General features: G+C 74.7%; 91 protein-coding genes, 2 pseudogenes and 2 riboswitches (2 of these 95 running past the window's edge). Of the genes and pseudogenes, 39 read left to right on the top strand and 54 right to left on the bottom strand.

The window, feature by feature from the left end; all coding sequences use genetic code 11:
• From AC6JBM_RS02640 to AC6JBM_RS02630, 3 genes are all read left to right on the top strand, one after another.
• Window positions 1-388, top strand: the 3' portion of a protein-coding gene (locus tag AC6JBM_RS02640; protein WP_497982009.1) for a TetR/AcrR family transcriptional regulator. The gene continues 299 nt to the left of window position 1, outside the view; the window shows 388 of its 687 coding nt (coding positions 300-687); the start codon falls outside the window, past its left edge; its stop codon occupies window positions 386-388.
• Between the two features lie 38 nt (window positions 389-426).
• The gene (locus tag AC6JBM_RS02635; protein ID WP_497982008.1) at window positions 427-2,109 is read left to right on the top strand and encodes a serine/threonine-protein kinase; all 1,683 of its coding nucleotides are present in this window, start codon (window positions 427-429) and stop codon (window positions 2,107-2,109) included.
• 74 nt (window positions 2,110-2,183) lie between these two features.
• Window positions 2,184-3,179, top strand: a complete 996-nt coding sequence (locus AC6JBM_RS02630; protein WP_497982007.1) for a hypothetical protein — start codon at window positions 2,184-2,186, stop codon at window positions 3,177-3,179.
• A gap of 25 nt (window positions 3,180-3,204) precedes the next feature.
• On the opposite strand, the gene AC6JBM_RS02625 is transcribed toward AC6JBM_RS02630, so the two are convergent.
• Together AC6JBM_RS02625 and AC6JBM_RS02620 are read right to left on the bottom strand one after the other, a co-directional pair.
• A complete protein-coding gene (locus AC6JBM_RS02625; RefSeq protein WP_497982006.1) occupies window positions 3,205-4,356 on the bottom strand; it encodes an RCC1 domain-containing protein in 1,152 nt (383 codons plus the stop codon).
• Window positions 4,357-4,441: 85 nt separating this feature from the next.
• Window positions 4,442-5,260, bottom strand: coding sequence for a patatin-like phospholipase family protein (locus AC6JBM_RS02620; protein WP_497982005.1), 819 nt, complete (start codon window positions 5,258-5,260; stop codon window positions 4,442-4,444).
• Window positions 5,261-5,321: 61 nt separating this feature from the next.
• On the opposite strand from AC6JBM_RS02620, the gene AC6JBM_RS02615 reads away from it, so the two are divergent.
• Window positions 5,322-5,906: a pentapeptide repeat-containing protein gene (locus tag AC6JBM_RS02615; RefSeq protein ID WP_497982004.1), complete on the top strand. Its 585-nt coding sequence runs from the start codon at window positions 5,322-5,324 to the stop codon at window positions 5,904-5,906.
• On the opposite strand, the gene AC6JBM_RS02610 is transcribed toward AC6JBM_RS02615, so the two are convergent.
• From AC6JBM_RS02610 to AC6JBM_RS02585, 6 genes are all read right to left on the bottom strand, one after another.
• Complete coding sequence (locus AC6JBM_RS02610; protein ID WP_497982003.1) at window positions 5,836-6,915, bottom strand: hypothetical protein; 1,080 nt, start codon at window positions 6,913-6,915, stop codon at window positions 5,836-5,838. The genes AC6JBM_RS02615 and AC6JBM_RS02610 overlap by 71 nt on opposite strands.
• A gap of 329 nt (window positions 6,916-7,244) precedes the next feature.
• Entirely contained in the window at window positions 7,245-7,751 is a 507-nt protein-coding gene (locus AC6JBM_RS02605; protein ID WP_350616510.1) for a DUF1269 domain-containing protein, read from the bottom strand.
• Window positions 7,752-7,790: 39 nt separating this feature from the next.
• Window positions 7,791-7,997 carry a hypothetical protein gene (locus AC6JBM_RS02600; protein ID WP_497982002.1) on the bottom strand — a complete coding sequence of 69 codons (207 nt, stop codon included), beginning with the start codon at window positions 7,995-7,997 and terminating at the stop codon, window positions 7,791-7,793.
• A gap of 11 nt (window positions 7,998-8,008) precedes the next feature.
• A complete protein-coding gene (locus AC6JBM_RS02595) occupies window positions 8,009-9,853 on the bottom strand; it encodes a HEAT repeat domain-containing protein (RefSeq protein ID WP_497982001.1) in 1,845 nt (614 codons plus the stop codon).
• A gap of 52 nt (window positions 9,854-9,905) precedes the next feature.
• Window positions 9,906-10,904, bottom strand: coding sequence for a C40 family peptidase (locus AC6JBM_RS02590; RefSeq protein WP_497982000.1), 999 nt, complete (start codon window positions 10,902-10,904; stop codon window positions 9,906-9,908).
• Window positions 10,905-10,911: 7 nt separating this feature from the next.
• Window positions 10,912-11,056, bottom strand: a riboswitch (cyclic di-AMP (ydaO/yuaA leader).
• Between the two features lie 226 nt (window positions 11,057-11,282).
• Window positions 11,283-11,777, bottom strand: a complete 495-nt coding sequence (locus AC6JBM_RS02585) for a hypothetical protein (RefSeq protein WP_497981999.1) — start codon at window positions 11,775-11,777, stop codon at window positions 11,283-11,285.
• Between the two features lie 290 nt (window positions 11,778-12,067).
• Between AC6JBM_RS02585 and AC6JBM_RS02580 the strand changes: the two genes are divergently transcribed.
• Genes AC6JBM_RS02580 through AC6JBM_RS02570 form a run of 3 tightly spaced genes read left to right on the top strand, consistent with a single transcriptional unit; the run spans window position 12,068 to window position 15,711 of the window.
• Window positions 12,068-12,868 (top strand): alpha/beta fold hydrolase, encoded by an 801-nt coding sequence (locus AC6JBM_RS02580; RefSeq protein WP_497981998.1) that lies wholly within the window; start codon window positions 12,068-12,070, stop codon window positions 12,866-12,868.
• A 1-nt stretch (window position 12,869) separates the two neighbouring features.
• On the top strand, window positions 12,870-15,362 hold the full coding sequence (locus AC6JBM_RS02575) for an ATP-binding SpoIIE family protein phosphatase (RefSeq protein ID WP_497981997.1): 2,493 nt from the start codon (window positions 12,870-12,872) through the stop codon (window positions 15,360-15,362).
• A gap of 1 nt (window position 15,363) precedes the next feature.
• Window positions 15,364-15,711 (top strand): STAS domain-containing protein, encoded by a 348-nt coding sequence (locus AC6JBM_RS02570; protein WP_497981996.1) that lies wholly within the window; start codon window positions 15,364-15,366, stop codon window positions 15,709-15,711.
• Between the two features lie 23 nt (window positions 15,712-15,734).
• Here AC6JBM_RS02570 and AC6JBM_RS02565 read toward each other — a convergent pair whose 3' ends face one another.
• Entirely contained in the window at window positions 15,735-16,313 is a 579-nt protein-coding gene (locus AC6JBM_RS02565; RefSeq protein WP_497981995.1) for a hypothetical protein, read from the bottom strand.
• Window positions 16,314-16,388: 75 nt separating this feature from the next.
• Here AC6JBM_RS02565 and AC6JBM_RS02560 point away from each other — a divergent pair, with 75 nt between their 5' ends.
• From AC6JBM_RS02560 to AC6JBM_RS02550, 3 genes are read left to right on the top strand one after another with little or no spacing between them, the layout of a single operon-like run.
• On the top strand, window positions 16,389-17,207 hold the full coding sequence (locus tag AC6JBM_RS02560; RefSeq protein ID WP_497981994.1) for an SMP-30/gluconolactonase/LRE family protein: 819 nt from the start codon (window positions 16,389-16,391) through the stop codon (window positions 17,205-17,207).
• 19 nt (window positions 17,208-17,226) lie between these two features.
• The gene (locus AC6JBM_RS02555) at window positions 17,227-17,661 is read left to right on the top strand and encodes a hypothetical protein (protein ID WP_497981993.1); all 435 of its coding nucleotides are present in this window, start codon (window positions 17,227-17,229) and stop codon (window positions 17,659-17,661) included.
• Window positions 17,662-17,686: 25 nt separating this feature from the next.
• Window positions 17,687-18,997 (top strand): cytochrome P450, encoded by a 1,311-nt coding sequence (locus AC6JBM_RS02550; protein ID WP_497981992.1) that lies wholly within the window; start codon window positions 17,687-17,689, stop codon window positions 18,995-18,997.
• A 3-nt stretch (window positions 18,998-19,000) separates the two neighbouring features.
• Here the strand turns inward: AC6JBM_RS02550 and AC6JBM_RS02545 are convergent, their stop codons facing one another.
• Window positions 19,001-19,843 carry a LysR family transcriptional regulator gene (locus AC6JBM_RS02545; RefSeq protein ID WP_497981991.1) on the bottom strand — a complete coding sequence of 281 codons (843 nt, stop codon included), beginning with the start codon at window positions 19,841-19,843 and terminating at the stop codon, window positions 19,001-19,003.
• Between the two features lie 72 nt (window positions 19,844-19,915).
• On the opposite strand from AC6JBM_RS02545, the gene AC6JBM_RS02540 reads away from it, so the two are divergent.
• Complete coding sequence (locus tag AC6JBM_RS02540; RefSeq protein WP_497981990.1) at window positions 19,916-21,262, top strand: MFS transporter; 1,347 nt, start codon at window positions 19,916-19,918, stop codon at window positions 21,260-21,262.
• Between the two features lie 277 nt (window positions 21,263-21,539).
• On the top strand, window positions 21,540-22,163 hold the full coding sequence (locus tag AC6JBM_RS02535) for an ABC-2 transporter permease (protein WP_497981989.1): 624 nt from the start codon (window positions 21,540-21,542) through the stop codon (window positions 22,161-22,163).
• Here AC6JBM_RS02535 and AC6JBM_RS02530 read toward each other — a convergent pair.
• The gene (locus tag AC6JBM_RS02530) at window positions 22,151-22,837 is read right to left on the bottom strand and encodes a hypothetical protein (protein WP_497981988.1); all 687 of its coding nucleotides are present in this window, start codon (window positions 22,835-22,837) and stop codon (window positions 22,151-22,153) included. The two genes, AC6JBM_RS02535 and AC6JBM_RS02530, sit on opposite strands and share 13 nt — an antisense overlap.
• Window positions 22,838-23,097: 260 nt before the next feature.
• Here AC6JBM_RS02530 and AC6JBM_RS02525 point away from each other — a divergent pair, with 260 nt between their 5' ends.
• Window positions 23,098-23,523 carry a hypothetical protein gene (locus AC6JBM_RS02525; RefSeq protein ID WP_497981987.1) on the top strand — a complete coding sequence of 142 codons (426 nt, stop codon included), beginning with the start codon at window positions 23,098-23,100 and terminating at the stop codon, window positions 23,521-23,523.
• 150 nt (window positions 23,524-23,673) lie between these two features.
• A complete protein-coding gene (locus AC6JBM_RS02520) occupies window positions 23,674-24,198 on the top strand; it encodes a DUF488 domain-containing protein (RefSeq protein WP_497981986.1) in 525 nt (174 codons plus the stop codon).
• Between the two features lie 30 nt (window positions 24,199-24,228).
• On the opposite strand, the gene AC6JBM_RS02515 is transcribed toward AC6JBM_RS02520, so the two are convergent.
• Both AC6JBM_RS02515 and AC6JBM_RS02510 read right to left on the bottom strand, forming a co-directional pair.
• Complete coding sequence (locus AC6JBM_RS02515) at window positions 24,229-25,419, bottom strand: MFS transporter (protein WP_497981985.1); 1,191 nt, start codon at window positions 25,417-25,419, stop codon at window positions 24,229-24,231.
• Window positions 25,361-26,032, bottom strand: coding sequence for a DUF4386 domain-containing protein (locus AC6JBM_RS02510; protein ID WP_497981984.1), 672 nt, complete (start codon window positions 26,030-26,032; stop codon window positions 25,361-25,363). Before AC6JBM_RS02510 ends, AC6JBM_RS02515 begins: the two co-directional genes overlap by 59 nt.
• An 87-nt stretch (window positions 26,033-26,119) precedes the next feature.
• Here AC6JBM_RS02510 and AC6JBM_RS02505 point away from each other — a divergent pair, with 87 nt between their 5' ends.
• Window positions 26,120-26,806, top strand: a complete 687-nt coding sequence (locus AC6JBM_RS02505; RefSeq protein WP_497981983.1) for a TetR/AcrR family transcriptional regulator — start codon at window positions 26,120-26,122, stop codon at window positions 26,804-26,806.
• On the opposite strand, the gene AC6JBM_RS02500 is transcribed toward AC6JBM_RS02505, so the two are convergent.
• The gene (locus AC6JBM_RS02500; RefSeq protein ID WP_497981982.1) at window positions 26,800-27,882 is read right to left on the bottom strand and encodes an aldo/keto reductase; all 1,083 of its coding nucleotides are present in this window, start codon (window positions 27,880-27,882) and stop codon (window positions 26,800-26,802) included. The genes AC6JBM_RS02505 and AC6JBM_RS02500 overlap by 7 nt on opposite strands.
• 91 nt (window positions 27,883-27,973) lie before the next feature.
• Here AC6JBM_RS02500 and AC6JBM_RS02495 point away from each other — a divergent pair, with 91 nt between their 5' ends.
• From AC6JBM_RS02495 to AC6JBM_RS02485, 3 genes are all read left to right on the top strand, one after another.
• Window positions 27,974-28,846: an AraC family transcriptional regulator gene (locus AC6JBM_RS02495; protein ID WP_497981981.1), complete on the top strand. Its 873-nt coding sequence runs from the start codon at window positions 27,974-27,976 to the stop codon at window positions 28,844-28,846.
• A 68-nt stretch (window positions 28,847-28,914) separates the two neighbouring features.
• On the top strand, window positions 28,915-29,718 hold the full coding sequence (locus AC6JBM_RS02490) for a YwqG family protein (RefSeq protein ID WP_497981980.1): 804 nt from the start codon (window positions 28,915-28,917) through the stop codon (window positions 29,716-29,718).
• Between the two features lie 62 nt (window positions 29,719-29,780).
• Entirely contained in the window at window positions 29,781-30,389 is a 609-nt protein-coding gene (locus AC6JBM_RS02485; protein WP_497981979.1) for a class I SAM-dependent methyltransferase, read from the top strand.
• Here AC6JBM_RS02485 and AC6JBM_RS02480 read toward each other — a convergent pair.
• Both AC6JBM_RS02480 and AC6JBM_RS02475 read right to left on the bottom strand, forming a co-directional pair.
• Complete coding sequence (locus tag AC6JBM_RS02480; protein WP_497981978.1) at window positions 30,361-30,540, bottom strand: hypothetical protein; 180 nt, start codon at window positions 30,538-30,540, stop codon at window positions 30,361-30,363. The two genes, AC6JBM_RS02485 and AC6JBM_RS02480, sit on opposite strands and share 29 nt — an antisense overlap.
• A 45-nt stretch (window positions 30,541-30,585) precedes the next feature.
• The gene (locus tag AC6JBM_RS02475; RefSeq protein WP_497981977.1) at window positions 30,586-32,394 is read right to left on the bottom strand and encodes a methyl-accepting chemotaxis protein; all 1,809 of its coding nucleotides are present in this window, start codon (window positions 32,392-32,394) and stop codon (window positions 30,586-30,588) included.
• Between the two features lie 149 nt (window positions 32,395-32,543).
• Between AC6JBM_RS02475 and AC6JBM_RS02470 the strand changes: the two genes are divergently transcribed.
• Window positions 32,544-34,562 carry a fibronectin type III domain-containing protein gene (locus AC6JBM_RS02470; RefSeq protein WP_497981976.1) on the top strand — a complete coding sequence of 673 codons (2,019 nt, stop codon included), beginning with the start codon at window positions 32,544-32,546 and terminating at the stop codon, window positions 34,560-34,562.
• 45 nt (window positions 34,563-34,607) lie between these two features.
• Window positions 34,608-34,894: pseudogene (locus AC6JBM_RS02465) on the top strand (DUF6183 family protein); the annotation flags it as partial.
• A gap of 91 nt (window positions 34,895-34,985) precedes the next feature.
• Here the strand turns inward: AC6JBM_RS02465 and AC6JBM_RS02460 are convergent.
• The 5 genes from AC6JBM_RS02460 to AC6JBM_RS02440 all read right to left on the bottom strand — a co-directional run bounded on the left by AC6JBM_RS02460 (window position 34,986) and on the right by AC6JBM_RS02440 (window position 40,929).
• Window positions 34,986-35,747, bottom strand: a complete 762-nt coding sequence (locus AC6JBM_RS02460) for an IclR family transcriptional regulator (protein WP_497981975.1) — start codon at window positions 35,745-35,747, stop codon at window positions 34,986-34,988.
• Window positions 35,748-35,758: 11 nt separating this feature from the next.
• Window positions 35,759-36,850: an ABC transporter ATP-binding protein gene (locus AC6JBM_RS02455; RefSeq protein WP_497981974.1), complete on the bottom strand. Its 1,092-nt coding sequence runs from the start codon at window positions 36,848-36,850 to the stop codon at window positions 35,759-35,761.
• Entirely contained in the window at window positions 36,847-38,631 is a 1,785-nt protein-coding gene (locus tag AC6JBM_RS02450) for an ABC transporter permease subunit (protein ID WP_497981973.1), read from the bottom strand. The genes AC6JBM_RS02455 and AC6JBM_RS02450 overlap by 4 nt, the downstream gene beginning before the upstream one ends.
• Entirely contained in the window at window positions 38,628-39,692 is a 1,065-nt protein-coding gene (locus AC6JBM_RS02445) for an ABC transporter substrate-binding protein (RefSeq protein ID WP_497981972.1), read from the bottom strand. The genes AC6JBM_RS02450 and AC6JBM_RS02445 overlap by 4 nt, the downstream gene beginning before the upstream one ends.
• 118 nt (window positions 39,693-39,810) lie before the next feature.
• The gene (locus AC6JBM_RS02440; RefSeq protein ID WP_497981971.1) at window positions 39,811-40,929 is read right to left on the bottom strand and encodes a PLP-dependent cysteine synthase family protein; all 1,119 of its coding nucleotides are present in this window, start codon (window positions 40,927-40,929) and stop codon (window positions 39,811-39,813) included.
• A 135-nt stretch (window positions 40,930-41,064) separates the two neighbouring features.
• On the opposite strand from AC6JBM_RS02440, the gene AC6JBM_RS02435 reads away from it, so the two are divergent.
• From AC6JBM_RS02435 to AC6JBM_RS02410, 6 genes are all read left to right on the top strand, one after another.
• Window positions 41,065-41,451 carry a nuclear transport factor 2 family protein gene (locus AC6JBM_RS02435; protein ID WP_497981970.1) on the top strand — a complete coding sequence of 129 codons (387 nt, stop codon included), beginning with the start codon at window positions 41,065-41,067 and terminating at the stop codon, window positions 41,449-41,451.
• A gap of 31 nt (window positions 41,452-41,482) precedes the next feature.
• Window positions 41,483-43,084 carry a phytoene desaturase family protein gene (locus AC6JBM_RS02430; RefSeq protein ID WP_350616565.1) on the top strand — a complete coding sequence of 534 codons (1,602 nt, stop codon included), beginning with the start codon at window positions 41,483-41,485 and terminating at the stop codon, window positions 43,082-43,084.
• A 27-nt stretch (window positions 43,085-43,111) separates the two neighbouring features.
• Window positions 43,112-43,510 (top strand): cupin domain-containing protein, encoded by a 399-nt coding sequence (locus AC6JBM_RS02425; protein WP_350616567.1) that lies wholly within the window; start codon window positions 43,112-43,114, stop codon window positions 43,508-43,510.
• Window positions 43,507-44,985 carry an aldehyde dehydrogenase family protein gene (locus tag AC6JBM_RS02420; protein ID WP_497981969.1) on the top strand — a complete coding sequence of 493 codons (1,479 nt, stop codon included), beginning with the start codon at window positions 43,507-43,509 and terminating at the stop codon, window positions 44,983-44,985. Before AC6JBM_RS02425 ends, AC6JBM_RS02420 begins: the two co-directional genes overlap by 4 nt.
• Before the next feature lie 91 nt (window positions 44,986-45,076).
• The gene (locus tag AC6JBM_RS02415; protein ID WP_497981968.1) at window positions 45,077-46,684 is read left to right on the top strand and encodes an amidohydrolase; all 1,608 of its coding nucleotides are present in this window, start codon (window positions 45,077-45,079) and stop codon (window positions 46,682-46,684) included.
• A 2-nt stretch (window positions 46,685-46,686) separates the two neighbouring features.
• Entirely contained in the window at window positions 46,687-47,160 is a 474-nt protein-coding gene (locus AC6JBM_RS02410; RefSeq protein ID WP_497981967.1) for a RidA family protein, read from the top strand.
• Window positions 47,161-47,186: 26 nt separating this feature from the next.
• On the opposite strand, the gene AC6JBM_RS02405 is transcribed toward AC6JBM_RS02410, so the two are convergent.
• Window positions 47,187-48,806, bottom strand: coding sequence for a methyl-accepting chemotaxis protein (locus AC6JBM_RS02405; RefSeq protein WP_497981966.1), 1,620 nt, complete (start codon window positions 48,804-48,806; stop codon window positions 47,187-47,189).
• Between the two features lie 119 nt (window positions 48,807-48,925).
• Between AC6JBM_RS02405 and AC6JBM_RS02400 the strand changes: the two genes are divergently transcribed.
• On the top strand, window positions 48,926-49,159 hold the full coding sequence (locus AC6JBM_RS02400; protein ID WP_497981965.1) for a hypothetical protein: 234 nt from the start codon (window positions 48,926-48,928) through the stop codon (window positions 49,157-49,159).
• A 53-nt stretch (window positions 49,160-49,212) separates the two neighbouring features.
• Window positions 49,213-49,899: a diguanylate cyclase gene (locus AC6JBM_RS02395; RefSeq protein WP_497981964.1), complete on the top strand. Its 687-nt coding sequence runs from the start codon at window positions 49,213-49,215 to the stop codon at window positions 49,897-49,899.
• 43 nt (window positions 49,900-49,942) lie between these two features.
• On the opposite strand, the gene AC6JBM_RS02390 is transcribed toward AC6JBM_RS02395, so the two are convergent.
• From AC6JBM_RS02390 to AC6JBM_RS02305, 18 genes are all read right to left on the bottom strand, one after another.
• Entirely contained in the window at window positions 49,943-50,590 is a 648-nt protein-coding gene (locus AC6JBM_RS02390; RefSeq protein WP_497981963.1) for a hypothetical protein, read from the bottom strand.
• A gap of 225 nt (window positions 50,591-50,815) precedes the next feature.
• Window positions 50,816-52,147, bottom strand: a complete 1,332-nt coding sequence (locus AC6JBM_RS02385; RefSeq protein ID WP_497981962.1) for a lysine N(6)-hydroxylase/L-ornithine N(5)-oxygenase family protein — start codon at window positions 52,145-52,147, stop codon at window positions 50,816-50,818.
• A gap of 20 nt (window positions 52,148-52,167) precedes the next feature.
• Complete coding sequence (locus AC6JBM_RS02380) at window positions 52,168-52,797, bottom strand: isochorismatase family protein (RefSeq protein WP_497981961.1); 630 nt, start codon at window positions 52,795-52,797, stop codon at window positions 52,168-52,170.
• Window positions 52,798-52,802: 5 nt separating this feature from the next.
• Window positions 52,803-54,422 (bottom strand): (2,3-dihydroxybenzoyl)adenylate synthase, encoded by a 1,620-nt coding sequence (locus tag AC6JBM_RS02375; RefSeq protein WP_497981960.1) that lies wholly within the window; start codon window positions 54,420-54,422, stop codon window positions 52,803-52,805.
• Complete coding sequence (locus AC6JBM_RS02370; RefSeq protein ID WP_497981959.1) at window positions 54,412-55,608, bottom strand: isochorismate synthase; 1,197 nt, start codon at window positions 55,606-55,608, stop codon at window positions 54,412-54,414. Before AC6JBM_RS02370 ends, AC6JBM_RS02375 begins: the two co-directional genes overlap by 11 nt.
• Before the next feature lie 43 nt (window positions 55,609-55,651).
• Window positions 55,652-56,422: a 2,3-dihydro-2,3-dihydroxybenzoate dehydrogenase gene (locus AC6JBM_RS02365; protein WP_497981958.1), complete on the bottom strand. Its 771-nt coding sequence runs from the start codon at window positions 56,420-56,422 to the stop codon at window positions 55,652-55,654.
• 14 nt (window positions 56,423-56,436) lie between these two features.
• Window positions 56,437-57,780 (bottom strand): cation:proton antiporter, encoded by a 1,344-nt coding sequence (locus tag AC6JBM_RS02360; protein ID WP_497981957.1) that lies wholly within the window; start codon window positions 57,778-57,780, stop codon window positions 56,437-56,439.
• On the bottom strand, window positions 57,767-58,573 hold the full coding sequence (locus tag AC6JBM_RS02355) for a siderophore-interacting protein (protein WP_497981956.1): 807 nt from the start codon (window positions 58,571-58,573) through the stop codon (window positions 57,767-57,769). The genes AC6JBM_RS02360 and AC6JBM_RS02355 overlap by 14 nt, the downstream gene beginning before the upstream one ends.
• Window positions 58,570-59,361: an alpha/beta fold hydrolase gene (locus AC6JBM_RS02350; RefSeq protein ID WP_497981955.1), complete on the bottom strand. Its 792-nt coding sequence runs from the start codon at window positions 59,359-59,361 to the stop codon at window positions 58,570-58,572. Before AC6JBM_RS02350 ends, AC6JBM_RS02355 begins: the two co-directional genes overlap by 4 nt.
• Window positions 59,352-61,049, bottom strand: coding sequence for an ABC transporter ATP-binding protein (locus AC6JBM_RS02345; protein WP_497981954.1), 1,698 nt, complete (start codon window positions 61,047-61,049; stop codon window positions 59,352-59,354). The genes AC6JBM_RS02350 and AC6JBM_RS02345 overlap by 10 nt, the downstream gene beginning before the upstream one ends.
• A complete protein-coding gene (locus AC6JBM_RS02340) occupies window positions 61,042-62,730 on the bottom strand; it encodes an ABC transporter ATP-binding protein (protein WP_497981953.1) in 1,689 nt (562 codons plus the stop codon). The genes AC6JBM_RS02345 and AC6JBM_RS02340 overlap by 8 nt, the downstream gene beginning before the upstream one ends.
• Before the next feature lie 29 nt (window positions 62,731-62,759).
• The gene (locus AC6JBM_RS02335; RefSeq protein WP_497981952.1) at window positions 62,760-74,075 is read right to left on the bottom strand and encodes an amino acid adenylation domain-containing protein; all 11,316 of its coding nucleotides are present in this window, start codon (window positions 74,073-74,075) and stop codon (window positions 62,760-62,762) included.
• A complete protein-coding gene (locus tag AC6JBM_RS02330; protein ID WP_497981951.1) occupies window positions 74,072-88,774 on the bottom strand; it encodes an amino acid adenylation domain-containing protein in 14,703 nt (4,900 codons plus the stop codon). Before AC6JBM_RS02330 ends, AC6JBM_RS02335 begins: the two co-directional genes overlap by 4 nt.
• Before the next feature lie 75 nt (window positions 88,775-88,849).
• Window positions 88,850-89,053 carry an MbtH family protein gene (locus AC6JBM_RS02325; RefSeq protein WP_350616595.1) on the bottom strand — a complete coding sequence of 68 codons (204 nt, stop codon included), beginning with the start codon at window positions 89,051-89,053 and terminating at the stop codon, window positions 88,850-88,852.
• Window positions 89,050-90,546, bottom strand: coding sequence for a tryptophan 7-halogenase (locus tag AC6JBM_RS02320; protein ID WP_497981950.1), 1,497 nt, complete (start codon window positions 90,544-90,546; stop codon window positions 89,050-89,052). The genes AC6JBM_RS02325 and AC6JBM_RS02320 overlap by 4 nt, the downstream gene beginning before the upstream one ends.
• Complete coding sequence (locus tag AC6JBM_RS02315; RefSeq protein ID WP_497981949.1) at window positions 90,543-90,791, bottom strand: phosphopantetheine-binding protein; 249 nt, start codon at window positions 90,789-90,791, stop codon at window positions 90,543-90,545. Before AC6JBM_RS02315 ends, AC6JBM_RS02320 begins: the two co-directional genes overlap by 4 nt.
• Window positions 90,792-90,830: 39 nt before the next feature.
• Window positions 90,831-91,415 (bottom strand): GNAT family N-acetyltransferase, encoded by a 585-nt coding sequence (locus tag AC6JBM_RS02310; RefSeq protein WP_497981948.1) that lies wholly within the window; start codon window positions 91,413-91,415, stop codon window positions 90,831-90,833.
• Window positions 91,416-92,438 (bottom strand): iron-siderophore ABC transporter substrate-binding protein, encoded by a 1,023-nt coding sequence (locus tag AC6JBM_RS02305; protein WP_497981947.1) that lies wholly within the window; start codon window positions 92,436-92,438, stop codon window positions 91,416-91,418.
• Between the two features lie 125 nt (window positions 92,439-92,563).
• On the opposite strand from AC6JBM_RS02305, the gene AC6JBM_RS02300 reads away from it, so the two are divergent.
• The 4 genes from AC6JBM_RS02300 to AC6JBM_RS02285 are packed head-to-tail and all read left to right on the top strand — an operon-like array spanning window position 92,564 to window position 96,451.
• Window positions 92,564-93,613, top strand: a complete 1,050-nt coding sequence (locus AC6JBM_RS02300) for a FecCD family ABC transporter permease (protein WP_497981946.1) — start codon at window positions 92,564-92,566, stop codon at window positions 93,611-93,613.
• A complete protein-coding gene (locus AC6JBM_RS02295) occupies window positions 93,610-94,608 on the top strand; it encodes a FecCD family ABC transporter permease (protein WP_497981945.1) in 999 nt (332 codons plus the stop codon). The genes AC6JBM_RS02300 and AC6JBM_RS02295 overlap by 4 nt, the downstream gene beginning before the upstream one ends.
• On the top strand, window positions 94,605-95,396 hold the full coding sequence (locus AC6JBM_RS02290; protein ID WP_497981944.1) for an ABC transporter ATP-binding protein: 792 nt from the start codon (window positions 94,605-94,607) through the stop codon (window positions 95,394-95,396). The genes AC6JBM_RS02295 and AC6JBM_RS02290 overlap by 4 nt, the downstream gene beginning before the upstream one ends.
• Window positions 95,397-95,431: 35 nt before the next feature.
• Window positions 95,432-96,451 (top strand): zinc-dependent alcohol dehydrogenase, encoded by a 1,020-nt coding sequence (locus tag AC6JBM_RS02285; protein WP_497981943.1) that lies wholly within the window; start codon window positions 95,432-95,434, stop codon window positions 96,449-96,451.
• Between the two features lie 7 nt (window positions 96,452-96,458).
• Here AC6JBM_RS02285 and AC6JBM_RS02280 read toward each other — a convergent pair whose 3' ends face one another.
• Window positions 96,459-97,187 carry a SanA/YdcF family protein gene (locus tag AC6JBM_RS02280; protein WP_497981942.1) on the bottom strand — a complete coding sequence of 243 codons (729 nt, stop codon included), beginning with the start codon at window positions 97,185-97,187 and terminating at the stop codon, window positions 96,459-96,461.
• 149 nt (window positions 97,188-97,336) lie between these two features.
• On the opposite strand from AC6JBM_RS02280, the gene AC6JBM_RS02275 reads away from it, so the two are divergent.
• Entirely contained in the window at window positions 97,337-97,840 is a 504-nt protein-coding gene (locus tag AC6JBM_RS02275; RefSeq protein ID WP_497981941.1) for a hypothetical protein, read from the top strand.
• Window positions 97,841-97,878: 38 nt separating this feature from the next.
• The gene (locus AC6JBM_RS02270; RefSeq protein WP_497981940.1) at window positions 97,879-98,298 is read left to right on the top strand and encodes a hypothetical protein; all 420 of its coding nucleotides are present in this window, start codon (window positions 97,879-97,881) and stop codon (window positions 98,296-98,298) included.
• A gap of 22 nt (window positions 98,299-98,320) precedes the next feature.
• On the opposite strand, the gene AC6JBM_RS02265 is transcribed toward AC6JBM_RS02270, so the two are convergent.
• Window positions 98,321-99,493: a leucine-rich repeat domain-containing protein gene (locus AC6JBM_RS02265; protein ID WP_497981939.1), complete on the bottom strand. Its 1,173-nt coding sequence runs from the start codon at window positions 99,491-99,493 to the stop codon at window positions 98,321-98,323.
• Window positions 99,494-99,900: 407 nt separating this feature from the next.
• On the opposite strand from AC6JBM_RS02265, the gene AC6JBM_RS02260 reads away from it, so the two are divergent.
• Window positions 99,901-100,857 carry a TolB family protein gene (locus AC6JBM_RS02260; protein WP_497981938.1) on the top strand — a complete coding sequence of 319 codons (957 nt, stop codon included), beginning with the start codon at window positions 99,901-99,903 and terminating at the stop codon, window positions 100,855-100,857.
• Here AC6JBM_RS02260 and bluB read toward each other — a convergent pair.
• Window positions 100,858-101,479: pseudogene (gene bluB, locus AC6JBM_RS02255) on the bottom strand (5,6-dimethylbenzimidazole synthase). It lies immediately after the preceding gene.
• A 36-nt stretch (window positions 101,480-101,515) separates the two neighbouring features.
• A riboswitch (cobalamin riboswitch) is annotated at window positions 101,516-101,720 on the bottom strand.
• A gap of 94 nt (window positions 101,721-101,814) precedes the next feature.
• Here bluB and AC6JBM_RS02250 point away from each other — a divergent pair.
• The 4 genes from AC6JBM_RS02250 (at window position 101,815) to AC6JBM_RS02235 (ending at window position 105,689) form a co-directional block, all read left to right on the top strand.
• A complete protein-coding gene (locus tag AC6JBM_RS02250; RefSeq protein ID WP_497981937.1) occupies window positions 101,815-103,179 on the top strand; it encodes a serine hydrolase domain-containing protein in 1,365 nt (454 codons plus the stop codon).
• Complete coding sequence (locus AC6JBM_RS02245; protein WP_497981936.1) at window positions 103,176-104,108, top strand: sensor histidine kinase; 933 nt, start codon at window positions 103,176-103,178, stop codon at window positions 104,106-104,108. Before AC6JBM_RS02250 ends, AC6JBM_RS02245 begins: the two co-directional genes overlap by 4 nt.
• On the top strand, window positions 104,105-104,749 hold the full coding sequence (locus AC6JBM_RS02240; RefSeq protein WP_497981935.1) for a response regulator: 645 nt from the start codon (window positions 104,105-104,107) through the stop codon (window positions 104,747-104,749). Before AC6JBM_RS02245 ends, AC6JBM_RS02240 begins: the two co-directional genes overlap by 4 nt.
• A gap of 73 nt (window positions 104,750-104,822) precedes the next feature.
• A complete protein-coding gene (locus tag AC6JBM_RS02235; RefSeq protein ID WP_497981934.1) occupies window positions 104,823-105,689 on the top strand; it encodes an alpha/beta fold hydrolase in 867 nt (288 codons plus the stop codon).
• 109 nt (window positions 105,690-105,798) lie between these two features.
• On the opposite strand, the gene AC6JBM_RS02230 is transcribed toward AC6JBM_RS02235, so the two are convergent.
• The 11 genes from AC6JBM_RS02230 to AC6JBM_RS02180 all read right to left on the bottom strand — a co-directional run.
• Window positions 105,799-106,317, bottom strand: a complete 519-nt coding sequence (locus AC6JBM_RS02230) for a TrmH family RNA methyltransferase (RefSeq protein WP_497981933.1) — start codon at window positions 106,315-106,317, stop codon at window positions 105,799-105,801.
• Window positions 106,318-106,517: 200 nt separating this feature from the next.
• Entirely contained in the window at window positions 106,518-107,672 is a 1,155-nt protein-coding gene (locus AC6JBM_RS02225; protein WP_497981932.1) for a CaiB/BaiF CoA transferase family protein, read from the bottom strand.
• An 11-nt stretch (window positions 107,673-107,683) separates the two neighbouring features.
• Window positions 107,684-108,202 carry a gamma carbonic anhydrase family protein gene (locus tag AC6JBM_RS02220; RefSeq protein WP_497981931.1) on the bottom strand — a complete coding sequence of 173 codons (519 nt, stop codon included), beginning with the start codon at window positions 108,200-108,202 and terminating at the stop codon, window positions 107,684-107,686.
• 3 nt (window positions 108,203-108,205) lie between these two features.
• A complete protein-coding gene (locus AC6JBM_RS02215) occupies window positions 108,206-109,354 on the bottom strand; it encodes an acyl-CoA dehydrogenase family protein (RefSeq protein WP_497981930.1) in 1,149 nt (382 codons plus the stop codon).
• Between the two features lie 3 nt (window positions 109,355-109,357).
• A complete protein-coding gene (locus tag AC6JBM_RS02210) occupies window positions 109,358-110,215 on the bottom strand; it encodes an ABC transporter permease (protein WP_497981929.1) in 858 nt (285 codons plus the stop codon).
• Window positions 110,212-111,015 carry an ABC transporter ATP-binding protein gene (locus AC6JBM_RS02205; protein ID WP_497986402.1) on the bottom strand — a complete coding sequence of 268 codons (804 nt, stop codon included), beginning with the start codon at window positions 111,013-111,015 and terminating at the stop codon, window positions 110,212-110,214. Before AC6JBM_RS02205 ends, AC6JBM_RS02210 begins: the two co-directional genes overlap by 4 nt.
• A gap of 17 nt (window positions 111,016-111,032) precedes the next feature.
• Window positions 111,033-112,115: an ABC transporter substrate-binding protein gene (locus tag AC6JBM_RS02200; RefSeq protein ID WP_497981928.1), complete on the bottom strand. Its 1,083-nt coding sequence runs from the start codon at window positions 112,113-112,115 to the stop codon at window positions 111,033-111,035.
• 178 nt (window positions 112,116-112,293) lie between these two features.
• Window positions 112,294-113,301: a LysR family transcriptional regulator gene (locus tag AC6JBM_RS02195; protein ID WP_497981927.1), complete on the bottom strand. Its 1,008-nt coding sequence runs from the start codon at window positions 113,299-113,301 to the stop codon at window positions 112,294-112,296.
• 147 nt (window positions 113,302-113,448) lie between these two features.
• A complete protein-coding gene (locus tag AC6JBM_RS02190) occupies window positions 113,449-114,096 on the bottom strand; it encodes a TetR/AcrR family transcriptional regulator (RefSeq protein ID WP_497981926.1) in 648 nt (215 codons plus the stop codon).
• A gap of 4 nt (window positions 114,097-114,100) precedes the next feature.
• A complete protein-coding gene (locus tag AC6JBM_RS02185) occupies window positions 114,101-114,868 on the bottom strand; it encodes an enoyl-CoA hydratase/isomerase family protein (protein WP_497981925.1) in 768 nt (255 codons plus the stop codon).
• Window positions 114,865-115,343 carry the 3' portion of a class I adenylate-forming enzyme family protein gene (locus AC6JBM_RS02180; protein WP_497981924.1) on the bottom strand. 1,084 nt of this gene lie beyond the right edge of the window, so the window shows 479 of its 1,563 coding nt (coding positions 1,085-1,563); its start codon lies off the right edge, out of view; it ends in the stop codon at window positions 114,865-114,867. Before AC6JBM_RS02180 ends, AC6JBM_RS02185 begins: the two co-directional genes overlap by 4 nt.

Here is a 115,343-nt window from a genome sequence, read left to right as displayed (position 1 = left end):
CGCCGCCACCCCGGCGGCGGTCCTCGACGCCTACGCCGGGGTGTGCCTGGTCATCGCGCGCCGGGCCGCGCCGCTGTTCGAGGCCGTCCGGCGGGGCGCCGACGACGCGCCGGAGGCGGCCGAGCTGTGGCAGACCCTGCTGGACAACCGCCGCGCCGGCGCGCGGATGGTCGTCGCGCACGCCCGCGGCCTCGGCCCCCTCGCGCCCGGGCTCGACGAGCAGGCCGCGGCCGACGTGCTGTGGGTCTACAACGACCCCGGGCTCTTCGCGGCCCTGGTGTCGCAGCGCGGCTGGACCGAGGATGCGTTCCGGGCCTGGCTGGCGGTCACCATGCGGGCGGCCTTACTGCCCGATCGTGGCCTTGCGGATCGACCGGCGGCAGGCTAGGAACAGTCCGTCCAGGTACGCCGGCTGAGGGGGCACGGTTGATCGGCGCGGGAACGGTGCTGGCCGAGCGGTACGAGCTCGAGCGGCACATCGCCGGCGGCGGCATGGGCGACGTGTGGGCCGGGCACGACCGGGTGCTCGGGCGCACGGTCGCCGTCAAGCTGCTGCGCGCGCCCTCCGGCGAGCCCGAGTTCGTCGAGCGGTTCCGGGCCGAGGCGCGCACCATGGCGACGATCAGCCATCCCGGCGTCGTGGACGTGTACGACTTCGGCGCCGATCCCGCGGCGGGGGTGTACCTCGTCATGCGGTACATCGACGGCGAGTCGCTGGCGCGGACCCTCGAACGCGAGGAGCGGCTCTCCCCCGCGGTCACGATGCGGCTCGTCGCCGAGGCGGCCGAGGCCCTGCACGCGGCCCACGAGAAGGGCGTCATGCACCGCGACGTCAAGCCGGGCAATCTGCTTATCCGGCCCGACGGCAGCACGGTGCTCACCGACTTCGGCATCGCCCGCTCGGCCGCGGCCACCCACCGCACGTCGACCGGGCTGCTGCTCGGCACCGCCTCCTACATCGCCCCCGAGCGCGCCGGCGGGCAACCCGCGACCGCACAGTCCGATCTGTACTCGCTCGGCATCGTCGCGTACCTGTGCCTCGCCGGCCGCCTGCCGTTCGCGGGCGAGAGCCTGCTGCAGATCGCGCTGCGGCAGGCGAACGACGAGCCGCCGCCGCTGCCCGACGACGTGCCGCCGGCCGTGCGCGCGGTCGTGCTGCGGGCCCTCGCGAAGGACCCGGCGGCGCGCTGGCCCTCGGGCCCGGCCATGGCCGCGGCGGCCCGGGAGGCGCTGATCCAGGAGACGGCGGCCCAGGAGACGGCGGCCCAGGAGGCGCCGGCTCCGGCCGGGAGCCGCGCTCGCGGACTGCTCGTCGGCGGGGTGGCCGCGGCCGCGGTGGTCGCGATCGCCACGGCGGCCGTCCTGCTGAGCGGCGACGGCCCGAAGACGCCCGGCGCGGCGACGGGCGCGACGGTGGAGGCCGAGGCCGAGGCCGGGGGGCTCGGCGGTCTCGGCGCGGGTCCCGTCGCGTCGAGCGCGGCCGCGTCGGCGCGCCCGTCCGGCTCGGTGCCGGTCCTGCCCCCGACGGGCTCGGCGAAGGCGGCGGCGGGAGCACCGGCCGCGCCGTCCGGGCTCCGGGCGACCCCGGTCAGCGCCTCGGCGATCCGTCTGCAGTGGACGGACACCGCGGCGAACGAGACCGGCTTCGAGGTCCTCAACGGCGCCGCGACCCGGACGGCGGGCGCCGGCGCGACCTCGCTCACCTGGGACGGGCTGGCGCCGGACACGTACATGTGCTTCAAGGTGCGCGCGGTCAACGCCGCGGGCCCGTCGGCCTGGTTCCCGGCCGCCCAGCAGGACTGGGTGTGCGCGACGAGCCTGGCCGGCACCGGCCCCGCGGCCCCGTCCAACCTGTCCGCGACCCCGCTGGGCCCGACCGGCATCCGGCTGCAGTGGACCGACAACGCGAGCGACGAGACCGGCTTCACGGTCATCAACGGCACCGCGTCGCGCACGACGGGGGCCAATGTGAGCTCGTACACCTGGGACGGCCTGACCCCGGGCACCTACATGTGCTTCAAGGTGCGCGCCTTCAACGCCGCGGGCGTCTCGCCCTACACCCCGGCGGCCCAGGAGAGCTGGGCCTGCACCACCACCCCGGCCGGGTGACTCTGAGGAAACTCCGAGCTTGATTCGCCCGGCCGGGCCGGACAGGACATCGACTTCTGTCTACGGTCCCGATCATGCGTCGTCATGCTCCGGTGTTCGCCCTGTTCTTCCTCAGCCCGCTGGTCGCCGAGTACTTCTCCGGCACCACGCTGCCGATCTTCCTGCTGTTCCTCATCGTGCCGCTCTCGCTGTACTACGGCAGCGGCGCCATCCTCATCCGTGAGGCGGTCCGGCGCACCGGCCGCGGCTGGCCCGCGATCCTGACGCTCGGGCTGGCGTTCGGGGTGCTGGAGGAGGGCGTGCTCACCCAGTCGCTGTTCAACCCGAACTACCTGGCCGAGGACCTGCACCTGCTCGAGCCCGGCTACGTCCCGGCGCTGGGCATGGGCGCGCTGTGGACGGTGTTCGTGCTGGGCGGGCACGTGCTGTGGAGCATCGGCGCCCCGGTCGCGCTCGTCGAGGAGGCGACCCGCTCGCGCCGGACCACGCCGTGGCTCGGCCGGACCGGGCTCGTCGTGGCCTCGGTGCTGTTCGTGCTCGGCTGCGTGATGACGTTCGCGGTCACGAAGGCGGAGGACGCCGAGGCCCCGTTCTCGGCCTCGCCGGCCCAGCTGGGGATCAGCGTCGCGGTCGTGGTCGCGCTGGTCGCCCTCGCGTTCCTGCTGCCGCACGGTGAGCGCCGGCCGCTGGACGGTTCGGCGCCGTCGCCCTGGCTCGTGTTCGGCGCCACGCTGGTCGCCGGGATCGGGTGGGGGCTGCTCGCCGGCGCGACCTCGCTGCCGTCGTGGCGCGCCTCGATCGCGATCGCGCTGGCCTGCCTGGCCGTGCTCGCGGTCCTGGTGGCGCGGTGGAGCCGGCTCGACGGGTGGGGCCGCTGGCACCGGCTGGCGGTGGCGGCGGGAGCGCTCGCGACCTCCGGCTGGCACGCGTTCGCGATGGACTACTCCAAGCCGCCGGTCCTCGACATCGCGGGCCGCGCGATCTACCTGCTGGCCGCGGCGGGGATCGTCTGGCTCGCGGTCCGCCGCATCCGCCGGGACGATCCCGCCCCGGACGGGGCCGCCGCCTGACGGGCGGCGGCGGCCCCGGGGCCGGCTACGGCAGGGTCACCGCGGCCGGGGCCGAGCGCTGGGTCGTGGTGCCGTCGCCCAGCTGGGAGTTCGCGTTGTTGCCCCAGCACCACAGGCTCGCGTCGGTGCGGACGCCGCAGGTGTGGTAGCTCGCCACGAAGGCGGTCGTCCACGTCGTGGCGGTGCCGACGCGGGTCGGGGTGGAGCGGTTGGTCGTGGTGCCGTCGCCGATCTGGGCGGTCATGTTGTTGCCCCAGCACCACAGGCTGCCGTCGGTGCGGGAGCCGCAGGTGGTGTCGACCTCGGCGTTGACGCGCGTCCAGGTGTTGACCGAGCCGACCTGGACCGGGGCGCTCTGCAGCGCGCCGGCCGCGCCGAGCTGGCCGTAGCCGTTCTCGCCCCAGCACCACAGGGTCTTGTCGGTGCGGGTGGCGCAGGTGTGCGCGAAGCCGGCCGAGACGCCGCTCCACGTGGTGGCCGTGCCGACCTGGGCCGGCGAGATCGCGTAGGCCACGCTGCCCAGGCCGAGCTGCCCGGACGAGCTGTCGCCCCAGCACCACATGGTGCCGTCGGTGCGGGTCGCGCAGCTGTGCGCGTAGCCGGTCGTGACGCTCGCCCAGGTCGTCGCGGTGCCGACCTGCTGCGGGGTGGTCACGGTGTAGACGGAGGAGCCGAGGCCGAGCTGGCCCAGGCGGTTGAAGCCCCAGCACCACAGCGTGCCGTCGGTGCGGGTCGCGCACGTGTGGCTGTCGCCGGCGCTGACCTTCGCCCAGGTGGTGGCGGTGCCGACCTGGACCGGGGTGGTCTTGTTGAGCGTGGTGCCGTCGCCGAGCTGGCCGCGGAAGTTGCGGCCCCAGCACCACAGCGTGCCGTCGGTCTTCACCCCGCACGTGTGGCTGGCGCCGGCGTCGATGGACGCCCAGTTCGTGGCCGTGCCGACCCGGGTCGGGGTGGCCTTGTCGACGCCGCTGCCGTCGCCGACCTCGCCGCTCCAGTTGCTGCCCCAGCACCACAGCGTCGCGTCGGTGCGGATCGTGCAGGTGTGGGCGTAGCCGGCCGCGACGCTCGCCGCGCCCGCCCCGGCCGCCGCGGCCGGGGCGGACAGCGCGCCGACGGCGACGAATACAGCGGCGGCGGACGTCGCCGCCGCCGCAAAGACCCTTCTCAAGTGGCTCATGCGCTGCGACGCTAGAATCGCGCCGCCACGCAGGGCAACGCCGCGACCACGACACCGCCGCTGTCCTGGGACTTGACCGGGAAAGTTACAGCCAGACGGCGCGTACCGCGTCGGCGAGGGCGGCCCCCTGCCGCAGTCCGGCCTCGGCGGCGGCGGCGCGGCGGGACGGGTCGAGCACGTTGGGCCCGATCGCGTCGAGGGCCTCCTCGTCCGGCTCGACGACCAGGCTCCGGGCGGCGCCGGAGGCGGCGATCTCGCGGTCGATGAGCGGGCGGATCAGGCCGCCGACGGGCGCGACGACGAGCAGCGCGCCGGCGCCCGCGGCGAGGTCCGCGTTGGTCCCCGAGCGCACCCCGCCGTCCATGTACCGCCGCCCGTCGATGGTGATCGGCGGGAACACGCACGGGACGGCGCAGCTGGCGGCCACGGCGAGCGGGAGCGGTACCCCCGCCGCCCGGTCGAACACGGCGGGCGCGCCGCCGTCGGTGTCCACCGCGGTGATGCGCAGGTCCCGGTCGGGCCAGTCGGCCACCGGGAGCTGGGCCGCGAGCCGGGCGATGTGGGCCCCCTCGTCGCCGGTGGGCGTGGCCAGGGCCATCGCCCCGATCTCGGCCATGATCTCGGCGCGCGGGCGGGAGCGGTCGGCGAGCAGGGCGAACGCGGCCATGGCGGGCGCGATGTCCACGGCCGCGGCGCCGGACGAGGGCCCGCGCTGGGCCAGGACCGCGTCGTCGAGGGAGATGCCCGCGGCCACGACGGTGCCCACCACCGACCCGGCGGAGGTGCCGACGATGACGTCCGCGTCACCGACCGTCACCCCGGCGCGGGCCAGCCCGCCGAGGATCCCGAACTCCCAGGCGATGCCGGTCATCCCGCCGCCGCCGAGCACCAGCGCTCTCGTCATGACCGGACGGTAACCCATCGCCTCACCCGGCACACCGTCCGGACGCGGCGACCATGGAGTCATGCGGACCGCGCGGACCGTCGCCGGCCTGTCGCTCATCGGCCTCGCGCTGGCCGCGGCCGTCGTGACCTGCCGGGGCGGCGGCGACGACGCCGATCCGCGGCACGGCCCCCGGTGCACCGCCAGCAGCCCGGCCGAGCTCGCCGGCCGCACGGTCTCCGCGTTCGACCTCGAGGGCCGCCCGCTGCGCTGCGCCGACCTGCACGGGGCCACGCTGCAGGACGCGGCGATCACGAGCGCGGACCTCTACGGGGCCGACCTCAGCCGGGCCACGGCCCGGGAGGCGCAGCTGAGCCAGGTGAAGCTGACGCGGGCGGATCTCGACGGGGCCGTCCTGCGCGACGGTTCCCTCACCGACGTCGGGCTGCAGCAGGCCACCCTGCGCGGCGCCGACCTGCGCTCGGTGACGTTCCTGCGCACCGATCTCGGCGCGGCCGACCTGCGCGGAGCGGACCTGACGGGGGCCTCGTTCGAGGCGTCGAACCTGCGCGGCGCCCGCCTCGACGGCGCCAAGCTCACCGGCGTGACGTTCGTGAACTCGGTCTGCCCCGGCGGCGCCAAGTCCACCGACGGGACCTGCGGGTGATGAGCAGCGTGAGGGGCAGCGTGGCGGTCAGCCCGGCCAGCGCGAGGAATCCGGCGGGCGGGCCGTGGCGCTCGACCACGCGGCCGATCACGGGCGCGGCGACGGCGATGCCGAGCGCGCTCGCCGAGTTCATCCACGTCATCGTCCGTACGGTGGCCGGTTGGAGCAGCACCGAGGCCGGGATCAGCACCAGGGCCACGCAGCCGCCGACGAGCGCGTAGCCGGCGAGGAGGGTCGCGAGGTTCGGGGCCAGGGCCAGCAGGGCGCAGCCGGCCGTGATCGCCAGGCCGGCGGCGAGCATCACGCGCGCGGGACGGCCGCGCTCGAACGCGCCATAGGCCAGCCCGGCGCCGAGGCTCACAACGCCGGCGACCGCCATGATCGGGCCGCCGAGGGCGCCCGCGGACGCGGTGACGGCGACGCCGATCCCGCCGAAGTACAGCCCCATCTCGAGGTTCACGGCGAACAGGACCGCTCGCGGGCGCCGGCCCCGCCGCCCGGCCGGCGGCGGCTCGCCGGTGTTCGCCGTCAGCAGCCCGAGCAGCCCGGCCGCGACCAGGCCCACGGCCACGGGCAGGCCGCCCGTGGTCGCCAGGACCGGGCCGATCAGGAAGGCCGCGTCGTTGACCGCGCCCTCGGCGGACAGGGCCGCGGGCAGCACCTCGGGCGGGGCGACGGCGCGCCAGCGGGCGGCGGCGAGCGCGCCGACCGGCGGGAGCGTCGCGCCCGCGGCCGCGGCGAGCCCGATCACGACCGCGGCGGGGGCGGCGCGATCGGTGAGCGCCAGGGCCAGCCCGGCGGCGGCGAACACCGCCCCGGAGACGGACACGACCCGGCGCTGGCCCCAGCGGTCGATGAGCCGGGCGAGCTGGGGCCCGGCGACGGCGTCGGCTATCGCGAACGCCCCGGCGGCGGCCCCGGCGCGGCCGTAGCCCTGCGTGCCGGCGACCGTCCACAGCACCGCGAGCCCGGTCGTCGCCACGCCGAGCCGCGCGACGGCGGCGGGCACGAAGAAGCGCAGGGCGCCGGGGACGGCGAACGCTCGACGGTATCGACGGTATCGACGGTATCGACGGTATCGACGGTATCGACGGCGGTATGGGAATGGCCCTGGTGTCACGGTGGCGCTCCAGCGGTTGGTGCAACCGCGAGCTGCCAGACAGGCCGGACTGGGACATCAACTCGTCACCGCCGACCCTCGCAGGTTGTGCGCGCAGCGTCAACCCCGGGTCGCGCCGGGTGGCCGGGAGCCGATGCCTGATCCTGCGGGCCGTGCGCGACCGGTGAGCGTGCGACCGGCGCGGGAGCGCCCAGCCGCACGCAACTCCCTGGTGAGCGTCAGATGCGGGCCAGCTGGACGGCCTCGATCGCGTCGCGCAGGCGCTGCTCCGCCTCCGCGCTGAGCGAGCTGTGCAGCAGCCGGCCGCCGAGCTGGAACGGCGCCATCTCGGCCACGACCTTGTCGACGGTGACCTGGTCGACGAGCAGGAACAGCGCCGCCGAGCCCGGCTCCAGCGCCGCGCCGACGTCGCGCATGAAGCTGTCGTCCACGCCGGTGTCGGTGAGCCGCGCGGCGGCCGCCCCACCGGCCGCACCGACCGCCATGCCGATGAACGGCGCGAAGAACAGCAGCCCGATGAGGCCGCCCCACAGCGCGCCGCCCGCGGCCGCCACGCCGGTCGTGCCGTGCTTCTGGTGCAGCCGCACCCGGCCGTCCTCGCCGGCCTCGACCACCGCGGCGTCGCGCACGGTGATGAGACCCTGCCGCTGCAGCTCGATGATCTTGTCCCGGGCCTGGTTGGCGGTGGCCAGGTCGCGATAGCCGATCGCCACGAGATCGCTCATGATGCCTCCTGGTGTGTGCCGGTGCTTGCCCTGCAAAGGTCATCGCGCCGGGGCCGGATCGCCTCCCCCGCCGGGCATGAGCGCGCGCATCGCGGCGACGAAGGCCTCGTCCTGGTCCAGCTCGCCGGAGGAGAAGCCGGGGTTGTCGCCGCGGCGGTACAGCCGGCGCGGCTCGGCGAGCTCCGCGGCCAGCAACGCTTGGACGCGGGCGTCGGGCGGCCCGAGCCCGGCCCACGCCGCGACCACCGCCGGGCGGGTCAGCGGGTGCCGCTCCCAGGCGTCCCGAGGGGCCCGCGGACCGGGGTGGGGTCGCCGGTGATGACCGCGAGGGCGTGGGCGGCCGCGACGGTGCTGTGGCCGTACTTGTCCCGCCGCCGGACCAGCGCCCGGAGCCGGTCGAGCGTCCCGGGGCCGGCGGCGGCGACGGTCCGCAGGGCGCGGGCCGCGACCACGGCGGCGTCGTCGTCGCCGAGGTGGCGGGTCAGGGCCGCGACCGCGGTGTCCGTGTCGGCGTCGACGGTCCAGGCGGCGAGGGTGGCCGCCACCGCGCCGCGGGCACCGGGCCCGGCGGCCCAGCGTCGCAGGACCGGCAGGACGAGCCCGGCCGCCGCCGGGTCGGCGGCGCCGAGCCGGCCGAGCGCCTCGGCGTTGGCCGCGTCGCGCTCCGCCGCGAGCAGCACCGGCAGCGCCTCGCGGGCGGCCGCCGGGCCGATCGCGCGCAGGGCGGCGACGAGCCCGTCGCGGTGGCGGGGCGGCAGCGGGCCGTCCAGGCGGGCCGCGACGGCCGGGGCGAGCGGGGCGGCGACGGGGCCGAGCCCGGCGATCGCCCAGCCGGCGTCGCTGGGCAGCGGCTCCTGCTCGAGCACCCAGGCGAGCATCGGCACCGCGCGGGGGTCGCCGAGCCGGGCGAGCGAGGCGAGGAGGCGCCCGACGGTGGGCGGCTCGGTCGGCCACTCGACGATCCAGGGCGGCACGGCGCGGCGCTCGGTGCTGTGGGGCGCGCGGCGCTCGGCGGACCCGAGCACCTCGGCGAGCGTGCCGGCGACCGGCGCGGCGAAGCGGCCGAGGTCCGCCAGGATGCCCGCGGCCCGCGGCCCGGCCACCGGCTCCCCCGTCAGGGCGAGGTCCGCGATGCGCCGCAGGATGTGGGTGTACTGCCCGCGCCAGCCGTGCACCAGGTTGCTCGCGGGATAGAGCGCGTCGAGCCGCCACTCGGCATCGGCCGAGCGCAGGCCGGCGAGGAGCACCGTGATCCGGCTGTCCACCCGGTCGCCGTAGGCGTCGCTGACCGCGCGCACGAGCGCGTCCATCTGCGGGTGCCCGCGCCCGGCGCCGAGGTGCTCGCGCAGCTCGCGGACCGTGCCGATGAGCGTGCCGGTCCGGAAGCCGGCCGGGGTCGCGGGCGCGGGCGGCACCGAGTACCCGGCGGCGATGAGCGCGACGGCCGTCTCCGCGGGGGCCGGCACCCCGAGGCGGGCCAGGGCGGCGAGCGCGCCGAGGCGCAGGCCCGCGTCGGGCTCGGCGGTCGTCAGGCCCTCGAGCCAGGCGATCGCGGCCGGGTCGGTGGTGGCGAGCCCGGCGACGGCGGTGACGATCGCCCGGCGCACCAGCGGGTCGGGCTCGGCGTCGGCGTGCCGGCGGAGCAGGTCGACCGTGGCTTCGGGGGCTTCGGCGGAGATCGCGCGCACGAGCGGTACGACTGCCGCCCGCACTTGCGCGTCGGCGTCGTGGAGCAGCGCGAGGAAGCGGGGGCGGTCGGCGGCGAGGGTGGCGTTGGCCGTCCGCGTCCGCCCGGCGAGCGGCTGGTCCCACGTCGCGCCGCCGACGCTCGCCAGCAGCTCGACGGCCGCGGCCCGGCCGGGCAGCCCCGGCGTGGTGGCGATCCGGGTGAGGAACGGCAGCGTCTCGAGGGTGCAGCGGTAGACGTCGCCCTGGTGGTGCACGACCCCGTAGAACTGGTCGAGCGCCACCTCGCGCACGGCCGGGTCGGGGTCGACGAGATCGCGCAGGATCGCCGGGACGCCCGCGGCGGAGCCGTAGGCGTGCCGCAGCCGCTTCCACGCGACGGCATCGAGCCCGGCGAACACGCCAACGTCGCCCATGGGCGGCGATCCTACGACGTGTCCGGCCGGGCTCGGGTCCCGCCTTGTGGGGTTACACGCGGCCGTAGCCGTAGAGCGAGTCGATGTCGATCGGGGCGACCTTCACCACGGTGCGGCTGTTGGGGGCGTGGATGATCTGGTTGTTGCCGATGTAGATGCCCACGTGCCCGAGGCCGTTGTAGAAGACCAGGTCACCGGGGGCGAGCTGGCTCCGCGAGATGTGCTTGACCTTGCCCCACTGCTGCGCGGCGTTGTGCGGCAAGGTGACGCCCGCCGCCTTCCACGCCATCATGGTCAGGCCCGAGCAGTCGAACGTGTCCGGGCCGGCGGCGCCGAAGACGTACTTCTTGCCGAGCTGGGCCCACGCGTAGCTGACCGCCTTGCCCGCCGAGCCGGAGACGGCCGGCGGCGGTCCCGGGTTCGTGGTCGGGTTGGCGGTCTTCACCGGGGTCTTCGCCTTCGCCGCCGCGGCGGCCGCGGCCGCGTCGGCCTTGCGCTGCATCTCGTCGAGCTTGGCGATGTTGCCCTCGATCTGCTTGCGCCGCGCCTCGAGGTCGGCCTTCTGCCGGCTCTGGGCCGCGAGGGTCTCGTTGAGGCGCTGCTTCTCGGCGTCGACGCCGGCCTTGGCCGAGGCGTACTTGGCGAGGTCGGCCTGCTGGTTGCGGGAGATCTGCTGCAGCGTGCCGACGCGGTCGAAGAAGCCGTCCGACGACGTGGCGCCCAGCATCAGTGACCAGGAGCTCAGGTTGCCGCCGGACTTGTAGGCGTTGACGGCGATCTGGTCGGCGGTGGCACGGGCGGCGTCCATGCTCGCCTCGAGCGGCTGGAGGTCGGTCTCGCGCTGCTTGATCGCGGCCTGGGTGGCCTCGAGGTCGCCGTTGATCTTGTTGTAGTCCTCGACGATGTGCTCGAGCTCCGCGTTGCCCTTGTCGATCTGGGCCTGGAGCTCGTCGTGCGTCGGGTCGGCATGTGCAGCACACGCCGGCGCGACCATCGCCGCGACCGCCACTCCGATGAGTAACGAGCGCAGCGCCGTCCGTCGGATGAACACGGCAAGCGTCCTTCTTCGCATCCGCCTACCGGGTTAGCTGACGGGTTCGGGCGAGAAGAAGGTTCGCCCTACCACGACCGTGACGGTCGCGGATTCACCCCTGGGGCTAGCCCCGGGTGGGTCCCCGGCTCACGCGCCGGCGCCTGTTGCCAGGGCCGTCGTGCGACTCGGCGGAGCCTGCCCGGGCCGCCCTTGGTGAGCGGCTGTGACCTGGCAGGCCGCACCAAACGTATCGGCGAGGTGTCGGCGGCGGAACCGCCCTAAGCAACACTTAACGTGGACTCAAAGATCACGTTGCGTCGATGGAATCCGTTATCGCCCGATTGCTCCCGATCGCGTCCCGTCGCACATGGTAGGACGGCGCGACATCGTCGCCGGCTAGCGGTTCCCTCCGGACTGGCGGCTGCTGATGTACGCCTCGATCTCCTCCTCGGTCGGCTCGGCGAAGTACTCGTAGGGCGCGACGGACACCCCCTCGACCACCTGGCGCGGGTCGTCCTCGGCCGCGTCCGGGTCCAGATCGCGCGCCCAGCGCGAGCCCATCGAGAAGACGGCGAAGCCCGGCTCGAACCGGTAGCCGATGTCCGTCTCCTCGTACTCGTAGCCCTTCGCCGCCAGGTCCGCGACCACGTCGTCCATGAACCGGGACGTCAGCTGCACGCCGTCGAAGAACACCTCCTCACCGCCATCGGCGAGCTCGACGAGCTCGACCGTCTCGTCGCCGGTGTAGGTCAGCACGAGCATCGGGCTCGTCTCGTACACGGCCCGGCTGCTCCGGCCGGGATGGACGGGCGGCCCGATCCGGCTCTCGACCACGTCGCGGTGCTCGCCGACCTTCACCAGGGCCACGCCCTCGCCCGGAAGAATCTCCATGCCGCGCATGATGCCACGGCCGCGCGACAGCGTCGCCACCGTCGTCGCGCGGGCCGGCGACACTCCGAAGTGGACACTCGGGCGAGCCCGGCGACCGGCGTGTCCTGTGTAGACAGCGGCGCCGGCGTTCAGGCGAACGGGTGTACCCGGATCGCCCCGCAGCGGATCGGCCGGCGGGCGCGAGCAGCCGAAATGCGCACAGGAAGGCCGGATCCGACCGGCCCGCCTGCGGCCATGAGGCCATGTAGGCCCTTGTTCGTACACGCCGGGCACGAGTAACGTCACGCGCCGTGAGCGCAGTGCAGCGTAACAACGTCAGGCTCCTTGGCCCCGAGGACGCCCCGGCCGTCGTCTTCGCGCACGGCTTCGGCTGCGATCAGAACATGTGGCGGTTCGTCGCGCCGCGGTTCGCCGGCGATCATCGCGTCGTGCTGTTCGATCACGTCGGGGCCGGGAACTCCGACCTCGGCGCCTACGACGCCCGGCGGTATGCGTCGCTCGGCGCCTACGCCGACGACTTGCTCGAGATTCTCCGCGAGCTCGACCTGCGCGGGGTCGTGTTCGTCGGGCACTCGGTCGCCGCGATGATCGGGCTGCTCGCGGCGAACGCCGAGCCGGACCGGTTCGCCAAGCTCGTGCTCGTCGGACCCTCCCCGCGGTACATCGACGACCACGACTACTACGGGGGCTTCAGCGCCGGCGAGATCGACGAGCTGCTGGACAGCCTCGACAGCAACTATCTCGGCTGGTCCGCGGCGATGGCGCCGGTCATCATGGGCAACGCCGACCGGCCGGAGCTCGGGGAGGAGCTGAGCAACAGCTTCTGCCGCACCGATCCGGCGATCGCGCGGCAGTTCGCCGAGGTGACCTTCCGCTCGGACAACCGCGCGGATCTGGGCAAGGTGAGCGTGCCGACGCTGATCCTGCAGTGCTCCGAGGACGTCATCGCGCCGCGGGAGGTGGGCGCGTACTGCAACGCGAACATCCCCGGCAGCACCCTGATCGTCCTCCACGCGACCGGCCACTGCCCGAACCTCAGCGCCCCGGACGAGACCTTCGCGGCGATCGACGGTTTCCTGCGGACGGGCTGACGTGCCGGAGCCGCTGCCCGAGGAGAACGCCGAGGACCTCTACGACAGCGCCCCCTGCGGGTATCTCACGCTGTTGCCGGACGGCACCATCGTGCGCGTGAACCGGACGTTCCTGCAGTGGACCGGGTGGCGCCGCGACCAGCTGACCGGCCGGCGCGTGCACGAGTTCTACGCCGTCGGGAGCCGGATCTGGCACGAGACGCACCTGGCGCCGCTGCTGCACATGCAGGGCGAGGTCCGGGAGGCGGCGGCCGAGTTCCGCCGGGCCGACGGTTCCCGGCTCGACGCCTTCGTCAACGCGGTGCTGCGCGCGGGTCCGGCCGGGAGCCAGGCCCTCGTGCGGATGACGGTGTTCGACGCGAAGGAGCGCCGGACGTACGAGCGGCAGCTGCTCGAGGAGCGGCGCAGCGCCGAGCGCAACGCGACCCGGATCCGGCTGCTGCAGGAGATGGTGGTGCACTGCGCCGCGATCGAGCGGGTCGAGGAGGTCGTCGCGCCGATCGTGCGGATCGGCGACGAGGCGTTCGCGGCCACGGCGACCCGCGTGTGGCTGCTCGATCCGGCGCAGGCCGCGCTGCGCCCGCTCGGCGTCGCCGACGAGCTCCTCTCGCTCGACGACCAGGCCCCGGAGGCGCGCGCCGCAGCCCTGCTCGACGTCGTCCGGCACGCCGAGGACGACGGTGGCCTGCGCCTGGTCTCGCCCATGCTGGCGGATCAGCGGGTGCTGGGGGTGGTGTCGTTCGTGTTCGCGACCGACCGGCCCGACCCCTCCGAGCCGCAGGCCGCGCGCCCGCGCGCGGGCGGCGAGGACGAGCCGGGGCGGCCGCGCCCGCGCGCGTTCGGCGAGGACGAGATCGAGCTCATGCGGACCGTCGGCCGGCAGGCCGGGCAGGCCCTCGAGCGCATCCGGCTGCTGGAGGAGACGACGCGCCGGGCGTGGCAGTCGGGCTTCCTGGCCCGGCTCAGCCGCGACCTCGACGAGACCGTCGGCTTCACCGGGCGGGCGATGCGGCTCGTGGCGCTGCTCGTGCCCGACGTCGCCGGCTACGCCCAGATCGACCTCGACGCCGCCGGCGACCCGGCCGGGGAGCCGGCCTGGCGGGCGTCCGCGCCCGCGCGGCCGGGTGGCGGCTGGACGATCCCGAACGACGTGCTCGCCACGGTGCACGCGGCCGGGCGGTCGGCAGCGGCACCGGCGGCGGCACCGCTGATCACCATCGACGGCGAGCGGGCGCTGGTGCTGCCGCTGCGGGCCCGCAACGCGATGCTCGGCACGCTGCTGCTGGCCGGGGGCGAGGTGGCCGGGGCGGGGCACGTCGGGCCGGAGTTCCTCGCCGACCTCGCCGACCGGGCCGGGCTGTCGCTGGACAACGCGCGGCTGGCCGAGCGGGACCGCGAGGTGGCGCACACCCTGCAGCGCAGCATGCTCAGCGGCGACTGGCCGGCGGATCCGCGCTACCACGTGGTGACCGCGTACCGGCCCGCGGTGCACACGCTCGAGGTGGGCGGGGACTGGTACGACGTGTTCGCGACGTCGGCCGAGAGCGTCGGGATCGTCGTCGGCGACGTGGTGGGCCGGGGCCTGCACGCGGCCAGCGCGATGGGGCAGCTGCGCAGCGCCGTGCGCGCGCTCGCGACGGCGCACGACGGGCCGGCCGAGGTCCTGCGGCACATGGACGACTTCGTCTCGCACTTCGCGGCCGGGCAGATGACCACGCTCGCCTACGCCGAGCTGGCGCTGGACAGCGGGGTGCTGCGGTACGCGTGCGCCGGGCACCCGCCGCCGCTGCTCGTGGAGCCGGGCGGGGTGTCGAGCTTCCTGTGGGAGGCGCGCTCCGGGCCGCTCGGCGCCAGCGCGGCACGGCGGGCGCGCAGCGAGGCGAGGCTGACCGTGCCGCGCGGGTCGCGGCTGGTGCTCTACACCGACGGGCTCGTCGAGCGCCGCGGCGAGCGCTTCCACCACGGCCTGGACCGGCTCGCGGCGGCGGCCGCCGAGCACTGGCAGACGCCGCTGAGCTCGCTCGCGACCGAGCTCAGCGACGCGATGCTGCCGGGCGGCGGCGGGCACGACGACATGTGCCTGCTGGCGCTGGACTACACCGACGCGTCGCCGTTCCGGACGGAGGTGCCGGCGCGCATGCAGGCCCTCGCCGGCTTCCGCGCGGCCCTCGACGCCTGGCTCGGCGAGCAGGGGGTCGGCGACTACGACCGCTTCGGGCTGGTCCTGGCCACCGCGGAGGCGGTCGCGAACGCGATCGAGCACGGGTACGGCCACGACGACGCCCGCGCCGTGGGCGTCCTCGCCCAGGTCGACGGCGGCACCGTCTCCGTGCGCGTGAGCGACACCGGCCAGTGGCGCCCGCCGCGCACCGCACTGCGGCGGGGCCGGGGCCTGGCGCTGATCGGGCGCCTCATGGACGAGCTCGTGATCGACCGCGGTACGGGCGGTACCACGGTCCTGATGCGCCGCCGCACGGCCGGCGGGGAGCGTTGAGATGAGCGCAGAGCGTCAGGTCCGGGTGTACTCCACCGGCGGCTGCGAGGTCGTCGCGCTGATCGGCGAGATCGACCATGCGACGGCACCGCTCGTGGAGCGCGACGTGCTCGCGAGCGTGCGCGCCACGACCGGCGTGGTCGTCGACCTGACCGCGACCACCTTCCTCGACAGCGCGGGTCTGCTGTGCCTGGACCGGATGGTGACCGCCTTCGGCGACCGGGGCGCCCCGGTGCGCGTGGCCGCCCCGGCCGACGGCATGGTGCGGTTCACCCTCGACCTGATCGGCTTCCTGCCCGACCTGCTGACCGAGGACGTCGACACCGCCGTCGCCGCGATGACGCAGTAGCCCGGGCGGATGCGCGGGCCGCGTCACCGGCCCGGCAGTTCCCGGCGCCAGATGCGGCGCCACTGGTCCGCGGCCCCGGCACCGCCCGGGCCCGGCCGGGCGCCCGGGCCGCCCGGGTGCACCCCGCAGACCGCCCACGCGCGGCCGGGCCGGGGGCGCGGAGTGCCGCAGGCCACGCACACGGCCGCGGCGTCGACGCCGGCGGCGTAGGCGTCCAGCACGCGGCGGACGACCACGGGCAGCGGCTCGGTGGGGTGGTGCGCGGGGTCGGGGCAGTACGCGAGCGCGTGCACCGGACGCCGGGGCGCCGCGGGCACCCGCCGCCCGAGGGCCTCCGCGCGGCGGCGGTCGGCGTCGTACGCGTACACCCTCGGCAGCACGACCTCGCGGGCCCGCGCGAGCTCGTCGACCGCGCGGACCAGCGAGGCCGGGTCCGCCTCGAGCGTGCGGGGGATGCGGGCGGCGGCGACGAGATGGTGCCAGGTGGCGCGGAAGCCGTACGGCGCGCAGTGCAGCGCGCACTCCCGCAGCGCCCGCAGCCGGCGGGGGGCGGGCAGGTCGCCGTCGCGCACGCGCAGCGCCGCGGCCGGGAAACTCGTCACCGCTCGATTGTCGATCCGGGTGGGTCGCCGTTCGTGTCAGGGGCAGAATCCTGACGAGGTGAAGGGTGGGACGCGATGCGGGTGCTCATGGACGGACTCGGGCTCGTGGAGTCGCCGCGCTGGCACGGCGGGCGGCTGTACTTCTCCGACTGGACCGCCGGCGAGGTCATCGCGGTCGGCGAGGACGGCGCGAGCGAGGTGATCGCCCGGGTGCCCTCGCTGCCGCTGTGCATCGCGTGGGAGCCGGGCGGCGAGCGGCTGTTCGTCGTCGACTCCCCCAACGGACGGCTCCTGCGCCGCGAGCCCGACGGTTCGCTCGTCGAGCACGCCGACCTGGGGCAGCCGGGCTGGAACGACATCGCGGCCGACCACCGGGGCAACGTGTTCGTCAACCGCGTCGACTTCGACGTGATGCACGGGGCCGACGCGAAGCCGGGGACGGTCTTCGTGGCCGCGGCGGACGGTTCGGTACGCCAGGAAGCCGACGACATCGCATTCCCCAACGGCATGGCGGTCACCGCCGACGGCGCCACGCTCGTCGTCGCCGACTCGTACCGGCACCACCTGCTCGGCTTCGACATCGGCGCGGACGGCGGCCTGTCGAACCGCCGCGTCTGGGCCGATCTCGGCGACGGCTTCCCGGACGGCATCTGCCTCGACGCCGAGGGCGCGGCCTGGTACGCCGACGTGCCCCACCGCCGCTGCGTGCGCGTCGCCGAGGGCGGCCGGGTGCTGGCGACCGTCGAGCTCGACCGGGGCGCGTTCGCCTGCGCGCTCGGCGGCTCGACGCTGTTCATCACCGCCGCGACCTGGAACGGCATGACCGAGGCCGAGATGGTGGCGCCCGGCAGCGGGCAGGTCCTCGCGGTGCGGGTCGGCGTCCCCGGCGCGTGAGGGTTGCTACGCTGCCCGCGTGCGTGACCAGCGGACGCTGCGCGATGTGCTCCCCGGACAGTGGCGGGTCCTGGCGACGACGTTCCCGATGTGGCTCTCGGGCCGGAGATCGCAACCCATGTTCCGGTACGACCTGCTGCACGACGACCCGCTGACCCTCAGCGACGAGGTCGCGTACCGCACCCGCGACGGCCGCGCCAAGCGGATCGAGGGCGTCGACCGGTTCGACCCGGCGACCGGGTCCTTCATCTGGCGCGGCCGCGGCGTGCTGCGCGTGCTCAGCAGCCGCTGGCGGGTCGAGCACGTGAGCGACGAGCGGGACGTCGTCGTGCTCTCGTTCGCGCGGTCCCTGGTCACCCCGGCCGGCCTCGACGTCATCGGGCGGGGCGAGGCGCCCCGCCCGGACGGCATCCCCGAGGAGCTGCTGCCGCCGGGGCTGTGCTGGCTTTCGTGACATCCATGGCGGACAATTCGCTGCTGTGACGCAGAGACCGCCCGCCGTGCCCGGGGTCCCGGTGCTGGGCAACGCGCTGGCGATGATGGGCGACGTCCAGGGGTTCTTCGTGGACGCCTATCGCGAGGTCGGCCCGGTGTTCCGCGTGCGGGCCCTGAACCAGGCCTTCGTCATCATGGCCGGCGCGGCCGCGAACCGGTTCCTGCTCGAGCGCGGCGAGGCGGTGTTCACCAGCGAGGAGAGCTTCGGCGGCCTGAACCGCGAGTTCGGGATGCGGGTCCACGTGCTGCGCGGGCGGCCCCACCGGCACCTGCGCAAGCTGCTCGGCGCCGGGCTGTCGCGGGACCTGCTCGCCGCGCGCTGGGACGCCGTCACGGCCGAGACCGCGCGGATCCTCGACGGGTGGGCCCGGCGGCCCGCGCTGGGCGTGGTCGACGGGTGCCAGCGGCTCGCCGCGGCCCAGCTGTCGATCGCGTACACCGGGGCCAGCTCGGCCGCGCGGTTCGAGACGCTGCGCTCGGCCTTCGAGCTCGTCCTGGACGTCACCATCGCCGGGAAGTGGCCGGCCGCGACGCTGCGGTGGCCCGCCTACCGCCGCGCCCGGGCCGAGATCCACCGCTTCGCCCGCGAGTCGCTGGCCGAGCGGGCCGCCGCGCGGCGGGAGGGGCCGCGCGATCTGCTCGACCAGGCGCTCGACGCGGTCGACGAGCACGGCGAGCCGTACGCGCTCGACGTGCGGGCCGGCATGGCGCTGCAGGGCTACTTCGCGGGCGTCAACACGGTCGCGTACCTCTACAGCTTCATGATCGACGTCCTGCTGCGCAATCCCGCAGTGCTGGCCCGGGTCACCGCCGAGGTGGACGCCGTGCAGGGGGACGGCCCGCTCACGTTCGAGCGGCTGCGCGACCTGCCCGCCCTGCACGGCCTGGTGATGGAGACGCTGCGGGTCTACCCGCCGGCCCCGGGCTCCGCGCGCACGGCGGTCGAGGCGTTCGACTTCGAGGGCTGCCGCATCGCGCGCGGCGAGCGCGTGCTCGTCGCCACCTGCGTCCCCCACCAGCTCCCCGAGCACTTCCCCGACCCGGAGCGCTTCGACATCGACCGGGACTTCACGGCCGCGCGGAAGGCGGCGGTGTACGCACCCTTCTCCGTCGGCGGCCACACGTGCCTCGGCGCCGGGATGACCCAGGTGCTGGCCGTGGCCACGATCGCGATGCTGGTCCGCCGCCTGCGGCTCACGCCGGCGAGGCCGGGCCGCCCGCTGCGCATCACCGCCACGCCCGGCCCGAACCCCGGCAGGCGGTTCGCGATGTCGGCGGCCGCCCGGCGCGCGTAGCGGTCAGATCGTGCGCCGCAGCGCGGATTCCACGGCGTCGATGAGCGGGTCGCCCGCGGTGCGCGGATGCCGGGCCAGGCCGAGCTCGACGTCCGGCAGCGCGGGCAGGGAGTCCGAGTCGAGGCAGGCCATGCCCGGGTCGAGGTTCGCCGGCAGCAGACCCGCGACGCCGAGCCCGGCCCGCAGCGCCGCGAGCACCCCGACCAGGCTGTTGCTCTCGAACGCTACCCGCCAGCGCCGCTCGCTGTGGTCCATCGCCTCCAGGACCGCCGTCCGCCAGGCGCAGGTGTTCGAGAACAGCACGACCGGCAGCGGGTCGGCGGCCACGTCCACGCCCCGGCCGACCGCCCACACCAGCGGGCGGCGCACCGTCCAGCGGGGCCGCGCGGGCAGGCACGGGAGCTCGTCGAGCACGAGATGGACACGGCCGGAGTCGAAGGCCTCCCGCATCGCCGCGCTCGACACGCTGAGCACCTCCAGCGTCGCGGCGGGGTGCAGCCGGGCGAGGTCGGCGAGGGCCTGCGGCAGGTGCGTCGCGGCGAGGTCCTCGAGCAGCCCGACGCCGCAGTGGCCGGTCAGCGCGCGGCCGGTCTCGGTGAGCGCCTCGGCGGAGAGGGAGAGGATGCGCTCGGCGTACGGCAGCAGCTCCGCGCCCGCCCGCGTCGGCGAGACGCCGGACGAGGAGCGGTGCAGCAGCGGCCGCCCGACCACGCCCTCGAGCCGGCGCAGCTGCTGGCTGAGCGCGGGCTGGGTCTGGCCGAGCGAGGTCGCGGCGCGGCTGATGCTGCCGGCCCGCACGGCGGCGACGAACGATCGCAGCAACCCGATCTCGAGGTCCCTGGGCATAAACAATCATTATGGTGGCCCCAACAGATGTCCGTCTGCTATTGGCGGGGCGGCTGATCTAGCGTCGGGCTGGTGACCGGATACCGGCGGGTGCTCGCCGTGCCAGGAATGGCCCCGCTGCTGGGCGTCTCGCTGCTCGCCCGCACCGCGATGACGGCCGACGTGATGGCGCTGACGATGGTCGTCGTGCTCGGGCTGCACCGCAGCTACGCGGCCGCCGGTGTGGTCGCCGCGGCGCTGACCGCCGGGATCGCGCTGGGCGGGCCGCTGCTCGGCCGCGCGATCGACCGGCACGGCGTGCGCAAGGTGCTGGTGGTCACGAGCGGGCTGCAGGTCGTCTTCTGGCTGGGGGTGCCGCTCATGCCGTACGACATCCTGGTCTGCTCCTGCGTCGTCGCCGGTCTGCTGATGGTGCCGGCCCAGTCGGTGACCAGGCAGGCGATCGCGGCCATGACGACGCCGGAGCAGCGGCGGCCCGCGTTCGCGCTCGAGGCGGTGCAGGGCGAGCTGTCCTACATCGTGGGGCCGGCGCTCGTGATCGTGTGCGCCGCGCAGACGTCCCCGGGGCTGGTGGCCGGCGTGGTCGGCGCCGCGATCGCGGCCGGCGGGTTCGGGCTGGCCTGCCTGAATCCGCCCGTGCGCACGGCGGAGGAGGCCGGCGCCGGTGCGGGCGAGCGGCCCCCGCGCCGGCAGTGGCTGGGCGCCGGCCTGATCGCCGTGCTGATGATGGGCCTGGGTGCCACCGCGCTGCTCAGCGGCGTCGACCTGGCCATCGTCGCCGTGCTGCGGGAGGCGGACCAGATGCCCTGGGCGGCCGGCGTCGTGGCCGTGTTCGGGGTCGCGTCGGTGACCGGCGGCCTGCTCTACGGCGCGCTGCCCCGGTCGCTGCCCACCTGGGTGCTGCTCGGCCTGCTCGCGCTCGTGACGGTGCCCGCCGGGCTGGCCCGCACCTGGCCCTGGCTGTGCGTGGCGGTCGTCGGCATCGGGCTGCTCACCGCGCCGACCCTGTCCGCGGTCGCCGACGCCGTGAGCCGCCTGGTGCCGGCCGCCGTGCGGGGCGAGGCGACCGGCCTGCAGTCCTCGGCGCAGAGCGGGGGCTTCGCGATCGGCTCCCCGCTGACCGGCCTGGCGATCGACCTCACCGGACCGGCGGGCGGCTTCGCGGCGGCCGGCCTGGCCGCGCTGGTCACCGCGCTGATCGGGCCCGCGACCTGCGGATCAGCATCATCACGACCACCCGGGCCTATGCCGAGCTGGCCGCCGACGGCTTCATCGCCACCGTCCCCGGCAAGGGCGTCTACGTCCTGCCGCTGGACTCGGCGCTCGTGCGCGAGCAGCTGCTGCGCCAGGTCGAGGACGGCCTGCAGGCGGCCCTCGACGCCGCGCGGCGGGCCGGCCTCGAGCGCGACGAGCTCGTGACGATCCTCGACGGCCTCATCGCGACCGAGGGGGCCCGGCTGTGAGCGACCTGGCCTTCGCGCTGCGGGACGTGAGCTTCGGACGGTTTCCGGATCGTGCGCCGGCCCGGACCTCACCGAGGGGGTCGGCGTGCGGCTGATCGGCGCACGGCGGCCGGCGTCCAGGCCCTCGTGCGCACCGACGAGGCGGCCCTGCTCGACGCCGACGCGCTGATCGAACCCCCGACGCTCGAGGAGATCGCCGTGCACATCGGCGCCCCCGCCCAGAGGAGCCTGGCATGACCGCCGTCGCCCGCGTGGCCCTGCTGGATCTGCGCACGATCGCGCCGTACCGCCGCCACGGTCTTCTGCTCCTGGTCGTGGTGACCGTGATCCTCGCCAACCGGCCCACCACGCTGGTGCCCGCGCTCGTGCTGCTGGTCGCCCCGTCCGTCATCAGCTACCCGTTCAGCATCGCCGACAAGGCGGGGCTGGACACGCTGTACGCCGTGCTCCCGCTGCGCCGCCGCTCGGTCGTGCCCGGCCACTACGCCTGGGCGGTGAGCGCCTTCCTCGCGCTCGCCGCCGGCGGCACGGCGGTGGCCCTGGCCCTCGCGCACGCCGAGTCCAAGCCGCTCGGCGGGCACGCGCTCGGCATCGTGCTCGCGGTGGCGTGGGGCATGGTCGCGGTCAACGTGGCGGTCCAGTTCCCGCTGTTCATCCGGTTCGGCTACACCCGCATCAGCGTGCTCGGCACCGTGCCGCCGCTCGCGCTGGTGGTGATCGCCGTCGTGCGGCTGCGGGTGCCGGTGGCCGGGATCGAGTCGTGGGTGCCGCTGCTCTGGCCGATCGGCGCGGCCCTCATCGCCGTGTCGGTCGCGGTGTCCGTGGTCCTGGACCGGCGCCCGGTTCAGATCCGATAGATGGCGTACCAGCACAACGCGCCGATCCCGCCGCTCACCACGAATGCGCCGAGCAGGACGGGCCACGCGCCCCACAGCCGGTGCCGGAAGGCGAGCCACAGCAGCACGACGACCGGCAGCGCGATCCGCAGCACCTCGCCGGCGACCACCCCGCGCACGAACTCGGCCCCAGGCGCGTCGGCGATCACCGGGAGCCGCCACGGCTGCACGACCGCCACCGACCGCCACCCCTCGCCGGACAGCGCCCCGCACGCGACCCCGACCGCCAGAGCCGCGACATCGGTACGGTCCGATCGCGCCGCATGCCCGAGCAGCCCGAGCACCGGTCCGGCGACGAGCGACCCGGCGAGCCAGAGCGCGGTCATCTTCGCGACGGAGAGCAGCCCCATCATGTCCGCCGAGGACCCGTCCTCGAGGTAGCCGCCGCTCCACCGCCGGCTGACGAACACGACGAGCGCGTAGTACACGAGCGTCGCGACCACGAGGAGCACCGTGGCGCGGGTGATGGCCCGCTTGCGTACGGCCGCGAAACGCCCGACGAGGAACGCCGCCAGGCCCCAGGAGAACCCGCTGCTGGTGAGCGCGACGAGCACCTGCCCGGCGATCCCGTCGGCGGCATCGGCCCCGAACGCGAGCAACCCCAGCACCACGCCGACGACCCCGACGAGCATCACCGCGCCAGACTAGGCAGCGCCCGCAACGCCCTCCGGCCCCGCGGCGGCGTGCTCGTCCAGCCAGGCACGCACCATGAACACCCGCAGCAGGTCGATTGGGTCGGTTCGCGATCGGCCGCTGGGTCCGACGCGGTAGCGGCCCGTCCGATTTGCCAGGCTATAGGTCTTTGATAACCAAACCAAACGTACGAGTGGTTTTGGCGACTTCCGGGCGGAAAACTACCTAACGTAATCGCATCGTCACAACAACGAGGGGGATCGTGAAGATGCGCAATGTTCAGCGAATGCTGACGCTGGCCGGCATGACCATGGCCGCGGCGGCGGTCGTCGGCATGGGAGCGTCGGCCGCGTCGGCCAGCACCGTCCAGGATGGCAAGGGCAGCGTCGCCCAGCCCCGCCCGGGCGGCGACAACCACCCCGGCGGCGGCAACCGCCCCGGCGACCGGCGCGGCCCGGGCAGCGACGGCCGCTGGCACGGCTCGTGGGACGGCCACCGCGACAACCGCGACTGGGACCAGTCGTGGGTCGTGCGCACGTTCCAGAACAAGCGCGCCTGCACCGCCGCCGGCTGGGTCGGCGAGCGCGCCGGCATGTGGGACGACTCCGACTGCTACCGCGTCGGCCGCAGCAACAAGTACGTGCTCGTCGCCCACGAGTACAACAGCCGCCGGCACCACCACCGCTAGCCCATCCACGCCGCGCGTCGAGGCCCGTCGACGCGCGGCGACACCGCAGCGGCCGGGACGCGAGCTTCGCGTCCCGGCCGTCGCGCGTTACCGTGGCGGCATGCCACGCAGGCGCAGCCACGTCGGAGCACAGGCCCCGAAGGCCGCGCCGTGATCTGCACCGTCGGACACGGGGCGCGCACCGTCGAGGAGCTCGTCGCGATCCTCACCGAGGCGCGGGTCGGCACGCTCGTCGACGTGCGGCGGTTCCCCGGCTCCCGGCGGCACCCGCAGTTCGGGCGGGACGCGCTCGCCGGGGCGATCCGCGCCGCCGGGCTGGAGTACACCTGGCAGGGCGAAACGCTCGGCGGGCACCGCACCGCCCGGACGGGGTCGCGGCACACCGCCGTGCCGAGTCCCGCCCTCGCCGGCTACGCCGACCACATGGACTCCCCCGCGTTCCGGGACGCCATCGAGGCGCTCATCGCCGCCCCGGAGCTGCTCGCCGTGATGTGCGCCGAGTCCCACTGGACGCAGTGCCACCGGATGCTCATCGCCGACGCGCTCACCATCCGCGGCGCGCGCGTCGAGCACCTCGGCGCCACCCGCGAGCCGCACCGCCTCAGCCCGGGCGTGCGCCGCGGCGAGGACGGCTGGCCGGTGTACGACGCCCAGCCCGCGCTGCCCGGCCTGTGACGCGGACCCGGGTGCGCCGGGCCGCCGGTCTCATGCGTCGTGGGCGATCTGCGTGAGCGAGCGCCACAGCAGGGCCACGCACACCGCGGTCCCGGCGAAGGCGAACCAGAACGGGGCCGCGATGCCCAGCCGCGTGGCCAGCGCGCCGCCGATGACCGAACCGATCACCAGGCTGCCGAAGATGGCCACCGTGTTCACGCTGTTCACGCGGCCCTGCAGATGGTCCGGTACGGCGCGCTGGCGCACCGTCACCGAGGTCGTGCCCCAGATGAAGACGTGCACGCCGAAGACGAACAGGATCACGCCCGCGACCACGGCCGAGTGCGTCAGCGCCAGGCCGAGGTGGGTGCCCGCCTCGACGAGCAGGCCCACCCGCATGATGTTGCCCAGGCTCACGTGCCGGGTCAGCCAGCCGTACATCGCGGTGCCGATCAGCCCGCCCGCCGCCGACACCGTGGTCAGCACGCCGTAGCCGGCCGGGCCGAGGCCGAGCTGCTGGGCGCAGTACAGCACCAGGACCGACCACGCCGCGCCGAACGCCAGGTTCACGACCAGGATCGTCAGCACGAGCGTGCGGACCGCCGGGTGCGCGACGGTCCAGCGGAAGCCCTCCACCATGTCACGCCGGATGCCGCCGGAGTCCCGGTCGGGTCTCGGCAACGGCGGCAGGCGCATGCGCAGCAGCATGAGCACGCCGGCCACGATCAGCACGGCCTGGGCCAGCAGCGGCCAGACCCGCCCGGCGGCGAACAGGGTCGCGCCCACCGAGGGCCCGACGAGCTGGTTCATGGTGATGTACCCGGTGGTGAGCCGGGCGTTCGCGGTGGCGAGATCCTCGCGGGGCACAAGCATCGGCGCGAGCGTCTGCGTGGTGTTGTCGGCGAACACCTCGGCCGTGGCCAGCAGCGCCAGGCCCACGAGCGCGACGGCGACCGTGACGACCCCGGTGACGACGGTCGCGATCAGGGCGGTGAGCACCAGGACGCGCGAGCTGTGCGCGACGAGCACGATCCGCCGCCGGTCGACGCGGTCCGAGAGCACCCCGGCGTGCAGCCCGAACAGCAGCGGTGGCGCCCACCGCAGCAGTGCGGCGAGCGCCACCGGAAAGGGGTCGTCGGTCAGCGAGGCGACGAGCAGCGGGCCGGCCGCGACCGCGATCCCGTCACCGAGATTCGTGACCCACGAGGCGCTCGTCAACCAGCGGAACGGGACCGGCAGCACCCTGGGAGGGTACGCGAGCGAACCCCCGCACGATCAACCAGATTCCCAGCGCCACCTCGAACAGCCCGCCCGGGACGGACAGCGCGAGCCCGGCATGAACGCCGAGCAGTTCGGCAACGGTACCGATGGCGAACACGACGTATCCGGCGGCGCCCCACCACGCGAGGACCCGCGGGACGAGCCGGACCCGGGCGAGCAGCCCGCACAGGAACACGCCGGTGAACCCGAGCAGGAACTCCCCGATCTGGTACAGCAGGTTGTTCGCGTCCGTCGCGAGCAGCCCGAACACGGGGTCGGCGCCGCGGTCGTGCAGCGGCACCAGCAGCAGCAGGAAGAGCACGCCCAGGCCGAGCAGCACCGCCTCGGCGGCCATCATCGTGAGGTACAGCAGCGCCGTGCGGCGGCCGTGGCGCTCCAGGACGCCGAAGAACAGCACGCCCTTGCCGACGTCGATCAGCACGTTGAGCAGCATGAGCAGCGCGCCGACGACCAGGGTGGTGCGGGCGGTCAGGCCGCCGTCGGTGCCGATGGCCGAGGTGACCAGGGCGAACCCGATGCCGTAGGTCAGGAACCCGGCCAGGAACAACGCGCCGATCATGCGCGCAGAGGTCATGACAATCACTCCCCAGCGAGAACCGTACTTAGTAAGGTGACGGTACCGTACTAAGTACGAAAGGCGGAACCCCGAGGAGACCCTGATATGTCGAGACGGATCACGGACGGCCCCCCGCTGAGCCGGGAGCGGGTGCTGGGCGCGGCCGTGGAGCTCGCCGACGCGGGCGGCATCGCCTCGCTGACCATCCGGTCGCTGGCCGACAAGCTCGGGGTCAAGCCCATGTCCGTGTACCACCACGTCGCGAACAAGGACGAGATCCTCGACGGCATCGTGGACCGCGTCTTCGCCGAGATCGAGGTCCCCGCGGCCGGCGGCGACTGGCGGGCGCAGCTGCGGCGGCGCTGCGGCTCGGCCCGCCTGGCCCTGCGCCGGCACTCGTGGGCGATCGGCCTGCTGGAGTCGCGCACCACGCCGGGCCCGGCCACCCTGCGGGCACACGACGCGGCACTCGGATGCCTGCGCGGCGCGGGCTTCACGGTGCCGCAGACCGCGCACGCGCTGACGGTGCTGGACAGTTACGTGTACGGATTCGCCGTACAGGAGGCGTCCCTGCCGTTCGACGAGCGGCAGAGCGCCGGCGACGTGGCCGAGGACATCATGGAGGGCTTCGACCCGGGCGCCTATCCGCACCTGGTCGAGATGGCCGTCGAGCACATCACCAGGCCCGGGTACTCCTTCGGCGACCAGTTCGGCTTCGGCCTGGAGCTGATCCTCGACGGCCTGGCCGCGCTGCTCGGCTCCGGGGCCGACCGGGCCCGGCGAGATCAGTAGCGCACGGTGCTCTGCAGCAACGGCGGGTACACCTCGGAAGGCTCGCCGTCCACAGTGGACCCGGCGAACTGCAGCATCGCGCGCAGCGGGCCGTGCAGCGGGGCCGGGTAGTTCAGGTCGGGCGCCGACGCGGCGTCCAGGGCCGCGAGGTGCGACGGCGTCAGGGCCACCTCCAGGGCGGCCAGGTTGCCGTCGAGGTGCTCCAGGCGGCGGGCCCCGACGATCGGGACGACCGTGCCCGGGCGGGAGCGCAGCCAGGCGAGGGAGACGGCCGCGGCCGACGTGCCGAGCTCCTCCGCGATCGCGTGCACCGCGTCGATCACGACGTGGTCCGCGTCCGTGGGCTGCCCGACGAAGGCGGTGCGGGCCGAGTCCGTGACGCCGGTGCCGCGGCGGTACTTGCCCGACAGGAACCCGTTGCGCAGCGGGCTCCACGGCACCAGCGAGAGGCCCTGGTCCAGCGCGAACGGGGCCAGCTCGCCCTCGACCGTGCGGGCCAGCAGGGAGTACTCCACCTGCAACGCGACCAGGGGCGTCCAGCCGCGCAGCAGCGCCGTCGTCTGGGCCTGGGCCGTGAGCCAGGCGGGGGTGTTGGAGAAGCCGATGTACCGGATGCGGCCCTCCCGCACGAGGTCGTCCAGCGCGCGCATGGTCTCCTCGATCGGGGTGTTGCGGTCCCAGTTGTGCAGCCAGTAGAGATCGAGGTGGTCGGTCTGCAGCCGGCGCAGGGTCTCGTGCAGCTGCAGGCGGATCGCGGACCGCCCGGCGCCGCCCGCGTTCGGGTTGCCCGGGTGCATGTTCGCGAAGAACTTGGACGCGAGCACCACGCGGTCGCGGGCGCCCGGCCGGGCCGCGAAGTAGTCCCCGAGAATCCGCTCCGAGTGGCCGTTGGTGTAGAAGTTCGCGGTGTCGACGAAGTTGCCGCCCCGCTCCAGGTACGCGGTGAGGATCTTCTCGGACTCCTCGACGCCGCAGCCGGCGGCGCCCGGGTCCTCGCCGAACGTCATCGCGCCGAGGGCGAGCGGGCTGACGCGCAGGCCGGACCGGCCGAGGGTGACGTAGTGGTCAAGTGTCATGCGTCAAGTCTCGGCGCGCGGGCGCTCGCGAGGTAGACCGATCCGCGCGGCCTCTTGCACGATCCTGCCGAGTTCGGCAAGAGTGGGCAAGGTGCTGGAGGAGATGCGGCGGCTGATCGCCACCCACGCGCGGCCCGACCTGCGCACCCCGATCGACGGGCTGCTACTGTCCAGAGTGGACGCCTCGCCGCCCGAGCACTCGCTGACCGAGCCGCTGCTGGTCGTCATGGCGCAGGGCGGCAAGCGGCTGGTGCTCGGGTCGGAGGTGTTCGAGTACCGGGCCGGGCAGGTCCTCGTCGTCACCGCCACGCTCCCCGTGAGCGGCCACTTCCTGCGCGCCACGCCCGGCCGGCCCGCGCTCGGGATGGGCCTCGTGCTGCGGCCGGAGGCGATCGCGCCGCTGCTGCTGCGCGCCTTGCACAAAAGCGGCGCCACTCCCCCGGCGATGGCGACCGGCCCGGCCGGCCCGGAGCTGCTCGACGCGGCGGTCAGGCTGCTGCGGCTGCTCGATCACCCAGCGGACGCGCCGGTGCTGGCCCCGCTCATCGAGCAGGAGATCCTGTGGCGCCTGCTGACCGGCCCGCACGGCGCCGTCGTGCGCGAGATCGGCCGGGCCGGCAGCGGCCTCGACCACGTGGGGCGCGCGATCCGCTGGCTGCACGAGCACTACGCCGAGCCGATGCGCGTGGCCGACCTGGCGCGGCTGGCCGGGATGAGCCCGTCGGCGTTCCACCGGCACTTCCGGGCCATCACGGCGATGAGCCCGCTGCAGTTCCAGAAGCGCATCCGGCTGCAGGAGGCGCGGTCGCTGCTGACCGCCCGGGCCGGGGACGTCGCGGGGGTCGGGCATCTCGTGGGGTACGACAGCCCGTCGCAGTTCAACCGGGAGTACCGCCGCCTGTTCGGCACCCCGCCCGGCCAGGACGCCGAGCGCCTGCGCGCGACCGCCCCCTCGCTGCCCTAGCGGCGGGGTGCGGCCCTGCGGCCGGGCCGCGCCCCCGATCCGCATCGCCCGAGCCTAGGCTCGGGGGCATGACGCGGACCACCCCACCCCGGCCGCTGGACGTCACGGCCGGCTTCCCCGAGCTGAACGCGCACACGACGACGGCGACGCGGCTGCACCCGCGGCCCGGTGCCCCCGCCGTCACGCAGAGCTCGATCGGCGGCCCGCTGCTCTGGCCGGCGGGCGAGCCGTGGCCCGTGTGCGACGGGGACGACCACGACGGCCCGGTTGCGCTGCCGACCCCGATGATCCCCGTCGCCCAGGTGTACCGCCACGACGCCCCCGACTTCGCGGGCCCGGACGGCACCGACGTGCTGCAGGTGCTGTGGTGCCCGCTCGACCACCTGGACGAGGGGTACAACCCGCTGGTGCGCGTCTTCTGGCGGCGCGCGGCCGGCGTCACGCGGGTCCTCGCCGAGCCGCCCGTGCCGGCCGAGGTGCACGAGGAGTACGTCCCGGCACCGTGCGTGGTGCACCCGGAGCGCGTGCGCGAGTTCGACTACATCGGCTCGCTGCCCGGGGACCTCGCCGCGCGGGTGCGGGAGCGGTTCGGCTCGCGGTACCAGTACGACCTCTCCCTCGCCCCGGGCTGGAAGCTCGGCGGCTTCGCGAACTGGTCGCTCACCGACCCGCTGCCGATGGACTGCGAGGCGTGCGGGGCCCCGATGACGCTGCTGTTCACCGCCGCCTCCAGCGAGGGGCCGGCGAGCTGGCAGCCGCTCGAGGACGCGCCCGTCACGCCGACCGGGGTCGTCATCGGGCGGGGCTACTCGTTGTACGTGTTCCGCTGCCCGGCCTCGTTCGAGCACCCGGTCGCCACCGCGATGCAGTGAGGTTTTGCCGGAACGGCAAAGCGATTCGCCGCGCCGGGCGGGTTCGGGTCATGGTGGCCGGCATGGACGCACAGGAGTGGGACGAGCGGTACCGCGCGCAGGACCGGCTCTTCAGCGGCAACCCGAACGGCGTGCTCGTCACCGAGGCGAGCGCGCTGGAGCCGGGGCGGGCGCTCGACGTCGGCTGCGGCGAGGGCGGCGACGCGCTGTGGCTGGCGGACCGCGGGTGGCGGGTCACCGCCGTCGACATCGCCCCGACGGCGCTGCGGCGCGGCGCCGCGCTCGACCCCGACGGCCGCGTGACGTGGACCGAGGCGGACCTGAGCACGAGCCGGCCGGCGGCGGGCGCCTTCGACCTCGTGTCGGTGCAGTACTTCCCGCTGCGCCGCGAGGCGGGCGACGCCGCGCTGCGCGGGCTGCTCGACGCCGTCGCGCCGGGCGGGCTGCTGCTCTACGTCGGGCACGACGTCTCCGAGGTGCCGGCCGGCAGCGGGTTCCGCCCCGAGGACTACTACCACCCGGCCGACGTCGCCGAGCGACTCGGTCCACAGTGGACGGTCTTGGCCGACGGGACGCGCCCGCGCACCGCACCCGCGCCGCCCGGCACCCATCACCGCCACGACACCGTGCTGCTGGCCCGGTTCACTCCCGCGTCAGCAGCCACGTCGTGAGGATGAGCAGCGCGCAGCCCGCGGTGCCGACCGCGAAGATCCGCTCCCACGAGACCAGCTCCAGCGACGCGCCCGCGTAACCGGAGGCCCAGATGGCGGCGCACAGCACCACGGTGGCCGTCCGCAGCCGCTTCGCCAACGGCTCAGTCATGCCGGCAGACCATACACACGGACCATGACGGTTTCGTGTCAGCGCTCAGTGCGGCACGGCATCGGACCCGCGCGCCTCGGTGAGCTCGCGCACGTAGTCGCGCAGCCGGCCGCGGGCGGCGGTCCCGGTGCCGGTGAACTCGATGCCGAGCTCCAGTCCGTCCGGCGTGAGGTCGGCGCGCATGATCCGCGCGGGCAGGGCGAGGCGCTCGCCGTGGACGGTCAGCACCAGATCCACGTCGCCGCCCCGCGGCCCGGCCGTGTCCGTCCGGCAGCGCGCGCCGCTCTCGGAGACGTCGGTGATGTCGGCCGGGAAGGTCTGCCCGCCCTGCCCGAGCGCGGCGGCCACCGGGAGATGGGCGCGCGGGTGCCGGCGGCGCTCCAGCCGGTCGCCGATGTCCGCCAGCGACTCGATCCGCTCGATGGTGGCCACGACCCGGTTGCGCAGCGCCTCGACCACGCGGCGCTGCTCGTCGGCGACCGCGCTGAGCGAGGACGTGACCTCGTCGATGCCGCCGATGCCCGCGGTCACGGTCGCGATCGCGCCGCCCATCGCGGCCGTGTTCGCCTCCAGCGACGTGATGGTGCTGGAGATCTCGGCGGTCGACTCGGTGGTCGTGCCGGCCAGCTGCTTGACCTCGTCGGCGACGACGCTGAAGCCGCGCCCGGCCTCGCCGGCCCGGGCCGCCTCGATGGTCGCGTTGAGCGCCAGCAGCTTCGTCTGGTCCGCGACCCCCGCGATCAGGGCCGTGATGCCGCTGACCCGCTGCAGGCTCTCGCCGAGCTGCCCCACGACCCGGTCGGCGTCGCCGGCGTTGCGGACCGCGTCGGTGGTGCGCCGCCCGGCCGCGTCGACCCGCTCGTCGATCGCCGCGGCTGCGGCCAGCACCTGCTCGACGTCGCGCATCACCTGATGCAGCTCATCCCGGACCTGCATGGAGCTGTCGGCGACGGCCTGCTGCGCCCGGTCGCGCAGGCTCGCCTCGCCCGCCCGGGCGTGCTCGGCGTTGGCGCGCGTCTCCGCGTCGCGGGCCGCGTGCTCCCGGGCGAGGCCGGCCTCCTGCTCGGCCAGCGCGTCGAGCATCGCGTTGAACGCCGCCGCGACGCGGCTCAGCTCGTCCTGCCCGGTGGCCGGCAGCCGCTCCTGCCGGCCGACGGCGCCGCTGGCGATGCCCGCCATCCGGTCGCGCAGGCGCCCGATCGGCCGCAGGATGACCAGGTTCAGCGCCACCGCGATCAGGACGACGAGGAGCATGACGAAGCCGCCGAACGCGACGGCGAGCCGGTACATCGTCGCCTGGTGCCGTTGCAGGGTGGCCAGCGAGCCCGTGACCTCGGTGTCCACGAGCGCGCTGACCTCGTCGAGGGTCGGCATCATGTCGTTGGACGGCTCCAGGTTGCCCACCGTCATCACGTAGACCGCGCGCTTGAGGTCGCCCTGCTGCGCCGCGGCCCGGACCTGGTCGGCGAAGCCGTTGTAGCTGTCGTAGTCGCGGCCGAGCCGGGCCAGCAGCTCCCCGAGCTTCGCGCCGGACCCGAGGCGGCGGGCCGCGGCCAGGTCCTCGGCCATCTGCTTGCGGGCCGCGGCCGCCTGCTGGAACGTGGTCTCGGCCAGGTCGGCGTTGCCGGTGTCGCCGCCGAGGAGCACCGCGACGTACATGTTCATCTGGTCGTCGTAGTTGTAGAAGTCCGACCGCAGCTCCCAGACGGCGGTCTGCAGCAGGTGCATGCGCCCGCGGTAGTCCGACACATCGCGCTCGGCCGACGCGGCCAGCACGGACACGGAGATCGCCACGGTCAAGGCGATGGCGAACACCACCGCCAGTGCCACATTGGCCCGTCGTGCGATGGTCATCGGTCGCACCCTTCCACACCAACGACTATCGGACACATCGCGGTGTTTGCGCAGATCATTCGCAGTTCCCCTCCGACATGAGCCCAATTGTCATAGTTTGTGGTAATGACGGGCTGAATCGTGGCTCGTCAGGTACCACGGGGGGATTTGTGCGAGTTCAACGCTCCAACCTGGCGCTGCTGGGGGCGGCGGTGCTCTGTGCGCTCGTCGCCGGCCCGGGCGTCGCGGCGCCCGCGGCCTTCGCCGCCGAGCACGCCGAGCAGCCGGCGAAGGCCGCTGCACACCACAAGAAGCACCAGAAGCAACACCAGAAGCAACACCAGAAGCAACAGGACAAGACCAAGCACGACAAGGCTTCGGTCAAGAAGAAGGCCGCCACGGCCGCGGCGGCGGAACCCGCGCCGAGCCCGAGCGTCAGCCCGAGCCCGAGCGCGGGCGGCGGCGTCCAGAACGCCACCGGCATCTCGCTCATGGCCGGCTACAGCGCGGCCAGCGCCGACGTCGGCCAGACGCTCACGTGGTCCGCGACGCTGACCCTGACCGGCGGCGGGAGCTACACCGGCGTCAACTTCACGCTGTACCTGCCCACCGGCGTCGACGCCGAGGCGGCCTCGGGCACGACCGACTGCGGCGCCACCCTCATGGCGATCAGCAGCCGCACGCTCATCGTCGCCGGCGCGTCGATGTCGAACTCGCAGGCGACGTGCGTCTACAGCATGCCGGTGCACGCGACCCAGGCCGGCACGTACGCGGCCAGCACGGGCATCGCGAACAACACCCAGGTCCAGACCTACGACTACAGCGCCACGTTCACCGCGATCCCGGTCCCGACGCTCTCCGCCGCCTTCTCGGCCGCGACCGTCGTGGCCGGCGGCGCGGCGAGCCTGGACCTCAAGCTGGACCGCGTGGACACCGACGCGAAGTCGGGCCTGGGGTACACCGTTGCCCTGCCGAGCGGCGTGACCGTCGGATCCGGCTCGGCGACCAGCGACTGCGGGGGCACGCTCACCGCGGCCACCGGGCAGTCCACCATCGAGCTGGCCGGCGCGACGCTCGCCACGAGCGTCGCGAGCTGCACGACCTCGGTGCCGCTCGCGTTCTCGGGCACGGGCGTGAAGACCATCACCGGGCAGACCGACGTCACCGGGCTCACCGGCCTCGTCAACGGGGTCACGACGGCCGACATCGAGGTGTACCCGGCCGTGCCCGACCCGCAGACGATCACCTTCGCCCAGCCGGCGGACGTGCCGTCGTCGACGAGCTGGATCAGCGTGGACCCGACCTCGTCGGCGAGCCTGTACGTGACGGTCACCAGCAACACGACCGACGTGTGCACCGCCGCGCCGGTCGAGACGTCGGGCAAGCAGGTGCAGATCCGCAAGCCCGGCACCTGCTCGCTGACCGCCGCCCAGGCGGGCAACGGGTACTTCGCCCCGGCCACCCCGGTGACCCGCACGTTCGCGGTGCTCCCGCCGGCCCCGAGCGCGGTCACGGCGACCGCGAACGACTCCTCCATCACGGTGTCGTGGACGGCGGCGTCGCCGGCCACGGGCATCACCGGCTACAAGGCGATCGCGAACCCGGGCCCGGCCACGTGCACGACGACCGGCGCGACCACCTGCGTGCTCGGCGCCCAGGCGGGCACCTCCTACACGGTCACCGTCGTCGCGCTCGCCGGCGAGGCGCAGTCGGCCGCCGCCGGCCCGTCCGCGCCGGTGGCCGCGCCCGCGCCCGTCGCGCCCGCGACGCCGCCGTCGACGAACCTGACCCTCACCACGGACAAGGGCCAGATCAGCACCACGGTCCCCGGTGCGGACATCACGTTCATCGGCAACGGGTTCGCGCCCTACTCGACGGTGGTCATCACGATGTACTCGGCGCCGCGCACGCTCGGCACCGCGGTCACCGACGGCACGGGCTCGTTCAGCAAGCGGATCACCATCCCGGCCGACCTCGCCGCGGGGGCGCACACGGCCCTCGCCCAGGGCGCGGCCCCCGACGGGACGACCCGCTCGATGGCGCTGGCCCTGACCGTGGCGGAGCGCGCCGCGGGCTCGGGCACGCTGCCGGTCACCGGCGCGGGCGTCATGCTGCAGCTGCTCATCGGCTGCGCGATGGCCATGACGGGCACCGGCCTGCTGTGGGCCGGGCGCATCCGCCGGGTCTGACGCATCGAGGAGGGGCCGCCGGGCGATCCCGGCGGCCCCTTTCGCGTGCGGCTCCTGGCCCTCTCCCCCGGCACCGTCGCCGACGCCGTCCGGCTCCTCGCGGTCGCCTGGCCGGGCCGGCCGGTCCGCTCCGCCGCCGCGCTGCTCGCCTCCGGCCACAGCCCCGGCGACCTGGCCGGCGCACTGGGCGCCGCGGACCCGAACGAGCTGCGGGCCTGCCTGCTGCACGAGCTCGCGCTGCGCGGCGCGCGCCCGTCGAGGTCGCCTGGGCCGGCGAGCCGTGGTGGCCCGAGCACCCGCTCGCCTGGCTGCCCGCGACGCTCACTGCGCTGGAGGGCCGCCCCGAGGTCGCCCGCTACGGCCTGAGCGGCGGCAGCGGCGGCCTCGCCGCCGCCTCGCCCTGTTGTCCGCCACCGACCCCGACTAGCGGCTGCTGGCCTCGGCCGCCCGCTGCAGAGCCGCCTGGATCGTCGCGACGTACTGCTCGTCCGACCGGGTCATCGGGACGACCACGGCCAGGACGCCGAGCAGGAGGCCGCCCTGGAAGATGGGCGCCGCGACCGCCCACGACTCCTCGGTCGACTCGCGGCCGCTGTAGCCCATGCCCCGTTCCCGGATGACGGCGCATTCGGCCCGCAGATCCGCCAGGGTGCGCACGGCCCCGGACTCCGTCTTGAACTCGTCGGTGCCCGGCGGCAGACCGAGGTAGCCGTGCTCGGCGTTACTGAACGCGAGAAGGGCCTTACCCGCGGCGCCCAGGTACACCGGCCCGCGCTCACCGGGGTGGCAGACCCTGCGCACCAGCCGGCGGGACTCCGCCGACTCGATGCAGACACGGTCGTTGCCGGAGCGGACGAAGAACGCCACGGTCTCGTCGAGCTCGTCGCGGAGGCTGGAGGCGACCTCTCCCGCGAGCTTGCGGATGCCCGACCACTGGTCGCCGGCGTACAGCAGCGCGGTCAGCTCGGGTCCGGGGAAGAACTGGCCGTCCTCGTGCTGTTGCAGGAAGTCGGCCATCTTCAGCGTCGCCAGGAGCCGCGATGCGGTGCTCAGGCTGACACCGGCCTGGCCGGCGAGCTCGGTGAGGGTCCGGCTCCCGCGAGCGGCCGCGGAGAGCAGGTTGAGCGCGCGGATCACCGATCTGACGCCGCGCTGCTCGGTGGGCTCGTCTTCCAGCTCGGTCAAGGTGGCCCCCTTCATCGTTCGGCCTTGGAGCCGAAGACGTTCACATCACGTGTCCGCCAGATCATGCCTACTGTCTCGCCGGTACGGTAGGGATGTTCGCCGTCGTCGTGCTGCATCTGCACCCGCACGGGGCCGAATGTCTCGGAGTGGACTGTATACATCGTGTGCGAGCCGAGGTATAGACGGTGCGTGATCTTCCCGGTGCAGTGGCTGAACCCGGGAGGCGGGGTCGCCGCGATGTTCGTCAGCGCGATCCGCTCCGGGCGCACCGCGGCCACGGACGCGTCGGCGGGCACGACCCTGCCGTCGTCGACCGGCAGCAGCCCGCCGTTCTCGACGCTCAGCCGCCCCGGGGCCTCGGGACGGACCGCGAGCATGTTGTTGGTGCCGAGGAAGTCCGCGACAAAGGCGGAGCGGGGGTGCTCGTAGAGCTCCCGCGGCGTCCCCATCTGCTCGATCCGGCCGTGGTTCATCAAGGCGATGCGATCGGACATCGACATCGCCTCCTCCTGGTCGTGGGTGACGTAGACCATGGTCACCTTCAGCGCCTGCTGGAGCTGCCGGAGCTCGACCTGCAGACGCTGCCGCAGCTTGCGGTCGAGGGCGCCCAGCGGCTCGTCCATGAGCAGGAACGCCGGGTCGAACACGACCGCCCGCGCCACCGCGATCCGCTGTCGCTGACCGCCGGAGAGCTGGTCGGGCAGCCGGTTGGCCGCGGCGGCCATGTCGACGAGCTCGAGCGCCCGGTCGACCCGCTCGGCGATGACCTCGCGCCGCTCCTTGCGCATCTCCAGCGGGAACGCGAGGTTCTCGCGGACCGACATGTGGGGGAAGAGCGCGTAGTCCTGGAACACGACACCGATGTTGCGCTTGTCGCTCGGCGTGTGCGCGATGTCGACGCCGTCGACGCGGATGGTCCCCGAGGTGGGGTCGGTGAACCCGGCAAGCATCATCAGGGTCGTGGTCTTGCCCGATCCTGACGGGCCGAGCACCGTGAAGAACTCACCGGGCTCGATCGTGAGGGTGAGGTCGTCGACCGCGACGTGGTCGGCGTACTCCTTGCGGACGTTGTCGAACTGGATCGCGCCGTGGCTGGCGGTCATGAGGTGCTCCTCGAGGTCCGGGTCAAGCGGCGGAACAGCGCATAGCCGAGCCAGATGACAACGGCGCACGCCATGACGAAGACGGAGATCACCGCCACGGTCGGGTTGGTCTCCAGCGAGAGCGCCTCGAAGATCCGCTTCGGGAGCGTCTTGACGTGCACGCCGGAGAGGAAGATCGCGACCGTCGACTCGTCGAAGGAGGTCAGGAACGCGAAGAGGGCGGCGGTCACGACGGACGGGGCGATCAGCGGCAGCACGATCCGTCGCAGCTGGACCGCCCGGTTGGCACCCAGGCTGGCGGCGGCTCGCTCGTAGGCCGGGTTGAGCGAGCGGAGCCCCGCGCTGACCACGCTGAACACGAAGGGCAGCGCCAGCGTCACGTGGGCCAGGACGATCCCCAGCTCGGTGTCGACGAGCCCGATCCGCTCGAACTCCACGTAGAAGCCGGCGGCGGCGACCACGGTCGGGAACAGCAGCGGCAGCATCATCAGGGTCGAGGTCAGCGCTCCCCACCGGCGGACCGTTCCCCGCACGACACCCATCGCGGCGAGCGTCCCGAGCAGCCCGGCGACGACGGTCACGACGAGCGCGATCCGGACGCTGACCGCGAGCGGATCGAGCCAGTCCTCGGTGAAGAACTCCGAGTACCACTGGGTCGAGTAACCGACCGGCGGGAAGACGAGCGCCTCGGTGGAGGCGAACGAGATCGGGATGACGATGAACTGGGGCGCCAGCACGAGGGCGCCGAGGACGGCGGCCACGACCTTCGGCAGCCTGCGGCTGCGGGTGACGCCGAGGCGGTCGAGTCCGCCGACCGCGCGGCCCGCCAGCCGGAGGATGCGTCCGCCGCCGCGCGTGGCGCGGGCGGAGCGGGTGGCCGCGGTGCCGGACCGGCCGGCGATCTCGGTCGTCGACATCCCGGTCAGCCGCTGGAAGCCCAGGACGATGACCAGGACCAGGGCGCCGAGCACGAGCGCGGCGGCGGAGGCGAGGCCGTAGTCGCCGCTCTCCTTGATGGCACTGTGGATCAGCGGGCCGAGCATGCTGCCCTTGGAGCCGCCGAGGAGCGCGGGGATCACGAACGCGCCGATGCCGTACACGAAGCACAGGACCGATCCCGCCTGGATGCCCGGCTTGGTCAGCGGCAGATAGACCCGGACGAACGCCTGGGCCGGCCCGGCGCCGAGACTGGTCGCGGCCCGCATCCGCGAGTTGTCGACCGAGCGCATCGTGGCGGCCAGCGGCAGGATCATCAGCGGCAGCAGGTAGTGGGCGAGGCTGACGACGACCGCGATCGGCGTGAAGACCATCGCGATCGGCTCCAGTCCGAACTGCTCGATCAGCTTGTTGATCGGGCCCTGGCGTCCGAGGATCACCAGCCAGGAGAACGACCGCAGCAGGATCGAGGTCAGGTAGGGCGCCATGATCGCGACCGTCAGGAAGGTGCGCAGCCAGCGGCCGCCGTGGACCATCTGGTACGCGATCGGGTAGCCGAGGAGCAGTGCCACGAATGTCGAGGCCGCGGAGATCAGGATCGTCCGCACGATGTTGTCGACGTAGCCGGAGTGCCCGAGGAGCCGGGTGAAGTTCTGCAGGCCGAAGGTCGGTTCCGTCACGCTGCGCAGGCAGAGGATCGCGACGGGCAGGACGAAGATCAGGGTCACGACGACGACCGCGGGAACCCCGCCCAGGTCCCAGCCGCGCCGGCGGGGCCGGCCTCCCGCGGTGCGGGAGGCCGGCCCCGGACGGTCCACCTTCGGGGATGCCGGAGTGGTGGTCACGCGTTCTGCCAGTCCTGCCAGCGCTTGAGCACGTCCGCGCCGTTCTTGGCCCACCAGTTCACGTCGATGCGGAAGGTCTCGTCGCTGGCCGTCTCCTGGGTGCCGGGCAGGTCGGCGCGCGCCTTGGCGTCGAGGCCGTCGACCACCGACTTCAGCGACGGCGTGTAGCCGAGCTTGTCCATGATCGCCTTCTGGACCTCGGGCTTCAGCGAATACTCGATCGCCTTGTACGCGTCCTGCTCGTGCTTCGCTCCCTTGGGAATGACGAGCTGCTGCACGGAGAGGACGGCGCCCTTCCAGGTGTAGTCCAGCGGCACCGCGCCGCTCTTGGCGATGCTCTTGATCCGCGCGAGGTTCCCGTAACCCAGCGTGATCTCGCCCTGCGAAATGGCGTTCTGCAGGTCGCCGTTGGACTTGAAGAAGATGGTGTCGCCGCGGATGGTGTCGAGCTTGGCGAAGGCGCGGTTGAGGTCGAGCGGGTAGAGCTGGCTGGGCTTGACACCGTCGGCGATCAGGGCGCCCTCGATGATGCCCCAGGGCAGGCCCACCATGCCGCGCTTGCCCGGGATTCGCTTCGTGTCGAACAGGTCGGCCCAGGACTGCAGGCCACCGGGAACCTTGTCCTTGTTCCAGAACAGGTTGCGCGAGAACGTGTACCACGGCACCGAGTACTCGGTGACCGCGCTCGGGTCGGCGAATCCGCTGAGGCTCTTGGTGTCGATCGGCTGCAGCATGCCGGCGGCCATGAACTGGGCCAGCGAGGAGTCCTCGGCGTCGATCAGGTCGACGCTCATCGAGTTGGACTTGGACATCTGCACCAGCTTCGCGACGTCGGAGCCGCTGCTGTCGTAGAGGACCTTGACGCCGGACTCCTTCGAGTACGGGTCGAAGAGCGTCGCCTTGACGGCGTCCTGGTAGGTGCCGCCGAAGCCGGCGTACGTGATCGACCCCTTCACATCCCCGCCGCCCGAGCAGGCCGTGATGCCCAGGGCCACGACAACCGCGGCCAGCACGGCACTGACGCGACGCCGGCCCCCGGTCACGCCGAGACTTGTTCGCATAAGGGTTCCTTCTTGGTCAGAGCGGCCGGTTGGGTACGTGGACCCACCCGAGTTGCACTTCCACAGAGTGAAAGTGTGACTTCCATTGCAGAGATGCTGTGGCTCAAGCGGCGGGCTGTCAAGAGCTGTGGCCGGGCTTTCCCGCGATCACACAGGCAAGTGATCCCGAACGGTCGTACTCGTCCAGCACGGCGGCGTACGGCGCCACGTCGATGCCCTGCTCCACGCGCCAGGACGCGTCGTAGTACGTCGAGGTGTAGCGCTCGCCGCCGTCGCAGATCAGGCTCACCACGCTGCCCCGCTCGCCGTTGCGCTCCAGTTCGGCGATGAGCCGCAGCGTCGCCCACATGCTCGTCCCGGTCGAGGGCCCGACCCGGCGGCCCAGGCGGCGCGAGATCCACAGCATGGTCGCGACCGACGCCGCGTCCGGCACGCGGACCATCTCGTCGATCACCTCGGGCACGAACGACGGCTCGACGCGCGGGCGGCCGATCCCCTCGATCCGCGAGCCCCGGGCCGACTGCAGTCCGCGATCGCCGAGGCGCCAGGCGTCGAGGAAGACCGAGTGCTCGGGATCCGCCACGAGCAGCCGGGTCGGGTGCCGCCGGTAGCGCAGGTAGCGCCCGATGGTCGCGGCGGTTCCGCCGGTGCCGGCGCTGGCGACGATCCAGGCCGGCACCGGCTGCGCCTCGCCGGACATCTGCTCGAAGATCGACTCGGCGATGTTGTTGTTGCCGCGCCAGTCGGTGGCCCGCTCGGCGTAGGTGAACTGGTCGAGGTAGTGGCCACCGAGCTCGGCGGCGAGGCGCCGCGCCTCGTCGTACACCTGTCCCGCATGGTCCACCAGCTGACAGCGCCCGCCGTGCCACTCGATCAGCTCGAGCTTGGCCGGGCTGGTCGAGGCCGGGACGACCGCGATGAACGGCAGGCCCAGCAGGCGGGCGAAGTACGCCTCGGAGACCGCGGTCGAGCCGCTGGACGCCTCGACCACCGTCGTGGCCGGGCCGATCCAGCCGTTGCAGAGCGCGTACAGGAAGAGCGAGCGCGCGAGCCGGTGCTTGAGGCTTCCGGTCGGGTGCGAGGACTCGTCCTTCAGGTAGAGGTCGACGCCGTGCCGGCCGGGCAGGTCGAAGGGCAGCAGGTGGGTGTCGGAACTGCGGTTGGCATCGGCCTCGACACGGCGGATCGCCTCGTTGACCCAGGTCCGGTCGGCACAGGCCTGGTCGCGCATCGTCATTCGAGCTCTCCTTCGGGGGCTGCTTCCGACCGCTCTCGCGGATGCCGTGGTGGCGCTTGACCGTGTTCGAATCCAAAGGCATCCTATGGTACGGAAGTTGGACTTCCACTGTATGGAAGTATTGAAAGGAATTCCGTGACCAACCAACCCGTGAGTCCGGCCGATGCCCGAGCGATCGAGGAAGTCCTCAACCGGGTCGCCTACCTCCTCGACACCCATGAGTACGACCGGCTCGGCGAGGTGTTCGCGCCCGAGATCTTCTTCGACAACCCGGGCCGCCTCACGGCCAACGGGCTCGACGACGTGATCGCGAGCTTCAAGGCGATCGCGACGCCCGCGGTCAGTCACCACATCACGAACGTGGTCGTGGTCGGCGCCGGCGAGGACACCGCGCAATGCCAGAGCAAGGCGCTCGCCCTGCGGGCCGAAGGCAAGATCACCGCGGCGATCTACCGCGACACCGTGACCCGCACCGACGCGGGATGGCGCGTCTCGGCTCGACGGATCAGCCCGCTGGGCTGACCGGCAACGGCGACGGAACGGGAGGAAGCAGATGGAGCAGGCGTACGACGTGATCGTCGTCGGAACCGGGCACAGCGGTCTGGTGGCCACCGGGTACCTGGCTCGGGCGGGGTTGAAGGTGCTGGCCCTGGAGCGGCGCGACGTCGTCGGTGGCACCTGCGTCACCGAAGAGGTGTTCCCGGGCTACCGCGGCAGCAGCGTGGCCAATGCGAGCCACAGCCTCGATCCGCGCATCGCCGCGGAGCTGGAGCTGGAGAAGCACGGCCTCCGCTTCGCCCACCCGCCGCTCGGATCGCTGACCCTCTTCACGGACGGCCGGGCCCTGCCGGCCTGGCCGGACCGGGTCAAGCGCCGGGCGGTCATGCGGCAGTTCGCGCACGGGGACGCGGACCTCGACGGCTACGCCTCGGTCATCGAGCTGTACGCCTCGGTGGCCCGGCAGATGAAGGTCTCCTTCTACGACCCGCCGCCGTCGTTCGCCGAGGTGGCCGCCCGCTTCACGACCCCGCGCCAGCGCCGCGACTTCGAGTCGATCATGTTCGGCCCGGTCGCGGACATCCTCGAGGAGCGGCTCTCGTCCCCGCAGCTGCAGGCGTTCTTCGCCGGCACCGCGGTCGCGACCAACTTCGTCGGCCCGCGCACGCCGGGCAGCGGCTACCTGCTGCTGCAACGGCCGCTGTGGGAGGAGTCGATGCGCAGCGTCGGCAGCCACGACGACAACGAGCTGATGATGCGCAACGCCGCGCCGATGGGCGGCATCGGCGCCGTGACCGGCGCGATGGCGGCGTCCGCCCGTGCTCACGGAGCCACGATTCTCACCGGCGCACAGGTCGAGCGCATCCTCTGCAAGGACCAGCGGGTCCTCGGTGTCGTCCTCAGCGACGGGCGCGAGTTCCGCGCACCCCGGGTCGTCTCCAACGCGAACCCGAAGCTGACCCTGACCAAGCTGGTCGGACCCGAGGACATCGGGGAGGACCTGTACGACCTCGCCAAGTCCGTCAGCATGAAGGGCACCTCCGCCAAGGTCCACCTCGCGCTCGAGGGCACCCCGCGGTTCGCCGCCGCGCAGGACGAGGAGGAGAACCGTCTCTTCCTCGGCACCAACTTCCGGATCGCGGCCAGCATCGACGTGCTCCAGAACGCCTACAACGAGGCGGTGCTCGGGCGCTGGACCGATCGGCCCACGGTCACCGCGATGGTCGACTCGGCGCACGACCCCTCGCTGACCCCGCCGGGATGCCACTTCATGAGCCTCAGCGTTCGGGGCGTCCCGTACCACCTGGCCGAGGGCACCTGGGACGAGCAGCGCGACGACCTGGGCAAGGCCGTGGTCAGCACGCTGGAGGAGCACATCCCGAACCTGTCCCAGATCCTGGCCGGCGTGCACGTCTACACGCCGCTGGACCTCGAGCGCGAGTTCGCCCTGGTCGAGGGCAACGGCGCGCACGGCGACATCGTGCCCGGGCACATCTTCGACTCGCGTCCGATCCCCGGCTGCGCCGACTACCGGACCCCGGTCGAGGGGCTCTACCTGACCGGGGTCGGCAACTGGCCGGGCAACTTCATGAGCGGCGTCACCGGCTACAACGCGAGCAACCGCGTGCTGAGCGACGTCCGCCGTTCCACCGACTGACCCGACCCCACGAACCAGAGGAGCACGATGATCATCGGACGAGGTATTCCGGCGGACCGGGTGTCGGCCATGCGGCCGGCGACCACGACCGGACAGGTCTGGTCGGACATCGTCCTGGCCGACGGCGGGACCCGCGCCCTCAACATGTTCTTCGCGCCCGGGTCGCGCACGCACTGGCACCGGCACCCGGGCGGCCAGATGCTCTACACCGTCTCCGGCGAGGGCTGGATCCAGGAGCGCGGCGGCGAGGTGGTGGTGATGCGGCCGGGCGACGTCGTCTGGACCGAGCCCGGGGTCGAGCACTGGCACGGTGCCACCGCGACCGCCCAGCTGATCCAGCTGGTGCTCCACTTCGGCGACGTCGAGTGGACCGGCGAGGTCGGCGAGGCCGACTACACCGCCTGCGGTGCCGAGGGCGCGCGATGAGCAGCCGGCCGGCCGATCTGGTCGCGCAGCTCGTGGGCGACAGCCCGGGCTCGTGGGTCGGCGGCACCTGGGTGAGCGCCCCGGACACGTTCGACGTCCACGACCCGGCGACCGGGGCCACGATCTGCGCGGTCGGGGACGCCGACGCCGACCTGGCCGCCGCGGCGGTCGCTTCGGCCGCGGCCGCCCTCGACGGGTGGTCGTCGGCGACCGGCTGGCAGCGCTTCGAGGTCCTCAGCCGCGCGACCGACCTGCTGGGCGAGCGGGTCGAGGCGCTCGGCGAGCTCATCAGCGCCGAGACCGGCAAGCCGCTGGCCGAGGCGATCGGCGAGGCACGCAACACGGTCCGCTTCTTCGAGTGGTTCAGCCACGAGACGCTGCGTCTTCCCGGCGAGGCCTGGGCCGACGTCGCGCCCGGCCGCGACGCCCTGGTCCTGCACGAACCGATCGGGGTCGTCGTCGCGATCACGCCGTGGAACTTCCCGGCGTTCATGGTGGCCTGCAAGGTCGGCGCCGCGCTCGCGGCCGGCTGCGCGGTGGTGCTGAAGCCGGCCCCGCAGACGCCGCTCACCGCGCTGGCCATCGCACGCTGCTTCGGGGAGGCGGGTCTCCCGCCCGGCGTCCTGAACGTCGTCGTCGCCGGCGATCCGCAGCGGGTCAGCGACGTCCTGCTGGAGGCCCCCGAGGTTGCCTGCATCAGCCTCACCGGGTCACGCGCGGTGGGCGAGCTCGTCATGCGCAAGGCCGCGTCGTCGATCAAGCGGGTCCTGCTCGAACTGGGCGGCAACGCGGCCGCGGTGGTACTGCCCGACGCCGACGTCGCCCAGACCGCGCGTGACCTGGTCCGGGCCCGGTTCCTCAACTCCGGGCAGGCGTGCATGGCCGCGAACCGGGTGTACGTCGTGGACGCGAAGGCCGGCGATCTGGTCGCCGAGCTCACCGCGGCGGTCGACCGGATCGTCCTCGGCGATCCGCGCGATCCGGCGACCACGATGGGCCCGCTCATCGACCACGCGGCCGTGAGCAGGATCGAGGCGCAGCTGGCTCAGGCCGTGGCGGACGGCGCGACCGTCGTCGCGGGCGGTGCCAGGGCCGCCGAGAACGACACGAGCGCGTTTCTGGCGCCGACACTGCTCACGGCCGAGGGACGCAGCCAGCCCGCCGTGCTCGGCGAGGAGTTCTTCGGCCCGGTGCTCAGCGTCATCCGCTGTGCCGACGTCGACGAGGCGGTCCGGTTGGCCAATGCGACCGAGTACGGCCTGGCGGCGTACGTGTTCGGCGGTGACCAGGCCGCCGCGACGGCGGTTGCCCGCAAGCTCAAGGCGGGCTCGGTCGGCGTCAACACGCCGCTGGTCAGCGAGCCGGCCCTGCCGTTCGGCGGCATGCGCGCCAGTGGCCTCGGACGGGAGCGGGGGCGGCTCGGCGTCGAGGAGTACCTGGAAACCAAGACCGTGCAGATGCCTGCCGTCCGCTGAATCACAGCCTGACCCGCTATCGCCGGCCTCGCCCGCGACGGCGGCTTCACAACCACACCCAGAAAGAGGTAGAGCAGTGCCAGGAGAGACGGTGTGCTTCGTCGGTGGCCGGGTCCGCACCATGGACCGGTCCGGAACCGTCGCGGAGGCGTTTCGCGCCGAGGACGGCCGGATCGCGGCGATCGGGACGACGGAGGAGATTCTCGCTGGGGCCGGAGATGCGCGGATCGTCGACCTGGCCGGCGCGGCGGTGATCCCCGGGCTGATCGACTGCCACTCCCACCTGGAGCTGCTCGCCTATTCCTGGGAGCTCGCCGTCGACTGCCGCTCGTCGCGGGCGTCGAGCATCGAGGAGATCGTGTCCGCGCTCGCGGAGCGCGCCGGCGCCACGACCGCCGGCGAGTGGATCCTCGGTCAGGGGGAGCACTACCAGAACCTCAAGCTCGCCGAGGGGCGCTACCCCGATCGGCACGACCTGGACCGGGTCAGCACCACCCACCCGGTGATGTACCGGGCGAGCTACCACCTCAACGTCTTCAACTCCCTGGGCCTGGAGCTGCTGGGGGTCGACGACGACACTCCGGACGCGCCCGGGGGCCGGATCGAGCGCGACCCGGCCACCGGCGTCGCCACCGGCCGCACCTACGACATGTTCGAGCCGCTCGGCGGGCCGCAGCCGGCGGTCTCGGAGCTCGCGGCGGCGATCAAGCGAGTGCAGGACCGGTACCTCGCCGTCGGCGTCACCACGGTCGGCGACATCCCCCTGCACCATGCCGGGCTGGAAGCGATCTGCTCGATCGCCGCCGACGGCGGCCTGGTGCTGCGCGCCGCGCTGTACCCGAAGCTGGAGGCCGTGGTGTCGGCCGAGGACGTGCGCACCGGCAGTGCCAAGGCCCGCATCGACGCCCTCGACCCCGACCATGTCGCGATGGTCGGTTTCAAGGTCTTCCTCGACGGTGGGCTCACCGCCGGGGCGGCGGCCCTCCACGAGGACTACCCCGGCCAGCCCGGCTACCGCGGCGAGCTCGCGTTCGTCGACGGCCAGGTCGCCGCCCTGGTCGCCACCGCCGATGCGGCCGGGCTGCAGATCGCCATGCACGCGATCGGCGACCGTGCCCTGGACCAGGCCATCGACGGCGCGCTGGCACTGCCGGCCGGGCGCCACGGCGTCGCCCGGCACCGCATCGAGCACGCGGGCAACATGTTCATGACCAACGAGCGGATCAAGCGGCTGGCCGCCTCCGGAGTCGTCCCCGTTCCGCAGCCGGCCTTCATCCTGACCACCGCGGCCGGATACGTGGCGCACCTGGGCAGCGACCGGATCGGGACCGTGATGCCGTTCCGCACGCTGATCGACCACGGCCTGCCGATCCCGGGCAACTCCGACGCGATCGGCATCACCGAGGACCAGCACAACCCGTTCCCGGCGATGCAGGCCGCCGTCACCCGGCGCACCAACGACGGCGCCGTGCTCGACGCCCAGGAGGCGGTCACGGTCGAGGAGGCGCTGCGGATGTACACCGAATGGTCGGCGTTCTCGATCGGCTGGGAGGATCGGGTCGGCTCGCTCGAGGTGGGCAAGTTCGCCGACTTCGTCATCCTGTCCGCGGATCCGCTGGAGACCGAGCCGGCGGATCTGGCCGCCCTGACCGTCGCGCAGACCTGGATCGGCGCGGCGCTGGTCTTCGAGCGGGGCTGAGCGTGGACGAGCAGATCGATCCGGTGTCCCGGCTGGCCGCGGCCGGCATCGACCTTCCGGTCCCTCCCGAGCCGCTGGCCAACTACGTGCCCGCCACCCGCAACGGCCTGGTGGTGCACACCTCGGGCCAGCTCCCGTTGCGTGCCGGCCAGCTGCCGCACCGGGGCAAGCTCGGCCGGGACGTGACGCTGGAAGAGGGCGGGGAGTGCGCCCGGCAGGCCGCGGTCAACGCACTCGCCGCGGTCGCGGCCGTGGCCGGTGGCCTCGACCGCGTCGCCGCGGTCGTGAAGGCGGTCGTCTACGTCGCGAGCGACCCCTCGTTCACGGCGCAGCCGCAGGTTGCCAACGGCGCCAGCGAAGTGCTGGAGCTGGCGTTCGGGCCGCGGGGACGGCACGCACGCAGCGCCGTGGGGGTCGCCGTGCTGCCGCTCGACGCTCCGGTCGAGGTCGAGCTGGTCGTCGAACTTCGCCCGTAGCGGTGGTGGTGGCCTCGGACAGCGGCTCAGACCTGGTAGGCCGCGACGGTCCGGCGCAGCTCGGACGCCATCCGGGCCAGCTCCGCCGCGGTCGCCTGGGTCTGCGTCGCGCTCGCGCTCACCATGGCCGAACTCTCGGCCACGCCGCCGACGGTGGACGCGATCCCGGCCGAGCCGTCCGCGGCCTGCCCCACGCGGCGCGCGATCTCCCCGGTGACCGCGGTCTGCTCCTCCACCGCCGAGGCGATGGTGGCCGTGTAGTCGTTGATGGTGCCGATCACCGTGGCGATCTCGCCGATCGCGGAGACGGTGCCGGTGGTCTCGTGCTGGATCGACTCGACCTGCCCGGAGATCTGCTCGGTCGCCTTGGCCGTCTCGCGGGCCAGCTCCTTGACCTCGTTCGCGACGATCGCGAAGCCCTTGCCGGCCTCCCCCGCCCGGGCCGCCTCGATCGTGGCGTTGAGCGCGAGCAGGTTGGTCTGCTCGGCGATCTGGGTGATGAGCGCGACGACCGAGGTGATCTGGGCCGAGGCGTCGCCGAGGCGCTCGACGCTGTCGTTGGTGCGCTGCGCGGTCTGCGAGGCCGTGGACGCGACCCCGGCCGCCTCCGCCGCGTTGCTCGCGATCTCCTTGATGGCCAGCGTCATCTCGTCGGTCGCGGCCGCGACGGCCTGCACGTGGTGGGACACGTCCTCGGCGCCGTGGGCGACGGTGCCGACCTGCGCGCTGGTTCCCTCGGCGGCCGAGGCCAGGTGGTTGGAGACGGTGGAGAGCTGCTCCGAGGCGGCCGCCACCTGATCCGACGCCGAGCCGACCTGCCGCACCATCTCGGCGACCGAGCCGGCGGTGCCGTTGAGGGCCGCGGCGACCTGGCCGATCTCGTCGTCGTAGCGCACCGCCACCCGCGCCGTGAGGTCGCCGTCGCCGATGCGGCCCAGCGCGGCCACGCACGCCTTGAGCGGCCCGGTGATGAGCCGGCTGATGGCGAGCGCGAGGGCGACGCCGAACACGAAGCTGACCGCCAGCATCACGACGACCTCGTTGCGGGTGCCGTTGTAGCGGCCCTCGGCGTAGGCGTCCTCCGCGTCGGCGCGCGCGACCGTCGCGGACTCCAGCGCCGACAGCGAGCCCTGCACGGCGGTGGCGATCGAGCTCGCCTCGGTCCGGGCGCGCAGGACCGAGGCGCGGTCGCCCCGGTCGTCGGCAGGCAGGAGCGAGCCGTTGACGGTGTCGAGGTACCGCTGCCAGCCCGAGCCGAAGTCGTCCAGCGCCCGGGTCTGCGCCGCGTCGAGCCCGAGCCCGCGCACGGCGCCCGTGCTCGTGACCACCTGCGCGCCGAGCCCGCCGAGCGTGCTCTTCGCCTTCGCGCGCCCCGCGGCGTCGGCGGCGAGCACGTGCTCGTCGACGGCGACGATGGCCTGCGTCACCAGGTCGCGCAGCCCGCCCGAGGCCTGCAGCTGGCGGCTGAAGCCGTTGAGCTTGCCCACCTGGTCGTTCACCATGCCGAGACTGCTCAGCGCGGTGATCCCGTCGCCGAGGCTGAACAGCGCGACGACGAGCACCGCGAGCAGAATCTTCGTACCGACGCGCCGATTGCCGACGGGTCCGATCCACGACCGCTTCCGGGCCGGTTCCACATCGTGCATGCGCCTCGTCCGGTCCTTCCACAGCGCTCGGGGCGACCAAAATGCACCGTAAGGCGAATCCCGGCCCGCTCAGGCGCGAACACCGCACCTTGCAACCGAGGCCGGTTACGGTGAGGGGCATGCAACAGCCGACACCGGACTGCCTCACGGTCGACGTCGGGCCGCTCGTCGAGATCGTCCGGGCCCACCTGCGGCTGACCGAGACGCTGCTGGACTGCGGAGTGCAGTGCGGCTGGTCGCCCCTGCAGGCCGCCGGGGTCCGGGCCGGGCTCGACCAGTGCGGGGCGGAGCTGAACACGATCCAGCGCAATCTGGCAACGGACACGGCCATGGACACGGACACCGACGCCTGACCCGATTCGCCGCCTTGGCGCATGTCCGGGCCGGGCACGCCGATGCCATGGGTATGCGGGGTTCGACGCGAGCGGCGCCCGACGAGCGGCGCCGGATGCTCAACGCGCTGGTGGTCGTCGTCGTGCTGGTGATCGGCGGCGGACTGTCGGCGGTGGCCGCGGCGCTCGTGGCCCGCCGTGAGGAGACCGAGGCCCGGCTGCGCGCCCGCGAGGCCGAGCTGCGCCACCTCGCGCTGCACGACCCGCTCACGGGGCTGGCCAACCGCACGCTGTTCTGCGAGCGGGTCGAGCACGCCTTCGACACCCACCAGCGCGCAGGGCAGGCCTTCGCCGTGCTCTTCGTCGACCTCGACGGCTTCAAGCCGGTCAACGACCGCCTCGGGCACAACGCCGGCGACGCCGTGCTGCGCCAGGTCGCCGAGCGCCTGCGCCGCGCCGTCCGCTCCGCCGACACCGTCGCCCGCCTCGGCGGCGACGAGCTCGCGATCCTGGTCGAGCAGCTCGCCGCGCCGGCCGACGTGTCGATCGCCGCCCGCCGGGTCATCGCCGCCGTCGGGCGGCCGCTGGAGCCGGTCGGCGGGGTCCCGGCCGAGGCCGCCGAGCTGTCCGTGTCCGCCAGCGTCGGGGTGGCGCTCAGCGGTGACGCGGTGGGCGCGGACGACATCCCGCGCCGGGCGGACGCCGCGATGTACGCGGCGAAGACCAGCGGCAAAGGGCGCTACGTGATCGATCGCGCCTAGGCGCGGCGCCGCCCGGCGAGGCGCGCGGCCCCGCCGAGCAGCATCAGCAGCAGGAGGTGGCCGCGGCCGAGAGGGTCGCGCACACGGCCCCGCCGGGCGAGGCGGTCACGGTATAGCCGGACACGCCGCCGCGCACGGTCGCGGGCGCGGTCCACGACACGGTGACGGTCTGGTTGCCCGCCACCGCGTTCACGGCCGTCGGCGGGTCGGGCGCGGTCGCCGGGGACAGCGAGCCCGCGATGCTGGGCAGCGAGTCTCCCGTACCGCTGACGCCCGAGGCGACGACCGTGAACAGGTAGCCGACCGTGGCCGTGAGACCGGTGACGGTGCAGGTGGTGGTGGTCGCGTCCGGGGTGGCGCAGGTGGCGCCGCCGGGCAGCGCGGTCACGGTGTAGTGGTCGATGCCGGCGCCCGCTTTCGCGGGCACCCTGGCGGGCGTCGCCGCGGCCTTCGTGGGCACCGGTTTCGATGGCAGGGCGGCCTTGGCGGGAACGGCCTTCGATGCGGCGGGTTTCGGGGGCGCGGCCGGTTTGGTCGCGACCGTCGTGGCCCTCTTCGCCGGCGCCGAGGCGGCGGCCGGGCCCTTGCTCGCATCGGCGGTGGTCTTCGCCTCCGCGCGATCGGCAAGGGCCAGCAGCACGAACCCGATTCCGACGGCGATGAACGAACCCAGCATGACGGTCCGCCGCATCGCGATTCGCTCGCACGCAGCCATTCCGGCGCATCCCTCCTCCGGCTTTCAACCCAGAGGATCACCCGGATCAGGTGATTCAGGTGCGTTAATTCACGGCGCTATTGCTCTGATGAATCCACATTGGACAGGTCAGGACCGAGGTCCGACCTTTGCCGGCCGGGAAACGCGCGGCCAGGTCGCGATCCGGCTGCTAGGTTCGGATTCGGGACGTTCGCCCCCCCGCTATTTCGCCGTGCCCACGAGCGGTCGCTCCGCCTCCGGCCCGACGGCCACCCGGTCCGCGACCGCGGCGCCGATCGATGCGGCGATCTCGCCCGAGCGGACCGCCACCGCCGAGAGCAGGGTCGACGTGATGCCGTGGGCGTGCTCGGTGCCGCCCTGGACGTAGACGCCGGCCCGCAGCCCGTCACCGGTGCGCACCCGGTAGTCGCGGCCGACCCGCAGCAGCCCCTCCTCGTCGCGGTCGCAGTGCGCCCCGGCCGCGCCGAGGAGGCGGGCCGCGTCGACGGGGCGGTACCCGGTGGCATAGACGATCGCGTCCGCCTCCAGGGTCAGGTGCTCGCCCGAAGGCAGGTGCTCGACGACCGCGGTCACCCCGTCGGGCCGGGCCCGCAGCTGCGTCAGCCGCGAGGCGTTGAGCATCCGCAGCCGGCGGCGGCCGAGGACCTGCTCGCGGTACGACCGGCGGTAGAGGTCCTCGATGAGGTCCGAGTCGACGACGGAGTAGTTCGTGTTGCGGTGGTAGTCGAACAGCATCCGCTTCACGTCGGCGGGCGCGTCGAAGTAGAGGTCGACCGCCTCGGGATCGAAGATGCGGTTGGCGAAGTTGCTGTCGTCCGCCGGGCTGTAGCCGTAGCGGAAGAACACGGAGCAGACCTCGGCGGAGGGGTACCGCTCGTGCAGGAACGCTACCGACTCGGCCGCGCTCTGCCCGGCCCCGACGACGATGAACCGCTCGGGCGGCGCGTCGGGATCGACCGCGAACGTCTCGGCCCGGTGCAGGATGTCGAGGTTGTGCCAGACCCGCTCCCCCGGCTCCACCCCGGCCGGCAGGCTCGGCTCCAGCCCGGCCGCGACGACGGCGTTGCGGGTGGTCAGCCGGGCCACGCCGCCGGCGTGCGCGGCCACGATCTCGAGCAGCTCGCCGTCCGCGGCCACGGCGACGTCGGTCACCGTGTGGCCGTAGCGCACCGGCTCGCCGACCCGGTCCGCGGCCCACTCCAGGTAGTCGTGGAACTCGACGCGCAGCGGATACATCGTCTTGTAGTTGATGAAGTCGGCGAGGCGGCCCTTGGCGTGCAGGTAGGACACGAAGCTGTAGCCGCTGGCCGGGTTGCGCAGGGTCACGAGGTCCTTGAGGAACGACACCTGCATCGTGGCGTCCTCGAACAGCATGCCTCGGTGCCAGCCGAAGGTGTCCTGCCGCTCGAGGAAGACCGCGCGGATGTGCTCCGCGGCCGGGCGGCCGGCGTTGTACTCCTCGATCGCGATCGCCAGCGCCAGGTTGGACGGGCCGAAGCCGATGCCGACGACGTCGTACACGGTCGAGTCCATGGGTTCGCCTTTCACTCGGTTCACTGCAGCCCCTCGGTGATCTCGGCCGCGGTGGCCACGACGCCACAGCGGTCCCGCACGTGACGCAGGGCGTCGCGGTGGTGGGCCGGGCTGAAGTCCGCGACCGCGTCGGCGACCACGAACGGCTGGATGTCGCGCACGAACGCGTCGAGCGCGGTGGCGAGGATGCCGATGTGGGCGTACACGCCGGTGATGATCAGCTGGTCGCGCCCGGCCAGCATGCCGGCCAGCGGGGTGCCGGCGAAGGCGCTGTAGCGGCGCTTGGTCACGCGCAGCTCGCCCTCGGCCGGGGCGAGCGCGTCGGCGATCGCGAGCGCCCGCTCGTCCGGCGGCGGGCCGTCGCCCCAGAAGTCCTGCAGCAGCCCGCGCTCGGCCCGGCTCTGCCCGCCCGGCTGGGCCGAGAAGACGACCGGGATGCCGAGCTCGCGGGCGTGCTTGCGCAGGGTGTTGATGTTGTCCACGACCCGGCCGAGCAGCGCCTGGTCCGAGGTGCCGAACGGGGCCAGGAAGTAGTGCTGCATGTCGTGCACGAGCAGCGCGGCGCGGGCCGGGTCGGGGCGCCAGCCGACCTTGGACTGGGCGATGCCGAAGCCGGTCGGCACCGGGTACGGGGTGATTCGGGGCAGCACGGGGCTCAGCCTTTCTGAGTCGCGGCCAGCGCGGCTCGCAGTTCGCGCCGGCTGATCTTGCCGACGCCGGTGACCGGGAACGCATCGACGACCTGGATGCGGTCCGGGATCTTGAACGCCGCCAGGCCCCGCTCGCGCAGGTGGCGGCGCAGGGCCGGCAGGGTCGGCGGGGCGGCGCCGGGCCGGACGACCACGAAGGCGCAGCTGCGCTCCCCGAGGTAGGCGTCGGGCACCGCGACGACCGCGGCGTCGTGCACCGACGGGTGGGTCAGCAGGTGGTTCTCCACCTCCTCGGCGGCGATCTTCTCGCCGCCGCGGTTGATCTGGTCCTTGGCGCGGCCCTCGACCACGAGGTAGCCGTCGGGCCGGCGGCGGACCAGGTCGCCGGTGCGGTAGAAGCCGTCGGCGGTGAAGGCGGTGCGGTTGTGCGCGGCCGCGCGCCAGTAGCCGCGGATGGTGTACGGCCCGCGGGTGAGCAGGTGCCCGACCTCCCCCGGCGGCACCGGCCGGTCGGCGTCGTCGACGATCCGCAGCTCGTCGTCGGGGCTGATCGGCCGGCCCTGGGTGTGCAGCACGATCTCGTCGGGATCGTCCAGCCGGGTGTAGTTGACGAGGCCCTCGGCCATGCCGAACACCTGTTGCAGGCGGCAACCGAGCACCGGGCCGACCCGGGCCGCGACCGTATCGGCGAGCTTCGCGCCGCCGACCTGGAGCACCTCGAGGCTTGCGAGGTCCGGGCGGGCCGAGCTCCCGGTGGGCCCGGTGGGCTCTGACTCGACCGCCTCGAGCCACAGCAGGGCCAGTGGGGGTACGACCGCCGTGATCGTCACCCGCTCCCGCTCGATGAGGGGCAGGACGGTCGCGGGGTCGGGCCGGCGGGCGAGCACGATCCGGCCCCCGGCGTGCAGCGCCCCGAGCACGCCCGGCGAGGACATGGTGAAGTTGTGCGACACCGGCAGCGCCGCCAGGTAAATACTGCCGGGACCCAGCGCGCAGATCTCGGCGGAGGCGCGGACGCTGTACAGGTAGTCGTCGTGCGTGCGCGGGATGAGCTTCGGCAACCCGGTACTGCCGCCGGACAGTTGCAGGAAGGCGACCTCGTCCGCGGCCGGGCCCGCGGGCAGCCGGGCCACGTCGTCCGCCTCGCCGTAGAGGGTCGCGAGGCCGGCGTGGCCACCGGGGTCCCCGGCCACGACGAGGGTCGCGGGCTCGGCCGCGGCCGCGAGCGTGCGGTGGTCGAAGCCCTCGTGCACGTCGGTGGTCACGAACGCGACGGCCTCGGTGTGCGCGCAGAAGTAGCCGATCTCGGCCGAGCGGTGGGCGGGCAGCGCGAAGACCGGCAGGGCGCCGAGGCGGAACAGCGCGAAGACGACGTCGAAGAACTCGGCGGTGTTCGGCAGCTGCACCACGACCCGGTCGCCGCGGCGGATCCCGATGCCGTGCAGCCCGGCGGCGAGGCGCAGCGCCCGGTCCCGCAGCCCGGCGTAGGTGACCCGGCGCTCGCCGTCGACGATCGCGATCCGGTCGCCGTGCGCCTCGGCCCGCTCGCGCAGCAGGTCGTCGAACGTCTGTCCGGTCCAGTAGCCGCGCTCGCGGTACACCCGCTGGAAGTCCTCAGGCCACATCGGCCCGCTCCGTCGACAGCCCGAGGGCGGCCAGCATGGTGCCGAGCTTCGCGGAGGTCTCGGCGAGCTCGGCCCCGGGGTCGGACCCGGCCACGATCCCGGCGCCCGCGAAGAGGTCGAGGCCGCCGGGATCGGCGACCGCGCAGCGGATGGTCACCGCCCACTCGCCGTCGCCGGTCGCGTCGACCCACCCGACCATGCCGGTGTAGAAGCCGCGGTCGAAGGGCTCGAGCTCGCCGATCGCGGCGCGGGCGGCGGCGGTCGGCGTGCCGCAGACGGCCGGCGTCGGGTGCAGCGCGGCCGCGAGGGTCAGCGCGCTCGTCGCCGGGTCCGCGACCGCCCCGGTGACCAGGGTGCCCAGGTGCCACATGGTGGCGGTGCGCACCAGGGAGGGCTCCGGGGGCACCGTGAGCTGTGCGCAGAAGGGGCGCAACGCGTCGGCGACGGCCCGGGCCACGACCGCGTGCTCGTGCCGGTCCTTCTCGGAGCGCAGCAGGGCGGCGGCCCGGCGGGCGTCCTCGGCCGGGTCGGCGCTGCGGGCGGCCGAGCCGGCGAGGGGGTGGGCCGCGACCCGCCGGCCGTGCCGGGACACGAGCAGCTCGGGGCTCGCGCCGAGCAGGGTGCGCCCGGCGCCGAGGTCGACGCCGAAGGTGTACCCGCCGGGCTCCCGCGCGGCGAGTGCCCGCACCACGGGGGCCGGGTCGAAGCCGGGCGAGTCGGCGCGCAGCGAGCGGGCGAGCACGACCTTCGTGTAGTGCCCGTCGCCGATCTGGCGGACGGCGCGGCCGACGGCGGCGGCGTACCGGTCCGGCGCGGGCACCGGGTGCAGCCCGGTGATGCCGTGCCGTTCGAGGCTCACGGGCCGCCCGGGGCCGGCGGGGCCGCCGCGGCGCAGGTGCATCGGCACCACGAGGTGGGCGTGGGCGTCGGGGGCGAAGGGCACCGCGCCGACCACGGCCCGCACCGAGTGCCCGGCCGCCTCGGCGACGCCGAGCACGGCCCGCACCCGGCGGTCGAGGTCGGCGAGGGCGTCGCGGCGGCCGGACGGGGGGACGGCGAAGTACGTGCCCTCGGCCAGCAGCGTGCCGCGCGGGGACGCGAACAGCGAACTTCGGCCGGGCCGGTACGCGGCGACGAGGTCGGCGGCGGTCTCGGTGCCGGACGCGGCGGCGGTGTCGGTGGTCACGGGTGGTGCTCCCTTCGGCCGGCACGGTGTGCCGGGATGGCGCTCAGGCGCGCAGCGTGGCGCCGCCGTCGACGTACAGCTCGTGCATGGTGATGTGCCGGGCCCGCTCGGAGGCGAGGAAGAGCACGGCGTCGGCGATGTCCTCGGGCTCGGCGATGCGCCCGAGGGGGATGCCGGTGCGGTAGGCCGCGGGGTCGCCGGCGAGGACCGCCGCCGCCCCGGCCGCGGGCCCGCCGGGGTGCCCGGCCCACATGGCCCGCTGCATCGGGGTGTCCGTCGAGCCGGGGGCGACGACGTTGCAGCGGATGCCGTACTCCGCGAGCTCCAGCCCGAGGCTCTTGGTGAAGTGGGTCGCGGCCGCCTTCGACGCGGCGTACGCGGCCATCCCCGCCCGCGGCACCCCGGCCGCGTTCGAGGAGACGGTGACGATGGCGCCGGCCCGGCGGACGCGCATCCGCCGGGCCACCGCGCGGCTGACGTGGAAGACCCCGCTCGCGTTGACCGCGAACGTGTCGGCCCAGTCGGCGTCGGCGTAGCCGAGCACCGGGCCGGTGCGCAGGATCCCGGCCACGTTGACCAGGACGGTGATCGCGCCGAGCCCGGCCTCGGCGGCCGCGACGACGTCCTCGACCTCGGCCGCGGAGCGCACGTCGGCGGGGAAGGCGGTGATGCCGTCGTGCTCGGCGGCGAGCTTCCCGACGCCCTCCGCGTCGCGGTCGAGCGCCGCCACCCGCGTGCCGCCGGCCGCGAACGCCCGGGCGACGGCGCGGCCGATGCCCTGGGCGGCGCCGGTCACCAGCGCGATCCCGTCCATGGTGCTCCTCTCTCCTAGGCCGTCGTCGCGGCGAGCGACTGCTCCCGCGAGCGTTCCTGCTCCGTGACGTCGACGTGGCTCATGGCCCAGCGCAGGATCGGCGGGCCCATCACCGAGGTGACGACGGCGATGAGGACGACGACCGTGTACGTGGCGATGCTCAGCACCCCGAGCCGCAGGCCGGTCGTGGCCACGACGACCTCGACGATCCCCCGCGAGTTCATGCCGGCCCCGAGGGCGAGCGCCTCCCAGTGCGACAACCGGCTGGCCCGGGCCCCGGCGTACGCGCCCACGAACTTGCCGATGATCGCGATGAGCAGCAGCGCGACGCCGGCCAGGAGCACCTTCGGGTCGCCCAGGGCCCGCATGTCGATGCGCAGCCCGGCGGTGGCCAGGAAGATCGGCGCCAACACCGAGAGCACGATCGTGCGCAGCGGCGCGAGGTCGGTCCACAGCGGGCGGCCCGGGTTGGCGTCGAGCTCCCCCGGACGCTCCCGGGTCTGCCCGATGAGGATGCCGGCGATGAAGGCGCCGAAGAGGGCCTCCATGCCCATGGACTGGGTCGAGGCCGCGCCGAGCAGGATCAGGATGACGGCCGCGGTGGCCCGGACGCCGCCCTCGCTCGATCGCGCCGCGTGGCGCATCACCCACCGCACGAGCGGGCGGCCGATCAGCAGGGCGGCGGCGAGGAAGCCCAGCAGGTACACCACCGACAGCGCCACCGAGCCGGCGTGCACGCCGGTGGTGGCCGCGGCCGCGACGACCGAGAGCAGGAACCAGCCGATGGCGTCGTCGACCGAGCCGGCGGCCAGGGTCAGCTGCCCGATGTCGCGGTGCAGCAGGCCCATGTCGGCCAGGGTCTTGGCGATGACCGGGATGGCCGTCACGCACATGGCCACGCCGAGGAAGAGCGCGAACACCCACCGGTCGGTCCTGCCGGTGAGCAGCGCCGCCGGGACGAGGAATCCGGCGCCGATGCCGAGCGCCAGGGGCAGCAGCAGGCCGGAGAGGCTGACCCGCACGCCGGTGATGCCCCGGCGGCGGATCATCGCGGCGTCGAGCTGGGCGCCGGTGACCCCGACGAGCAGCAGCACGCCGATCTGGCCGACGGCGTCGACGAGGTGCAGCTGGTTGGCGTCGTCGGGGAACAGCCACCGTAGCGCGGCGGGCGACCAGTTGCCGAGCAGTGACGGGCCGAGAATCACGCCGGTCAGCAGCTCGCCCACGAGGGCGGGCAGCTTGCACCGGACCGCCACGCGGCCGAGCGCGAGGGCGACCAGCAGCAGCAGCGAGATCTGCAGCAGGAAGACCAGCAGGACGTGTGGTGCGAGGCTGGGCAGCGGACTACTCACGATCATCCCCTTCGTGGTGGTCGAGGTTCACCACCCCACACTTCCAATAACCATCGATCTCTGTCCATGCTTTGTGATGACCCAGGCTGCGCACATGGCGGCGGATCGGCTTGAGGCCGCCCGCCTCGCCGGCGACCCAGACGTAGCCGTCGCCGGCCGGGAGCGTGAGCCCGGTCAGCTCGGCCGCGAGGGTCTCGCCGCGCTCGCGGTGCAGCCAGCGGACGTCGGCGTCGGCGCGGGTGGTGAGCGGCTGCTCCTCGGCGGCGTTCGCGACCTCGATGCGGGCGATGACCCGCGCGCCCTCGGGGAGCCGCTCCAGCCAGGCGGCGAGCGCGGGCAGGGCGGTCTCGTCGGCGCCCAGGACGTACCAGTCGAAGGTGAGCGGCACCAGGTTCGACCCGCGCGGGCCGAGGATGCCCAGCCGCTGCCCCGGCCGCGCCTGCGCCGCCCAGGACCCGCCCGGCCCGTGGCCGTGCAGCGCGAAGTCGATGTCGAGCTCGCGCTGCTCGGGGCGCAGGAACCGGACCGTGTAGTCGCGGTAGACGGGCAGCGGCGAGCCGGGCGGCGGCGGCTCCAGGCCGTCCTCGCCGAGCGTCGGCATGACCGGGAGCTCGGCGCCGGGCTCGGGGAAGAACACCTTCACGTGGTCGTCGGGGGCGGCGTGGCAGAAGCCGTCGAGCTGCTCGCCGCCGAAGGTCACGCGGACCATGCCGGGGCTGAGCCGGTGCACCCGCCGGACCTCGAGCAGCCTCGGGGTCAGGTCGTGCCAGACGAGCTCGACGTCGCGGGCGAGGGTCATGCGGTCTCCTTGGTGGACAGGAACTGGAGGAGCTCGGCGTTGACGCGGCCGGGCTGTTCGAGATAGCCGTAGTGCCCGGCGTCGGGAATCTCGGCGTAGCGGGCGCCGGGGATGGCCGCGGCCACCTCGCGGCCGAGCGCCGCGGCGGCGATCAGGTCGTCGGCGAACCCGACGACCAGGCAGGGCGTGCGGATGCGGCCGTAGTCGCCGAGCCGGTCCGGCGCGGTGGCCGGCTCGGTGTCGCTCTCCTCGGCGGTGCCCACCGGCGCCTCGAACACGTCCAGCCAGTCGCGGGCCAGGCGGTCGTCGGCGAGGGTGCGCGGGGAGAGGTTGAACGCGGCGCGGACCACGGCCCGGTACCGCGGGGGCAGGTCCAGGCCGGCCACGGCCCGCTCGGCCGCGCTCATGGACCTGAGGTAGACGCTCTCGCGGCCGAAGGCGGCCATGAGGACGGCCCGGTCGACGAGGTCCGGCCGCCGGAGGCACACCTCGGCGGCCACCCGGGCGCCCATGGACGAGCCGATGAGCCGGACCGGGCGGTGGGACTCGGCGAGGGCGATGGCGTCCCGGGTCAGGTCCTCGACGGTGACCAGGCCGGGGGTGTCGCTGGGCGGGATGCCGCGGGCGTCGAACGTGATCACCTTGTAGCCGGCCGCGACGAGGGCCGGGACCTGGTACAGATGCCACGTCCGGCCGCGCGCGCCGGTGCCCGCGAGCATCAGCACCGCGGGCCCGTCGCCCGACACCTGCACGTTGAGCCGCACGCCGTCGACGTCGATCAGGGGCATGGTTGCTCCACCCGGCCCGCGCTGAGGCGGACGACCCTCGGCAGGCGCTCGATGGTGCTGGTGCGGTGGGCGATGACGAGGACCGTGCGGTCGGCGCGCAGCCGGGCGAGGGCGGCCTCGATGCGGTGCGCGGTGCGCGGGTCGAGGTCGGCGGTGGCCTCGTCGAGGATGAGCACGTCCGGGTCGATCATCGCGGCCCGGATCAGGCCGACCAGCTGCCGCTCGCCGGCCGAGAACCGCTCCCCCCGCCGGCCGAGCGGCGCGTCGAACCCGCCCGGCAGCCCCTCGACCCAGCCGGTGAGGCCGAGCCGGTCGGCGGCCGCGGCGAAGCCGGCCCGGGTCGGCCGGCCGGGGGTGAGCGCCAGGTTGTCGGCGAGGCTGCCGGCGATGACGTGCACCTGCTGCGGGATCAGCACGAGCCGCCGCCGCAGCTCGGCCGGGTCGAGCGCGGCGAGGTCGTCGCCGCCGTGGCGGACCGCGCCGCCGTCGGGCCGGTAGAGCCCGCACAGCAGCTTGGCCAGGGTCGTCTTGCCGGAGCCGGTCTCACCGACCAGCCCGGCGTGCTCCCCGGGCGCGAACGACACCGAGACGTCGTGCAGGACCGGCTCGCCGTCGCGGTAGGCGTAGCTGACCGCCTCCGCCACGAGCCCCCGGTGCGGTGGCCGCGGCGCGTCCGCGACGACGCTGACCCGGGCCGGAGGCTCGGCGGCCTCCAGCAGGTCGAGCAGGCGGGCCAGGCCGACCCGGGACTCGAGCATCTCGCCGGCCACGAGGGTGAAGTCGTCGACCGAGCTGAACAGGTCGCGGCTGGCCAGGACGAACGTCACCACCACGCCGACGGTCACCAGGTCCGCGCCGGCCAGCAGGCCGCCCCCGACGAGCAGGGCCGCGCTCGTCAGGCCCTGGATCACCCACGTGACGTCGATCCAGGTCGCGGCGCGCTGGGCGGCCCGGGCCGTGCGCAGGTAGGCGCCGGTCTCCCGCTCCATGCGGCCGAGCCAGGTGCCGGTGGCGCCGTCGATCCGCAGCTGCTCGCGGGCCTGCAGGCTCTCGGTGAAGGTGGCCGCGAGGTCGGCCTGGGCGGCGGCCTCGGCCGGGTACGCGCGCTCGGCCGCGGCCCGGAACCGCCGGGTGATCCACCACATCGGCGGGCCGAACACGACCAGCAGCACCACGAAGAGCGACCACGAGGAGCCGACGAGCACGAGCGCGGTGAAGACGAGGTACCCGCCCAGCGAGATCAGGTCCGGCAGCTGGCTGCGCACGAAGGTGGCCAGCTCGGCGATCTCGACGGTGGCCCGGCGCAGCAGGTCGCCGCCGCGGTGCGCCTCGAGGAAGCGCAGCGGGGTGGCGCCCAGCCGCTCCACCACCAGGTCCCGCAGCCCCTGCACGACCCGCTCGCCGGCCCGGGTGAGCAGCAGCTCCGACCAGCGCAGCAGCAGGGTCCGGGCGACGACCAGGCCGAGCACGGCGCCCGCGGTGACGAGCAGCCCGTGCCGGTCGTGGTCGAGCAGCCGGTCGACGGCCCGGCCGATGAGCACCGGCACGAGGGTCAGGGCGAGCGTGGACACCAGGTTGACGGCGATCCCGGCGGCGACGATGCCGCGGTGCTCGCGCAGGTGCGGCCAGGCGCGGCGCAGGACCCGGCGCAGGTCCGGCTCCTCGGCGAGCCTTCTGACGTCAGCCATTGCTCACCAGTTCCTTGCCGGTCGTCGTGGTCACGGCCTCGCCGAGGTCGATCACGCGGTCGGCGGCCGCGGCCACCGCGGGGCGGGACGTGGCGAAGACGATCGTGACGTCCAGGGCGCGCAGGCCGTCGAGGATGCGCCGCTCGGTCGCGGCGTCCACGGCCGAGGTCACGTCGTCCAGCAGCAGCACCCGGGCGCCGCGCAGCAGGCCGCGGGCGAGGGCGAGGCGCTGGAGCTGGCCGCCGGAGACGGAGTTGCCGCGCTCCCCCACCTCGGTCGCCAGGCCGTCGGGGAGCTCGTCGACGAAGGCGTCGACGGCCGCGGTCCGGCACGCCTCGCGCAGGGCGTCGTCGGTGAGCCGGTCGCGGCCGAGGCGCAGGTTCTCGGCGATGGTGCCGGACAGCAGCAGGGGGCGCTGGCCGACGATGGTGATCGCGTCCCGCAGGCCGTCCGGGTCCAGCTCCCGCAGCTCGGTGCCGCCGAACCGGACCGTGCCCGCGCTCGGCTCCTCGAGTCCGGCCAGGAGGCGCAGGAGCGTCGTCTTGCCCGTACCGACGCCGCCGACCACGGCCACGAAGGATCCACTGTGGACCGTCAGCCCGGGCAGCCGCAGCGGCGCCCGGCCGGGGCGCTCGACGACCAGGTCCGTCGCGGCCAGCTCGCCGTCCTCGGGCGCCCGGCCCGTGCCCGGCCGCTCGCCCGCCCCGGCGCCGAGCACCGCGCCGATGCGGGTCGCCGCCGTCCAGGCGTCGCCGAGCTGGCTGAAGCGGAAGGTCAGCATCATCACCTGGCGGCCGAGCAGCGTCATCCAGCTGGCGAAGGAGACCAGGCCACCGACGGAGAAGGCCCCGTCCAGCACCATCAGGCCGCCGACACCGACGCCGGCCGCGGTCGCCAGCCACGGCACGAAGGGCGCGTGCGCGGCCCAGGAGGCCGCGACCCGGGCCAGGGCCAGGGTGCGCTCGCGGACCGTGTCGCTGGCGGCCCGGTGGCGGCGCACCAGTTCGGTCTCGCCGCCGAGGCCGCGCACGGCGGTGCTGGCCGAGAGCAGGTCCTCGACGGCGTCGGCGCGGGCGCTGTGGGCCGCGGACAGGGCGCTGTTGGCCCGCTCGTACCGCCGCGGGTACCACAGGTTCACCGCGACCAGCAGCGGCACGGTGGCCAGCCCGACCGCCGCGAGCGCCGGGCCGAGCGTGGCGACGACCGCGATGACCGCGACGAGGCCGAGCACGCCGCTGACGAGCGACGGCACGGTGGCGATCCACACGATGATCGTCTCGACGTCGCGGGTGCCGCGGGTGACGAGGTCCCCGGCGGAGAAGCCGCCGGCCGTCTTCGCGTCCCAGCCGAGCACCCGCCCGGCGAGCCGCAGCAGCAGGGCGTTGCCGGCCCGCACGCCCGCGAGCGCGGCCCACCACCGCATCGCGAACTCGGCGCCGGTGAGCGCGGCGGACACGGCGAGGGTCGCGGCGGCCCAGCGGAACAGGGCGGGCCGGTCGCCGGCCGTGATGCCCTCGTCGAGGGCGCGGCCGAGGCACCACGGGAGCAGGATCAGGCCGCCCTGGTACGCCAGCCCGCCCACCCAGGAGGCCGTGACCCCGCGGGCCGCGTGGCGCAGGCACCAGCGCAGCAGCGCCGCCGGGCTCATGCGCTCACCCCCGCTTCGCTCCGGACCGCTCATGCCGTCACCTCCGCTTCGCTCCGGACCGCTCATGCGGTCACCGCCGCGAGGGCCGCGACCGTGCGCAGCTCGAGCAGGTCGCGCAGCCTGAGCTCCACGCCGGCGGCCCGGGCCGCGCTGGTGAGCCGCATCGCGGCGATGCTGTCCCCGCCGAGGTCGAAGAAGCTCTCCTCCGCACCCACCCCGGCGACCCCCAGGGCCTCGGCGAAGAGCGCGGCCAGGCGCTCCTCGGCCGGGCCCTGCGGCGGGCGACCGGCGGCCACGTGCTCCGGCCGGGGCAGCGCGGCCCGGTCGAGCTTGCCGTTGACGGTGAGCGGGATGGCGTCGAGCACGACGACCGCGGCCGGCACCAGATACGCGGGCAGCCGCTGCCCTGCCCAGGCCTTCACCTCGTGCCCGTCGACGTCGCCGACCACATCGCCGGCAACGGAGGCGACCACGTAGGCGACCAGGCGCCCGCCCTCGGCGACCACGACGCACCGGCCGACGCCGGGGTGCTCGGCCAGGGCGACCGCGACCTCGCCCGGCTCGACCCGGTGCCCGCGGATCTTCACCTGGTCGTCGGCGCGGCCCAGGTAGTCGATCCGCCCGTCGGCGGTCCAGCGGGCCACGTCGCCGGTGCGGTACATGCGCGAGCCCGGCTCCGCGGCGAACGGGTCGGCGACGAAGCGCTCGGCGGTCAGGCCGGGCCGGCCCAGGTAGCCCAGCGCCACCTGGGCGCCGCCGATGTAGAGCTCACCGGCGACGCCGGGCGGCACGGGCCGCAGCCGGGCGTCGAGGACGTAGAGCGCGAGGTTGGCGACCGGCCGGCCGATGAGCGCCCGCGGCACCTCCTTCACCCGCTGCACGACCGCGTCGACGGTGCACTCCGTCGGGCCGTAGAAGTTGTACGACTCGGTGTCCGGCAGCGCCGCCAGCGCCGCCCAGAGCGGGTCGGGCACCGCCTCCCCGCCGACGCCGAGCACGGCCAGCCCGGCCGCGTCGAAGCCGGCCGCGAGCAACTGCTCCAGGTGCGAGGGGGCCACCTCGACGACGTCGATCGCGCGGTCGCGCAGGAGGGCGGCGAGCAGCCGCGGGTCGCGCCGCGGCTCGTCGGTCACCAGGTGCAGCTCGTCGCCGCCGAGGAGGGCCAGCAGCGGCTGCCAGGAGGCGTCGAAGGCGAACGACCAGTTGTGCGCGATGCGCAGCGGGCGGCCGAGGCGCTCGGCGGCCGGGCCCAGGATGCGCGCCCGGTGGCTCGCGTGCAGGTTCACCACGGCGCGGTGCGGCACGAGCACGCCCTTGGGCCGGCCGGTCGAGCCGGAGGTGTAGATGACGTATGCGGGGTGCTCCGGCGTGATCGGCTCCGGCGTCGCGGCGGCCGTATGGAGGCGCCCGTCGAGCACGAGGGTCTCGGTGCCGGGCGGCAGCAGGTCCACTGTGGACCGCACGGCGAGGGTGAGGACCGGGCCGGCGTCGGCGAGCATGGCCGCGATGCGGGCGGGCGGATAGTCGGGGTCGATCGGGAGGTACGCCGCCCCGGAGCCCATCGCCCCGAGGATCGCCGGCACGATGTGCTCCCCGCGGGGCAGCACGAGCGCCACGATCCTCCCCGGCCCGGCCCCGGCCGCGGCGAGCACGCCGGCCAGCGCCTCGGCCTCCGCGGCCAGCTGCGCGTAGCTCCAGCGCCGCTCCCCCACCACCAGGGCGGTGTTGTCCGGCGTCCGCGCGGCCCAGCCGGCGACGAGCCCGGGCAGGGTCGCCGGCACCACGTCCACCGCCCCCGCGTTCCAGTCCACGAGGATCCGGTGGCGCTCGGCCGCGGTGAGGGCGTCGGCCCGGTCGACGGGCCGGGCCGGATCGGCGGCCGCCTCGGCCGCGAGCGCGACGAGCCGGTCGAGCAGCAGCCGGGCGGTCGCCGCGTCGAAGACGTCGGGGCGGTACTCCAGCGTGAGGTGCAGCCCGTCGTCGTCCGCGGCCACGAGGGTGAGCGGGTAGTGGGTGGCGTCGCGGGCGGTCACCTCGGCGAGCTTCAGCCCGGCGGCGCGCTGGCTGTCCTCGAGCCGGTCCTCGTCGACCGGGTAGCTCTCGAACACCACCAGCGTGTCGAACAGCTCGCCCACGCCGGCGAGGCGCTGGATCGGGGCGAGGCCGAGGTGCTGGTGCTCCAGGAGCGCGGCCTGCTCGGCCTGCAGCCGGGTCAGGAACGCCGCCCAGCTCTCGTCGCCGGCCAGCCGGGCACGCACGGGCACGGTGTTGATGAACAGGCCGATCATCTCCGCGGAGCCGGTCAGCTCCGGCGGGCGGCCGGCGACGGTGGCGCCGAAGACGACGTCGGCCCGGCCCGTGAGCCGGCCCAGCAGCACCGCCCACAGGCCCTGCACCAGGGTGTTGAGCGTGATCCCGCGCGCCTTGGCGAACGCGGCCGCGGCCGGGGGCAGCTCGGCGCTCAGCTCGCCCGGCCGTCCGCCGGGCCGGCCGGTGGCGCCGGGCGCGACCAGGGTCGGCTCGGCGATCCCGGCGAGGGCGTCGCGCCAGGCGGTCTCGGCGGCGGCCCGGTCCGCGGCGGCGAGCCAGGCGAGGAAGTCGCGGTAGGGGCGCGCGGGCGCCGGGAGGGACCCGGCGTAGGCGGCGAAGAGCTCCCGGGCGACCAGCGGCCCGGACCAGCCGTCGACGAGCAGGTGGTGCTGGGTGAGCACGAGCGTGTGCCGGTCGGGGCCGCGCCGGATCAGCAGCATGCGCAGCAGCGGGGCCTGCTCCAGGTCGAACGGCCGGGACCGCTCCCGGTCGGCCTCGCCCTCGGCGTCCTCCTCGACCATGCGCCAGGGCACCGGGGACGACGGCGCGATGAGCTGCGCCGGGCGGCCCTGCGCGGTCGTGGTGAACGCGGCCCGCAGATTGGGGTGACGCTCCAGCAGCGTCGCCGCCGCGGCCCGCAGGCGCTCCGGGTCGAGCTCGCCGTCGAGGTCCAGGGACTGCTGCACGGCGTACCCGGCCGGGTCGAGCTGGTGGAGGTAGAACAGGCCCTCCTGCAGCGGGGTCAGGGGCAGCACGTCGCTCAGGCCCGGGAACCGCCGGGCGAGCTCGTCGAGGGCGGCCTGGTCCACGTCGGCGAGGACGTCGGACGGGGTCAGCGCGCCGGGCCCGTCCGCCAGGGCGGCCAGCCGTTCGAGCTGGGCCGTCCAGGCGTCGAGCAGCGCCCGGGCGTCGGACCCGGCGACAGCGTGGCGCGGGTAGGCGATGCGGAGGCGGAGGCGTCCGTCCACGGTGGAGGCCTCGACGGCGTACGGGTGCCGGACCGGGCGGTGGTCGCCGGCGTCGCCGCGCAGGCCGTCGAGCGGGCGCCACGGGCCGTCGTCGCCGCCGCCGTCGTCCTGCCGGCCGAGGTAGTTGAACAGGATCGGCGCGGCCACGGCCGGGAGGCGGTCGCGGAGCAGGCCGAAGCCGATGCCGCCGTCGGGCGCGGCGCGCAGCTGCTCCTTGACGGCCTTGAGCGTGGCCGCGGGGTCGTCGCCCGCGGCGGACAGCCGCACGGGGTGCACGGTGGTGAACCAGCCGACGGTGCGGGACAGGTCGGCGCCGGGCAGCAGCGCCTCCTCGCGGCCGTGGCCCTCCAGCTCGACGAGCACGTCCCGCTTGACGAGGGCGAGGGCGGCGAGCAGGACGTCCTGCTGGTTGACCCCGAAGGCGGGCAGTGCGACGGCCGGCACCGTCGCCGTGACCTGTTCCAGCGTGCCGAGCGTGTCGCGGGCCGGGTCGAGGACGACGGGCTCGGCCGGTTCCCGGGTCTCGGCCAGGACGGAGCGCCAGAAGGGCAGCTCGTCCGTCCGGTCCGTGCCCGCCAGGGCCAGGGCCCACTCGCGGAACGAGGTGCCCGGCTCCGCGGTGGCGTCGAAGTCGAGCAGGATCGGCCACGAGACGGCGTCGACGGCCAGGTGGTGGATCTCCAGGAGCACGCCGTCGGCGCGGCGGACCGCCCGCAGCATGCGCCCGGCGGCCGGGTCGAGGCCCGCGGCGCCGACGAGCGCGGCGGCGGCGACGGTGCCGGGCGGCGGCACGTGCAGCCCGGTGCCGGTCCAGCGGGCGCGCAGCACGTCGTGGCGGTCGAGCAGGGCCTGCACGCGGCGGGTCAGCTCGGCGTCGGTGAGCCCGTCCGGCGCCCGCAGCAGCATCGACTGCGACAGGCGCGGGTCGGCCGCGCCCGGCTCACGCATGATCGCGGTGGCCGGGATGTCGCCCCAGCCGGCCGACGCGTCGCGCCGCTGCCGCTCCACGGGCGTGGCGACGGCGGCGAGGCCCTCGACGGTCGGGCGGGCGAAGACGTCCCGGGCGGTGATGCGCCAGCCGGCCTCGCGGGCCCGGGCGGTGAGCTGCAGGGCGAGGATGCTGTCGCCGCCGAGGGCGAAGAAGCCGTCGCGGACCCCGGCCCGGGGCAGGCCGAGCACGCCGGCGACGAGCCCGGCGAACACCGCCTCGGCCTCGGTGCGCGGCTCGTCGTCGCCGGCCCGGGCGGCGAAGTCGGGCGCGGGCAGGCGGCCCCGGTCGAGCTTGCCGTTCGCGGTGACCGGGAGCGCGTCGAGCCGCACGAACGCGGCCGGCACCAGGTGCTCGGGCAGCCGCCGCGCGACCCACTCGCCCAGGCCGTCGGTGTCCCCGGCCACGTAGGCGATCAGCCGCCCCTCGCGCGCCACCACCACGGCCTCGCGGACCGCCGGGTGCCCGGACAGCACCGCGGCGATCTCGCCGGGCTCGACGCGCTGGCCGCGGATCTTCACCTGGTCGTCGGTCCGGCCCGCGTATTCGAGCAGGCCGCCGGCGGTGACGCGGGCCAGGTCGCCGGTGCGGTAGAGGCGCTCGCCGGGGGTGAAGGGGTCGGCGACGAAGCGCTCGGCGGTCAGGCCCGGGCGGCCGCGGTAGCCGCGGGCGAGCTGGACGCCGCCGAGGTACAGCTCGCCGGTCACCCCGGCCGGGACCGGCCGCAGCCACGGGTCCAGCACCACGGCCCGGGTGTTCCACAGTGGACGGCCGATCGGGACCGGGCCGGTCGCGGCGGGGTCGACGGGGTGGAAGGTGACGTCGACCGCGGCCTCCGTCGGGCCGTACAGGTTGTGCAGCTCCACCCCGGGCAGCAGCGCGCCGAAGCGGGCGGCCACATCGCCGGGCAGCGCCTCGCCGCTGGCGATCACCCGCCGCAGCGGCAGCCCGTGCGCGGAGGGCTCCGCGAGGAAGGCCCGCAGCATGGACGGGACGAAGTGCAGCGTCGTGACGGACTCGCGGCGGATCAGGGCCGCGAGGTAGGCGGGGTCGCGGTGGCCGTCGGGGCGGGCGACGACCAGCGTGGCGCCCGCGAGGAGCGGCCAGAAGAACTCCCACACCGACACGTCGAAGCCGGCCGGCGTCTTGTGCAGGACGCGCTCGCCCGGTTCGAGGCCGTACGTGTCCTGCATCCACAGCAGCCGGTTCACGATCGCCCGGTGCTCGACGGTCACGCCCTTGGGCCGGCCGGTCGAGCCGGACGTGAAGATGACGTACGCCGCCGAGCCGGGCCGGACCCGCGGCGCCTCCCACGACTCCGGGCCGTGCTCGTGCACGTTTTCCGGCGTCAGTACGACCTGAGCCCCCGCCTCCGCGACCAGCATCTCGTTGCGCGAGCGCGGGTGGGCGGGGTCGAGCGGCAGATAGGCCGCGCCGGCCCGGTGGACGGCGTGCAGCGCGACGACGAGCTCGAGCGAGCGCGGCAGGGCCACGGCGACGACGCTCTCCGGCCGCACACCCTGGGCGTGCAGCCAGGAGGCGAGGCGGTCCACGCTCCTGTCGAGCTGGGCGTAGGTCAGGCAGGCGTCCTCGAAGCGCAGGGCCTCGGCGTCCGGGTGCGCGGCCACGGCGGCGCGGAACAGGTCCGGCAGGCTCGTCTCCGGCACCGGGTGCGCCGGCCCGGACACCGCCCCGGAACGTCCCTCGTCGCCGAACTCGGCCAGGGCGCGGCCGATCGGGGCGGCCGGGCGGGCGGCGAGGGTGGCGAGGACGGCGGCGTACCGATCCAGGATGTCCTCGGCCCCGGCCGCGGAGAACACGTCGGCGCGGAAGGCCAGGCCGAGGCGGAGCCGGTCGCCGGGCGCGACGGCGAGGGTGAGCGGGTAGTGCGGGGCGTCGTCGCCGGTGACCTCGGTCATCCGCAGCCCGCCGGCGCCGGTGGCGTCGCGCAGCGCGTCGCCGTCGAGCGGGTAGCTCTCGAAGATGGTGAGCGTGTCGAACAGCTCCCCCATCCCGGCCTGGCGCTGGATGGCGGCGAGCGGCAGGTGCTGGTGGTCCAGCAGCGCCGCCTGGCCGGCCTGGAGCCGGTCGAGCAGCGCGTCCCAGCCTTCCGCGGGGTCCAGCGGCACCCGGACCGGCAGCGTGTTGATGCAGAAGCCGATCATGTCCTCGACGCCGGGGACCTGGGCCGGGCGGCCGGAGACGGTGGTGCCGAAGACGACGTCGGTGCGGCCGGTGAGCTGGACGAGCAGGACGGCCCAGGCGGCCTGGACGACGGTGTTGAGCGTGACCTGCCGGGCCCGCGCGAGCGCGGTGAGCCGCGCGGTCAGCTCGGCCGGCAGCTCGCGCTCCAGCCGGCCCGGGCGGGCGTCGAGGACCGCGCCCGCGCCGGGCGCGACGAGAGTCGGCTGGTCGAGGCCGGCGAGCGCGTCTTGCCAGGCCCGCTCGGCGGCGCCGCGGTCGGCGCGGGCCAGCCAGCGCAGGTACTCCTCGTACGGCCGCGGCCGGGCGAGCGTCCGCCCGGCGTAGAGGTCGAACAGGTCCCGGACGGCGAGCGGCGTGGACCAGCCGTCGAGCAGCGCGTGGTGGTTGGTGAGGATGAGCTTGTGGTGCTCGGCGCCCAGCCTCACCAGCGTGAGGCGCAGCAGCGGGGCGTGCGCCAGGTCGAAGGCGCGGGTGCGGTCCTGCTCGAAGATCTCCGGGTGCTCGCGCAGGTCGACCTCGGCCCACGGCAGCTCGGCGCGCGCGGACACGGCCTGGCGCAGCACGCCACCAGGACCGGCCGGGAACGCGATGCGCAGCGCGGGGTGCCGGTCGAGCAGCGCCTGCCCGGCGGCCCGCAGCCGCGCCGCGTCGAGCGGGCCCTGGAGCTCCAGGACCTGCTGCACCACGTACGGGTCGACGTCCTCGGCCAGCGCGGCCAGGACGACCAGGCCCTCCTGCAGCGGGGTCAGCGGCCACACGTCGGCGAGCCCGCCCGGGCGCCGCTGCAGGGCCTCGATCTCGTCCTGGGCGAGGCCGGGCTGCAGCAGGTCCGACGGGGTGAGCCCGGGGTCGCCGGCGGGCAGCTCGGCCAGGGCCGCGAACCAGTCGCCGGCGATGGCCCGCACGGCCGCCTCGGTGAGGACGCCGCCCGGATAGGTGAGCGTGGCGGTGAGCCGGCCGCCGGTCACGGACGCGTTGATCTCCAGGGCCCGGGTGAGCGGCATCGCCGGGTCGGCCGCGCCGCCGAGCCCGCCGACCGGCGCCCAGTCGCCGGGCTCCGGGTCGCCGCCGTCGAACCGTCCCAGGTAGTTGAACACCACCTGGGGCTCGGGGCCGCCGAGGTCCAGCAGCCCGTAGCGGACGCCGTGGTCGGGGACCGCGCGCAGCTGCTCCTTGACGCGCTTGAGGGCGGTGGCGGGATCGCCGGGGGTGAGCCGGACCGGGTACTCGGTGGTGAACCAGCCCACCGTGCGCGACAGGTCGGCCCCGGGGACGAGCTCCTCCTCCCGGCCGTGGCCCTCCAGCTCGACGAGCACCGAGTCGCGGCCGGAGCGCCGGGTGAGCGCGAGCGCCAGGCCGGTCAGCAGCCGGTCGGCCACCTGCGCGCCGAGCGGCCCGGCGTCCGCGTCGACGGTGACCGTGCGGGCGGTCGCGACGGTGTCGCGGACCGGGTCGACGGGGCGGTCACCGAGCGGCGGCTCCGCCTCGGTGCCGACGACCGCCCGCCAGTAGTCGCGCTGGCTCCCGGTCTCGACGGCGCCGAGGCCCGCGGCCCACTCGCGGAAGGAGGTGCCGGCCGGGGCGGTGCGGTCCGGGTTCGCGAGGTCGTCGGCGATGATCCGCCAGGAGACGCCGTCGACGACGCTGTGGTGCGCGACGAACGCGACCCGCTCGCCGAGCCGGACGACCTGGAGCATGATCCCGGCCTCGGGGTCGAGGCGGTCGGCCGCGGCCTCCAGCTCCTCGCCGAGGGTCCGGGTGCCGGTGCGGATGAGGGTCGCGGCGTCCACGGTTGCGGCCGGCGGCACGTGCAGGCCGGCCGGGGTGAGCCGGGCGCGGAGCAGGTCGTGGCGGTCGAGGAGGCCCTGGACCGCGTGCCGCAGACCGTCGCGCGGGGCGTGGAAGACCATCGACTGGCTGTACCGCCGCCACGGCCCGGCCCCGAGCAGCCAGCGAACGGCCGGGGTGAGCGGCACGTCCCCGGTCCCGCCGGCGTTCGCGGCGGCCGTGGCGGTCGCCGGGGCGGCCACGGCGGCGAGGGCGGCGACGGTGCGCAGCTCGAACACCTGGCGCGGGGTGATGCGCAGCCCGGCGGCGCGGGCGCGGGCGACGAGCTGGATGCTCACGATGCTGTCGCCGCCGAGGGCGAAGAAGCCGTCGTCGACGCCGACGCCGGGCAGGCCCAGGACCTCGGCGAAGAGGCCGCAGAGGACCTCCTCGGCCGCGGTGCGCGGGGCGGCGTCGCCGGTCAGGGCGGCGAAGTCGGGCGCGGGCAGGGCGCGCCGGTCCACCTTGCCGGCGACGGTGACCGGGATGCGGCCGAGGCTCACGAAGGCCGCGGGCACCAGGTGCTCGGGCAGCTTCCCGGCGGCCCACTCGCGCAGGTTCCCGGCCGGGCCGACGGTGTAGGCGACCAGGCGGCCGTCGTGCGGGACGACGACGGCCTGGGACACGTCCGGGTGCTCGGCCAGCACCGCGGCGACCTCGCCGGGCTCGATCCGGAAGCCGCGGATCTTCACCTGGTCGTCGGCCCGGCCCACGAAGTCGAGGGCACCTGACTCGGTGCGGCGGACCACGTCGCCGGTGCGGTACATGCGCTCGCCCGGCACGAACGGATCGGCCACGAACCGGGTCGCGGTCAGGCCGGGCCGGTGCAGATAGCCGCGCCCGAGCTGGGCCCCGGCCAGGTACAGCTCGCCCTGCACGGCCGGCCGCAGCCAGGCATCCAGCACGTAGGCGCGGGTGTTGCCGATCGGCCGGCCGACGGACGGCGTCTCGGTGTCGGCGAGGCGGGCCATGAGCGTGTCGACCGTGCACTCGGTCGGCCCGTAGAGGTTGATCGCCGTCGTGGCCTCGCGCAGGGCCGTCCAGATCTTCGGGTCGGCCGCCTCCCCACCCAGCGCGACCAGCGCCGGCGGCTCGTCCAGCAGCCCCGCCGCCACGAGCGGTCCGGCCAGGGACGGGGTCACGTCCAGGAAACCGATCCCGTGCTCCCGCACATAGCCGACGAACAGCTCCGGATCCCGCCGCGTCTCATCGTCCAGCAGGTGCAGCTCATGCCCGGCGACCAGGAAGAGCACACCTTCCCACGACGTGTCGAACACCGTGGCGGCGGACAGGGCGGCCTTCACCCGGTGGCCCGGCATCACGTGCTCACGGTGGTGGTGGAACAGGTTCATCAGGCTCGCGTGCTCGACCACCACCCCCTTCGGCCGGCCCGTCGACCCCGACGTATAGATCAGGTAGGCGCCGCTGCGCGGGTGGATCGCGGGCAGGTCGGCGTCGGCGTCCCCGGTCAGCAGGTCCGGGGTCACCACGACGGCCGGGCGGGCGTCGGCCAGGAGCAGCGCGACGCGCTCGGCCGGATAGCCGGGGTCGATCGGCAGGTAGATGCCGCCGGACCGCAGGGCCGCCAGCCACGCCACGACCGCGTCCGCCGTGCGCGGCAGCAGCACCGCGACCGTCCGCTCCGGCCCGGCACCACGCGCCACGAGCACCCGGGCCAGCCGGTCGACGCGCTCGGACAGCTCGGCGAACGTCAGCCGCTCGCCGCCGCAGACCAGCGCGGTCGCCCCGGGCGTGCGGGCCACGGTCGCGGCGAGTTCGTCGAGGATCGTGCCCGGCGGGACGTCCATCGCCGTACCGGCCGCCACATGCTCCACAGTGGACAGACGGGCCAGGACGGTGTCCGGCGCGGTCGGCAGGATCTGCGCGAGGCGGGCCAGGATGCGCCCGGCGGTCGCGCGGTCCACGACGTCGGGGCGGAACTCGGCGCCCAGGATCAGCGTCTCGCCCGGGATCGCCGTGAGGGTGAACGGGTAGTGGGTGGCGTCGCGGCCGGTCACCCCGGCGAGGCGGAGCCCGGCGGCGCGCTCCAGGTCGCGAACGCCCTCCTCGTCGAGCGGGTAGCTCTCGAAGACGAGCAGGGTGTCGAAGAGCGGGCCGAGCCCGGCCTGGCGCTGGACGGCGGCGAGGCCGGTGTGCTGATGGTCGAGCAGGGCGGCCTGCTCGGCCTGCAGGCGCGTGAGGTAGGCGCCCCAGGTGTCGGACGGGCGGGGCCGCACCCGCACGGGCACGGTGTTGATGAACAGGCCGATCATGTCCTCGACGCCGGGCAGGCCCGCGGGGCGCCCGGAGACGGTCGTGCCGAAGACGACGTCGGTGCGCCCGGTCAGCTCGGCGAGCACGAGCGCCCAGGCGCCCTGCACGACGGTGTTCACGGTGACGCCCAGGTCGCGGGCGTGGGCCGCGAGCGCGGCCGCGCCGACCCGCAGCTCGATCGTCTCCGGGGCGGCCGCGACCGGTCCGGCGTCCGGGCGCAGGAGCGTCGGCTCCTCCAGGCCGTCGAGCGCGGCGCGCCAGGCGGACTCGGCCGCGGCCCGGTCCTGGCGGGCGACCCAGGCCAGGTACTCCTTGTAGGGCCGGGTCCGGGGCGGCTCCCCGCCCGCGTAGCGGGTGAGCAGGTCGCGCACGAGCAGCGGGGCCGACCAGCCGTCGAGCAGGATGTGGTGCGCGGTGAGGACGAGCCGGTGCCGCTCGGGCGCCTCGCGGACGAGCACCCAGCGCAGCAGCGGCGGCCGGGCCAGGTCGAACGGCTTGCGCAGCTCGTCGTCGGCCGCGCTCGGGGAGTCCGAGACGGTGAAGGAGACCGGCACGTGCGCCGGGATCAGCGCGACGGGCTGGCCGGCCTTGCGCGGGCGGAACGCGGCGCGCAGGTTCGCGTGCCCGTCGAGCACGGCCTGGGCCGCGGCCCGGAGCCGGTCCACGTCGAGCGGGCCGTCCAGGGTGAGGACCTGCTGGACGACGTACACGTCCGGCTCGCCGTCGGCGTAGGCGGACAGGAAGTACAGACCCTCCTGCAGCGGCGACAGGGGCAGGATGTCCTGCAGTCCGGCCGGGCTGGTCACAAGAGCCTCCACTCGTCTTCGAACTCGTCGATCTCGTCCTGGCTCAGCGAGACCAGGCTCAGGTCGGATGGGGAGAACCCGCCGTCCGGGGCGGCGGCGCGCAGGCGGTGCAGGGCCGCGCGCCACAGCTCGCCGAGGCGGCGCACGTCCTGTTCGTCGAGGACGCCGCGGACGTACGTCAGCCGCACGTCCAGCTCCGGGCCGCCCGGCAGGTCGAGGGTCCCCGCGTTGAGCTCCAGGGCGTGCGCGACCGGGAACGAGGGGTCGAGCCCGGATTCGAGCGCGTCGCCCTCCGGCGCGGTCACCCAGTCGTCGTCGGCGCCCGCGGCCAGCCGGCCGAGGTAGTTGAACAGGATCGGCGGGGTCGCGGCCGGGAGGCGGTCGCGCAGCAGGCCGTAGCCGATGCCGTGCTCCGGTACCGCCCGCAGCTGTTCCTTGACCCGCTTGAGCGCCGTGGCCGGGTCGTCGCCACCGGCGTCGAGGCGCACCGGGTAGTCGACGGTGAACCAGCCGACGGTGCGGGACAGGTCGGCACCGGGGACGAGGTGCTCCTCGCGGCCGTGGCCCTCCAGGCGCAGCAGCACCCCGGACTCGGCCGTGGCCGGCCGCCACTGCCGCACGGCGAGGGCGAGCCCGGCCAGCAGCACGTCCTGGACGCCGGCGTGGAACGCCTCGGGCACGGTGGTGAGCAGCGGCCGGGTCTCGTCCGCGGGCAGCCGCAGGGTCAGCTCCCGCTGGTCGCCCACGGTGGCCCGGACCGGCTCGCCCCCGTGTCCGTCCAGTGTGGACCGCCAGTGGGGCAGCTCCGCCGTCCGGTCGAGCGCGGCGAGGCCGGTCGCCCACGTGCGCAGCGACGTCCCGGCCGGGGGCAGCTCGCGGCCGGCGGCGGCCGTGGCGAGGTCGCCGGCGATGATGCGCCACGAGACGCCGTCGACCACCAGGTGATGGGCGACGAGGAGCAGGCGGCGCTCGGCCGGGAACCACACCGCCTGCAGCATGCGGCCCTCCCGCGGGTCGAGCCGGCGCACGGCCGCGGCGTGCTCCCCGGCGAGGTCCCCGGACGCGACCCGCGGTCCCTCGAACGCGCCCGGCGGCGGGACGACCAGGCCCTCGCCGGTCCATCGGGCCCGCAGCGCGTCGTGCCGGTCGACGACGGCGCGCAGGATCACGGCGAGGCGGTCCGGCGTGAGATCGGCGGGGACGCGCAGGACCATCGCCTGGGCGAAGGTGTCGATGGGGGCGCCGAGCCCGCGCAGCCAGGCGACGATCGGCGTGAGCGGGACCGGGCCGTAGGCGGCCTCGGCCGGTTCGTCCACGACGCCGGCGGACGGCGTCGCCACCGCGGCCAGGGCCGCGACCGTCTGGTGCTCGAACACCTGCCGGGCCGACAGCTCCAGGCCGGCCGCGCGGGCGCGGGCGACGAGCTGCAGCGCCACGATGCTGTCGCCGCCGAGGGCGAAGAAGCCCTCGTCCGCGCCGACGTCGTCGAGGCCGAGCAGCTCCCCGAAGAGGTCCGCGAACAGCCGCTCACCGGCGGTCGCGGCCGGCGCGGCGGCGCGCTCCAGCACCGGCTCGGGCAGGGCGTTGCGATCCACCTTGCCGGCGACGGTGACCGGGATGCGGTCCATCGGGACGACGAGCGCGGGCACGAGGTGGTCGGGCAGCCGGGCCGCGGCCCACGCGCGCAGGTTCCCGGCGCCGCCGACGACGTAGGCGACCAGGCGGCCCTCGTGCGGGACGACGACGGCCTGCGACACGTCCGGGTGCTCGGCCAGTGCCGCGGCGACCTCGCCGGGCTCGATGCGGAAGCCGCGGATCTTCACCTGGTCGTCGGTGCGGCCGAGGAACTCCAGTTGCCCGTCGCGGGTCCAGCGGGCCAGGTCGCCGGTGCGGTACATGCGCTCGCCGGCCGCGAACGGGTCGGCGACGAACCGCTCCGCCGTGAGGGCGGGCCGGCCCAGGTAGCCGCGGGCGAGTCCGGCCCCGGCGAGGTACAGCTCCCCCGGGACGCCGGGCGGGACCGGGCGCAGGGCGGCGTCGAGGACGTGGGCGCGCTTGTTGCGGTCGGGCCGGCCGATGAGGACCGGGCCGCCGGGCTCGCACTCCCAGTAGGTGGAGTTGACGGTCGCCTCGGTCGGGCCGTACGCGTTGAGCATCCGGTGCGTGGCCGTCCAGCGGGCGACGAGGTCGGGCGGGCAGCGGTCGGCGCCGGTGACGACGGTGACGCCGGGCGGCACCACGCCGCCGGGCAGCGCGGCGAGGGCCGCCGGGGGCAGCGCGAAGTGGGTGATGGCGCGGTCGCGGACGAACTCGGCGAACGGCGCGCCCAGCCGGGACGCCTCGGGCGCGATGACGAGGGTGCCGCCGCGCAGCAGGCTGATCGCCAGCTCCGCCACGGTGACGTCGAAGGCGGGCGAGGCGAACTGGGCGATGCGGGAGCCGGGCCCGGCCCGCCACTGCCGCGCGAACGTGGCCGCGAGGTCGGCGAGGCCGGCGTGCGGGACGACGACGCCCTTCGGGCGGCCGGTCGAGCCCGAGGTGTAGATGACGTACGCCGCGTTGCCCGGGCCGGGTTCGGCCAGCGCTCCGTCGTCGTCGCCCTCGTCGGGGCTCACGGTCGGCAGGCCCTCCAGCGGGAGGCGCGTGACGGCCAGCACCGGCGCGGCGTCCTCGACGAGCAGGGCGACCCGCTCGGCCGGGTACGACGGGTCGACGGGCAGGAAGGCCGCGCCCGCCTTGGCGATCGCGAGCTCGGCGGCGAACAGGTCCGCCGAGCGCGGCAGGAGCACCATGACGATCCGCTCCGGGCCCGCGCCCCGCCTCGTGAGCCGGCGCGCGAGGCGGTCGGTGCGGGCGTCCAGCTCCGCGTAGGTCAGGCTCAGCGCGCCGTCCTCGATCGCCACGGCCGACGGGCGGAGGGCGACCTGGGCCGCGAACAGCGACGGCAGCGTCGACGGCGGGGTGTCGGCGCGCGGGCCCTGCCAGCCGGACGCGACGGCGCTCCGCTCGGCCGGGGTGAGCACGTCGAGCTCGCCGATGCGCCGCTGCGGCGCGGCGACGGCCGCGGCGAGCAGGCGCACGAGCCGGTCGGCGAGCGCGGCGGCAGTGGCGGGGTCGAACAGGTCGGCGCTGAACTCCAGCACGCCCCGCAGCCCGTCCTCGCCGTCGTGCTCGGTGACGACGACGCCGAGGTCGAACTGGGCGACGCCGGTGTCGATCGGCACCGGCTCGGTGGTCAGGCCCGGCAGCCCCGGTCGCGCGGCGGGCACGTGCTGGAACGCGATCATCACCTGGAACAGCGGGTTGCGGGCGAGGGACCGCTCCGGGTTGAGCGCCTCCACCACCCGGTCGAACGGCACGTCGGCGTGGCCGAACGCGGCCAGGTCGGCGGCGCGGACGCGGGCGACCAGCTCGGCGAACGCCGGGTCGCCGGACAGGTCGGCCCGCAGCACGAGGGTGTTGACGAAGAACCCGGCGAGCTCGTCGAGGCGCTGGTCGGCGCGGCCGGCGACGGGGCTGCCGAGCGGGATGTCGTCGCCGGCGCCGAGGCGGTGCAGCAGCGCGGCCAGGCCGGCCTGCACCACCATGAACGTGGTGGCGCCGGTGCGCCGGGCCAGCTCGCGGATGCGGCGGTGGGTTTCGGCGGGCACGTCGAAGGCGACGATCCCGCCGGCGTGGGACGGCTGCGCGGGGCGCGGCCGGTCGGTGGGCAGCGCGAGCTCGGTGGGCGCGCCGGCGAGGGCGTCCCGCCAGAACTGCAACTGCTGCGGCTGTACGCGTTCGAGGTGCTCGTGCTGCCACAGCGCGTAGTCGGCGTACTGCACCGGCAGCGGCGCCCAGTCCGGCGCCCGGTCCCGGGTGCGCGCGGCGTAGGCGGTGCCGAGGTCCGCGACGATCCGCCCCTCCGACCACTCGTCGGTGACGATGTGGTGCAGGAGCAGCAGGAGCACGTGCTCCTGGTCCCGGTCGCTGTCATGCAGCGTGAACAGGTGCGGCCGGATCAGCGGCTCGCCCGCCAGGTCGAAGCCGTGCCGCGCCGCGGTGGCGAGCCGCCCGGGCAGGGCCGCCTCGGCGCAGCGTTCCAGCGTCCATTCCAGGTGTACCGCCGGCAGCACGCGCTGCACCGGCCTCCCGTCGACGGTGGGGAACACGGTGCGCAGGCTCTCGTGCCGGTCGAGGACGTCGCCGAGGGCGGCCCGCAGCGCGCCGGCGTCGAGCGGACCGGTGAGCCGCAGCGCGAAGGCCACGTTGTACGTCGGGCCCGGCCCGTTCAGCTCGTGGTGCAGCCACAGCCGGTGCTGGGCCGGCGAGACCGGGAGGTGCTCGGGCCGTGCCGCTCGGCGCAGGACCGGTCCGGCGTCCTGCCCGGCGAGCGTGTCCAGCCGCGCGGCGAGCCGGGCCACGGTGGGCGCGTCGAACACGGCCCGCACCGGCAGCGCGCTGCCGAAGACCGCGCGGACGCGGGCGGCGAGCGCGGTCGCGGTCAGCGAGTGGCCGCCGAGGGCGAAGAAGTCGTCGTCGACGCCGATCCCGGGCAGCCCCAGCACCTCGGCGAAGAGGCCGCAGAGGATCTCCTCGGCCGGGGTCCGGGGTGCGGAGCCGCCCGCGAGGGCGGTGAAGTCGGGCGCGGGCAGGGCGCGCTTGTCGACCTTCCCGGCGACGGTGACCGGGATCCGCTCGAGGCTCACGAGGGCCGCGGGCACCAGGTGGCCGGGGAGTCGTGCCGCCGCCCACTCGCGCAGGTCCGCGGCGCGGCCGACGACGTAGGCGACGAGGCGGCCTTCGACGGCCACGACGACGGCCTGCGACACGTCCGGGTGCTCGGCCAGCACCACGGCGACCTCGCCGGGCTCGATCCGGAAGCCGCGGATCTTCACCTGGTCATCGGCCCGGCCCACGAAGTCGAGGGCACCCGACTCGGTACGGCGGACCACGTCGCCGGTGCGGTACATGCGCTCGCCCGGCACGAACGGATCGGCCACGAACCGGGTCGCCGTCAGGCCGGGAAGACCGAGGTAGCCGCGCCCGAGCTGGGCCCCGGCCAGGTACAGCTCGCCCTGCACGGCCGGCCGGAGCCAGGCATCCAGCACGTAGGCGCGGGTGTTGCCGATCGGCCGGCCGACGGACGGCGTCTCGGTGTCGGCGAGGCGGGCCATGAGCGTGTCGACCGTGCACTCGGTCGGCCCGTAGAGGTTGATCGCCGTCGTGGCCTCGCGCAGGGCCGCCCAGATCTTCGGGTCGGCCGCCTCCCCACCCAGCGCCACCAGCGCCGGCGGCTCCTCCAACAGCCCCGCCGCCACGAGCGGCCCGGCCAGCGATGGGGTCACGTCCAGGAAACCGATCCCATGCTCCCGCACATAGCCGACGAACAGCTCCGGATCCCGCCGCGTCTCATCGTCCAACAGATGCAGCTCATGCCCGGCCACCAGGAACAGCACACCCTCCCACGACGTGTCGAACACCGTGGCGGCGGACAGGGCGGCCTTCACCCGGTGGCCCGGCATCACGTGCTCGCGGTGGTGGTGGAACAGGTTCATCAGGCTCGCGTGCTCGACCACCACCCCCTTCGGCCGGCCCGTCGACCCCGACGTATAGATCAGGTAGGCGCCGCTGCGCGGGTCGATGGCGGGCAGCTCGGCGTCGGCGTCCCGGGCGATCAGGTCGAGGGTGACGACGACGGCCGGGCGGGCGTCCTCGAGCAGGTAGTCGATGCGCTCGGCCGGATAGTCCGCGTCGATCGGCAGGTAGACACCGCCCGACCGCAACGCCGCCAGCCACGCCACCACCGCGTCCGCCGTGCGCGGCAGCAGCACCGCGACCGTCCGCTCCGGCCCGGCACCACGCGCCACGAGCACCCGCGCCAGCCGGTCGACGCGCTCGGACAGCTCGGCGAAGGTGAGGGTGCCGGAGCCGGACCGCAGGGCGATCGCGTCCGGGGTCCGGCGCACCGTCGCGTGGAAGGCGTCGAGGATGGTCCCCGCCGCAACCGCGACCGCCGGACCGGGCTCGAGGTGTTCCACAGTGGACAGCCGCGCCAGGACGGTGTCCGGCTTGGTGTGCAGGAGCTCGGCGAACCGGGCCAGGACGGCCTCGGCCGCCGGCCGGGTGTAGAGGTCCGGGCGGTGCTCCAGGCGCAGCCGCAGCCGGGCACCGGGGACGACGACGAGGCTGAGCGGGTAGTGGGTGGCGTCGACCGGGATGCCGCCGCCGATCGCGAGGCCGGGCACGTCCGCGGCCGCGCCGCCGGTCGGGTAGCTCTCGAACACGGTCAGCGTGTCGAACAGCTCGCCGGCCCCGGCGAGGCGCTGCAGGTCGGCCAGGCCCAGGTGCTGGTGGTCCAGCAGTGCCGCCTGCTCGGCCTGCAGCCGGGCGAGGAAGCCGGCCCAGGTGTCGTCCGGGCGGGGCCGCACCCGCACCGGCACGGTGTTGATGAACAGGCCGACCATGTCCTCGACGCCGGGCAGCCCCGCGGGGCGCCCGGACACGGTGGCGCCGAAGACGACGTCCGTGCGCCCGGTCAGCTCGGCGAGGACCAGCGCCCAGGCGCCCTGCACGAGGGTGTTGAGGGTGAGCCCGTGGGCGCGGGCCAGCTCGGTCAGCGGCCCGGGGTCGACGACCAGCTCGGCCACCTCGGGCAGCACGGCCGCGGCGCTCGCGCCCGGCGCGACCAGGGTCGGCTCGTCGACGCCGTCGAGGGCGTCGCGCCAGGCCCGCTCGCTCGGGGCTCGGTCCTGGGCGGCGAGCCAGGCCAGGTAGTCGCGATAGGGGCGCGGGGCCGGGCCCGGCCGGCCCGCGTAGAGCGCGAAGAGGTCCCGCATCGCGAGCGGGCCCGACCAGCCGTCCATGAGCAGGTGGTGCTGGGTGAGCACGAGCCGGAAGTCGCCGTCGCCGAGGCGGGCGAGCACGAAGCGCAGCAGCGGCGGGGCGGACAGGTCGAAGCGGCGGCCGCGCTCGGTGCGAGCCAGCTCGGCCAGGGCCGCGGCCGGGTCCGCCGCGGCGCTCAGGTCCAGCTCGGTGAACGGGACCGGGGCGGTGGCCGGGATCGTCTGCACCGCACGGCCGGAGGCGGTGCGGGCGAAGCCGCCGCGCAGGTTCGGGTACCGCTCCAGCAGCCCCTCGGCCGCGCCCCGCAGCCGCTGGGCGTCGACGGCCCCGGCGAGGGTGTAGACCTGCTGCACCGTGTAGACGTCGTGCTCGTCGTCGGCGCTCGCCAGGTAGTACAGGCCCTCCTGCAGCGGGGACAGCGGCAGCACGTCGACCAGGCCACCGACAGCGCCACCGTGGGGGCCACCGTCGTCGAGCGCGTCCAGCTCGGCGGCGTCGAGGCCGGCGAGGGGCACGTCGGCCGGGGTGAGCCGGCCGGCGCCGGGCTCGTGCACGGCGGCGCTGATCGCGACGAGCGCGGCGAACCAGTCGTCGGCGATGCGCCGGGCGTCCTCGTCGGCGAGGGCGGCGGCGGGGTAGGAGAACTCGGCCCGCAGCACCGGCCCGTCGGCGGTGTCCAGCGTGGACGCGTTCACCGACAGGCGGTGCCGGACGGGCATGCCGGGCGCGGCGGTCGCGTGGGCGGCGGGCAGCTCGTCGGCGATCCCCCAGTCCCGGGCCGCCTCGGCGGCGAACCGGCCGAGGTAGTTGAAGAGGACCTCGGGCTCGGCCCCCTCGGCGTGGTCCAGCAGGCCGTAGCCGACGCCGCCGTCGGGGACGGCCCGCAGGCGCTCCTTCACGCCGCGGACCACGGCCGCCGGGCCGCCGCTCGCGGCCGGCAGCCGCACCGGGTACTCGCTGGTGAACCACCCGACGGTGCGCACGAGGTCGGCCCCGGGGACCAGGGCCTCCTCGCGGCCGTGGCCCTCGAGCGCGACGAGCGGCTCGGCGGCCGAGCCGGCGCGGCGGGCCAGGGCGAGCACGAGCCCGGCGAGCAGCACGTCCTGCACCCCGGCGCGGAAGGTGCCGGGGACCGAGCTCAGCAGCGGCCCGGCGAGCGAGGGCTCCACGGTGACGGTCACCGACCGCAGGGTGGCCGCGGTGTCCCGGGCCGGGTCGAGCGGGACGGCGCCGAGCCGGGTCACGGGCCCGGCGAGGACGTCGCGCCAGTGGCCCGGGTCGGCCTCGTCGCGGACGACCGCGCGCAGCCCCTCGGCCCAGGCGCGAAACGGCGTGCCGGCGGCGACGGGCGTCTCCCCGCGCCCGGCCGCCGCGATGTCCTCGGCGAGAATGCGCCACGAGACGCCGTCGACGACCAGGTGGTGCGCGACGAGCAGCAGGCGCCCGGGCTCGGCCCCGCGGTCGAACCACACCGCCTGCACCATGACCCCGCCGGCCGGGTCGAGCCGGTCGGCGGCCGCCTCCCGCTCGGCCCGGATGTCGCCGTGGGTGACGACGCGCAGCGGCGGCTCGGACGGCACCTCGGGGACGTGGAGCCGCCAGCGGTCGCCGCCGGCCTCCAGGCGGGCGCCCAGGATCGCGTGCGGGGCGAGCCCGGCGCGCAGGACGCGGGCGACGTCGCCGCGGGTCAGGCCGGCCGGCGTGCGCAGGAGCAGGGCCTGCGAGTAGCGGGACACGTCCGCGTGCAGCCCGCGCAGCCAGGCGATGATCGGGGTCTCCGGCACGATCCCGGCCCCCAGCACGGCCGCCCCCGCGGGCGCGACGGGCTCGGCGACCCGGGCGAGGGCGGCGACGCTCTGGTGCTCGAACACCTGGCGCGGGGCGATGTGCAGGCCCGCCGCCCGGGCCCGGGAGACGAGCTGGATGGACAGGATGCTGTCGCCGCCGAGGGCGAAGAAGCCGTCGTCGACCCCGGCCGGGCGGCCCAGCAGCTCGGCGAAGAGGCCGGCGAGGACGGCCTCTTCGGGCGTGCGCGGCTCGGCGGGGGGAGCGGTTGCGCTGCCGGGGGCGGGCAGCGCGCGCCGGTCGACCTTTCCGGCCGCCGTCATCGGCAGCGCGTCCAGGACCACCACAGCCGCGGGGACGAGGTGCTCGGGCAGCCGGGCCGCGGCCCATCCCCGCAGATCCGCCCGCAGGTCCTCGGCATCCCCGACGACGTAGGCGACAAGGCGACGCTCGAGCGGGACCACGACCGCCTGGGCCACGGCCGGGTGCGCCGACAGGACCGCCTCGACCTCGGCCGGCTCGACCCGGAAGCCGCGGATCTGCACCTGGTCGTCGGTGCGGCCGAGGAACTCCAGGCGGCCGTCGGGGGTGCGGCGGGCCAGGTCGCCGGTGCGGTACATGCGCCGGCCGGGGCTGAACGGGTCGGCGACGAAGCGCTCGGCGGTCAGGGCGGGCGCGCCGAGGTAGCCACGGGCCAGGCCGTCGCCGCCGAGGTAGAGCTCACCGGGGGCGCCGGGCGGGACCGGGCGCAGCCGGGCGTCGAGCACGTGGGCGGTGCGGTTGAGGTCCGGCCGGCCGATCAGCACCGGGCCGTCGCCGGCGATCCAGGTCGTCGCGGTGACGGTCGCCTCGGTCGGGCCGTACGCGTTCACGAGCCGCCGCCCCCGCGACCACCGCCGCACGACCTCGGCCGAGGGCGCCTCGCCGCCGATCGTCACCGTGACGCCCGCGGGCAGGGCGCTCTCGGGCAGCGCCGCGAGCAGGGCCGGCGGCAGGTCGGCGTGCGTGAGGCGGTGCCGGCCGGCGAACTCGCCGAGCGGCGCGCCGAGGCGGGCCTCACCGGGGACGATGACCAGGGTTCCGCCCGAGAGCAGGGACGCGGCCACCTCGCTGAGGGCCACGTCGACGGCGGGCGAGACGAACTGGGCGGCCCGGGTGCCGGGGCCGGTGCCGAAGACCTCGCGGACGCTCTCGACCAGCCCGGCGAGCCCGGCGTGCGGGACGACGACGCCCTTCGGGCGGCCGGTCGAGCCGGACGTGTAGATGACGTAGGCGGGGTGCTCCGGCCGCAGGTCCACGACCGGCGCGGAGTCGTCGGCCGCGAGGTCGAGCCGCGTCACCACCGCGACCGGCCCGGCGTCGCGCAGCTGGGCCTCGACCCGGGCGGCCGGGTGGTCGACGTCGAGCGCCGTCACCACCGCGACCGGCCCGGCGTCGCGCGGCTGGGCCTCGACGCGGGCGGCCGGGTGGTCGACGTCGAGCGCCGTCACCACCGCGACCGGCCCGGCGTCGCGCAGCTGGGCCTCGACGCGGGCGGCCGGGTGGTCGACGTCGAGCGGCAGGTAGGCGGCCCCCGACTTGACGACGCCGAGCAGCGCCACGATCTGCTCCGCGGACCGGGGCAGCCGCACGCCGACGATCCGCTCGGGCCCGGCGCCCGCGGCGAGCAGCGTGTGCGCGAGCCGGTTCGACAGCGCGTCGAGCTCGGCGTAGGTGAGCGCCCGGTCCCCGTCCTCGACGGCGACCGCGTCCGGGCGGGCCGCGACCTGGGCCGCGAACAGCTCGGGCAGCGTCCGCGGCGCGATGGCCCGCCGCGGACCCTGCCAGGCGCCGGACAGGGCCGCGCGCTCGGCCGGGCCGAGCAGGTCCGCCTCGCCGATCGGCCGGTCGGGCGCGGCCGTGACCGCCTCCAGGAGCCGCACGAAGCGGGCGGCCAGGGCCTCGGCGGTGGCCGGGTCGAACAGGTCCGAGCGGTACTCCAGGCTCCCGGCCAGCCCGCCGTCGCGCTCGGCCACGTCGAAGGTCAGGTCGAACTTGGCGGTGCCGGTGGCCACCAGCCGCGGGGTCGCCCGGATGCCGGGGAAGCCGGCGACGGCGGGCAGCGGCGCCTGGTACGACACCATCACGCAGAACAGCGGGTGGTGCGCGAGCGAGCGGCGCGGGTTGAGCGCCTCCACGAGCCGGTCGAACGGCAGGTCCTGGTGCGCGAGCGCGGCCAGGTCGGCGGCGCGGACGCGGCCGAGCAGCTCGGCGAAGGTCGGGTCGCCGGAGACGTCGGTGCGCAGGACCACGGTGTTGGCGAAGAACCCGGCCAGCCGCTCCAGGGCCTCGTCGGGCCGGCCCGCGACCGGGGTGCCGAGGGGGATGTCGTCGCCGGCCCCGAGGCGGGACAGCAGCGCGGCGACGGCGGCCTGGACGGTCATGAACAGCGTGACGCCGTGCGCCCGGGCGAAGCCCCGCAGCGCCGCCTCCAGCTCCGGGGCGATCGGGAACGCGAGCGTGGCGCCGGCGGCGGAGGCCTCGGCCGGGCGGGGCCGGTCGGCGGGCAGCCGCAGGGTCTCGGGCGCCCCGGCGAGCGCGTCGCGCCAGAAGCCGAGGTGCTCGTCGACGGGGAGGGCGGCCTGCCACACGGCGTAGTCGGCGTAGCGGACCGGCAGCGGGGCGAAGTCCGGCGCGCGGCCCTCGGCGCGGGCGGCGTAGGCGGTCGCGAGGTCGTCGAGCATCGGCGTGAGCGACCACTCGTCGCCGGCGATGTGGTGCACGACGAGCAGCAGCACGTGCCGGTCCGGCCCGGCCGCGAACAGCGTCGCCCGGATCGGGATCTCGCGGGTGATGTCGAACGGCCGCCGTACGGCCGCCTCGACGTCCGCGGTGGCCGAGACGGTGAGTTCTGCTCCGGCGGGGCGCAGCACGGCCGCCGGCCGGCCGTCGCGCTCGGGGAAGACCGTGCGCAGCGGCTCGTGCCGGGCGGTCAGGTCGGCCAGCGCGGCCCGCAGCGCGCCGACGTCCAGGGCGCCGTCGAGCTCGACGGCCAGGGGCAGGTTGTACGTGGCGCTCGGACCCTCCAGGCGCTCCAGGAACCACAGCCGGCGCTGCGCGGGCGACAGCACCTCGCCGGCCGCGGCCCCGGGGAGCAGGGGCGGGCGGGCCGGGCGGGCCGCGGAGTCCAGGCGCGCGGCCAGGGCCGCGACCGTGGGCGCGTCGAACACGTCCCGCAGGGCCAGGTCGGCGCCGAAGACGCCGCGGACGCGGGCGGCGACCCGGGCGGCGAGCAGCGAGTGCCCGCCGAGGGCGAAGAAGTCCTCGCGCACGCCCACCGCGGGCAGGCCCAGCACCTCGGCGAAGATGCCCGCGAGCAGCTCCTCCTGCGGGCCGCGGGCCGCCTCGACGGCCCCGGCGACGTGGTCGGGGGCGGGCAGGGCGTTGCGGTCGAGCTTGCCGTTCGGGGTGGTGGGCAGCGCGTCGAGCGCGACGACGGCCGACGGCACCATGTAGTCGGGCAGCGCCTCGGCGGCCGCCCGGCGGAGGGCCGCGGCGTCCACGGTGGACCCGGGGACGACGTAGGCGACGAGGCGGCGGTCGCCCGGGCTGTCCTCGCGGATCACCGCGACCGCGCGCTGGACGCCGGCCTGGGCGGTGAGCACGGCCTCGACCTCGCCCAGCTCGATGCGGAAGCCGCGCAGCTTCACCTGGTGGTCCACGCGGCCGAGCACGTCGAAGGTGCCGTCGGCGCGGCGCACGGCCAGGTCGCCGGTGCGGTACATGCGCTCGCCGGGCGCGTAGGGGTCGGCGACGAAGCGGGACGCGGTGAGGCCGGGGCGGTTGAGGTAGCCGCGGGCGACGCCGGCGCCGCCGAGGTACAGCTCGCCGGGGAAGCCGTCGGGGAGCGGGCGCAGCGCGGCGTCCAGGACGTAGGCGCGGGTGTTCCAGATCGGCGTCCCGACGCTCACGGTGTCGTCGGTGAGCCGGTGGGCGGTGGACCAGATCGTCGTCTCGGTCGGGCCGTAGAGGTTGGTCACCTCGGCCGCGTGCTTGCGCAGCCCGGCGGCGAGCTCCGGCGGCAGGGCCTCGCCGCCGACGAGCACCCGCAGGCCGGACAGTGCCGCGGCCCCGCCGGGCGTCTCGATCAGCGCCTGCCAGAGCGTCGGGGTCGCCTGCACGACCGTCGCGCCGGTCCGGCGCACGAGTCCGGCCAGCGCCGAGGGGTCCCGCACGGTCTCCTTGGCCGCGAGGACGACGGCGGCGCCGGCGAGCAACGGCAGGTACAACTCCAGGCCGCTGATGTCGAAGCTCACCGTGGTGACGGCGACCAGGCGGTCCGACGGGGCGAGGGGGATCTCCGCGCGCATGGCGAGCAGGAAGTTGACGAGGTTCTCCCGGGTCACCACGACGCCCTTGGGACGACCCGTGGAGCCGGAGGTGTACAGCACGTAGGCGGCATCGTGCGGCCGGTGCTCCAGCGGCGGGCACGGGCGCGCCGCGGCGGGCATGCCCTCGTCGAGGCGCAGGACGGGCACGTCCGTCGCGGGTGCGCGCACGGCGCCGGAGGTGACGAGCAGGGCCGGGGCCGAGTCCTCCAGCATCCAGGCGAGGCGGTCGGCCGGGAAGTCGGGGTCGAGCGGGAGGTACGCGGCGCCGGTGCGCTGCACGGCGAGCAGGGTGACGAGCAGGTCGGCGGTGCGCGGCAGGCAGACGGCGACGGTCCGTCCACTGTGGATTCCCCGCTCGTGCAGCCCGGCGGCCAGGGCCTCGACCCGCTGCCGGAGCTCGGCGTAGGTGACCTCGCCGGAGGCGTCGAGGACGGCCGTGCCCGAGCCGCGCCAGAGGTCGGCGAGTCCGGCCGGGGGCAGGGCATGCGCGGTGTCCGCGAGCGGCGGGGCGGCGACCAGGCCGAGCCGCCCGGTGGGCGTGTCCGGTCCGGCGGCGGCGAACGCGGCGAGGAGGGCGGCCAGGCGCTCGGCGTGGGCGGCCAGGGACGCCTCGGTGTACCGGGCGGGGTTGGCGTCGAGGACGATCTCGAGCACGTCCCCGCCCCGGTCGTCGACGGTGATGGAGAGGTCGTCGACGGGCCCGGCGGACAGGTAGCGGGGCGAGCCCGGCGCGCCGGCGAAGGACAGCACGGTGCCGAAGGGCTTGATGTTGACCCACGGGCCGACCAGGCGCCGGTCGCCGCCGACGAGCCCGAGGTCGCGGCGGATGTCCTCGCCGCGGTACCGCTGATGCGCCCGGATCGCCCGCAGGCCGGCCGCGACCCGGCGCACGAGCCCGGAGACGGTGCCGGCGGGGTGCACGGCCACGCGCAGCGGCAGCACGTTGACGGCGGTGACGGGGACCTTCGCGGCGACGGAGCCGAGGCGGCCCATCATCGGCAGGCCCAGCACGACCTCACCGGCGCCGGTGAGCCGGTGCACGTAGAGCGCGACGGCGGCCAGCACGGCCTCGGCGCGGGCGCTCGCCGCATCCACGCTCACGCGGCGGCGCAGGAAGGTGGGGCCGGGGCGGGCCGGGCCCGAGGCGAGGTCGGGCACCTCGATCCCGGCGAGGTGTTCGCGCCAGAACGCGCGGTCGCGCTCGAAGCGCTCGGAGGCGCGGTAGGCGGCGTCCTCGGCCACGACGTCGGCGAGCCGGCCGAACGGCGACGGCGCCGGCTCCTCCCCCGCCGCCAGTGCGGTGTAGACCGCGGCCAGGCGCTGGGCGAGGAGCGCGAACGTGTACGCGTCCATCACGAGGTGGTGGCAGCGCTGGTACCACGTCCAGCGCCCGGGACCGCGCCGGACCAGCGCCTGCGCGAAGAGCGGCCCGGCCGCCGGGTCGACGGTGGCGTCCCGGGCGAGCCAGGCCTCCGCGTCGTCGCCGACCTCGAGCTCCCACCGCGGCTCGCCGATCTCCTGCCGCCCGTCCGCCGTGATCCGCACGCGCAGGGCCTCGGCCTCGCCGACGACCCGGCGCAGCGCCCGCTCGAACAGCCGCGGGTCGATGTCGCCGTCGATGTCGACGCACGCGGCCGTCGTGAACGCCGGGCCGGGATCGATCTGGTGGGCGTACCAGACCCCGGCCTGGGCTCCGGTGAGGTCGAGACGGTCGGTCACGGTGTGGCTCTCCTTGAGCAGCGCAGGGCCCGCCGCACCGGGGCCGGCGCGGCGGGATGCGTGTGTGCGGACGCGTTACGAGGCGTAGAGGCTGGCCGGGCGCATGTCCGTCCAGTGCCGCTCGACGTATTCGAGGCAGGCGTCGCGCCCGTCCTCGCCGAACACCACCCGCCAGCCGGCCGGCACCTCGGCGAAGGCCGGCCAGAGCGAGTGCTGGTTCTCGTCGTTGACCAGCACGAAGTACCGGCCGTCGGCGTCCTCGAACGGGTTCGTGGTCATCGGGTCTCCTCCGGCCGGGCGGCGGGATCGGCCCACGAGAGGCCGTCGGGCGCCGGGACGAGCCCGCCGTCGAGCAGCGGCAGCTCCCGGGCCGCCTCGCCCTGCACGCCGCGGACCTGGATGTTGTTCATCTCGGCCATCACCTCGCGCACGACCGGGGTGCCGAAGAGGTGGTGCATGCGCTCGCCGGAGGTGGTCTGCATGCTGCCGGTCCGCTCCACCGCGCCGGCGAGGTCGTCGGAGGCGGCCTGGAACGTCCGCACCAGGGCCCGCTCGCCGGAGTGCGCGCCCGCGACCAGGGTCACGAACGCCTCCAGGTCGGTGGTGTCGAGGTTGGTGACCTTGCGGGCCTTCCAGAAGTACGACTCCTCGTTCGTCTGCATGTCGTAGAACGCGGAGAGGAACTCGTAGAAGACGCGGTACTCGCGGCGGTAGCGCCCCTCGAACTCCTCGAACACCCGCGCCTCGGCCAGGTCGCCGGCGAGCACGGTGTTGATCGAGCGGGCCGCGAGCAGGCCGGCGTAGGTGGCCAGGTGCACGCCGGTGGAGAACACCGGGTCGATGAAGCACGCGGCGTCGCCGACGAGGACCATGCCGGGGCGGTGGAACGTGCTGTTGGTGTACGAGTAGTCCTTGCGGGTGCGCAGCTCCCCGTAGACGCCCTCGGTGACCCGGGTGGCGTCGGCGAGGAAGTCCTTGACGATCGCGCATCGGTCGATGAACCCGTGCAGCGCCTGCTCCTGGTCGCCCTGCAGGCGGCTCGCGTGCTCGCGGCTGATCACGGCGCCGACGCTGGTGAGGGTGTCGGACAGCGGGATGTACCAGATCCAGCCCTCGTCGAACGCGGCGCACAGGATGTTGCCGGAGTCGGGGGCGGGCAGGCGCTTGCCGCCCTCGAAGTAGCCGAACAGCGCGATGTTCTTGAAGAACTCGGAGTAGATCCGCTCGCCGCCGACGTGCTGGTGCACGCGGCTGCGGTTGCCGGAGGCGTCGACGACGAACGTCGCGTGGATCTCGTGCTCGTTGCCGTCGGGGTCGGTGTAGCGCACCCCGCGCACCCGCTCCTCGTCGGCGATGACGTCGGTCACGGGGCTGTCCTCGCGCACGTCGACGCCGTTGCGCGCGGCGTTGCGCAGCAGGATGTCGTCGAACTTCATCCGCTCGACCTGGTAGGCGGTCGACGTCGGGCCGGACAGCTCGGGGGCCACGGCGAAGAGGAAGTTCCACGGCACCGGGTTGGTGCCCCAGCGGAAGCTGCCGCCGCGCTTGACGGTGAACCCGGCGTTCGCGAGCTCCTCGCTGACGCCGAGGATCCGGCCGATGCCGTGCACGGTCGAGGGGAGCAGGGACTCGCCGATCTGGTACCGCGGAAAGGTCTCCTTCTCCAGCAGCACCACCCGGTGCCCGCGCTTGGCGAGCAGCGTGGCGGCGGTCGATCCGCCGGGTCCGCCGCCGACGACCACGACGTCGGCGTTCTCGATGATCGGGCTCAACGCTTCTCCTCCAGCACGTTCGAGGCCTCCAGCCGCTGCGCCCAGGCCGCGACCGTCGGCTCCATCGCCAGGTCCAGGTATCCGGCCTCGAAGCCGGCGGCGCGCCAGCGGGTCGCCAGGCTCATCAGCCGGATCGAGTCGAGGCCGAGGTCGATCAGGTTGTCGTCGTCGGCGAACGCGGCGGGCTCCTCGGCGACTTCGGCGAGCGCCTCGGCGACGTCGCTGCGCATCCGCTCGATGTTCATTGGGGCGGCCTTCCGGGTTGTCAGGTTAGGCTAACCTTACTAATTCACGGCAGTAAAGAGGAGCTCGGCCCGTTTGTGGCCCAGGTCATGGATTCCGATGGACTGGAATCCGGCCCGCGCGAACATCCGGCGGGCGACCACGTGCCGCTCGTCGGGGTCGGCGAACACCCGCCGGCAGCGCGGGTCGGCCACGGCCAGGCCCTCGGCGATCGCGCGCACCATGGCCCGGCCGAGTCCCTGGCCGGTCCGCCGCGGGTCCCCGATCGCCAGGTGCACGCCCAGGTCGTAGGGGTCGGCGTCGTACTGCCGCCCGACCACGTCCCGCGGGGTGCGGTAGATCTCCACATAGGACAGCGGGTCACCCTCGAAGGAGACCAGGTACGGCCGGGAGTGCTCGCCCGCCAGCTGCGCCGCGAGCTCCTCGGCCCAGCGCCGCGCCGGCCACGCGGCGCGCCAGAACGCCTCCACGTGCGGCTCGCCCATCCACCGGCTGACCAGCTCGGCGTCGGCACCCCCGGCGGCGAGCGGGCGGATCGCCCACGGCGGGGCGAGGACCGGGGCGGGCGGGGGTCCCGCCGCGACGACCGCCGCGGCGAGGCCCGCCGTCACCTCTCGGCCGGACACTCAGCCGGTCGCCTTGGCCGCGGTCGAGATCGCCGGCAGGACGTTCTCGATGATGTACTGCACCGACAGCGGCGTCGGCGTGCGCAGCGCGGAGAACTGGGCCCCGCTCAGCGCCGCGTAGGAGCCGCGCTTGACCGCGGCCAGCCCCTTGAACAGCGCGCTGCCCTCGAGCTGGGGCTTGAGGCCGTCCTCGGCGTAGTAGACGAGCACCACGTCGGTGTCGAGCACCCCGACCTTCTCGAGGCTCAGCTGCACCGCGAAGTCCTCGCCCGGCAGCGCGGCCACGCCCGGGGCCAGCACCATGCCGAAGTCGTTGAGCATCTTGACCCCGGCGTCCTTGTCGGAGCGCAGCACGCCGATGGAGCCGGCCTCCCACATCTGGCTCAGCGAGAACTTCTTGCCGGCCAGTTCCGGGTGGTCCGACTTGGCCTTGGTGATCCTGGCCTCGACGTCGGTGACGATCTTCTCGGCGTCGGCCGGCCGGCCCACGGCCTTGGCGACCTGGCGCAGCGTGGTCTGCCACGAGTCCTCGAACGGGCCGGTGGTCTCGTAGGCGGTGGTCGGCGCGAGCTTGCTGAGCTTCTCGTACTCGTCCTTGATGTAGTAGTCGCCGCCGGCCAGGATCAGGTCTGGGTTCAGCGCCGCGATCTTCTCGATGTCGAAGCCGGTGTCGCCCGCGGTGAGCACGGCCGGCGTGCCGGCCAGCTTCGGCTTGGCCCACGGCGTGACACCGCCCTCGCCCGCGGACTCGGCGATGCCGACCGGCTGCACGCCCAGCATGAGCAGCGCGTCGAGGTCGGCGTCGGACAGGGCCACGATCCGCTGCGGCGCGGCCTTGATCTGCGCGGTCCCCAGCTTGTGCGTCAGCGCGACCGGGTAGCTCGCCGCCGCGGGCGCCGAGCCGGTCGCGGCCGCATCCTCGCTCTGGGCGTCGTCGCCGCACGCGCTGAGCAGCGCGATCCCGGCGGCGAAGGCGATCCCGGCCGCCGCGAACCGGCGGGCGGGACGCAGGGAAAAGGTCATGTCGGGCCTCACGTTCGGAGTTAGGTTAGGCTAACCTAAGCGATCATTCCGGTCGAGGGCAAGACGGCGCCCGATATTTGATAAGGCTAACCTTCGTTCGACGTTCAGCGATAGAGGTGACAATTTTGCCGGTAGTCGTCCCCCGGGTGAACGCCGCGCCGCCGCGGCCCGCCCGGCGCCCCCGACGGGCCGTCGCCCTGCTCGCGCTGCTGGCCGCGGCCGGCGCCGCGGTGCTGCTCAGCCTGGCCGTCGGCGCGCAGACGCTGAGCCCCGCCGCCGTGGCGCGGGCGATCGTCTCCCCCGCCACGGCGGCCCCCGAGGCCGTGGCGATCGTGCGTGAGCTGCGGCTGCCGCGCACGATCCTCGGCCTGCTCGTCGGGCTCGCCCTCGGGGCCGCGGGCGCGCTCATGCAGGGCCACACCCGCAACCCGATCGCCGACCCGGGCCTGCTCGGCGTCTCGGCCGGCGCCTCGTTCATGGTCGTGATCGGCATCCAGCTCGGCACCCGCACCCTCGCCGGGTACATCTGGTTCGCCTTCGCCGGCGCCCTGCTCGCCAGCGTGCTCGTCTTCGGCATCGCCGCCGGCCGGCGCGGCGGCCCGACCCCGGTCACGCTCGCCCTGGCGGGGCTCGCCATCAGCGCGCTGCTGGCCTCGTGCACCCAGGCGATGCTGCTGGCCGACAACGCCAGCCTCAACGTGTTCCGCTTCTGGGTCGTCGGCTCGCTGTCCGGCCGTGACGCGCACGTCGCCGCCCAGGTGGCCCCGTTCATCGCGGCCGGGCTGGGGCTCGCGCTGCTCAACGCGCCCGCGCTCAACGCGCTCGGCCTCGGCGAGGACGTCGCCCGCGCGCTCGGCCAGCGGGTCCTCGCGGCCCGCGCGGCCGGGGTCGCGGCGATCGTGCTGCTGGCCGGGGCGGCCACCGCGGCCTGCGGCCCGATCGCCTTCCTCGGCCTCATCGTGCCGCACCTGGCCCGCACGCTCACCGGCCCCGACCACCGCTGGCTGGTGCCCTGCTCGGCGCTGGCCGGCGCCGCGCTGCTGCTCGTCGCGGACACGCTCGGCCGGGTCGTGGTCAGCCCCGGCGAGCTGCAGACCGGGATCGTGCTCGCCGTCGTCGGCGCGCCGTTCTTCATCGCGCTCGTCCGGCGCCGCCGCGGGCTGGTCCGGCTGTGAGGCCCTACGCCCGGGCCGCCGCCGTCGGGGTGGCGGGGCTCGCCGCGGCCGTCGCGGTCGCCGTGTTCGCGATCGGGCGGGGCAGCTACGCGATCCCGCCCGGCACCGTGGTCGACGTCCTGCTCGGCGGCGGTACCCCCGGCCAGCGCCTGGTCGTGCTCGACCTGCGGCTGCCGCGCATCCTCGCGGCCCTGCTCGTGGGCGCGGCGCTGGCGCTGTCGGGCGCGCTCACCCAGACCTTCGCCCGCAACCCGCTCGCCACGCCGGACGTGCTCGGCGTGACCAGCGGCGCCTCGCTCGGGGCCGTCGCGCTCATCGTGCTCGGGGGCGGGGGCAGCGCGGCCGGGGTGCCCCTCGCGGCGCTGGCCGGCGGGCTGCTCGCGGCCGCGCTCGTCTACGTCCTCGCCTGGCGCCGGGGCATCGACGGCTACCGGCTGGTGCTCGTCGGGCTCGGCGTCGGCGAGATCGTGCAGAGCGGCGTGTCGTGGTTCCTGGTGCGGGCCGAGATCGTCGACGCCTACCGGGCCACGGTCTGGCTCAACGGCTCGGTCGCGGGCGTCGAGTGGGACCGGGTGCGCCCGCTCGCCGTCGCCCTGGCCGTGCTGCTGCCCGCGGCCCTCGCCACCGGGTTCACGCTCAAGGCGATCCAGTTCGACGACGACGTGGCGCGGGCGCTGGGCGTACGCCTGCAGCTCGCGCGCCTGGCCGTCGTGCTGACCGCGATCGCCCTGGCCGCGGCCGCCGTGTCCGCCGCCGGCCCGATCGAGTTCGTCGCCTTCGTGGTGCCCCAGGTCGCGCTGCGCCTGTGCGGCGGCTCCCGCCCGCCCCTGCTCACCTCGGCCGTGCTCGGCGCGCTGCTCGTGGTCGCCGCCGATCTGCTCGCCCGCACGGTGCTGCCCGGCCGCGAGCTGCCGGTCGGCCTCGTCACCGCGATCGTGGGCGCCCCCTACCTGCTCTGGCTGCTCGTGCGCACGAACCGGAGGAACTCGGCATGACCACTCGGCTTCAGGCCCGGGGGCTGCGGCTCGCCTACGGCGACCGCGTCGTCGTCGACGGCCTCGACCTCGACGTGCCCCCGGGGGCCGTCACCGCCGTCGTCGGGCCCAACGGCTGCGGCAAGTCCACGCTGCTGCGCGCGCTCGGCCGGCTGCTGCGCCCGCGGGCCGGCGAGGTGCTCCTGGACGGGCGGCGCATCGAGCGCATCCCCACCCGCGAGGTGGCCCGGGTCCTCGGCCTGCTGCCGCAGAGCCCGGTCGCGCCGGACGGGCTCACCGTCGCCGACCTCGTCATGCGCGGCCGCCACCCGCACCAGAACTGGTTGCGCCAGTGGTCGGCCGCCGACGAGGCGATCGTCGCCGAGGCGCTGGCGTGGACGGACATGCTCGACCTCGCCGGCCGCCCCGTCGACGCGCTCTCCGGCGGCCAGCGCCAGCGCGCCTGGCTGTCCATGGCGCTCGCCCAGGGCACCGAGATCCTGCTGCTGGACGAGCCGACGACGTACCTGGACCTGTCCCACCAGATCGACGTGCTCGACCTGGTGTCGCGGCTGCACCGCGAGCGCGGCCGGACGATCGTGATGGTGCTGCACGACCTGAACCTGGCCGCCCGCTACGCCGACCACGTGGTGGCGATGCGCGGCGGCGCCATCGTGGCGCAGGGCGAGCCGGCGGCGGTGCTCACCCCCGAGCTGCTGTCGTCGGTCTTCGGGCTGGAGGCGCTCGTGATCCCGGACCCGGCGACGGGTACGCCGCTCGTGGTCCCATTGCCCGGAGTTGGGGCCTAGCGTTGCTGCCCAGAGTTGCTGCCTAGAGTTGCGGTGTGAATCTCAGCGCGCGACTGCACGCGGCCGGTGACGTCCGGCTGGCCGCGGAGCCCGTGCCCGTGCCCGGCGCGGGCGAGAGCCTCGTCGAGGTGACCGCGGTCGGGCTGTGCGGGTCGGATCTGCACTGGTACGCGGAGGGCGGCATCGGCGACGCCCGCATCGCGCACCCGATCGTCGGCGGGCACGAGATGGCCGGGGTCGTGCGCGGCGGCGCGCTGGACGGCGTGCGGGTCGCGATCGACCCGGCGATCCCGTGCCACCGCTGCGACCTGTGCCGGGCCGGGCACCCGAACCTCTGCCGCGACATCGTCTTCGCCGGGCACGGCCGGCGCGACGGGGGGCTGCAGCAGTACCTGGCGTGGCCGACCGACCGCCTGCATCCCCTGCCCGAGGCCCTCACCGACGCCGACGGCGCGATGCTCGAGCCGCTGGGCGTCGCCGTCCACGCGGTCGACCTGGGCCACGTGCCCCTCGGCGCCGACGTCGCGGTGCTCGGCTGCGGCCCGATCGGGCTGCTGCTGATCCAGGTCGCCCGCGCCGCCGGCGCCGCCCGGGTGCTCGCCACCGACCCGCTCCCCCACCGCCGCATGGCCGCCGTCGCCTACGGTGCGGACGTCGTGCTCGACCCGGCCGCCGCCGGCGTCGCCGATGCCCTCGCGGACTTCACGGACGGCCGCGGCGCCGACGTCGCCTTCGAGATCGCCGGCACCGACGCCGCCATCGAGGCCGCCGTCACCGTGGTGCGCCCCGGCGGCCGGGTCGTGCTCGGCGGCATCCCGAGCACCGACACGTCGGCGTTCCCGGCGGCGGCCGCCCGGCGCAAGGGCCTCACGTTCGCGATGGTGCGGCGGATGAAGGAGGTGTACCCGCGGGCGCTCGCCCTCGTCACCGGGGGCCGGGCGGACGTGCGGTCCCTGGTGAGCCACCGCTACCCGCTGACCTCGGTGGCCGAGGCGTTCCCCGTCGCCAACGCCCGCAAGGGCCTGAAGGTCCTCGTCGAGCCGGCCGGGCCCTGACCCGGCGTCAGGATGTGTGGGCGGCGATCGCGTCGGCCAGGCTGCGGTCCGGCGGGGACTGCACGGCCGGCGGGCGCAGTCGCGTGGCGTCCCAGGCCGCCTTCCACGCCGCGCCGACGTCCCGGGCGCGGTTCTTCCAGATCGTGATCTGCCGGCAGCCATCGCACCCCGACGGCACGCCCCAGGCGTCGACGCCGACGCGGCGGCAGAGGGTGACCGCACGGTACAGGTGGATGTCCTGGCTCACGAGGAGCGCCCTGGTCACGCCGTAGACGTCGTGCGCGCGGCGGCAGGTGTCGTAGGTGTCCAGGCCGTAGGGGTCGACGACGACGCGGGACCGCTCGACGCCGTGCTGGGCGAGGTAGTCCCCCATCACCCGGACCTCGTTGCCCGAGCCGCCGTGCGCGTCGCCGGAGATGAGCAGCGCCTTCACCTTGCCGGCGGCGACGAGCTCGGCGGCCTTGTCGAGGCGGTTGCGCAGGAAGGTCATCGGGTCCTGGCCGCCGGGCGCGACCTGGGCCCCGAAGACGATCGCGACGTCGGCGGCCGGCGCCTGCGCGACGGCGACGAGGCGCCCGGAGGACGACGCGTGGACCCACGCGGTCGGGACCATCACGACCGCGACGAGCAGCACCGCCACGGCCGCGAGGCGCAGCAGCACCCGGCGCCGGCGGCGGGGCGGCCGGGCCGGCTGCGGTGCCGCGGCCTCGCCGGGTGCGGTGTCCGTGTTCGCCATGCGGGCAGCATGTCACGGCCCGGCAAGGGGTGGAACGGCCTGGAACGGGTCCAGGGATCTCGTGGCACGAATCCTGGATCACACGCGATCGGCCCGGCCATAGCGTCAGACGTATCGATGCACCACCGACCGCTGCCGGGAGGCACACCATGAACCGTCCGAGCGTCCGCCTCTCGATCGCCGTCGCCGCGATCGCCCTCGCCGGGCTGAGCACCGCCGCCTGCTCCGGCGACGACCCGGCCGGGTCGCCGGACATGGTGCCGGCCGGCGCCACGTCCTCGCTCAAGCCGAGCCCGACGAAGCAGAGCAAGCCCAAGGGCGACACGAAGATCGTCGAGTTCAAGATCGTCCAGCAGCCGAAGTGCCCCGAGGGCACCGCCGTGTACCGTGCCGACGCCGTACCCGTGATCATCAAGTGGAAGGTCGCCGGCGCCACCGGGATCGGGCTGTCGGTGGACAACCCGGACCTGCCCGGCAGCTACGGCAACTACCCCGCGAGCGGCACGGAGACGTTCACGTTCTCCTGCGGCGGCCCGGTCGGCAGCGTCGAGACGCACACGTACACGATCACCACCACCGGCGGCAAGCAGACCAAGAAGGCTCAGGTCAAGGCGTCGGCGAAGGTCATGGACACCGGCCGCGGCGGCAACTGACGCCGCGGCACCGCCCGGCCATGCGCGATGATGTCGCCATGGGAGTGATCTACGACTATTTCGCCGCCGACTCCGACGAGCAGGCGGCCGCGGCGCTCGACCTGCCCGGCGGCCCCGGCGGGCCGGACGCCCACGACGGCCCGGTGGTCTCGTGCCGCATCGACCCCGCGGTGCGCCTCGGCGAGCTCGCGCGGCTGCTCGCCGGCGTCGACCGCTCGTCCGGGGCGCCGATCGCGGCGACCCCGGACTTCGACCAGCTGGTGCTCCCGATCAGCCCGGACCTGCGCGCCGCCCTGGCCGCCGCGACCCCGGCCGAGCTCGACGCGGTCGCCGATCCCTGGTCGCGCATCGAGGAGTTCGACGGCGGCTTCGCCCCGCCCGACGCGGCCGAGTTCCTGCACTCGCTCGCCGAGGTGAGCCGCGCCGGCAAGGGCCTTTACTCCTGGATCTGCATCTAAGACCGCGTCTCAGGCGCGCGCGTCAGTACCGGTTGGGCTTGGCCTCTACCTTCGTGGTCGCCGAAACGCGGGGCTTCCCGGTGAACGAGTTGAACCTGGCGCGAACCAATTGCAGCCGGTCGAGCCCCTGCACCGACTCGGGCAGTTCGGTGAGCAGGTTCTCGTCGAGGTAGAGCGCGCGCAACGCGTGCAGGTTGCCGATCGAGTCGGGCAATGAGCGCAGCTTGTTGTGCGACAGGTTCAAGGTCTCCAGCTGGCGGAGCCGGCCGATCGACTCGGGGACCGTCGCGAGCTCAAGGCCGGAGAGGTACAGCGAGGTCAGTGCTGTGAGATTGCCGATCGACTCGGGCAACTCGGTCAGCCGACCGCTGCTGCGGATGCCGAGCTCGGTCAGCCGGGTCAACTCGCCGATCCAGGCGGGCACCTCGCTCACCGCACCGGTCAAGTAGAGATGTTCGAGCGCGGTGCAGCCGCGCAGCTGCGCCGGGAACTCGGCGAAATGGTTGGATCCCAACGACAGCGCGGTCAGGTTGACGAGGTCGGCGAACGACTCCGGCAAGGCGGTGAGCTGGTTCATGTTGAGATCCAGCCCGGTCAGACAGGACAGCTTGCCGATCGATTCGGGCAGCGCCACGATCGCGTTGTGGCGCAGCTGGAGCGAGTGGAGACCGCCGAGATCGCAAATCGTCTCCGGCAGCGCGTCGATCTCGTTGTCGTCGGCGCGAAGGTCGACGAGGGCGGCCAGCCCGCCGATGTTGTCGGGCAGCCGGGTCAGCTTGTTGCCGGTGACGCGAAGGGTGTGCAAGGAGCGCAGGTCCGCGCACCAGTCGGGCAGCGTCGCGAACTCGTTGTGGCCGAGCTGCAGCGTGGTCAGCGCGGCGAGGTCGCGCATCCGGTCGGGCAGCGTCCGCAGTTGGTTTCGACTGGCCGTGAGGTGCTGGAGCGCGACCAGCTCGCCGATCTCGTCGGGCAGCGCGGTGAGCTGGTTGTTGTCGAGGCGTAGCTCGGTCAGCGCGGTCAGGTCGCCGATCCAGGCCGGCAGCGCGGTCAGCCGGTTGTCGCTCAGATCGAGTGTGGTGACCGTGGTGAGATCTCGGATGGCCGGACGAAGCCTCGTGAGCCGGCGGCCGGACAGGTCGAGGTGGGTGCCGCCGTTCGTGCGGACGTCCTTGATGATCTCGTCTGTCGTGGGCATGCGTTGCCAACCGTTTCCGTTGAGGGCGGGGTGTTCGGCACCCTAGTAGCCCTCCGCAACCCCGTCTGCGACCTACTTGCGGCTCGTGCCGGACGCCAGACCGGCAGGCGGGCAGCGCCGGTGGGCCTCGGCGGGGGTGGCCGGCCCGTCGGGGGCGAAGGAGACGCGGGCGACGAGCGGCTCGCCGCGAACACTAGGGCGCCGCCGGCGGGGACGCCACCGCATCGCCGGCGGCGGAAGCTTGTCGAGCACCTTGCCGTCCGCACAGCGGCCGGCTCGAACACCCGGCCGGGACACCAACGCTCTACATTCAGCCTCCAAATGAGACGCGGTCTAACTGTCGGGTTTCGGCGGGGGCGGCGACTTGCCCGGAATTGGGCGGGTCAAGCTCGGCTAGCGTGCCGCCCATGCAGCGACCCCTGACGATGCGTCCGGCCGTGAGCCTGGCCGCGTGCCTGGGTGTGGCCGCCGTCCTCGGGACGGTCCCGGCCACCCCCGCCGCCGCGGCGTTCCCGGGCGCCAACGGCCGCCTCGCCTTCGAGCGCTTCGACGCCGCCGGCACCGCGCTCGGCGACATCTACACGATCACCGCGTCCGGCAAGGGCGAGACCGACCTCACCGGCACGCCGGCGATCGAGGACCGCGACCCCGCCTGGTCCGCCGACGGCACGCGGCTCGCGTTGCGCCGCTACGGGGCCGGCCCCGACCAGCTGTGGGTGATGAACGCCGACGGCACCGGCCTGACCGTCGTGCCCGGCAGCGGCACCGCGTCCGCCCCGGCCTGGTCCCCCGGCGGCGGCAAGCTCGTCTACGAGTGCTGGTCGGGCGGCCAGACCGACATCTGCTCGATCGCCCCCGACGGCACCGGCCTCACCCAGCTGACCAGCACCGCCGGCGTCGACGAGCACACCCCGGTGTGGTCGCCGAACGGGCTGAAGATCGCCTTCGTCCGCGACAGCGCCGCGGGCGGCAGCAACCTGCTGACGCTCGCCGTCAAGACGCTGGCCACGACGGCGGTCACCGCGGCGGTGGCCGGGACCTACGACTCCCGCCCCGACTGGTCCCCCGACGGCACCCAGCTCGCGTTCGGCCGGTTCGTCGCCGGCAGCGGCTACGGCACCGGGATCTACCGGGTCCCGGGCGCGGGTGGCCGGGCGACGCTGGTGACCCGGCCCCTGGCGGGCAGCGACTCGCACCACACGATGCCGGCCTGGTCCCCCGACGGCACGCGGATCGCCTACTGCGACCTGGACGACAACGAGGCCTGGGGGCACATCTTCACGATCAACCCCGACGGCACCGGCAACACCCAGGTCACCTTCGGCCCGGGGACCGACGAGGCCCCCGACTGGCGCGCCGGCTGATCACCAGCGGTCCTCGTGGCGGACCTGGTGCAGCGGGGAGCGGCGGCGCCACCCGTGCCGCTCCAGGTCCGGCACCTCCATCAGCCGGCTCACCGGCCCGAGGCACAGCCACGCCACGGGCCGCACGCCGGGCGGGATGCCGAGCAGGCCGCGCAGGAAGTCCTCCCGGTAGAACGACACCCAGCCGACGCCGAGGTCCTCGGCCGTGGCCGCGAGCCACAGGTTCTGGATGGCGAGGCACACCGAGTAGAGGCCGGCGTCGGCGATCGCGTGGCGGCCCAGCACCGCGGGGCCGCCGCGCTCGGCGTCGTACGTGACCACGACCGACAGCGTCGACTCCAGTACCCCGTCGATCTTGATGCGGGCGAAGCGGGCGGCCGTCTCGGCGTCGAGGGTCGCGGCGAACACCCCGCGCTCGTGGGACACGTGCGCGTGGAAGGCCTCGCGCAGGGCCCGGTCGCGCACGACGACGAAGTCCCACGGCTGGGACAGCCCGACGCTGGGGGGCGGCGTGCGCGGCGCCGAGGATCCGGTCGAGCGTGGCGTCGGGCACCGGCGCGCCCGTGAACTCGCCGCGCACGTCGCGGCGGCGGTTGATGATGTCGTACAGCTCGTGCGTCATGACAGGCTCCCGCTGCGCTCACGCCCCGGGCGGGCCGGGGCCGTCAGTCGCGAGGCCGGTCTTCGGACTCCCGGATCGTCGCCTCACCGCCCGCCTTCCCAGCCCGTGCGGGCCAGTGGCTACGCGTGCGCGTGTGGGCGGCGGCTCCCCGGTCACCGCGGCGGGCCCGTGCCGGATTCGCACCGGCTTCCCAGATTCTCCCCGCCGTCGCCGGCGGGGCACCTCGCTTCAGTACTTGCCGCCGCGAAGGGTATCGCACCCCCGACTTTCGTCAGGGGCGGCCGCGGCGGTTCGGCAGATCCGCCCGGGCGCGCCGCTGCCTAGCGTCGGGTGGCATGAACCGCAGACTGCTCGCCCTCGCGGCCGCCGCCGTCGTCCTGTGGCCCGCCGCACCGGCCCAGGCCGCGCCGGCCGCGACCCCCATCGACACCTACCTGCGCCAGGCCCTCGACGGGACCGGGCTGCCCGGGCTCTCCGCCGTCGTGACGCACGGGGACGAGGTCGTGCACGCGGCCGGCTACGGCCACGACTCGACGGGGGCGCCGGTCACCGCGCGCACGCCGATGCGGGTCGCCTCGGTGAGCAAGTCGTTCACGGCGACGGCGGTCATGACGCTCGTGGACGCCGGGAAGATCGCGCTGGACGAGCCCGTCGCGGACCAGCTCCCCGAGTTCCGGATGGCCGACCCGCGCGCGGCCCGCGTCACGGTGCGCCAGCTGCTCGACCAGACCTCCGGCCTCGCCGACGGCGGCATCGACATCCCCGCGGCCGAGTCCACCGCCAGCCCGGCCGCGTACGTGGCGGCGCTGCGGAGCGGGCACCTCGCCGCCGAGCCCGGCACCGCGTGGGCCTACTGCAACGCCAACTACGAGATCGCGGCCCGGCTCGTGGAGGTCGCCGGGGGTGTGGGCTTCGGGCAGTACGTCCGGATGCACGTCTTCGAACCGCTCGGGATGACCGGCAGCTCCGTCGGGGGCGCGGCGGCGGACGGCCACATCTCGCTCTTCGGCGCCTGGGTCGCGCGGCCGGAGCTGCGCGCGTTCGGGGCGCGCGGCGGCGCGGGCGGGGTCGTCACCGACGCCGAGGACCTGGGCCGGTGGCTCATCGCCCAGACCGGCCACGGCCCGCAGGTCGTCCGGCCGGAGAGCCTCGCGGCCATGCACGCGCCGTCGAAGGTGCGCGACTACGCGATGGGCTGGGGCCCGTCCGACGTGGACGGCCGCGAGCTGCTCGTGCACTCGGGGAACCTGTTCACCTACACGGCCGTCGAGGCGATCGATCCCGCCACCGGCTACGGGTACGCGGTGATGACGAACAGCGCGGGCCTCTACGACGACACGTACGAGGTGCTGCGCGGCCTGGTCGCCGTGACCCACGGCGCCGAGCCGCCGGCGGCGGGCGGGCAGCGGCAGCTGATCGAGCTCGTGCTGGGCCTGGTCGCGCTGGCCTCGGCGGGCCTGGCCGTGCTGGGCGTGCTGCGCCCCTCCCGCCGCTGGTGGCGCCTGATCCCGCCGGTGCTCCCGACCGTGATTTTTCTGTCGTACCCGCAGTGGGTCTCGATCCTCATGAACGGCCGGACGGTCACGTGGGCGCAGATGACGTACTTCGCCGCCCCACTGACCGTCACCCTCGCCGTCGCGGCGGTGTCCGGCCTTGTCGTCACGGCGGCCCGCCTGCGCTCGATAGCCTCGGCCAGGTGAGCAAGTATCTCGTGTTCGCGGCGATCGCCGGCGCCTGCGTCGCCAGCGGCCTCTACCTCGACCACGTCCCGGCCTGGCGCCAGCTGCTCTTCCCGGTGCTGAGCGCCGCCGCCTACCTGCACGGGCGGCACCTGCCGGCGCGGCACGACTGGGTGGTGCCCGCGCTCGCCGCGCTGCCCGGCGTCGTCCTGCTGGTGCCGGAGCCGGCCCGCGGCGCCGGTGCGCTCATGTGCCTGGCCCTGTTCGTGGTGCTGCCCTGGCTCGCCGGTCGCTTCCGCCGCCAGCAGGCCGACCTGGTGGTGGCCGGCCGCGAGCGGATCGCGCAGCTGGAGCTGATCGCGCTGCGGGAACGCGCGCGCATCGCGGCGGACATGCACGACTCGCTCGGGCACGAGCTGGCGCTGATCGCCCTGCGGGCCGGCGCACTCGAGCTGGCCCCGGACCTGTCCCCGCCGCACCGGGAGGCGGCGGCGGCCCTGCGCGCGTCGGCCGTGACCGCCACGGACCGCCTGCGCGAGACGATCGGCATCCTGCGCGAGTCGGCCCCGGCCGACCCCGCCGACGAGCGCGTCGAGGCGCTTGTGCAGCGGGCACGCGAGGCCGGGATGGCCATCACCCTGCGCGTCGGCGAGGGGCCGCGGCCGCCGGCGGTCGAGCGGGCCGTCCACCGGGTCGTGCAGGAGGCGCTCACCAACGCGGCCCGCCACGCGCCCGGATCCGCGGTGGCGGTGGGCATCGAGCACGACGCAGGTGAGATCGTCGTCGTCGTGCGCAACGAGCTGGGGGATGCTGCGGCCGTACCGTCGAGGGACGGCAGCGGCCTGTCCGGCCTGCGCGAACGCATGCGCCTGCTCGGCGGCTCCCTGCAGGCCGGCCCGGGCGAGGGCGGGTTCACGGTCACGGCCCGGATCCCGGTGACCCGACCGTGATCCGGGTCGTGCTCGCCGACGACGAGGCCATGATCCGCGCCGGGATTCGGGCGATCCTCGCCACCGACCCGGACATCGAGGTCGTCGCCGAGGCCGCCGACGGCCGCGAGGCGGTCGAGCTCGTGCGCGCCCACCGCCCGGACCTGGCGCTGCTCGACATCCGGATGCCGCGCCTCGACGGCCTGTCGGCCGCGGCCGAGCTGCGGGCCGCCGCGCCGGACGTCGCCGTGGTGCTGCTGACGACGTTCGACGAGGACGAGTACGTGGCCCGGGCCCTGGCCGAGGGCGCCGCCGGCTTCCTGCTCAAGGCGGCCGACCCGCGCGAGCTGATCCTCGGCGTGCGCGCGGTCGCCGGCGGCGCCGCCTACCTGTCGCCCCGCATCGCCCAGAAGGTCATGACCCGCCTCGGCGGCGACCGCCTCGCCCGCGCGGAGGCCGCCCGGCGGCGCCTGGACCGGCTGACCCCGCGCGAACGCGACGTGCTCGGCGGCGTCGGCCGGGGCCTGTCCAACCAGGAGATCGCCGCCGAGCTGCACCTCTCCGAGGGCACGGTCAAGGCCCACGTGAGCGCGATCCTGCTGCGGCTGGGCCTGAACAACCGCGTCCAGGCCGCCATCCTGGCCTACGAGGCCGGCGGCTGAGCCGGCATCCCGCGTTCGTCCGGTTCGCACCGGACGGGCCACACGGCCGCGGCCGCCGCCATAGGCTCGGGGCATGACGCAGACGACGCACACGCTCGCCCTGCCCGGGGCCGACCTGGTCTACGACGTCACCGGCCCGCTGCCGGCGGCGGACGGCCGGCCCCCGCTGTTCATGATCGGCCAGCCGATGACCGCGGACGGGTTCCGCGCGCTGGCCGCGCACTTCCCGGACCGGACCGTCGTCACCTACGACCCGCGCGGCCTCGGCCGCAGCGTCCGCACCGACGGCGTGGCCACCGACTCGCCGCAGGAGCAGGCCGCCGACCTGCACCGCCTCGCCGAGGCGCTCGGCGCCGGGCCGGTCGACGTCTTCGCCAGCAGCGGCGGGGCGGTGACGGCGCTCGAGTGGGTGGCCACCCACCCCGGCGACATCGCCGTGCTGGTCGCCCACGAGCCGCCGATCAACGCGGTGCTCCCCGACGCGGCGGGCGCGGACCGGGCCCGGGCCCGCTTCAACGCCGCCTACGAGGCCAGCGGCGCCGGCGCGGGCATGGCCGCGTTCATCGCCATGACCTCCTGGAAGGGCGAGTTCACCGAGGACTACTTCGCGCAGCCGGACCCCGACCCGGCGATGTTCGGGATGCCCGCCGAGGACGACGGGCGCCGCGACGACCCGCTGCTGTCGCGGCGCGCGTGGGCGATCACCGACTACCGCCCGGACGCGGCCGCCCTGTCCGCGGCCCCGACGCGGATCGTGGTCGGGGTCGGCGAGGAGTCGGCGGAGACGTACACGGCGCGCACGGCCGAGGGCGTGGCCGCCCTGCTGGGCCGGGAGGTCACGGTGTTCCCGAGCCACCACGGCGGCTTCGTCGGCGGCGATTCCGGCTACGCGGGCAAGCCGGCGGAGTTCGCCGCGAAGCTCCGCGAGGTCCTCGGGTAGCCGGAACCCGCTCCGCGCGCACGTCGCGGAGCCGGCGACGGGTCCGGCGCTGCCGACGGGTCCGGCGCCTGCCGACGGGTCCGGCGGTGCCGACCGGCCCGAGCGGCGGTTACAGCAGGCCGGCGAGCTTGTAGAGCACGAGCGAGCCGGCCACGGCGACGTTCAGGCTCAGGCCCGTGCCGATCATCGGGATCTCGACGGCGCCGTCGAGGAGGTCCAGGGCCTCGGGTGGGATGCCCGTCGACTCGTGGCCGAGGACCATCACGGTGCGCCGGCGCGCGGCGGGCAGGTCGGCCAGGCGCACGGCCTCGTCGGCGAGCTCCACGCCCAGGATCCGCGCGCCCGCCGCGCGCTCCGCGGCCAGCCAGCGCAGCGGGTCGCCGATGCGGTGCACGCAGGCGGGCCGGCGCAGCGTGTTGCCGCGGGCGAGGGCCTCGTCGATCCACGGCAGCCGCGGCACGACGAGGCAGGCCCCGACGGCGTCGCAGGTGCGCAGGAGGGTGCCGAGGTTGACGCCGTGCATCGGCCACAGCGGTGCGGCCAGGAGATGTCCCCAGCAGCGGTGCGAGCGGGAGCGGCGGGCGGAGCGCACCTCGGAGCGGGTGCGGACGCGGATGGCGGTAGCCATGGGAGGACGTGCTTCGCGGCGCACGCGGGCCATCGACGGCGGAAGGGCCGCACCCAGGATAGCGTGCCGGCCGCCTTCACGTCACGGGTACAGCGCCGCGATCGGGGGCAGCCGCCGCCGCGTCACCGGCGCAGCGCCACGGCCGGGTAGCCGCCGCCGCGTCACCGGCGCAGCGCCACGGCCGGGTAGCCGCCGCCGCGTCACCGGTGCAGCGACGCGCGCACCTCCTCGTCGTGCTCGCCCAGGGCCGGGCCGGTCCAGCGGATGCGGCCGGGCGTGGCCGAGAGCCGGGGCGCCACGTTCTGCATCGGGACCGCGCCCAGGTCGGCGTCGGGCACCCGCACGATGCTCTCCCGCGCCGCGAAGTGCGGGTCGGCGAGCATGTCGCGGGCGGTGAAGACGCGGCCGGCCGGCACCGCGTGCTCCTCCAGCCGGGCCAGCACCTCGCCGGCCGGGTACTGCCGCGTCCACCCGGCGATGAGGTCGTCGAGCCCCCGCTGGCGCACCCCGCGGGCGGCGTGGGTGGCGAAGTCCTCCGACGTGGCGAGGTCCGGGCGGCCCATGGCGGCGGCGAGGCGGCGGAACACCGTGTCCTGGTTCGCGGCGACGAGCACGAAGTCGCCGTCGGCGGTCGGGTACACGTTGGACGGCGCGACGCCGGGCAGGACGGCGCCCGAGCGCTCGCGGGTCACCCCGGCGAGGGCGTAGTCGGGGACGAGGGCCTCGGTCATGGCGAGCACCGACTCGTAGATGGACACGTCGACGACCTGGCCGAGGCCGGTGCGCCCGCGGGCGAAGAGGGCGAGGACCGCGCCCCAGGCGGCGTGCATGCCGGCCAGCATGTCGCCGATGGACAGGCCGGTGCGGCTCGGCGGGCGGTCGGGGTCGCCGACGAGATGGCGCAGGCCGCCCATCGCCTCGCCGATGGAGCCGTAGCCGGCCCGGGCCGCGTAGGGGCCGGTCTGGCCGAAGCCGCTGACCCGCACCAGGACGAGCCGCGGGTTCACGGCCGACAGCTCGTCCCAGCCCAGGCCCAGCCGCTCCAGCGTCCCGGGCCGGAAGTTCTCCACGAGGACGTCGGCCTGGGCGATGAGCTCCAGCGCGAACGCCTTGCCCCCGGGGGACTTGAGGTCGGCGGTCACGCTGCGCTTGCCGCGGGCGATGACGCTCCACGACAGCGACTTGCCGTCCTTGCTCAGGCCCCAGTGGCGCATCGGGTCGCCGTCGCGGGGCTGCTCGACCTTGATGACGTCGGCGCCGAAGTCCGCCAGCAGCTGACCGCAGAACGGGCCGGCGATGAGCTGGCCGAGCTCGACGACGCGCACGCCGTCGAGGGCCAGCATCTGCTCCTGCATGGGCGGTCCTCTCAGTCGATCCGGCGCAGTTCGCGGCGGAAGCGGCGGGCGGTCTCGATGTACCGCTCGGCGTTGATCCGCAGGTGCTCGGCGTCGGGCGGGGTGTCGCGGATGCGCACCGGCACGCCGAGGGCCGTGGTGCGGGGCGGGACCGTGAACCGGGGCGGCACGAGCGCGGACGCGCCGACCAGGGCCCCGGCCCCGACGTGCGCGCCCGGCAGCACGACGGCCTGCGAGCCGATCAGCGCGCCGTCCTCGACGACGCAGCCCTCCAGGTGGGCCAGGTGCCCGACGATGCACCGCGCGCCGATGCGGGTGGCGTGGCGGTCGTTGGCGTGCACGACGGATCCGTCCTGGATGTTCGTCCCGGCGCCGACGGTGATCTCGTTACTGTCCCCGCGCAGCACCGCGCCGGGCCAGACGGAGGCGTCGGGGCCGAGCACGACCCGGCCGATGACGATGGCGTCGGGGTGGACGTAGGCGGACGGGTCGATGCTCGGGACGCAGTCCCCGAGGGCGTAGACGGGCACGGCTCACAACTCCAGCGACTTGCTGATGATGGACTTCAGGACCTCGCTGGTACCACCGTAGATGCGGGTGACCCGGGCGTCGGCGTACATGCGGGCGATCGGGTACTCGGTGACGTAGCCGTAGCCGCCGTGCAGCTGCAGGCAGCGGTCGACCACGCGGCCCTGCAGCTCGGTGCAGAACAGCTTGGTCTTGGCCGCGTCCGCCGGGGTGAGCTCGCCGTCGAGGTGCGCCCGCACGGCCGCGTCGAGCAGCGCCTGCCCGGCGGCCAGCTCGGCGGCCATCGCGGCGAGCTCGAACTTGGTGTTCTGGAACTGGGCGAGGGGCCGGCCGAAGACGGTCCGCTCGCGCACGTAGCGGATGGTGTGCTCGTGGGCGCTGACGGCCTGGGCGACCGAGCCGACGGCGATCGCGAGCCGCTCCTGGGCGAGGTTGTGGGTGAGCGCGGCGAAGCCGGAGCCCTCGGCGCCGAGCCGGTTGGCCACCGGCACCCGGACATCGTCGAAGGCCAGCTCGACGGTGTCCTGGGTGGAGAGGCCGATCTTGTGCAGCCGGCGGCCGACGGTGAAGCCGGGCGTGCCCTTCTCGACGACGAGCAGCGTCAGCCCGGCCCGGCGGTCGTCCGGGTCGCGGCCGGTGCGGACCACCACGACCACGAGGTCGGCCAGCTCGCCGCCGGTGATGAAGGTCTTGGCCCCGTTGACGACGTAGTGCTCGCCGTCGCGGACCGCGGTCGTGGCGATGCCGGCCAGGTCCGAGCCGACGCCGGGCTCGCTCATGGCGATCGCGGAGTACAGCTCGCCGGAGGCCAGGCCGGGGAACCAGCGGGCGCGCTGGTCCTCGTCGGCGAAGGCGAGGAAGTAGGGCAGGACGATGTCCAGGTGGGTGCGCAGCCCGCCCAGGGTCACGACGGCCCGGGCGGCCTCCTCCTGGATGACGACGTTGTACCGATAGTCGCCGGCCCCGCCGCCGCCGAAGGACGAGGGCAGGGCGAAGCCCATGATGCCCACGGTGCCGAGGGTGCGGAACAGGTCGCGGGGCACGATCCCCGCCTCCCGCCACCGCTCGTGGTGCGGCACCACCTCCCGCTCGATCACCGTGCGGACCAGCTCCCGGAACTGCTCGTGCTCCGGGGCGAACAACGTGCGGCGCATGGTTCAGACGCTCTCTTCCTGCACCGGGCGCCGGGCCTGGTCGTGGTCCTCCCAGAAGATGACCTTCCGGTTGAGCAGCCCGAGGATCCCGTGCACCGCCAGCCCGATCGTCGCCATGACGATGAGCAGGGCGAACACCCCGTCGACGTGCAGCTGGGCGTTGCGCTGCAGCAGCATGTACCCGAGCCCCTGCGACGAGCTGATGAACTCCCCCGTGATCGCGCCCAGCAGGCTGAACACGGCCGCGACGCGCAGGGCGGCGAAGATGTACGGCAGCGCGACCTTGACCCGCAGCATCCAGAACGTCTGCCACTCGGAGGCCTGCAGCATGCGCATGAGGTCGCGCTGCTCCCGCGTGGAGGACTTGAGCCCGACGATGACGTTGACGAAGACGGGGAAGAACGCGAGCACGGTCGCCAGGGCGGTCTTGGGAGCCATGCCGAAGCCGAACCAGGTGATGAGCATCGGCGCGATGGCGATCTTGGGGAAGTTCTGGAAGGCGATGATGTACGGCGAGAAGCCCTTCTCCAGCACCGGGATCCGCACGAGCACGGCGGCGACGACGATCGCCAGCACCGAGCCGAGCACGAAGCCGATGCCGAACTCGGAGACGGTCACCAGCAGGTTCTGGTAGAGCTCGGCGCTGGTGAGCATGAGCCACAGCTCGTCGAGCACGTCCAGCGGGGCCGGCAGGATCAGCGGCTCGACGCCGAACACCTCCACGGCCACCACCCAGGCGCCGAGCGCGACGATCGCGATGAGCGGGCTGACGACCAGCGTCGGGTGGCGGCGCAGCAGCGACGGGCGCGGACGTTTCGGCGCCTTGTCCACTGTGGTGGGTGCGGGGGCGGTCATGGTCATCCCACGGCTCCTCGTGCGTGCAGGTACTCCCGGATGCGGTGGGTCAGCCGGGCCGCCTCGGGCGACTCCATGACGTCGAACGTGCGCGGCCGCGGCAGGTCCACGGGGATCCGGTCGAGGATCTGCCCGGGGCGGCCGGAGAGCACGACGACGACGTCGCTGAGGAAGACCGCCTCGCTGATCGAGTGGGTCACGAACAGCGTGGTGGCACCGGTCTCGGACCAGATCCGCAGCAGCTCGGCGTTCATGGTCTCGCGGGTGAGGGCGTCCAGGGCGCCGAACGGCTCGTCCATGAGCAGCAGGCTGGGCCGGCTCATGAGCGCGCGCACCAGCGCGGCCCGTTGCTGCATGCCGCCGGAGAGCTCGCGCGGGTACCGATGCTGGAACCCGTCGAGCCCGACGAGCCGCAGCAGGTCCTCGGCCCGCCGCTTCGCCGCGGCCGAGCGGTCGCGGGCGACGTCGGCCGGCAGCATGACGTTGCGCAGGATGGTCAGCCACGGCAGCAGGACGGGCTGCTGGAACACCATGCCGAAGTCGCGCCGGGGCCCGTCGACCGGGGCTCCGGCCACGAGCGTGGTGCCGCCGCTGCTGGTCTCCAGCCCGGCCACGATCCGCAGCAGGGTCGACTTGCCGCAGCCGCTCGGCCCGACCAGCGACACGAACGAGCCCTGCCGGACCTCCAGGTCGATGTCGGTCAGCGCGACCACGTCACCGGCGTGGGTGCGGAAGGTCTTCGACACCCCGCGGACCTCGACGCCGGGCGCCGCGCCGACGGCCGCGCCCGGTCCGCTTGTCTCAATGGTCACGCCGACCTCCATCAGCTGGGCGCCTTCACGGCCCGCACGGCCGTCTTGTCGAACTTGTTGATGTCGGGGATCAGCGAGCCGTCGTAGATCGCGCCGACCTCGACCGGCTTCTTGAGCTGCCCGTTGTCGGTGAGGTACTTGACGATGTACTGCAGCTGGTCCGGCTTGATCGAGCCGTACTCGCCGCCGGCCGCCGCCTTGACGTTCTCCAGGCGGGCCTTGACCTGGGCCAGGCCGGTCGCGACGGCCGCCGCCTCGTCCCCGCTCGGCTTGCTGTCGGGGAACTTCTTGTAGTGCAGCTTGACGGCTTCCTCGGGGTTGGCCTGCATCCACTCGGTCGCCTTGGCCACGCCCCGGGCCCACGCGGTCAGCGCGGCCTTCTTCGAGGACAGGCTCGACTTCGTGGTGGCCGCCACGACGCCGATGACGAGCTTGTCGGCGACGGCGGTGTCGAGCACCTTGAGGTCGGCGCCGGCCTGCCGGTAGGTCACGATCGACGTGTCGGTGTCGGCGACCGCGGCGACCTGGCCGCTCTTGACGGCGTTGGCGGCCTGGGCGCCGGTGCCGATCGCGACGAACTTGAGGCTGTTGGGGTCCACGCCGGCGTCGGCCGCGCCGGCCTTGGTGAAGGTGACCGCGCCGCTGGCCAGGGTCGGCACGCCGATGTTCTTGCCCTTGAGGTCGGCGAGGCTGTTGATCGCGCCGCCGGTGGGGGCCGCGATCGCCACGATGCCGCGCTGGCTCAGCGAGTAGGGGATGACGAACGGCTGGCCCTCGGAGATCGGCGGGATGACCGCCTCGCCGGAGACGACGGCCACGTCGATCTTGTCGCCGACCATCGCCTGCAGGGCCGTGGCGGTGCCCTCGATGCGGGTGATCTCGACCTTGAGGTGGTCCTCGGCCCAGAAGCCGAGCACGTCGGGCAGGGAGGTGTACATCGCGGCGCCCGGCGAGAGCACGGCGCCGGCGAACCCGAGCCGGATCGTCATCTCCCCGCCGGGGCCGGGGTTGGCGGAGCTGTCGTCGTCGCCGCACGCGGCGAGGGGTAACAGCGCCAGCGCGGCCAGTGCCGCGAGCGCCGTGCGCCTTTTCATCGTCGAAACCACCGAATTCCTCCAAGGCCGGAAACAATTCCTGGGAATGCGGGTGCGGACCGCAGGAAATAACGCTCGCAATCATCGTCACGGCCCCGGGCGCCGGTGGTCAACGTTCGATTCGGTCTACCGCATACCGAGTTCCACTGATTCCATAGCGCGGAAGTATCGGTCGCATTCAGGCGGCGGTGGTGCGGCTCGCCGCGGCCGCGCGGGCGTCGCGGATCCGGGCGTCGACCGCGGCCGCGGCGGCGACCAGCCCGAGGCCGCGGTCGCGCCGCTCCTGCAGCGCGGTGACCCAGCGGCGGGCGTCGGCGTGGATGACGTCGATGAGCGCGCAGACCCCGGGCGAGCGGTCCCCCGGGCGGCGCAGCAGCCGCAGCCGGCGCACCTGGGCGGGTGCGATCTCCTGCACGACCGCGCCGCGCGCCTGGGCCTCGATCGCCAGGCGGAGCGTGAGGAACGTCGAGCCGACCCCGGCCAGCACGAGCGGGATGGTGGAGGCGGTGCGCGCGACCTCGACGACGACGGTGGCGCCGGCGCCGCGGGCGGCCATCGCGCGCTCGACGTCGGTCCAGGCCTGGCCGCGCCGGTCGCCGGCGATCATCGGCACCCCGGCGAGCCGCTCGAGGGGCACCGGCCCGACCGAGCGGGGCGTGCCGGGCGGGGAGACGAGCACGACGTGCTGCTCGCTGACGAGCAGCTGCTCGAGCTCGTCGCAGACGATGGAGCCGGCGGTCAGCCCGAGGTCGCAGTCGCCGGAGCGGACGAGCTCGGCCACGCCGTCGTCGCTCTCGCTCTCCTCGACCCGCACGACGGTGTCGGGGTACTTGCGCCGGAAGCAGCCGAGCCAGGGCGCCAGCGGGTCGGCGACGAGCCCGGCCCCGGCCGCGACCGAGACCTGGCCCGAGTGCAGCTCACGCACGCGCAGCACGGCGGCCTGGGCGCGTTCCAGGGAGCGCACGACCTGGCGGGCCGGGGCGACGAGGGCCTGCCCGGCCGGGGAGAGCACCAGGCCGCGGCCGACCCGCAGGAACAGGTCGGTGCGCAGCTGCCGCTCGAGGCTGCGGATCGCCTGGGACAGCGAGGGCTGCGACAGGTGCAGGGCCCGGGCCGCGCGGGTGACGCCGCCGTGGTCGTGGACGGCCAGGAAGTACTCGAGCTGACGGACCTCGATGCTGCTCATCCCGCACCTCACGCATCATCGCCGGGTGTTGATGCGGGCGAGTGTTCCAGAATCGAGTCTGGTTTTCAACGGTTGTGTTACGGCGAGGTTTCGCAGCTCAGACGCAGTGACGGCGATCGAGATTACGGAGAGCCAGAACCGGTTCTGCTACGCGACCGGGGGCGCGGGCAGGTCCAGCAGGCGGCAGGCGAGGGCGATCTCGAAGCGGGCCTCGTCGGCCGAGAGCAGCCCGGCGAGCCAGTTGCGGGTGGCCGAGCCGAAGCACCCGGCGACCACCCGCAGGACCATCCAGGCCTCGTAGCCGGGGGCACCGTCGTGGCCGTGGGCGATCACGGAGAGCAGCCGCAGGTGCATCCGCTGGACCTCGTCGTGGGTCTCGCGGTAGTCCGGGTTGGTGCCGACCAGGACCCGGGCCAGGGCCGCGGTGACGTGCGGCCGGCGCTGCTGGGCGGCGAACTCGCGCAGCAGGTAGGCGCCGACCCGCTCGCCGGGGGTCGAGCCCGTGAGGTCGACGTCGCCCTGCTGGACCCGGGTGAGGGCCCGCTCGAAGCGCGCCCGGGCCATGGCCAGCAGGAGGTGGTCCTTGGACGGGAAGTACCGGTAGACGGTCGCGAGCGAGACCCGGGCCTCCTCGGCGACCCGCTTCATCTGCAGCTCGTCCTCCCCGCCCGAGGCCAGCAGCGCCGAGGCGGTCGCGAGCACGCGGTCGCGCCGGTCGTGCTGGGCGGGGGTGCGCGGCTGTGCCGGAGCCGCGACCGCGCGCACCGCGGGAGCCTTCACGTTCACATCGAACATGGTGTCATCTGCCCTCGAATCGGGCGGGCCGCCGTTCGGTGAAGGCCGCGATACCCTCCTGCGCGTCGGCGGAGAGCCGGTTGATCGACTGGGCCATCGTCTCGGCGGCCAGGGACTCCTCGACGCCGCGGGCGTACGAGTCCCGCAGCAACTGCTTCGTGAGGCGCATCGCGATCGGCGGTCCCGCCGCGAGGCGCTCGGCCAGCGCCGCGACCCGTCCGGGCAGCGCGTCCGGCTCGGCGATCTCCTCCAGCAGCCCCAGCTCGCCGGCCCGGGCGGCGTCGAAGATCTCCGGCAGCAGGCACAGCCGGGTGGCCAGCCGCGGCCCGACCAGCCGGGGCAGCAGCCACGACGTGGCGAAGTCCGGCGACAGCCCGCGGGCCACGAACATCGTGCCGAACCGGGCCCGGGTGCTGGCCAGCACGAAGTCGCAGGCCAGGGCCAGCCCGAAGCCGGCCCCGGCGGCGAGCCCGTCGACCTGGGCGATCGTCGGCTGGGGCAGGGAGACGAGGGCCTGGCTCGTGCGGGCGACTGCCTGGAGCTGGGCGTGCGGGTGCGGGGCCCGGTCGCCGCCCTCGAGGTCGCCGCCGCTGCAGAACGCGCCCGCGGTCCCGGTCACCACGACGACCCGGGCGTCCGAGGTGGCCGCGGCACCGAAGGCCGCGCCGAGCTCGTCCCAGGCCGCGTAGGTCATCGCGTTGCGGCGGGCCGGCCGGTCGATGGTCACGGTGAGCACGGGCCCGTCGCGCTCCACCCGCACCGCGCTCGTCATGCCGTCACCGACAGGGTCGCGGCGAGCGCGGCGCGCAGGGTCTTGCCGGCGGCGTTCTTGGGCAGCTCGCCGACGACCACGACCCGGGCCGGCGTCTTGAACCCGGCCAGCCGCGACCGGCAGAACGCGCGCAGCCCGCCGGGGTCGGGGGCCGCCCCCGGCGCGGCGACGACGGCCGCCACGACGATCTGGCCCCACCGCTCGTCGGGCAGCCCGACCACCGCGGCCTCGGCGACGTCGGCGTGCTCGACCAGCACGTGCTCGATCTCGGCGGGGAAGATGTTCTCGCCGCCGCGCACGATCATGTCGTCCTTGCGCCCGGCCAGGTACAGGTAGCCCTCCGCGTCCCGCCAGGCCATGTCCCCGCTACGGATCCAGCCGTCGACGACCTTGGTCACGGTGAGGTCGGGGCGGCCGACGTACCCGCTCATGACCGTGTCGCTGCGCGTGTGGATCTCACCGACCCGGCCGACCC

The sequence above is a fragment of the Dactylosporangium thailandense genome (assembly GCF_059739745.1).
Note: the sequence above shows the minus strand (reverse complement) of the source record. Positions and strands in the feature narration are given on the sequence as shown.

Bases quoted from the DNA above. Each gene is read 5' to 3' on its own strand.
- AC6JBM_RS02235 (WP_497981934.1), top strand. From the start codon at position 104,823: ATGACGCAGACGACGCACACGCTCGCCCTGCCCGGGGCCGACCTGGTC.
- AC6JBM_RS02395 (WP_497981964.1), top strand. From the start codon at position 49,213: ATGCGGGGTTCGACGCGAGCGGCGCCCGACGAGCGGCGCCGGATGCTC.
- AC6JBM_RS02440 (WP_497981971.1), bottom strand. From the start codon at position 40,929: ATGACGATGCGCGACCAGGCCTGTGCCGACCGGACCTGGGTCAACGAG.
- AC6JBM_RS02405 (WP_497981966.1), bottom strand. From the start codon at position 48,806: ATGCACGATGTGGAACCGGCCCGGAAGCGGTCGTGGATCGGACCCGTC.
- AC6JBM_RS02545 (WP_497981991.1), bottom strand. From the start codon at position 19,843: ATGCCCAGGGACCTCGAGATCGGGTTGCTGCGATCGTTCGTCGCCGCC.
- AC6JBM_RS02510 (WP_497981984.1), bottom strand. From the start codon at position 26,032: ATGACCTCTGCGCGCATGATCGGCGCGTTGTTCCTGGCCGGGTTCCTG.
- AC6JBM_RS02275 (WP_497981941.1), top strand. From the start codon at position 97,337: ATGAACCGTCCGAGCGTCCGCCTCTCGATCGCCGTCGCCGCGATCGCC.
- AC6JBM_RS02425 (WP_350616567.1), top strand. From the start codon at position 43,112: ATGATCATCGGACGAGGTATTCCGGCGGACCGGGTGTCGGCCATGCGG.
- AC6JBM_RS02375 (WP_497981960.1), bottom strand. From the start codon at position 54,422: ATGTGGCCTGAGGACTTCCAGCGGGTGTACCGCGAGCGCGGCTACTGG.
- AC6JBM_RS02620 (WP_497982005.1), bottom strand. From the start codon at position 5,260: ATGACGAGAGCGCTGGTGCTCGGCGGCGGCGGGATGACCGGCATCGCC.
- AC6JBM_RS02325 (WP_350616595.1), bottom strand. From the start codon at position 89,053: ATGACCACGAACCCGTTCGAGGACGCCGACGGCCGGTACTTCGTGCTG.
- AC6JBM_RS02485 (WP_497981979.1), top strand. From the start codon at position 29,781: ATGGACGCACAGGAGTGGGACGAGCGGTACCGCGCGCAGGACCGGCTC.
- AC6JBM_RS02475 (WP_497981977.1), bottom strand. From the start codon at position 32,394: ATGACCATCGCACGACGGGCCAATGTGGCACTGGCGGTGGTGTTCGCC.
- AC6JBM_RS02400 (WP_497981965.1), top strand. From the start codon at position 48,926: ATGCAACAGCCGACACCGGACTGCCTCACGGTCGACGTCGGGCCGCTC.
- AC6JBM_RS02390 (WP_497981963.1), bottom strand. From the start codon at position 50,590: ATGCGGCGGACCGTCATGCTGGGTTCGTTCATCGCCGTCGGAATCGGG.
- AC6JBM_RS02230 (WP_497981933.1), bottom strand. From the start codon at position 106,317: ATGGCTACCGCCATCCGCGTCCGCACCCGCTCCGAGGTGCGCTCCGCC.
- AC6JBM_RS02360 (WP_497981957.1), bottom strand. From the start codon at position 57,780: ATGATCGTGAGTAGTCCGCTGCCCAGCCTCGCACCACACGTCCTGCTG.
- AC6JBM_RS02420 (WP_497981969.1), top strand. From the start codon at position 43,507: ATGAGCAGCCGGCCGGCCGATCTGGTCGCGCAGCTCGTGGGCGACAGC.
- AC6JBM_RS02535 (WP_497981989.1), top strand. From the start codon at position 21,540: ATGACCGCCGTCGCCCGCGTGGCCCTGCTGGATCTGCGCACGATCGCG.
- AC6JBM_RS02305 (WP_497981947.1), bottom strand. From the start codon at position 92,438: ATGACCTTTTCCCTGCGTCCCGCCCGCCGGTTCGCGGCGGCCGGGATC.
- AC6JBM_RS02250 (WP_497981937.1), top strand. From the start codon at position 101,815: ATGAACCGCAGACTGCTCGCCCTCGCGGCCGCCGCCGTCGTCCTGTGG.
- AC6JBM_RS02505 (WP_497981983.1), top strand. From the start codon at position 26,120: ATGTCGAGACGGATCACGGACGGCCCCCCGCTGAGCCGGGAGCGGGTG.
- AC6JBM_RS02355 (WP_497981956.1), bottom strand. From the start codon at position 58,573: ATGACCCTCGCCCGCGACGTCGAGCTCGTCTGGCACGACCTGACCCCG.
- AC6JBM_RS02605 (WP_350616510.1), bottom strand. From the start codon at position 7,751: ATGAGCGATCTCGTGGCGATCGGCTATCGCGACCTGGCCACCGCCAAC.
- AC6JBM_RS02195 (WP_497981927.1), bottom strand. From the start codon at position 113,301: ATGAGCAGCATCGAGGTCCGTCAGCTCGAGTACTTCCTGGCCGTCCAC.
- AC6JBM_RS02260 (WP_497981938.1), top strand. From the start codon at position 99,901: ATGCAGCGACCCCTGACGATGCGTCCGGCCGTGAGCCTGGCCGCGTGC.
- AC6JBM_RS02270 (WP_497981940.1), top strand. From the start codon at position 97,879: ATGGGAGTGATCTACGACTATTTCGCCGCCGACTCCGACGAGCAGGCG.
- AC6JBM_RS02225 (WP_497981932.1), bottom strand. From the start codon at position 107,672: ATGCAGGAGCAGATGCTGGCCCTCGACGGCGTGCGCGTCGTCGAGCTC.
- AC6JBM_RS02480 (WP_497981978.1), bottom strand. From the start codon at position 30,540: ATGACTGAGCCGTTGGCGAAGCGGCTGCGGACGGCCACCGTGGTGCTG.
- AC6JBM_RS02315 (WP_497981949.1), bottom strand. From the start codon at position 90,791: ATGAACATCGAGCGGATGCGCAGCGACGTCGCCGAGGCGCTCGCCGAA.
- AC6JBM_RS02585 (WP_497981999.1), bottom strand. From the start codon at position 11,777: ATGGAGATTCTTCCGGGCGAGGGCGTGGCCCTGGTGAAGGTCGGCGAG.
- AC6JBM_RS02625 (WP_497982006.1), bottom strand. From the start codon at position 4,356: ATGAGCCACTTGAGAAGGGTCTTTGCGGCGGCGGCGACGTCCGCCGCC.
- AC6JBM_RS02340 (WP_497981953.1), bottom strand. From the start codon at position 62,730: ATGAGCGGTCCGGAGCGAAGCGGGGGTGAGCGCATGAGCCCGGCGGCG.
- AC6JBM_RS02430 (WP_350616565.1), top strand. From the start codon at position 41,483: ATGGAGCAGGCGTACGACGTGATCGTCGTCGGAACCGGGCACAGCGGT.
- AC6JBM_RS02500 (WP_497981982.1), bottom strand. From the start codon at position 27,882: ATGACACTTGACCACTACGTCACCCTCGGCCGGTCCGGCCTGCGCGTC.
- AC6JBM_RS02365 (WP_497981958.1), bottom strand. From the start codon at position 56,422: ATGGACGGGATCGCGCTGGTGACCGGCGCCGCCCAGGGCATCGGCCGC.
- AC6JBM_RS02570 (WP_497981996.1), top strand. From the start codon at position 15,364: ATGAGCGCAGAGCGTCAGGTCCGGGTGTACTCCACCGGCGGCTGCGAG.
- AC6JBM_RS02445 (WP_497981972.1), bottom strand. From the start codon at position 39,692: ATGCGAACAAGTCTCGGCGTGACCGGGGGCCGGCGTCGCGTCAGTGCC.
- AC6JBM_RS02200 (WP_497981928.1), bottom strand. From the start codon at position 112,115: ATGAAAAGGCGCACGGCGCTCGCGGCACTGGCCGCGCTGGCGCTGTTA.
- AC6JBM_RS02280 (WP_497981942.1), bottom strand. From the start codon at position 97,187: ATGGCGAACACGGACACCGCACCCGGCGAGGCCGCGGCACCGCAGCCG.
- AC6JBM_RS02290 (WP_497981944.1), top strand. From the start codon at position 94,605: ATGACCACTCGGCTTCAGGCCCGGGGGCTGCGGCTCGCCTACGGCGAC.
- AC6JBM_RS02490 (WP_497981980.1), top strand. From the start codon at position 28,915: ATGACGCGGACCACCCCACCCCGGCCGCTGGACGTCACGGCCGGCTTC.
- AC6JBM_RS02210 (WP_497981929.1), bottom strand. From the start codon at position 110,215: ATGACCATGACCGCCCCCGCACCCACCACAGTGGACAAGGCGCCGAAA.
- AC6JBM_RS02345 (WP_497981954.1), bottom strand. From the start codon at position 61,049: ATGGCTGACGTCAGAAGGCTCGCCGAGGAGCCGGACCTGCGCCGGGTC.
- AC6JBM_RS02350 (WP_497981955.1), bottom strand. From the start codon at position 59,361: ATGCCCCTGATCGACGTCGACGGCGTGCGGCTCAACGTGCAGGTGTCG.
- AC6JBM_RS02190 (WP_497981926.1), bottom strand. From the start codon at position 114,096: ATGTTCGATGTGAACGTGAAGGCTCCCGCGGTGCGCGCGGTCGCGGCT.
- AC6JBM_RS02185 (WP_497981925.1), bottom strand. From the start codon at position 114,868: ATGACGAGCGCGGTGCGGGTGGAGCGCGACGGGCCCGTGCTCACCGTG.
- AC6JBM_RS02215 (WP_497981930.1), bottom strand. From the start codon at position 109,354: ATGCGCCGCACGTTGTTCGCCCCGGAGCACGAGCAGTTCCGGGAGCTG.
- AC6JBM_RS02455 (WP_497981974.1), bottom strand. From the start codon at position 36,850: ATGACCGCCAGCCACGGCGCGATCCAGTTCGACAACGTCCGCAAGGAG.
- AC6JBM_RS02265 (WP_497981939.1), bottom strand. From the start codon at position 99,493: ATGCCCACGACAGACGAGATCATCAAGGACGTCCGCACGAACGGCGGC.
- AC6JBM_RS02385 (WP_497981962.1), bottom strand. From the start codon at position 52,147: ATGGACTCGACCGTGTACGACGTCGTCGGCATCGGCTTCGGCCCGTCC.
- AC6JBM_RS02595 (WP_497982001.1), bottom strand. From the start codon at position 9,853: ATGGGCGACGTTGGCGTGTTCGCCGGGCTCGATGCCGTCGCGTGGAAG.
- AC6JBM_RS02630 (WP_497982007.1), top strand. From the start codon at position 2,184: ATGCGTCGTCATGCTCCGGTGTTCGCCCTGTTCTTCCTCAGCCCGCTG.
- AC6JBM_RS02560 (WP_497981994.1), top strand. From the start codon at position 16,389: ATGCGGGTGCTCATGGACGGACTCGGGCTCGTGGAGTCGCCGCGCTGG.
- AC6JBM_RS02615 (WP_497982004.1), top strand. From the start codon at position 5,322: ATGCGGACCGCGCGGACCGTCGCCGGCCTGTCGCTCATCGGCCTCGCG.